This is a genomic window from Streptomyces sp. CB00316, assembly GCF_001905595.1.
Taxonomy (GTDB): Bacteria; Actinomycetota; Actinomycetes; order Streptomycetales; family Streptomycetaceae; genus Streptomyces.
Genome location: NZ_LIXI01000003.1, coordinates 283,347 through 398,689, shown reverse-complemented (window position 1 = coordinate 398,689; position 115,343 = coordinate 283,347). Strand labels below are relative to the sequence as shown.

54 protein-coding genes and 6 pseudogenes (1 of these 60 only partly in view) are annotated in these 115,343 nt (G+C 71.8%); 21 read left to right on the top strand and 39 right to left on the bottom strand.

From position 1 onward, the window contains the following. Window positions 1-476: 476 nt before the first annotated feature. The 3 genes and pseudogenes from panD to AMK21_RS35880 form a co-directional block, all read right to left on the bottom strand. A complete protein-coding gene (gene panD, locus AMK21_RS09750) occupies window positions 477-902 on the bottom strand; it encodes an aspartate 1-decarboxylase (RefSeq protein ID WP_073876255.1) in 426 nt (141 codons plus the stop codon). A 245-nt stretch (window positions 903-1,147) separates the two neighbouring features. Next, entirely contained in the window at window positions 1,148-2,125 is a 978-nt protein-coding gene (locus AMK21_RS09745; RefSeq protein ID WP_073876253.1) for a cellulose binding domain-containing protein, read from the bottom strand. Window positions 2,126-2,343: 218 nt separating this feature from the next. Beyond that, a pseudogene (locus AMK21_RS35880) lies at window positions 2,344-2,454 on the bottom strand (DUF6411 family protein); the annotation flags it as partial. Between the two features lie 100 nt (window positions 2,455-2,554). On the opposite strand from AMK21_RS35880, the gene AMK21_RS09740 reads away from it, so the two are divergent. After that, the gene (locus AMK21_RS09740) at window positions 2,555-3,109 is read left to right on the top strand and encodes an NUDIX hydrolase (protein WP_073876251.1); all 555 of its coding nucleotides are present in this window, start codon (window positions 2,555-2,557) and stop codon (window positions 3,107-3,109) included. A 473-nt stretch (window positions 3,110-3,582) separates the two neighbouring features. On the opposite strand, the gene AMK21_RS09735 is transcribed toward AMK21_RS09740, so the two are convergent. From AMK21_RS09735 to AMK21_RS09700, 8 genes and pseudogenes are all read right to left on the bottom strand, one after another. Beyond that, a complete protein-coding gene (locus AMK21_RS09735) occupies window positions 3,583-4,230 on the bottom strand; it encodes a helix-turn-helix transcriptional regulator (RefSeq protein WP_234421895.1) in 648 nt (215 codons plus the stop codon). 427 nt (window positions 4,231-4,657) lie between these two features. After that, a complete protein-coding gene (locus AMK21_RS09730) occupies window positions 4,658-7,417 on the bottom strand; it encodes a helix-turn-helix transcriptional regulator (protein WP_073876249.1) in 2,760 nt (919 codons plus the stop codon). Then, window positions 7,407-10,085, bottom strand: coding sequence for a LuxR C-terminal-related transcriptional regulator (locus AMK21_RS09725; protein ID WP_079181117.1), 2,679 nt, complete (start codon window positions 10,083-10,085; stop codon window positions 7,407-7,409). Before AMK21_RS09725 ends, AMK21_RS09730 begins: the two co-directional genes overlap by 11 nt. A gap of 124 nt (window positions 10,086-10,209) precedes the next feature. Next, window positions 10,210-13,104 carry an ATP-binding protein gene (locus tag AMK21_RS09720; RefSeq protein WP_073876247.1) on the bottom strand — a complete coding sequence of 965 codons (2,895 nt, stop codon included), beginning with the start codon at window positions 13,102-13,104 and terminating at the stop codon, window positions 10,210-10,212. 415 nt (window positions 13,105-13,519) lie between these two features. After that, a complete protein-coding gene (locus tag AMK21_RS09715) occupies window positions 13,520-14,275 on the bottom strand; it encodes a thioesterase II family protein (RefSeq protein WP_073876244.1) in 756 nt (251 codons plus the stop codon). 350 nt (window positions 14,276-14,625) lie between these two features. Next, a pseudogene (locus tag AMK21_RS09710) lies at window positions 14,626-25,467 on the bottom strand (type I polyketide synthase); the annotation flags it as partial. 70 nt (window positions 25,468-25,537) lie between these two features. Then, on the bottom strand, window positions 25,538-53,998 hold the full coding sequence (locus AMK21_RS09705) for a type I polyketide synthase (protein WP_073876239.1): 28,461 nt from the start codon (window positions 53,996-53,998) through the stop codon (window positions 25,538-25,540). Between the two features lie 186 nt (window positions 53,999-54,184). Continuing rightward, a complete protein-coding gene (locus AMK21_RS09700) occupies window positions 54,185-55,219 on the bottom strand; it encodes a GDP-mannose 4,6-dehydratase (protein WP_073876237.1) in 1,035 nt (344 codons plus the stop codon). A gap of 274 nt (window positions 55,220-55,493) precedes the next feature. Between AMK21_RS09700 and AMK21_RS09695 the strand changes: the two genes are divergently transcribed. The 6 genes from AMK21_RS09695 (at window position 55,494) to AMK21_RS09670 (ending at window position 62,189) form a co-directional block, all read left to right on the top strand. Further along, the gene (locus AMK21_RS09695; RefSeq protein ID WP_073876235.1) at window positions 55,494-57,251 is read left to right on the top strand and encodes an ABC transporter ATP-binding protein; all 1,758 of its coding nucleotides are present in this window, start codon (window positions 55,494-55,496) and stop codon (window positions 57,249-57,251) included. Next, window positions 57,229-59,073 (top strand): ABC transporter ATP-binding protein, encoded by a 1,845-nt coding sequence (locus AMK21_RS09690; RefSeq protein WP_073876233.1) that lies wholly within the window; start codon window positions 57,229-57,231, stop codon window positions 59,071-59,073. The genes AMK21_RS09695 and AMK21_RS09690 overlap by 23 nt, the downstream gene beginning before the upstream one ends. A 34-nt stretch (window positions 59,074-59,107) precedes the next feature. Next, on the top strand, window positions 59,108-59,956 hold the full coding sequence (locus AMK21_RS09685; protein ID WP_073876768.1) for a metallophosphoesterase family protein: 849 nt from the start codon (window positions 59,108-59,110) through the stop codon (window positions 59,954-59,956). After that, window positions 59,953-60,672 carry a 4'-phosphopantetheinyl transferase family protein gene (locus AMK21_RS09680; RefSeq protein WP_073876231.1) on the top strand — a complete coding sequence of 240 codons (720 nt, stop codon included), beginning with the start codon at window positions 59,953-59,955 and terminating at the stop codon, window positions 60,670-60,672. Before AMK21_RS09685 ends, AMK21_RS09680 begins: the two co-directional genes overlap by 4 nt. 152 nt (window positions 60,673-60,824) lie before the next feature. After that, entirely contained in the window at window positions 60,825-60,995 is a 171-nt protein-coding gene (rpmF, locus tag AMK21_RS09675; RefSeq protein ID WP_073876229.1) for a 50S ribosomal protein L32, read from the top strand. Window positions 60,996-61,001: 6 nt separating this feature from the next. Further along, window positions 61,002-62,189, top strand: coding sequence for a GTP-binding protein (locus tag AMK21_RS09670; RefSeq protein ID WP_073876227.1), 1,188 nt, complete (start codon window positions 61,002-61,004; stop codon window positions 62,187-62,189). A 681-nt stretch (window positions 62,190-62,870) separates the two neighbouring features. On the opposite strand, the gene AMK21_RS09660 is transcribed toward AMK21_RS09670, so the two are convergent. Together AMK21_RS09660 and AMK21_RS09655 are read right to left on the bottom strand one after the other, a co-directional pair. After that, window positions 62,871-63,182, bottom strand: a complete 312-nt coding sequence (locus AMK21_RS09660) for a hypothetical protein (RefSeq protein ID WP_199863163.1) — start codon at window positions 63,180-63,182, stop codon at window positions 62,871-62,873. Window positions 63,183-63,348: 166 nt separating this feature from the next. Next, window positions 63,349-63,786: pseudogene (locus tag AMK21_RS09655) on the bottom strand (chorismate-binding protein); the annotation flags it as partial. A 38-nt stretch (window positions 63,787-63,824) separates the two neighbouring features. Between AMK21_RS09655 and AMK21_RS36610 the strand changes: the two are divergent. Together AMK21_RS36610 and AMK21_RS09650 are read left to right on the top strand one after the other, a co-directional pair. Beyond that, window positions 63,825-63,959, top strand: coding sequence for a hypothetical protein (locus tag AMK21_RS36610; protein WP_267893905.1), 135 nt, complete (start codon window positions 63,825-63,827; stop codon window positions 63,957-63,959). A 114-nt stretch (window positions 63,960-64,073) separates the two neighbouring features. Then, window positions 64,074-64,604, top strand: a complete 531-nt coding sequence (locus tag AMK21_RS09650; protein WP_234421880.1) for a GNAT family N-acetyltransferase — start codon at window positions 64,074-64,076, stop codon at window positions 64,602-64,604. A gap of 60 nt (window positions 64,605-64,664) precedes the next feature. Here the strand turns inward: AMK21_RS09650 and AMK21_RS09645 are convergent, their stop codons facing one another. From AMK21_RS09645 to aztB, 8 genes are all read right to left on the bottom strand, one after another. Continuing rightward, window positions 64,665-65,465 (bottom strand): class I SAM-dependent methyltransferase, encoded by an 801-nt coding sequence (locus AMK21_RS09645; RefSeq protein WP_073876221.1) that lies wholly within the window; start codon window positions 65,463-65,465, stop codon window positions 64,665-64,667. 80 nt (window positions 65,466-65,545) lie between these two features. Next, window positions 65,546-66,769, bottom strand: a complete 1,224-nt coding sequence (locus tag AMK21_RS09640; RefSeq protein WP_073876219.1) for an aminotransferase class V-fold PLP-dependent enzyme — start codon at window positions 66,767-66,769, stop codon at window positions 65,546-65,548. Beyond that, a complete protein-coding gene (locus tag AMK21_RS09635) occupies window positions 66,766-68,103 on the bottom strand; it encodes a pyridoxal-phosphate dependent enzyme (RefSeq protein WP_073876217.1) in 1,338 nt (445 codons plus the stop codon). Before AMK21_RS09635 ends, AMK21_RS09640 begins: the two co-directional genes overlap by 4 nt. Then, on the bottom strand, window positions 68,093-69,595 hold the full coding sequence (locus AMK21_RS09630; RefSeq protein WP_073876215.1) for a Y4yA family PLP-dependent enzyme: 1,503 nt from the start codon (window positions 69,593-69,595) through the stop codon (window positions 68,093-68,095). The genes AMK21_RS09635 and AMK21_RS09630 overlap by 11 nt, the downstream gene beginning before the upstream one ends. 249 nt (window positions 69,596-69,844) lie before the next feature. Further along, entirely contained in the window at window positions 69,845-71,047 is a 1,203-nt protein-coding gene (aztD, locus tag AMK21_RS09625; RefSeq protein WP_073876213.1) for a zinc metallochaperone AztD, read from the bottom strand. Window positions 71,048-71,137: 90 nt separating this feature from the next. Continuing rightward, a complete protein-coding gene (gene aztC, locus AMK21_RS09620) occupies window positions 71,138-72,115 on the bottom strand; it encodes a zinc ABC transporter substrate-binding protein AztC (protein ID WP_073876211.1) in 978 nt (325 codons plus the stop codon). Then, complete coding sequence (locus tag AMK21_RS09615; protein WP_073876209.1) at window positions 72,112-73,347, bottom strand: hypothetical protein; 1,236 nt, start codon at window positions 73,345-73,347, stop codon at window positions 72,112-72,114. Before AMK21_RS09615 ends, aztC begins: the two co-directional genes overlap by 4 nt. Before the next feature lie 19 nt (window positions 73,348-73,366). Next, window positions 73,367-74,230: a zinc ABC transporter permease AztB gene (gene aztB, locus AMK21_RS09610; protein ID WP_073876207.1), complete on the bottom strand. Its 864-nt coding sequence runs from the start codon at window positions 74,228-74,230 to the stop codon at window positions 73,367-73,369. A gap of 15 nt (window positions 74,231-74,245) precedes the next feature. Between aztB and aztA the strand changes: the two genes are divergently transcribed. The 3 genes and pseudogenes from aztA to AMK21_RS09585 all read left to right on the top strand — a co-directional run. Beyond that, on the top strand, window positions 74,246-74,989 hold the full coding sequence (gene aztA, locus AMK21_RS09605; RefSeq protein ID WP_073876205.1) for a zinc ABC transporter ATP-binding protein AztA: 744 nt from the start codon (window positions 74,246-74,248) through the stop codon (window positions 74,987-74,989). Between the two features lie 269 nt (window positions 74,990-75,258). Next, window positions 75,259-75,727 (top strand): annotated as a pseudogene (locus tag AMK21_RS33640) (IS110 family transposase); the annotation flags it as partial. A 96-nt stretch (window positions 75,728-75,823) separates the two neighbouring features. After that, window positions 75,824-76,201, top strand: a pseudogene (locus tag AMK21_RS09585) (chloride channel protein); the annotation flags it as partial. A 219-nt stretch (window positions 76,202-76,420) separates the two neighbouring features. Here AMK21_RS09585 and AMK21_RS09580 read toward each other — a convergent pair. Further along, complete coding sequence (locus AMK21_RS09580) at window positions 76,421-77,752, bottom strand: hypothetical protein (RefSeq protein ID WP_107429902.1); 1,332 nt, start codon at window positions 77,750-77,752, stop codon at window positions 76,421-76,423. A 299-nt stretch (window positions 77,753-78,051) separates the two neighbouring features. Between AMK21_RS09580 and AMK21_RS09575 the strand changes: the two genes are divergently transcribed. Next, window positions 78,052-78,324: a DUF3253 domain-containing protein gene (locus AMK21_RS09575; RefSeq protein ID WP_073876201.1), complete on the top strand. Its 273-nt coding sequence runs from the start codon at window positions 78,052-78,054 to the stop codon at window positions 78,322-78,324. A gap of 22 nt (window positions 78,325-78,346) precedes the next feature. On the opposite strand, the gene AMK21_RS09570 is transcribed toward AMK21_RS09575, so the two are convergent. The 4 genes and pseudogenes from AMK21_RS09570 to AMK21_RS09555 all read right to left on the bottom strand — a co-directional run bounded on the left by AMK21_RS09570 (window position 78,347) and on the right by AMK21_RS09555 (window position 83,192). Next, entirely contained in the window at window positions 78,347-79,477 is a 1,131-nt protein-coding gene (locus AMK21_RS09570) for an XdhC family protein (protein ID WP_073876199.1), read from the bottom strand. Then, a complete protein-coding gene (locus AMK21_RS09565) occupies window positions 79,470-81,629 on the bottom strand; it encodes a xanthine dehydrogenase family protein molybdopterin-binding subunit (RefSeq protein ID WP_073876197.1) in 2,160 nt (719 codons plus the stop codon). The genes AMK21_RS09570 and AMK21_RS09565 overlap by 8 nt, the downstream gene beginning before the upstream one ends. Continuing rightward, a complete protein-coding gene (locus AMK21_RS09560; protein ID WP_073876195.1) occupies window positions 81,626-82,618 on the bottom strand; it encodes an FAD binding domain-containing protein in 993 nt (330 codons plus the stop codon). Before AMK21_RS09560 ends, AMK21_RS09565 begins: the two co-directional genes overlap by 4 nt. Beyond that, window positions 82,615-83,192, bottom strand: a pseudogene (locus AMK21_RS09555) (2Fe-2S iron-sulfur cluster-binding protein). The gene AMK21_RS09560 and the pseudogene AMK21_RS09555 overlap by 4 nt, the downstream one beginning before the upstream one ends. 198 nt (window positions 83,193-83,390) lie before the next feature. Between AMK21_RS09555 and AMK21_RS09550 the strand changes: the two are divergent. Further along, window positions 83,391-83,972: a TetR/AcrR family transcriptional regulator gene (locus AMK21_RS09550; protein ID WP_073876193.1), complete on the top strand. Its 582-nt coding sequence runs from the start codon at window positions 83,391-83,393 to the stop codon at window positions 83,970-83,972. A 19-nt stretch (window positions 83,973-83,991) separates the two neighbouring features. Here the strand turns inward: AMK21_RS09550 and AMK21_RS09545 are convergent, their stop codons facing one another. The 9 genes from AMK21_RS09545 to AMK21_RS09505 form a co-directional block, all read right to left on the bottom strand. Continuing rightward, window positions 83,992-84,780 carry a phosphatase PAP2 family protein gene (locus tag AMK21_RS09545; RefSeq protein ID WP_073876191.1) on the bottom strand — a complete coding sequence of 263 codons (789 nt, stop codon included), beginning with the start codon at window positions 84,778-84,780 and terminating at the stop codon, window positions 83,992-83,994. A gap of 1 nt (window position 84,781) precedes the next feature. After that, window positions 84,782-85,735, bottom strand: a complete 954-nt coding sequence (locus AMK21_RS09540) for a YihY/virulence factor BrkB family protein (protein ID WP_073876189.1) — start codon at window positions 85,733-85,735, stop codon at window positions 84,782-84,784. Window positions 85,736-85,810: 75 nt separating this feature from the next. Then, on the bottom strand, window positions 85,811-87,538 hold the full coding sequence (locus tag AMK21_RS09535) for a diacylglycerol kinase family protein (RefSeq protein WP_073876187.1): 1,728 nt from the start codon (window positions 87,536-87,538) through the stop codon (window positions 85,811-85,813). A gap of 370 nt (window positions 87,539-87,908) precedes the next feature. After that, the gene (locus tag AMK21_RS09530; RefSeq protein ID WP_073876759.1) at window positions 87,909-89,093 is read right to left on the bottom strand and encodes a cytochrome P450; all 1,185 of its coding nucleotides are present in this window, start codon (window positions 89,091-89,093) and stop codon (window positions 87,909-87,911) included. Between the two features lie 44 nt (window positions 89,094-89,137). Further along, window positions 89,138-90,193: an MDR family NADP-dependent oxidoreductase gene (locus tag AMK21_RS09525; protein ID WP_073876185.1), complete on the bottom strand. Its 1,056-nt coding sequence runs from the start codon at window positions 90,191-90,193 to the stop codon at window positions 89,138-89,140. Then, window positions 90,190-91,914 (bottom strand): phytoene desaturase family protein, encoded by a 1,725-nt coding sequence (locus AMK21_RS09520; protein ID WP_073876183.1) that lies wholly within the window; start codon window positions 91,912-91,914, stop codon window positions 90,190-90,192. Before AMK21_RS09520 ends, AMK21_RS09525 begins: the two co-directional genes overlap by 4 nt. Beyond that, window positions 91,911-93,611, bottom strand: coding sequence for a phytoene desaturase family protein (locus AMK21_RS09515; protein WP_073876181.1), 1,701 nt, complete (start codon window positions 93,609-93,611; stop codon window positions 91,911-91,913). Before AMK21_RS09515 ends, AMK21_RS09520 begins: the two co-directional genes overlap by 4 nt. Next, on the bottom strand, window positions 93,601-102,981 hold the full coding sequence (locus tag AMK21_RS09510) for a non-ribosomal peptide synthetase/type I polyketide synthase (RefSeq protein WP_073876178.1): 9,381 nt from the start codon (window positions 102,979-102,981) through the stop codon (window positions 93,601-93,603). Before AMK21_RS09510 ends, AMK21_RS09515 begins: the two co-directional genes overlap by 11 nt. 65 nt (window positions 102,982-103,046) lie before the next feature. Continuing rightward, window positions 103,047-104,009: a sterol desaturase family protein gene (locus AMK21_RS09505; protein ID WP_073876176.1), complete on the bottom strand. Its 963-nt coding sequence runs from the start codon at window positions 104,007-104,009 to the stop codon at window positions 103,047-103,049. Between the two features lie 611 nt (window positions 104,010-104,620). Between AMK21_RS09505 and AMK21_RS09500 the strand changes: the two genes are divergently transcribed. Beyond that, on the top strand, window positions 104,621-105,826 hold the full coding sequence (locus AMK21_RS09500) for a cysteine desulfurase-like protein (protein WP_073876756.1): 1,206 nt from the start codon (window positions 104,621-104,623) through the stop codon (window positions 105,824-105,826). A gap of 32 nt (window positions 105,827-105,858) precedes the next feature. Here AMK21_RS09500 and AMK21_RS09495 read toward each other — a convergent pair whose 3' ends face one another. Continuing rightward, window positions 105,859-106,842, bottom strand: coding sequence for a MerR family transcriptional regulator (locus AMK21_RS09495; RefSeq protein ID WP_073876173.1), 984 nt, complete (start codon window positions 106,840-106,842; stop codon window positions 105,859-105,861). Window positions 106,843-106,997: 155 nt separating this feature from the next. Between AMK21_RS09495 and AMK21_RS09490 the strand changes: the two genes are divergently transcribed. Both AMK21_RS09490 and AMK21_RS09485 read left to right on the top strand, forming a co-directional pair. Continuing rightward, complete coding sequence (locus AMK21_RS09490; RefSeq protein ID WP_073876171.1) at window positions 106,998-107,639, top strand: RNA polymerase sigma factor; 642 nt, start codon at window positions 106,998-107,000, stop codon at window positions 107,637-107,639. A gap of 71 nt (window positions 107,640-107,710) precedes the next feature. Then, window positions 107,711-108,259, top strand: coding sequence for a DUF4383 domain-containing protein (locus AMK21_RS09485; protein ID WP_073876169.1), 549 nt, complete (start codon window positions 107,711-107,713; stop codon window positions 108,257-108,259). On the opposite strand, the gene AMK21_RS09480 is transcribed toward AMK21_RS09485, so the two are convergent. Continuing rightward, complete coding sequence (locus tag AMK21_RS09480; RefSeq protein ID WP_199863149.1) at window positions 108,244-109,086, bottom strand: DUF1206 domain-containing protein; 843 nt, start codon at window positions 109,084-109,086, stop codon at window positions 108,244-108,246. The two genes, AMK21_RS09485 and AMK21_RS09480, sit on opposite strands and share 16 nt — an antisense overlap. 527 nt (window positions 109,087-109,613) lie before the next feature. On the opposite strand from AMK21_RS09480, the gene AMK21_RS09475 reads away from it, so the two are divergent. From AMK21_RS09475 to AMK21_RS09465, 3 genes are all read left to right on the top strand, one after another. Beyond that, complete coding sequence (locus tag AMK21_RS09475; RefSeq protein ID WP_073876165.1) at window positions 109,614-110,192, top strand: fasciclin domain-containing protein; 579 nt, start codon at window positions 109,614-109,616, stop codon at window positions 110,190-110,192. Between the two features lie 108 nt (window positions 110,193-110,300). Next, on the top strand, window positions 110,301-110,816 hold the full coding sequence (locus tag AMK21_RS09470) for a MarR family winged helix-turn-helix transcriptional regulator (protein WP_073876163.1): 516 nt from the start codon (window positions 110,301-110,303) through the stop codon (window positions 110,814-110,816). 231 nt (window positions 110,817-111,047) lie between these two features. Next, complete coding sequence (locus AMK21_RS09465) at window positions 111,048-113,171, top strand: MMPL family transporter (RefSeq protein WP_073876161.1); 2,124 nt, start codon at window positions 111,048-111,050, stop codon at window positions 113,169-113,171. Here the strand turns inward: AMK21_RS09465 and AMK21_RS09460 are convergent. Continuing rightward, window positions 113,135-113,587 (bottom strand): DUF7144 family membrane protein, encoded by a 453-nt coding sequence (locus tag AMK21_RS09460; protein ID WP_199863148.1) that lies wholly within the window; start codon window positions 113,585-113,587, stop codon window positions 113,135-113,137. The genes AMK21_RS09465 and AMK21_RS09460 overlap by 37 nt on opposite strands. Next, window positions 113,584-114,114 carry a DoxX family protein gene (locus AMK21_RS09455; RefSeq protein ID WP_073876158.1) on the bottom strand — a complete coding sequence of 177 codons (531 nt, stop codon included), beginning with the start codon at window positions 114,112-114,114 and terminating at the stop codon, window positions 113,584-113,586. The genes AMK21_RS09460 and AMK21_RS09455 overlap by 4 nt, the downstream gene beginning before the upstream one ends. 214 nt (window positions 114,115-114,328) lie before the next feature. On the opposite strand from AMK21_RS09455, the gene AMK21_RS09450 reads away from it, so the two are divergent. Then, window positions 114,329-115,343 carry the 5' portion of an NADPH-dependent 2,4-dienoyl-CoA reductase gene (locus AMK21_RS09450; RefSeq protein WP_073876156.1) on the top strand. 1,001 nt of this gene lie beyond the right edge of the window, so 1,015 of the gene's 2,016 nt are visible here — the first part of the coding sequence; the start codon lies at window positions 114,329-114,331; the stop codon falls past the right edge of the window.

The window sequence follows — 115,343 nt, the reverse complement described above, 5'->3', positions numbered from 1 at the left end:
GCGCACGGCCTGCACGGACGGCCGGCCCTCCGTTCACTCACCGGGACGCCCCCTGGCCGAAACACGCGAACCGCCTCGCGGCCGGCGCTACGGTCGGCACGTGACCGAGCAGCTGCTGCCCCGCACGACCGGGCCCCCAGCCGAGCCCATGTCCACGACTCCACCGCGATCGAGCCGGCGAACGCCTCAGCGCTGAACGACCCGGCGGATGTGGAGTTCGCCCACGCCGTCCATCTCGCCGACTCACCGCATGCGCAGCCATGCCTGCAGCTCGTCTTCCGGGCCCGCGCCTGGCGGGGCACCCCTGAGCTCCTGGAGCCGGACCGGTGCGCCCGCTGGGCCTGGTGACACCCGGACGACCTCCCAAAACCGATCGTTCCGTACGCCCGCGCGGCCATCGAGTGCATCCGCGAGGGAGTCCCGAACAGCGAGACGGGCTGGGAGTGAGGCGCCCGCCCACACCACGGGCGGCCGGTTCAGCCGCCCGCGACGACCGCCTGCGGGCTCCGCTCGGTAGAGGTCCCGGGCACCGGCGCCGAGGCGTCGGTGCCGAGCGCCACGATCCGGTTGTCCGCGTCGACGTGGACGACCCTCGGGGTGAGCGCGCGGGCCTCGGCGTCCTCGACCTGCGCGTAGCTGATCAGGATGACCAGGTCACCGGGGTGCACGAGGTGTGCGGCGGCGCCGTTGATCCCGATGACACCGGAGCCGCGCTCGCCCTCGATGACGTACGTCTCCAGGCGGGCGCCGTTGTCGATGTCAACGATATGGACCAGCTCGCCGGGCAGCAGGTCGGCGGCGTCCATCAGGTCGGCGTCGATCGTCACGGATCCGACGTAGTGCAGGTCGGCCTGGGTGACGGTGGCCCGGTGGATCTTGGACTTGAATATTGTACGTATCATCGAGGCACTCCTGGAGATAGGCTCCCTGCCTGCGTACTTGCAGGTCAAGGGCTGTTTCCTCATCCTACAACGCGTCGCATGTCCGAGCGACGTTCCCCAGGTTTTTTCAGGACTCACGCTGACCACTTGCTGACTTTTCTGACAGTTCGCCAGGGGACACAGGAGGCCCACTCACCCTCCCTGGATCCACCACGACTACTTCGCAAGCCTACGCAGCTCTCCCCCGTGGGTACCCGTGATCGCCGTCACCCTGACGAGCCAACAGCGGTTGCATGCCCCCAAGACCTCTGGAAGAACCTTGCGAGCGGACGAGGGGTCGATGCGGCGCGGCGACCTGGCAGCGAATCGCAGGGCAGCAGAGCCGCTGCTCCAGAGAATGGCCGACGAGCCGTGTATCCGGCGGGAGCGACGCTGACCGTCGAGCCGCTCTGCGTGGCGGTCCCGCCCCATACGTTGGAGAGCTTCTGGCCGTTGACGAAGACGAAGGCGAGGTTCCAGCCGTTGATGGCGGTGGTGCCGGTGTTACGGATGGTGATCTCACCTTGGAACCCGCCGGGCCATTCGCCGACCACCCGGTAGCCGACGGAGCAGCCCACGCCCGGCGTGGGCCCGCTCTTGTCCGTGGTGACGTTCACCGTGGCGGAACGGGCCGAGCGATTGCCGACCGCGTCACGGGCGTATACCGCGAATGTGTACACGGTGTCCGCGGCAAGCCCCGTCACAGTGGCACTGGTGGTGGCGGACGAGACGGCTGTGGTCTCGACTACGTCCCTGAGACTGATCCAGTAGTCGGCGGCGTGGTCGAGGGTGCCTGCCGCAGCGTCCTCGCCGTATCCGGTGGTGTCGTGCACCTCCAGGACGCAGATCAGCCGGTTGCTCTTGCAGTCGTCGACGATGCCCGCGACTTCGTCGGGGCCGTTCCTCGTCCAGCGGTGCCCGTCGGAGAGAACGACGCGTACGGCGTTGGCACCCAAGGCCTTGATGTCGGCCAGCGACTGCGTCTCGCCGGGGTACCAGGTGTGCGCGTGGTTGACGCCGCGCATGACAAAGTCGTTGCCGTTGGCCTCCAGCAGGCGGCCGTTGCTGACGTGCAGGCCAGTGACCGCGGCTTCCGCCGCGGCGGGCCGGGCCTGCGCAGCGGCGGGGCCAAGCGCGCCCAGCAGAACGACGCCGAGAGCAGCGGCCAGACTTCTCACCAGGACGTTCAAGGGGAGCAGGGGCACGTCAAGGCATTGCGCCTTCGGTGTACAGGCCGACGGACCGTCCGATCCCTATTGCTCCCCATCCCCGCCATGACGGCTATGCCGTTCAGCGCGGCCCCCGGGGCCCTCGCCGGAGGCGTTCCCTGGTAGCGCGGGGAGCGTTAGGGCAGGACGAAGGGGCCTCCCGACACTGGTACGGAACGCCACTTCCGCCGCGGTCGTGGGCCGGGGCGCCACGGTCAGAACGGCATATGGCCACGGGCGCGGCGGCCGGCCGAGCCGCTGCAGCCCACGGCCTTGGAGCTGCTGCGGAACGGCTTGCTGGAGATGCGGCCCAGAGCACGGGGAGCCGGAGGCTTCAGCTGTCGCTGTCGATGTACGCGGCCGACGGCGCTGCACCCCTGCACGTCAGAGGCCCCTCCTCCGCGACCCGTTGGATAGGGTCGGCGCATGACTGAACAGCACGATCCACTGGCGTGGCGCCTGAAGAGCGAACGCCCCGGCCCCGTCGGCTACCTGGACGTGCGCTGTCGCACCTATGTGCAGCCGGACGGCAAGGAGTCGGATTGGGACGTCCTGCAGGGCCCGCGTGCGGTGGCCCTGGTGGCGTTCACCGAGGACGGCCACGGCATTCTCGTACGGCAGTACCGCCCCGGTCCGGACAGAGTCCTGGCAGAGCTCCCCGGTGGCCTCATCGAGCCCGAGGAGGACGTGATGGCTGCTGCCGCCCGTGAGCTCCTGGAGGAGACCGGATACCAGACCGGCTCCACCGAGATCGTCATGCAGACCTATCTGGCGTCCTTCGCCACTCATGTGCGGTACGCGGTCCTGGCCCGCGACTGCCGCAAGGTCGGCGAACCCACACCGGACGCGGAGGAGTTCGTCGATCCCCTCCTCCTTCCGCGGGAGGAGTACGTGGCCCATCTCCTCGGCGGCCAGTACACCGACGCGGACCTGGGCCTGGCCGGACTCGTGGCGGCGGGTCTGCTCAAGCAGACGGGCTGATCTCCCGGGATCTCCCGGAGCGCCGGTCGAATCGGGCAGCAAAACCACAGCCGAGGCACCGGAAGTCACACGGCCTCATTCACATCGTTGTGTTCTCGTGCCGATTGCGCTGGTCCGCAATGAACAGAAAACCCTTACCGGACTAATCCTCAGGTCTTCAGGCAGGGGAAGAACGTGCACGACACGCTTGCGTGATACGAAATGCATCGGGGCTGGGGGTTTCCACGGCAAAGACTTTCGCTTCTGCGGCCGAAGTCGTCGTGGGCCTCTTCATCCTCCTCGAACACCACAGGAAACGGGCGCCATGGACGTGAAAACGGGCCCACGAGGGTGGCGACCCAAGACCCGACAGCAAAGAAGCCCTCATGCGGAAACCCGGTGGCCCCCACACATCTCGCGTGAGGGCCACCGGGTTTCCGCATGAGGATGACAGCCACGGAGCCGTCGGCGGCCGGTCCGTGAGTGCCGCGCCGTTACTTGATGAAGTCCCCGACCACCTTCGGCGGCCAGGTGCCGACGTTGAGGACTCCCATGGAGTAGGCGCGCGACACCAGGGCGGCCCTGTTCGGCACCCTGAGCTTCCTGAGCAGGCCCGTCACGTGGTACTCCACGCCCTGGCGGCTGAGGTGGAGCCGGGAAGCGAGCGGGATCGTGGACATGCCGGCGGCTATGCCCTCCAGGATGCGCGCGTCTATCTCGGTGAGGATCTTCTTCTGGTGGGTCACGACGCCCGCGTCCTCCTCGGAAGCGTCCGAGGAGCGCATGAGAACCAGGATCGCGGCCAGGTCGGACGTCCCCCCGCTCACGGCAGCGGCCGTGAGCGTCCCGGCGAACGCCTCCTCCGGCCCCACGGCCACGACGTGGGAGACGAAGCGCTGCCGCTTACCCTCCACCAGGCGCGAGAACTGGCGCATCAGCGGTTGCTGGACGCTGGGGTGGACCAGCTCCCGGAAGCTGCGCCCGTAGACCTCGGCGGAGGCGTCGCCGAACCTGCGGAAGAACTCCTCGTTCGCCTGCCGGACGGTCAGGGCCGGGTCGAGCGAGGCGACGCACAGTCCAGGCCGGTCGAAGCCCTGCGCGCCCCCGTATCCGTTCTGGTCGGTTTTGAGGCCACTCGCTATGTCCTGCCTCGAATCAGTGAGCGCAGCAATCGCCACGAGACCGCCATCCTTTCGTATCCCCCGATTCACTGGAATGCACACATTGTCCTGTCGATGGATTAACGCCGCCGTCCGACCTCACGCGCCGCCATTGACGGGTTCTCCATTTACAGACCGGAGACTAGGTAATCCACGACGCACCCGTCAACGAGCCCTCGGCACAGAAGGCTAATGCTGTGGTCCGAACCGCGGGAGGTTCGGTCCGCAATGCGGGTGCGCTCACAGGGGAAGAATCAGGCATGCCGGGCGGAGCCTTTGAGCCAGCGGGCACAATGGGGCCAGGACTTGAGGAGGATGTGTGGTTCGTGCACGCTCGCACGGTCGCCGTTGAAATACCCGCAGCACCATCACACGGCGCGCCATTAACGTGAAAGCCAGATGTCGCTGTCTACGCAGGCAGCGCTCCTGCCAGCTCGTGCCGGCCCGAGATGCCGAGCTTCCGGTAGGAATTCGTCAGATGTTTCTCGACTGCTCGCGAACTCACTCCGAGTTCATCCGCAATCTCCTGGTTGGTGAGGCCCCTGTTCACCTGAGCGATCACCTTTCGCTCGCTTCGGGTGAGATGTGCGGCTTTCGGGGCACGGGCGGTGCCGAGTCCGTGCTCGGCCTGTTCGACCAGCCATGGGGCGCCGTAGGCCGCCGCGATGGCACCCGCCTCGCGGAGTGCAGCCTCCGCCTCGGCCCCGCTGCCGAGCTGCCGGCCCAGGAGGACGAGCGTCCTGGCGAGTTCGAGCCGGAACTGCGAAGCGCGCAGCACGGTGGCCGCGTCGCGCAGGAGGGGGATTCCCCGGGCTCCCTGGAGCCGGCCCTTCAGCCGCAGGGCCCGGCCGAGCGCGGCGGGGGCTCCCCATTCGGTGGCCCAGGCGAGCTCCTCCTCGGCGAGCCGCAGGGCGGCGGCGTCGTCGCCGAGCCGCTGGTAGAGGCCGACGGCCTGCGAACGCCAGGGGAACAGCGCCGAGTTGCGCCAGCCGGAGTGGTCCAGTTGACGTCCGCAGGCGAGCAGCCGTTCCAGGGCTGTGGCCCGCAGGCCCCGTTGGGCGTCCACCGACGCCTGGAGGATCTGCAGTGACGCCGTGAGAGCCAGCCCGGTCGCCCCGCGCCGTCTGGCACGGGCCAGGATCCCCTCGCTCAGCGCCGTGTCACGCAATTCGAGGGCGACGGTGGTGAGGATCATCATCGACGCCTCGCGCCAGTCCGTGTCGGCCGCGGCCATGGCTCGTTCGACGTACTCGCGTGCCAGGGTAGGTCTGCCTTGCGAGACGAGCACGAACGCCCGCGCGGCGAAGAGGAGTACGCCGTCGGCGTCCGTGGCGTGCGGCACGCCGGGCCACTGTGCGGAGGACAGCCACGAGGCCACCTCCCGTACCGATTCGCTGGTGAACAGGGTGATGACGGCCAGCGGGAGCACGGTGTGCGCGCCCCCTGGTACCGCCGGTTCGCGTTCCAGGACGAGACCCGCCGTGCGAGCCGCGTCCGCGGCGGGCAACGCCCCGACCAGTGTCGCGGAGAAGACCAGCACGGTCAGCAGTTCGCGTTCGGCCGCGGAGCCGACCGGTGGTTGATCCCCCAGGCCGCGCAGGCGTTCCGTCGCGGCGGCGAGCTCGCCCGGGTTCTCGTGGCCGCAGTGCCTCATCCGGGCCTCCAGCCGCAACGCCGTCTCGCGGGCCTGCGCGTCCTCTCCCGCGAACGGGGCCGTCTCGTCCAGGGCGTCGCTCAACAGCTCGGGCACGGAGGAATGCGCGGCGCCGAGCAGGAGGGGCGGTATGCGCAGGACAGCGGCCGCCCGGTCCCTCGCCGTATTGAGCAGCGGCAGGGCCTGCACGACATGGCGCCGGCACGCCTCGGGGTCGAAGCCTCGCTCCGCGGTGGCCAGTTCGACGAGGAGTGCGGCCCGGCTCTCGTCCTGCGTACGGTGTGCGAGCAGCGCTCGGCGCAGATAGCAGGCGGCGTTCTCCGGTGCGCCCCCGCGCAGCGCGTCGTCGGCCGCCGCCCGCAGCGCCATCACCGACCAGGGGCGCCCGCAGGCCGTGACGTCCATCATGTGGTCGGCGACCTCGTCGGCGGGCCTGCCGCTGGAGAACAGCAGATCCGCGGCGGCGGCGTGCCAGTGCTCGCGTTCCACGACCGACAGGGCGGACTCGACGGCTTCCCGCACCGCGGGATGGGTGAAGCGTGGTTCGGGCGCGTCGGCCAGCAGCCCCGCCTCGCACAGCGCGCGCCGGGCGGCTCCGTAGCCGATCTCGTCCAGTCCGGCGAGTTCCGGGACGAGACCGGGACCGCCGTGGCCGCCGAGCGCGGCGACGGCCGAGGCCGTGTCGCGTACCGCCTGCGGACCGGTCCGCAGATAGCTCGCCAGCCGTTCACGGAGCCCGGCGGGCCGCACGGTGCGCACCTGGCGGGCTTGCTCGGCGGTCGGGGCCGGGCCGCTCACGGCCGTGCTCAGCAGGATCGACGTCAGGAACAGCGGATTGCCGCGGGCCGCCTCGTGACAGGCGCGTACGTACTCCTCATGGGCGCCGGGGCCGCAGTGCTCGGCGATCACGGCCCGGGTGGCGTCGAGCGAGAGGGGGGCGAGACGCAGCGTCTGCGCGGCCGAGCCGGAGAGCTGCCCGACGAGGGGGTGTCCTGTGCCCTGCTCGCCGTCGCGCAACGAGCAGACGAGCGCGGCGCACAGGTCTCCGGGCTCTTTCACCAGGCGGACGAGCCACCTGAGGGATGCGGGGTCCGACCACTGGAGGTCATCGAGGAGGATGAGCAGCCGAGCGTCGCCGCAGAAGTCCGCGAGCAGCGGGCGCAGGGCTTCGGGGCTCGGCTCGAAGGCCGCCGGATCGTCGATGCCGGACATCAACCGCTCGGCCGGCCCCGGCTGGTCCCGCCATCGTTCGCGGTCCTGACGGGAGGCGCCGGACAGCATGCTGTCGAGCAGTTGCCGCACCACCCCGTACGCGAAGTGCTGTTCGGCTGGGGCCGCGTTCGCCCGCAGAACGCGGACGTCCTCGCCGGGCAGGGCGGCGGGCAGTTCGCGCAGCAGAGCCGTGCGCCCGATCCCGAGCGGCCCGGACAGCACCGTCACCGTCGATGCGCCCGGGGTCGCGGCGCTCAGAGCGGCTGTCAGACGGGACAGTTCCGGTGCCCGTTCATGAAGCATCGCTCGACCGCTCTCCCATGTCGTGCGTCAACCGGCACAGTTCCTCTCGCCCGTTCAGGCGGAGCTTGCGGTAGGCGTTGCTCAGTCTCAGTTCCACGGTGCGTCTGCTCACCGAGAGCAGCGCGGCGATCTCCCGGTTGCCGTGCCCGCACCCGGCGAGGGTAGCGGTGCGCTGTTCGGCCTCGGAGAGTGACATCCATTCCGGGGGCAGGGCGGGGCCCGCGGGCCCCGGCGGGCGTTCTAGTCGCTCCGCGAGCGCGTTCACCGAGACAGCGAGGCGGCTCGACGGATAGGCCGCGCGGAGCCCCGAGAGCCGGGCCAGGGAGAGTCGGGCCGCGGCGGCGTCCCCGCTCTCCAACTGGCCGGCGGCCACCTGGACCAGTGCCCATGCGTACAGCAGCCGGGAGGGCGAGTCGCGCAGTATCCTCACCGCCTCGCGCGCGCCGCCCGCGGGCCCCGGGCCGGAGCCGGTCAACGGGGCGCTCCACAGGTGAGCCAGGCCGAGTGTGCTCGCTGATCCCCAGCGAAGGGAGAGCCGCGCGTTCTCCGCGCTCAGCCGTGCGGCCTCGTCGACGTCGCCCAGAGCGTACAAGGCCTCCGCGGCCTGGGCGCGCCAGCTGAGCAGCGCGGGATTGCTCCACTGGGCGCTGAGCAGACGGCGCCCGCACTCCTTGGAGAGCTCGGCCGTCTCGGCCCAGCGCTTCTCGTGGGCGAAGACCCGTGCCCTGGCGAAGAGTAAAGCGGCCCAGTCCATCCCCCGTTCCGCGCCGGGCGGCGCCGGGGCCGCGGCGAGGGCCCGCGCCGACGCCTCGCGCCCGGTTTCCAGCGCGACGTGGATGCGCAGGGCGGTGACGGCCGGGGCGATGAGCGGGTGCCGCTTCGCCGCGGGCAGGGCCTGGTCGGCGGCGTCCAGCTCCCGTTCGACGGCGTCGAACCGACCGGCGCGCATGGCCAGGTCGGCCCGCACGGTCAGCGCCTGCGCGGCGGCGGCCCTGCGATGGTCCCGCCGCAGGACCGTGAGCAGCCGGTCCAGCTCGCCGTCCGCCTCCTCGTGGTCGTCGGTGAGGACCAACGCCCGGCAGGCGGCGATCCTGGGCAGGGCCGGTGCCGTGTACGGGCTGTCGCCCGCGAGCGCGGCACGGGCAAGCTCTCGGGTGGCGGTCAGGTCCTGGCCCCGGACGGCGAGCTGCCAGGCGCGGACGCCCGCCTGGGCGGGGGCCGAGGGCCGGCCGGGCAGCGCGGGTACGGCGGGCAGCGCGCACCCGGGATCGCCCATGGCATCGTCCGCCAACCAGAACAGCGCGGTCAGACCGTCCTTCTCGTCCGGCCGGGAGCGGGACAGCGCTTCGGCGGCCGTCCGGCGCGCCCAGTCACCGTTCCCGCGGGCGAGACCGATGTCGACGGCGTGAGCGCGCAGACCGGCGGCGGCGCTGCCGGAACCGATCAGCTCGCCGAGCCTGCGGTCCCCCGCAAGGGGTGCCGAGATCGCCTCGGCAGCGGCGAGTTCCATGGTGAGCCGGGTACGTTGGCCCGGCTCCAGCGGCTCTCGCAGGGCCCGGACCAGGCAGGCGGTGGCCCGGCTGTGGTCGCCCGCGTCCATCGCCTTGGCGAAGCACCGGCGGAGCGTGGTGACCACCCAGGGTGCGCCGAGGGGCGGCGTGCGGAGCAGGACGCGGGCCGTGTCCTCGTCGTCCGCCCCGGCCCGGTGGGCCAGTACGGCGGCTCGGGAGTGGAGCCGGGTGCGCTCCTCGGCGCTCATGCCCTCCAGCACCCGGTTCCGTATCGCCGGGTGACGGACCTGTGTCCTCGTGCCGCCGGTGACGATGAGCCCGTCGGCTCCGAGCATGGTCCGCAGTTCCTGGGCGCTTTCGGGTTCCAGACCGGCCAGCGTACGGATGAGGGGGAAACCCAGCAGATCGCCGCCCACGGCCAAAGCCCGCATGAGGTCGGCCGACTTCGCGGGAAGGCAGCTGAGCGCACGGGTCGCGTGGTCTCCGACGGCGGCGTCGGCGAGGGTACGCAGTTCGGCGAGCCGCGCGGCGACCGGTGTGTGGCCCAGGCCGGTGAAGCGGTCGAGTACGTCGCGGAGTACGGCGGGGTTGCCATCGGTCGCCGTGGCGGCCGCCGCGACGAACCGTGGGTCGCCGGGCCTGTCACAGACCGTCTCCACCATGGCGGCGACGCCCTGACGGGTCAGCCCGCGCACCAGGAGTCGCTGAGTGGGGACCGAGGAGGCAACCACCGGGTCCAACCAGGACCGCGCGCCGGCCGAGGCTCCGCTGCCGCTGGTCAGCACGGCAACGGGGGTGTCGGGGGCGAGTCGCAGGACCAAGGCGCGCAGCCAGGACAGGGAGCCGGGGTCCAGCCACTGGGTGTCCTCCATGACGACCAGGGTGGGCGGGGCTGTTCCGATCCGGTCGAGCGTGGCGGGGAACGCCCCGGCCGACTCGGACCGGTCTGCCATCGTTGTCATGAACGCTGCCGACGCGCCGAGGGGCTGGTCCCGGTCGTCCGGTGCCGCCTGCGCTCGGAGCACGCGCAGCCCGTCCGACCGGGCGCGCCCGGTCGCCCAACGCAGCAGCCCGTTCTGCGCGTGGCCCGCTCTCCCGGCCAGCGTCACGACACCGGAACGCCCCCTGGCCAGTGCCAGGAGCAGGGACGTCAACACTCGTTGCGCCTGCTCCTGTTCGAGCAGATCCGTATCCCGGTGAGGGCCGTCCGGCCCGTCTCCGGACAGCTCTGGGTACGGCGTGGTCACGCCGCTGTCGCTCAGGCTCGTCACACGCACCGCCTCAGCCGCGCCGGCGTGTGTCGGTTCTCCGGCCGGGCGGTTGCCCGTCGGGGATGTTCGGTGTGCGCAGAGCGGAGCCGAGTTCGGTACGCCCGCTCACCCCCAGCTTCCGGTACACACTGGTCAGATGGGTCTCGATGGTCCGGACCGTGAGGAAGAGGCTCTCCGCTATCGAACGGTTGCTGGCCCCCGCCGCCGCGAGCCCTGCCACTCTGCGCTCCATCCCGGTCAGCATGTCGAGCGGTGACGCGCTCATCTTCCGCATTCTGCCGCCGGCGGTGACCAGCATCCTGCGCGCGTCCCCGGCGAGCGCGAGGGCGCCGCAGCGCTGGGCGAGGTCGGTGGCGGCACGCAGATGCTCACGGGCTCCCCGCTGGTCGCCGGTCCTGAGCAGGGCCCGGCCCAGGACGAATTCGGCCCTGGCGTGGTCCCCTCTGGCGGGCGAATCGGCCAGCGCGGACACGGCTTCGGTGAGCGTGTCGAGGCCGGAGCCTCCGGGTGCGATGGCGCCCCGGGCGAGGGCCGCGAGCCCCCGGGACCGGGAGGTGCCCCAGCTCCGGGCCAGCTCATCGCCGTGCGCGCTCAGGTCACGGGCCTCGTCACCCCGGTTCATCACCGCGAGCAGACAGGCGGCCTCGGCCCACCAGGTAACGAACACGGCGTTGGTTAAACGGGACTGCTCCAGGGAACGGCCGCACTCCAGGTACAGCCCGAGTGAGGCTTCCCGGTCGCCCCGTGCCCAGCGGGCGCGGGCACGGGTCATCAGGTACAGGTGGTACTGCAGCACGAACCGCTCCATCCCGCTCCTCCTGATGCCCGCCAGCACCGTCTCCGCCTGTTCGGACTCGCCGCGCTCGACGAGCACGGTCGCGAACGCGATCTGCGGCAGCGCGCTGCCGTCGCCCCACCGCTCCTCGCCTGCGATCTCGACCGCGGTCTGCGCGTCGGCGAGAGCGTCCGGGTAGGCGCCCGCACCGTGCAGCACCAGGGCGCGGGTGGCCAGCCCGAGCACGTACGTCCACATCGCCGCGTTCTCCTGGCTGAACTCGAGCAGTCGGTCGAGCGCCTCCAGCGACTCGTCGACCTCGTCGGCGAGGCTGAGAGCGAAGGCCGACGAGACCGACGACCACCCCTCCAGCGCGGTCCCCGGCGAGGTGAGCGCGCGACGGGCGTGGCCGACGGTCCGCTCCGCCGAACGGCCGTCCATCGCGGCCAGTACGGTCATCATCGCGAGCATCTGCCGCTGGGCCGGCGTGTCGCCGGGCGGCGGGTCCAGCCGTGAGGCCCGGTCGAGGGTCGCCGCGACGGTCGCCTTCTCGTCCGCCCCGATGATCAGCAGCACCGACTCCACGAAGGTGTGCAGTTCGCGGTCGGCCGGGTCCGGAGCGGGCCCGAGCTCGGCCTCCAGTTCGGTCAGCACCTCCGCGAGGACCCGTACGCCTTCGGGGGACCGCTGCAGTGCCAGGCAGAGCATCCCGAACCGCAGGGCGACCATCGCCTTCGTCCGTACGTCCGCGGCGAGCGGGAGCGCCTCCTCCATCAGCCGGGCCGCTTCCGCCGGGTCGATCTCGGCGAGCGCGGCCGCCATCTGGATGCGTACCGCAACGCTGTCCGGCTCCGCCTCCAGCACCCGCCTCAGATAGCGCGCGGCGGCCTCGGGGGCTCCTCGCCCCTGGGCCTGGACAGCCGCGTCGCAGAGCGCCGCCGGCATCCACGGCTGTGTCAGGGCGGGCAACAGCATGAGCCTGCCCGCGACTTCCTCGGCGGGCCTGCCCGCGTCGTTGAGCAACAGGGCCGCTTTGGTGCGCAGCGCGGCCAGCACTTCGGCGTCCATCGGGGCGAGTACGGCCGAGCGCACGACGTCGTGCACCAGGTCCGTACGGTCCGCCGCGATGATCTCGGCGCGCCGCAGGGTGGCGATCCCCTCCTTCACGAGGGCCGGCGGGACGTCGGCGAGCATGCCGATCAGTTCCGGGGTCTCGTCGCCGAGGACCGCGACGGCGGTGGCCACGCCGCGCACCCAGCGCGGCCGGCCGTCCAGCAGCGCGCCCACGGAGGACGCGACCACCTGGCCGCCCACCTCGCCCACCCGCCGCAGGCCCGTGGAGTCCGGCCGCACGCCTTCGGCGTTCAGCTCGCTCAGCAGCCTGCCGAGGGTCAGGGGGTTGCCGCCCGACACGGCGGCGGCGCGTTCGATGAAGACGTCTTCGGCAGGTGTCCGGAAGATCCGCCGGGCCATCTCGCCGACGGCCGTGCGCGCGAGCGGGGCGAGCCGGATCAGGGTGGGGTCGTGTTGTGCGGCGATGTCCGTCAGTACGGCCGGGGCGAGCTCGGCCTCGCTCCGGTGGGCCAGCAACACCAGGAGCGGCAGGTCGTCCGCGCGCCGCAGCAGGAAGTCCACCCAGCCGAGGGAGCGTTCGTCGCACCAGTGCACATCGTCGAGGACGAGGACGAGCGGTCGCTCCGCCATCAGTTCGGCTGCGAGCCAGTACAGCCCGTGCAGCACCGGATAGGCGGCGGCCGGTCCCTCCCGGCCGACCTGCTGGGCCGTCAGCGCGGGCAGGGCCCGGCGGGCGAACCCGCGGAGGAGAGGCAGGTCAGCCGCGTCACTGCCGCTCAGCCCCAGCGGGCCGAACAACGCGCGTACGCCGCTGTATCCGGTGCCTGCGGCGGTTTCGGCGCAGGCACCGTACAGCACCGTCATGTCGTGGCAGGCCTCGCTCCGCAGGAAGGTGCGAAGCAGACTGGTCTTCCCCATCCCTGCCGGTCCGGAGAGCATCACCAGTCCCGCTCGCCCGGCGCGCGTCGTCTCCGCCCGTCGGCCGAGCAGATTCAGCTCATCGGCGCGGCCGACCAGAGCACCGCGCGAACCCTCGCGTTCGGCCTGTACCGGCATGACGGTCTCCTCACCTCTCGGGGGGATTCGACAACTGTCGAGTGGCCTGCGTTCGACGGGCGCGCAGCCATAGTTTCCCGCGCCGCGCAAGGCTCGTTCCGGCACGTATCGCCTACCGCGAGCGAACCTGATCAAGCAGTCGGACCTCCCACCGGACCACTACCCCCTCGGAGCCTGGACACATCCGCAGGACGCGACACTCGCGCATCCTGACAGCACCTTCTCCTCCGGAGAACCGGACGGGTGGGGGGCCGAGGAAGAAGATATTCTGACAGAACGATCACCAGGTCCAGGCCACCGCGCAGCTCCCGCGCAGCTCGAAGGTGCATACGGTGGCTGAGAATGCCCCTCTGAGGAGAGCGGTCACGTGAAGCGTGAACGCCGCGCGACCGGCCGCTCCCACAGGGACGGCCCCCTATGCCGAAGCGGACAGATGTTTCCGCAGGAGCGTGAGGACCGCCGGCGCCTGGGCGCTCAGATAGAAGTGCCCACCGGGAAAGGTGTGGAGATCGAAGGCGCCCGTCGTGTGGCGACGCCAGTCCCCCGCCTCATCCAGGGAGGTCTTCGGGTCGTCGTCGCCGGTCAGCGCGGAGATGGGGGCCCGGATCGTCGTCGCCGGATCGCAACGGTAGGTCTCAATGGCTTGATAGTCACTACGGATGGCGGGGAGGATCATGCGCAGGATCTCCTCGTCGCCGAGCAGCGCCGAGTTCGTACCGGACAGGAGCTTGAGTTCGGCGACGATGCCGTCGTCGCTCCGGATGTGCACGTTCTCCTCACGATGACGTGAGGGTGCGCGTCGGCCCGAGGCGAACAGGTGGGAGAGTTCACCGCCATCGGCCTCGAAGCGCCGGGCGACCTCGAAGGCGATCGTCGCTCCCATGCTGTGCCCGAAGAAGGTGGTCGGCCGGGCTCGGAGCTGTTCTCGCAGCGCCTCGTACACCTGGTCGGCCATGATCCCGATATCGCTGGGGCCGGTTTCCTTCCGCCGGTCCTGGCGGCCGGGGTACTGCACCGAGTACACCTCGGCCACGGAAGACAGTTGGGCGGAGACGGGGAAGTAGAAAGACGCCGAGCCACCCGCGTGGGGGAAACAGAAGAGTTGTTCCGAGCTGGACGGTGCCGGATGGAAGCACCGCGCCCAGAGGCTCTCCTCGGTGGACATCGTCATCGCGTTGCATCCTCCTGGAGCTGGGGCGAGCAGCCGGGACCGGACAGCGGTCCAGGTCTGCCTGCCTGTGACAGCGGGGCAGAGGGGGCGGTGTCACACCACGGGCACCATGGTCCGGCCGATGTACCCGAAAGCAACATGCGCCTCTCCCGCCCAACGGAGCGAGCGACCACTCACGTCGTCGGCCTCGCCCGACCGCCGGGGTGCCGGTCCGATTACCGGCACCCCCCATTCCACTAGGGCGGACAGTGGGAATTTCCCTAGACTCTGCGCGGATATCGCCCGGGCCGGCTCCGCCACCTGTTGCGGGTCCGGGCAGCGGGGGGACATCGCTGCCCGGAACCTCACGGTCAGGACAGGCCGAGCTCGTCGTCGAGGAGTGCGAACACGTCGTCGTCCGACGCCGCGTCCAGGTCCAGCTCGCCCGAGTCACGGGGCGCGTCCTGCCCCAGCGCCGCCCACTTCGTCCGCAGCACCTCGATCCGTCCGGCGACGTGCTTGAACTCCTGGGCGTCGACGGTCATTTCGGTGATCGTCTTCTCCAGCCGGTCGAGCACGGCGAGCACCGCTCCGGCACCGTCCGCTTCTTCCGCCACCAGGCGGGAGTACAGATGGTCCACGACCGCGGCCGGGGTGGGGTAGTCGAACAGCAGGGTGGCGGGCAGACGCAGCCCGGTGGCCGCGTTGAGCCGGTTCCGGTATTCGACCGCGGTCAGGGAGTCGAATCCCAGCTCCTGGAACTGCCGTGCGGCCCCGACCGCCGTCCCGTCCGGGTGCCCGAGCACGAGGGCCGCCTGTTCCCTGACGAGGGACAGGAGCAGGCTCCGGCGCTCCTCCCCGGGCAGGGCCGCCAAGCGCTGCGCGAGCGGTTCGGCCGTCTGCTGAACGGCCGTCGCCGTCCGCCGGGCCGGTGTACGGATCAGACCGCGCAGCAGCGGCGGGGTGTCTCCGGCAGCCCGGAGGGTGCCGAGGTCCAGGTTCACCGGCACCACCAGCGCTTCCCCCGTGGCAAGCGCCGCGTCATAAAGCGCGACACCCTGCTCGACACTCAGCGCCGGCATCCCCGAACGCGCCAGACGCTCCATCCCCGCAGCACTCACACCACCGGTCATCCCACCGGACTGCTCCCACGGACCCCACGCCAACGACACACCCGAAAGACCCTCAGCCCTCCGACACGCCACCAACGCATCCAGGAACGCATTACCAGCAGCGTAACCACTCTGCCCCGCACCCCCGAACACCCCAGCCACCGACGAGAACACCACAAACGCGTCCAGACCCAGACCACGCGTCACCTCGTGCAGATTCCACGCCGCATCCACCTTCGGACGCAACACCCCCGCCAACCGCTCCGACGACAACGAACCCACCACTCCGTCATCCAGCACACCCGCCGCATGCACCACACCCACCAACGGATGCTCAACAGCCACACCCCCCACAACGCCCGCAAGCGCAGCCCGATCCGCCACATCACACGCGACGACCGACACCACCGCCCCAAGCCCCTCCAACTCCTCCACCAACGCCCCCACACCCGGCGCCCCCACACCACGCCGACCCACCAACAACAACCGCCCCACACCACGCTCAACCACCAAATGCCGGGCCAACACCCCACCCAGACCACCCGTACCACCCGTGATCAACCACGTACCGTCACTCCGTCGGCGGTCCGCCGTCCCGGCGTCCCCGTCGGCCGGGGACGCCGGCTCCGGAAGGGCGACGCGGTCCAGCCGGGCGGCCCTCACTCCGTCGCCCCGGAGGGCGAGCTGCGGCTCGTCGGACGCCAGCGCCCGGGCGAGCGATGCTCCGTCGCCTGCGTCGCCCTCGGGGTCGAGGTCCAGCAGTCCGAAGCGCCCCGGATGCTCCGTCTGCGCGGAGCGCACCAGCCCCCATACGGCGGAGGCGGCCAGGTCAGCGACGGTGGCGTCGTCCACCGAGACGGCTCCCCGGGTGACGAGAACCAGCCGAGAACCGTCGAAGCGGTCCTGCGCCAGCCACTCCTGGACGAGCGCGAGCACTTCGGCGGTGAGCGCGTGGACCGACTCGATGACGCCGGCCCCGGGCGGACCGGCGATGCCCACCAGCACGGTGCCCGGTACCGGGGTCTCCCCCGCCACCAGGGACGCCAGGTCGGCGCCCGCTTCGACCGCCCCGCCCGACCGTGCCACCGCAGGGACGAGATCCAGCACGTCCGGACCGACAACAGTGACCGGCTCGGGGGTGACCTGCTCGGCGGTGACCGGTATGTTCACCCAGTCCACCCCGAACAGCATGTCCCTGCCGGGACCGGCGGGCCCACTCAGTTGTTCGGCCGAGACAGCCCGCAGGAGCAGCGAATCGACGGAAGCGACCAGCTGCCCGGAGGTGTCGGCCGCAGACACGGAGACCGCGCCCTCACCTGCCGGAACAAGCCGTACGCGCAATGCGGCGGCACCTGTCGTGTACAGGGAGACGCCCTCCCACGAGAACGGCAGGCCGCCTCCGCCGCCTTCCGCCCCGCCCGCCAGGAGCGACGCGTGCAGAGCGGAGTCCAGCAGCGCCGGGTGCAGACCGAACGCGGCCGCGTCATCCCGTGCACCCTCGGGCAGACTCACCTCGGCGAAGATCTCCTCACCCCGCCGCCAGACGGCACGCAGCCCCCGGAACACCGGACCGTACGCGAATCCCAGCTCCGCGAACTGCTCGTAACAACCCTCCGCGTCCAGTGGCTCGGCCCCGGCCGGGGGCCATGCCGTCGCGTCGAAGCCGGTTCCCGTGGGCGCGGAGTGGCCGGTCAGCGTGCCGGTGGCGTGCTGGGACCACGGGCCGTCGACCGCATCCGCCGCTCCCTCCGGACGGGAGTAGATGTCCAGCGGGCGCCGTCCCGACTCGTCGGGGGTGCCGACCGCGACCTGCACCTGGACCGCGCCACGCTCGGGCAGCGTGAGCGGGGCGGCGAGGGTCAGCTCCTCGATCCGGCCGCAGTCGACTTCGTCACCGGCCCGGATCGCCAGCTCGACCAGTGCGGTCCCCGGCAGGAGGACCCGGTCCATGACCGCGTGATCGGCGAGCCACGGATGCGACTGGACCGACAGACGAGCGGTGAACAACCGCCCCTGTCCGGAGGCGAGTTCGACGGCCGCGCCCAGCATCGGGTGCTCGGCCGAGCCCAGCCCCGCAGCACGCACGTCGCCGGGCGTGCCGACGGCTCGTGAGCCGGCCGGCCAGAACCACTGGTGCTGGAAGGCGTACGTCGGCAGGGCGACCCGCCGTGCTCCGGTACCGATGAACAGTCCGTCCCAGTCGAGTGCCGTCCCGTGTACGTGCAGGCGGGCCAGTGCGGCGACCGCGGTCAGTTCCTCGTTTCGGTTCCTACGCAGGAGCGGTACGGCCACCGCTCCGTCGGGTGCCGATTCCAGGGCCATGGCCGACAGGACACTGTCGGGACCGAGTTCGAGGAATGTCGTCACCCCCTGTTCGGCCAGGGCCCGCACGCCGTCGGCGAAGCGGACGGCCTCACGGACGTGCCGCACCCAGTACTCCGCCGAACACAGCTCGTCCGCCGAAGCGACCCGACCCGTCAGATTCGAGACCACGGGAATCACCGGCTCCGCGTAGGCCAGCCCCTCGGCCACGCTGCGGAACTCCTCCAGCATCGGGTCCATCAACGGCGAGTGGAACGCGTGCGACACCCGCAGACGCGTCGTCTTCCGGCCCAGCTCCGCCAGCCCCGCAGCCACCTCCAGCACGGCGTCCTCATCACCGGACACCACCACCGAAGCCGGCCCGTTGACCGCGGCGATCGACACCGCGTCGGACAACAGCGGCACGACCTCGTCCTCGGTTGCCTGCACCGCGATCATCGCGCCACCCTCGGGCAGCGCCCGCATGAGCCGGGCCCGCGCCACCACCAGCGCGCAGGAGTCCTCCAGCGACAACACCCCCGCCACATGGGCGGCCGCGATCTCACCGATCGAGTGACCGGCCACGAAGTCGGGCCGCACACCCCACGACTCCACCAGCCGGAACAACGCCACCTCGACCGCGAACAACGCCGGCTGAGCGAAACCGGTGTCGTTCAACAGCCCGGCATCCTCACCCCACATCACCTCACGCAGGGGGCACGCCGCCGCACCGTCGACCATGTCCAGCACGCCCAGTACGTCGAGTACGTCGAGTACGGAGTCGAGGGCTTCGGCGAAGGCCGGGAAGCGTCCGTACAGTTCACGTCCCATGCCGAGGCGTTGGCTGCCCTGGCCCGAGAAGAGGGCCGCAGTCCTGCCGCCCTGCACCGCTCCCGACTCCACGGAGGCGTCGGGAGCGCCGGAGGCAAGCGCCGTCAGTGCGCGGACGGCCTCCGTGCGCTCGGTCGCCAGGACCACGGCACGGTGCTCGAACGCCGAGCGGGTCGTCGCCAGCGAGTACCCGACGTCCAGTGTGTCGGCAGCCGTCGTCCTGTCCATCGTCGACAGCAGGCGGGCGGCTTGGCCGCGCAACGCTTCGGGGGTCTTGCCGGAGAGCACCCACGGCACCACCGCCGGCTCCTTCTCGGGGGCGCCCGTGACCACCGTGCCCCGGATCACCGGAGACGGCTGCTCCAGGATCACGTGCGCGTTCGTCCCACTGATCCCGAACGACGACACACCCGCACGCCGCACCCGGTCCCTCTCCGGCCACACGGCGGACTCCGTCAGAAGCTCCACCGCCCCCTGCGACCAGTCCACATGCGAGGACGGAGCGTCGACGTGCAGGGTCTGCGGCAGCACTCCGTGCCGCATCGCCATGATCATCTTGATGACACCCGCGACACCGGCGGCAGCCTGGGTGTGCCCGATGTTGGACTTCACCGAGCCCAGGAGCAGGGGACGCTCCGGATCACGGTCGCGGCCGTAGGCGGCCAGCAACGCCTGTGCCTCGATGGGGTCGCCGAGGGTGGTGCCGGTGCCGTGCGCCTCGACGGCGTCCACATCATCCGGCGTGAGCCCACCACTGGCCAGCGCCTGACGGATCACCCGCTGCTGCGAAGGACCGTTCGGGGCGGTCAGACCGTTGGACGCACCGTCCTGGTTCACCGCCGAACCCCGCACCACCGCCAAGATCTCGTGACCGCTACGAACCGCGTCCGACTGCCGCTCCAGCACCAGCATCCCGACACCCTCCGACCAGCCGACACCATCGGCCGACTCCGAGAACGCCTTGCACCGGCCATCAGGGGCCAGACCCCGCTGACGCGAGAACTCCACGAAGGTTCCGGGGGTCGACATAACCGTCACGCCGCCGGCCAGCGCCAGCGAGCACTCACCGCTCCGCAGGGCCTGCGCGGCCAGATGCATCGCCACCAGCGACGACGAACACGCCGTGTCCACCGTCATGGCCGGGCCCTCCAGGCCCAGCGTGTACGACACCCGGCCCGAGGCCACGCTTCCCGCGCTGCCCTGCCCCTGGTGGCCTTCGAACTGCTTGCTGTTCAGAGTGGTGCCGTAGTCGTTGTACATCACACCGGCGAACACCCCGGTCGCCGAGCCCCTCAGCGACATCGGGTCGATCCCGGCCGTCTCGATCGCCTCCCACGAGGCTTCCAGCAGCAGCCGCTGCTGCGAGTCCGTCGCCATCGCCTCACGCGGCGACATCCCGAAGAAGGCGGGGTCGAACGCACCGGCATCGTGCAGGAACCCGCCGTGACGGGTGTACGACGTGCCCGCGTGGTCCGGGTCGGAGGCGTAGAGTCCGTCGAGGTCCCAGCCGCGGTTCGTCGGGAACCCGGACACGGCGTCGGCGCCCTCGGTGACCAGGCGCCAGAGCTCCTCCGGCGAGGCGACCCCGCCCGGATACCGGCAGCTCATCCCCACGACCACGATCGGATCATCGGCCACGGAGGGCAGCGACCTCACCGCGACCGCGCTCTCGGCGCCGGTCCCGATGCCGAACAGCTCGTCGTGGAGATGGCCGGCCAGCTCTGCGGCCGTCGGGTAGTCGAAGATGAGCGTGGCTGTCAGCCGGAGGCCCGTCACCGCGCTCAACTGGTTGCGCAGCTCGACCGCGGTGAGCGAGTCGAAGCCCAACTCGCGGAAGGACGAGGCGGGGTCGACGGCCGTCGCGCCGGCGTGGCCCAGTACGAGAGCGACCTGCCCGCGAACGAGGTCGAGGAGCTGCTCCTGCCGAGCGGCCTCGGTCAGCGCCGTCAGCCGGGCGAGCAGCCCGGTCGCGGTCACCGATCCGGCGACCGCGTTTCGCCGTGCACGGCTTCGTATCAACGCCCTGAGCAGGTGCGGTACTTCGGCCTGGTCTCGAAGGGCGCCGAGGTCCAGGTTCACCGGCACCACCAGCGCTTCCCCCGTGGCAAGCGCCGCGTCATAAAGCGCGACACCCTGCTCGACACTCAGCGCCGGCATCCCCGAACGCGCCAGACGCTCCATCCCCGCAGCACTCACACCACCGGTCATCCCACCGGACTGCTCCCACGGACCCCACGCCAACGACACACCCGAAAGACCCTCAGCCCTCCGACACGCCACCAACGCATCCAGGAACGCATTACCAGCAGCGTAACCACTCTGCCCCGCACCCCCGAACACCCCAGCCACCGACGAGAACACCACAAACGCGTCCAGACCCAGACCACGCGTCACCTCGTGCAGATTCCACGCCGCATCCACCTTCGGACGCAACACCCCCGCCAACCGCTCCGACGACAACGAACCCACCACTCCGTCATCCAGCACACCCGCCGCATGCACCACACCCACCAACGGATGCTCAACAGCCACACCCCCCACAACGCCCGCAAGCGCAGCCCGATCCGCCACATCACACGCGACGACCGACACCACCGCCCCAAGCCCCTCCAACTCCTCCACCAACGCCCCCACACCCGGCGCCCCCACACCACGCCGACCCACCAACAACAACCGCCCCACACCACGCTCAACCACCAAATGCCGGGCCAACACCCCACCCAGACCACCCGTACCACCCGTGATCAACCACGTACCGTCACGGGCCGGGACCGGGCTGTTACCGCCCCCGCTCGCGAGGGTGGGCATACGGGTGAGGCGTCCCGCACGGGGGACGTCGTCGCGCACGACCAGCTGCGGTTCACCGCAGTCGAGGGCGTGGCGCAGGACGGACGGCGACACGGCGTCGTCGCCGAGGTCCAGCAGTCCGAAGCGCCCCGGATGCTCCGTCTGCGCGGAGCGCACCAGCCCCCATACGGCGGAGGCGGCCAGGTCAGCGACGGTGGCGTCGTCCACCGAGACGGCTCCCCGGGTGACGAGAACCAGCCGAGAACCGTCGAAGCGGTCCTGCGCCAGCCACTCCTGGACGAGCGCGAGCACTTCGGCGGTGAGCGCGTGAACCGACTCGATGACGCCGGCCCCGGGCGGACCGGCGATGCCCACCAGCACGGTGCCCGGTACCGGGGTCTCCCCCGCCACCAGGGACGCCAGGTCGGCGGCCGCTTCGACGGCTGTGCCGCCTTCCTCCAGCAAACCGGTGATCCCGTGCCGGTCCGGGCCGAGCACGGCGACCGGCTCCGGGGCCTTCCGGTCGGCCGTGGCGGGCACGGTTGTCCACGCGACACCGAACAGCGAGTCACTGCCCGGACGGCCGGGCCCGGTCAACCGCTCCTCGGACAGCGCGCGTACGAGAAGGGAGTCGACGGAGGCCACGAGGCGTCCGGAGGCGTCGGCGACGGACACGGACATCGCGTCCTTGCCGACCGGGGCCAGCCGCACCCGGAGTACGGAGGCGCCCACCGCGTGCAACGATGCGCCCTCCCACGAGAACGGCAGGCCGCCTCCGCCGCCTTCCGCCCCGCCCGCCAGGAGCGACGCGTGCAGAGCGGAGTCCAGCAGCGCCGGGTGCAGACCGAACGCGGCCGCGTCATCCCGTGCACCCTCGGGCAGACTCACCTCGGCGAAGATCTCCTCACCCCGCCGCCAGACGGCACGCAGCCCCCGGAACACCGGACCGTACGCGAATCCCAGCTCCGCGAACTGCTCGTAGCAGCCGTCGACGTCCAGCGCGGCAGCATCGGCGGGCGGCCATTCCGCAGCGCCGAGACCGACAACGGGAAGTGCGTCGTCTCCGACGGCCAGGACTCCCGTGGCGTGCTGCGTCCACGGCTGCTCTCCGGGGCCGTCGGCCCGGTCAGGCCTGGAGTGGACGGTGATCGAGCGCCGCTCGGCATCGTCCGCGACACCGACACGCACCTGGACCTGGACCGTGTCACCCTCCGGCAGCACCAGAGGCGCCGCGAGGGTGAGTTCCTCGACCCGGTCGCAGCCGACCTCGTCACCGGCCCGGAACGCCAGCTCCAGCAACGCGGTCCCCGGCAACAAGACGCGGCCCATCACCGCGTGATCGGCGAGCCACGGATGCGACTGGACCGACAGACGGGCGGTGAACAGCGCGCCCTCGCCCTCGGCCAGGCCCACTGAGGCGCCCAGGAGAGGGTGCCCGGCCGATTCCAGCCCCGCCGCCCGGACGTCGCCGGATTCGGCCCGCGAGCCGATCGGCCAGTACCACTCGCGTTGGAAGGCATACGTCGGCAGTGCGACCCGCCGCGCTCCGGTGCCGGCGAACAGCGCCGTCCAGTCGACCACTGCGCCACGCACGTGAAGGTGGGCCAGTGCGGTGACGGCCGACAGTTCCTCGTTTCGGTTCCTGCGCAGGAGTGGTACGGCCACCGCTCCGTCGGGTGCCGATTCCAGGGCCATGGCCGACAGGACGCTGTCGGGGCCGAGTTCCAGGTAATTCGTCACGCCGTGCTCGGCCAGGGCCTGTACGCCGTCGGCGAAGCGGACGGCCTCACGGACGTGCCGCACCCAGTACTCCGCCGAACACAGCTCGCCCGCCGAAGCCACCCGACCCGTCAGATTCGAGACCACCGGAATCACCGGCTGCGCGTAAGCCAGCTGCTCGGCCACGCTGCGGAACTCCTCCAGCATCGGGTCCATCAACGGCGAGTGGAACGCGTGCGACACCCGCAGACGCGTCGTCTTCCGCCCCAGCTCCGCCAGCCCCGCAGCCACCTCCAGCACGGCATCCTCATCACCGGACACCACCACCGAAGCCGACCCGTTGACCGCGGCGATCGACACCGCGTCGGACAACAGCGGCACGACCTCGTCCTCGGTTGCCTGCACCGCGATCATCGCGCCACCCTCGGGCAGCGCCCGCATGAGCCGCGCCCGCGCCACCACCAGCGCGCAGGCGTCCTCCAGCGACAACACCCCCGCCACATGGGCGGCCGCGACCTCACCGATCGAGTGACCGGCCACGAAGTCGGGCCGCACACCCCACGACTCCACCAACCGGAACAACGCCACCTCGACCGCGAACAACGCCGGCTGAGCGAAACCGGTGTCGTTCAACAGCCCTGCATCCTCACCCCACATCACCTCACGCAGCGAACACCCCAACCCCGCGTCCAGCAACGCGACCACCGCGTCCAACGCCTCCGCGAACACCGGGAAAGCCCCGTACAACCCACGACCCATACCGAGCCGCTGCGAACCCTGACCCGAGAACAGCACCGCGCTCTTCGACCGTCCCGAGACGGTGCCCTCGACGACACCCGGCGCCGTGCCGTTCGCGAGCCAGGTCTCCAGCGCCGCGCGCCCCGCACCGCCGTCCTCGTCCGTGACGACGGCGAGGCGGTGTTCCATGCTCGCCCTGGACGTCGCCAGGGTCAGTGCCGTGTCCACCGCCCGCAGGGCCGGTTCGCTCTCCAGCCTGCTCAGCAGCACGGTCGCCTGGTCGCGCAGCGCATCGGCGGTGCGCCCGGAGACCACCCAGGGCAGGGCCCGGGCGCTGCGCACGGGAGCGGTCTCGTCGGCGGGGACCGGTACGGCTGCCGGGGCCTGCTCGACGATCACGTGCGCGTTGGTCCCGCTGACGCCGAACGAGGACACGCCGGTGCGGCGGGGACGGCCCGCGTCGGGCCACGCGCGGGCCTCGGTGAGCAGTTCGACCTTGCCCGCCGACCAGTCGACGTGCGAGGAGGGCTCCTCCGCGTGGAGTGTCCTGGGGACCGTGCCGTGCCGCATCGCCATGACCATCTTGATCACGCCGGCGACCCCGGAGGCGGCCTGAGTGTGCCCGATGTTGGACTTGACCGAACCGAGGAGCAGCGGGTGCTCCCGGTCCTGGCCGTACGCCGCCAAGAGGCTCTGGGCCTCGATGGGGTCTCCCAGCGGGGTGCCCGTGCCGTGTGCCTCGACGGCGTCGACGTCGGCGGGGGTGAGACCGGCGTTGGCGAGGGCCTGGCGGATGACCCGCTGCTGGGAGGGGCCGTTGGGGGCGGTGAAGCCGTTGGACGCGCCGTCCTGGTTGACCGCCGAGCCCCGGATCACGGCGAGGACCGGATGCCCGTTGCGTTCGGCGTCCGAGAGGCGCTCCAGCATCAGGACGCCCGCGCCCTCCGACCAGCCGGTGCCGTCGGCGTTCTCGGAGAAGGCCTTGCAGCGGCCGTCCCTTGCCAGACCGCCCTGCCGGCTGAACTCGATGAGCGAGCCGGGGGTGGACATGACGTTCACGCCGCCGGCGAGCGCCAGCGTGCACTCCTGGTTGCGCAGGGACTGCACGGCCAGGTGGAGGGCGACGAGGGACGACGAGCACGCGGTGTCGATGGTGACGGCGGGGCCTTCGAGACCGAGGGCGTACGAGAGCCGGCCGGAGACGGCGCTCGCCGCGATGCCGGTGCCGACGTCGCCGGTCGCGTCGTCGAGCGACCTGACCAGGAGGTAGGCGTAGTCCTGACCGTTGGTGCCGATGAAGGCGCCCGTACGGGTACCGCGCAGCCGGGTGGCGTCGATGCCGGCGCGCTCGATGGCCTCCCAGGTGGTCTCCAGCAGCAGCCGCTGCTGGGGGTCCATGGTGGCGGCCTCCCGGGGGGATATCCCGAAGAAGCCGGGGTCGAAGTCGGCGACGCGGTTGAGGAATCCGCCCTGCTGGCTGACCGAGGTGTCCCGTGCGTCGGTGGTGCTGGCGCGCAGCGCGTCCAGGTCCCATCCGCGGTCTGTGGGGAAGCCGGAGATGGCGTCGGTGCCGGTGGCGACGAGTTCCCAGAGTCCTTCGGGCGAGGTGACGTCACCGGGGAACCGGCAGCTCATTCCCACGATGGCGATGGGTTCCCGGGCCGCGGCGACGAACATCCTGTTCTGTCGCCGCAGCCGCTCCGACTCCTTCATCGCGGCGCGGAGCGCTTCCACGACACCGGCGGTGGGGGCGTTCTCGGTAGGGGCGTTCATCATCTGCTCCGTCACTCTCGCGCTACAGGTCGGACTGGCCGTTGAGCGCGGCCCGGACCAGGTCTGCCACTGCCATCGAGTCGATGGACTCGTCCGTCGTGTCGTTCTGTGCCGGGGTGCTCGCGCCCCGGCCCGCCAGCTGGAGCAGTGGCTCCAGTACGCCGATGTCCCGCAGTCGCTCCAGCGGCACCGAGGCCAGCAGGGCTCGGATCTCCGCCTCGTCGCCGTCCGTCCCGGCATCGCCCTCGGGGATGAGCTGTCCGAGTACGTGCTCGGCGAGGGAGGTCGGGGTGGGGTGGTCGAAGACGAGGGTGGCGGGGAGGCTGAGGCCGGTGGCGCTGTTCATCTGGTTGCGCAGTTCCACGGCTCCGAGCGAGTCGACCCCGAGGTCCCGGAAGGACCGTTCCGCGCCGACCGCTTCCCTGTCCGGGTAGCTGAGGACCCGGGCGGCCTGGGTGCGGACCAGGTCCACGACGGATTCGAGGCGCCGGTTCGCCGACATGGCCGCGAGCCGGTACCGCAGACCGCCCTCCGCCTCGGTGTCCGAGGGTGCCGCGGCGGCCGCCATGCGGTCGTAGCCGGGGAGTTCGCGGAGCAGGGGGCTCGGCCGCGCCGTGCCGAAGGCGGCGACGAAGCGGTCCAGGGAGACCTCCGCGACGACTGCGGTCGGATCGGGCTCCATGACCAGCCGGAGCATCGTCTCGCAGGCCAGTGCGGGGGCCATGGCGCCGACCCCGGTGCGTGCCGCGGCCTCTTCGGCCCCGGTTCCCTCTGCCATGCCGCCACCGTCCCAGGCTCCCCAGGCGACCGCGGTCGCCGGGAGGTCCTGGGCCCTGCGCCGTTCGGCGAGAGCGTCCAGGACCGAGTTGGCCGCCGCGTAGTTGCCCTGGCCGAGGTTGCCCACGGCCGCCGAGGCGGAGGAGAAGAGGACGAACGCCGTGAGGTCCGCTCCACGGGTCAGTTCGTCGAGCAGGAGGGCCGGGGCGACCTTCGATCGGAACACCGCCTCGAACCGCTCCGGAGTGAGCCGGTCGAGCACTCCGTCGTCCAGGACTCCGGCCGCGTGGACCACCCCGGTGAGCGGGTGCTCCGCCGGTATGCCGGCGAGGACGGCGGCCAGTTGGTCCCGGTCGGCGGCGTCGCAGGCGGCGACGGTGACCGAGGTGCCCAGGGCGTCCAGGTCGGCCCGCAGGCGTTGTGCCGCCGGCGCGGCGGGGCCGCTGCGGCTGAGCAGCACCAGGTGCTGGACTCCGTCCTTGGCGAGCCGGCGGGCGACGTGCCCGCCGAGGGCGCCGGTACCGCCGGTGATCAGCACGGTGCCGTTCGGGGCCCAGGTGCGGGCGGGCCGCTTTCCGGGGGCCCGCACGAGGCGCCGGGCGAGGACCGCCGAGGTGCGCACCGCGATCTGGTCCTCACCGTCGAGGCCGGCGAGTGCTCCGGCGAAGCCGGCGGCTGCCCGCTCGTCGAGCGTTGCGGGAAGGTCGATCAGACCGCCCCAGCGCTCCGGGTACTCCAGTGCGGCGACCCTGCCGAGCCCCCATACGGCGGCCTGCAGAGGGCTCCGGACGGTGTCCGCGCGGTTCGTGGCGACGGCTTCCCGGGTGACGCACCACAGGGGCGCGCCGATCCTCGCGTCGCCGAGCGCCTGGAGCAGTACGGCGGTGAGGGCGGTCCCCTCGGGCACGCTGCCCCGGGCGCTCTCCCTCAGCGCGAGGAGGGACAGGACCCCGGTCAATCGGGTGCCTTCCGCGGCGCGGGTGCTCAGTTCCGCGGCCAGTGCGGCCCGGTCGGCTCCCTGCACGGCCAGGCGTACGACGTCGGTGTCCAGGGCGTCGAGTACGGCGGACACCCAGGGGTCCTCGGCCAGTTCGGCCGGTACCACGGCCAGCCAGGTGCCGGTGAGGACCTTCCGGTTGGCGGTCGCTCCGCCGGCCAGGGCCTTCCAGACGACGCGGTGGCGCCACTCCTCCATGACCGACTCGTCGTGCTGCCGGCCGCGCCAGTCCATCAGGGCGGGCAGCACCTTCGACAGGGCGTCCGACTCGACGTCGAGGGTGGACTCCAGCGAGGCGAAGTCCTCCTGCGCCACCGCACTCCAGAACGCCTGGTCCGTCGTGGCGGTCTCCGGGGGCGCGTCGGCGGGGGTGACGCCCGGCATGACGTCCGGCCAGAACCTTCCGCGCTGGAAGGCGTAGGTCGGCAGGTCCAGCCACCGGGCTCCGGTGCCCGCGAAGAACCGCCGCCAGTCCACGGGCACGCCCTGGACGTGCAGTCGGGCGAGCGCGGCGACGAGGGTGGTCTCCTCGTCGCGGTCCTTGCGCAGGACCGGGACGGTGACGGTCCCCTCGGACGCGCTCTCCTGGGCCATCGCGGACAGCACGCCGTCCGGGCCGAGTTCCAGGAACGTGGTCACACCGCGGTCGGCGAGCGTGCGTACGCCGTCGGCGAAGCGGACGGCCTCGCGGACATGGCGTACCCAGTAGCCGGGCGTGCACAGTTCCTCGGCCTGTGCCGGTCCGCCCGTCAGGTTGGAGACGACCGTGATGCGCGGCGCCGCGTAGGTCAGGCTCTCGGCGACCGAGCGGAACGCTTCGAGCATCGGCTCCATGAGCGGTGAGTGGAAGGCGTGGGAGACGCGCAGCCGGCTCGTGCGGCGTCCCTGGTCGGCCAGGCGGGCCGCGACGTTGTGGACGGCCTGTTCGGTGCCGGAGACCACCACCGAGGAGGGGCCGTTGACGGCGGCGACGGACACGTCGTCGGAGAGCAGCGGCAGGACTTCGTCCTCCGTGGCCTCCACGGCTGCCATCGCACCGCCGGGCGGCAGCGCCTGCATCAGGGAGGCGCGCGCCGTCACCAGGCGGGCGGCGTCCTCCAGGGAGAACACTCCCGCCGCGTGGGCGGCGGCGATCTCACCGATCGAGTGGCCCGCCAGGAAGTCGGGCTTCACCCCCCACGATTCGACCAGTCGGAACAGCGCCACCTCGACGGCGAACAGGGCGGGCTGGGCGAAGCCCGTCTCGTTCAGCGTCTCGGCGTCGTCGCCCCACATCACGTCGCGCAGCGAACGGCCCGACCGCGCGTCCAGCAGGTCCAGCACCGAGTCCAGTGCCTGTGCGAACACCGGGAACCGGTCGTAGAGCTCACGGCCCATGCCCAGGCGCTGGGAGCCCTGCCCGGAGAAGAGGAACGCCCGCTTGCCCGCGCGTTCCACCTGGTGCTCGACCAGGCCGGCGGCGGTGCCGCCCGCGGCCAGTGCGGTGAGTGCGCCGGTCAGCCCGTCACGGTCGGTGGCCGTCACGGCGGCCCGGTGGTCGAAGACCGTGCGGGTGGTGGCGAGCGAGTAGGCGAGATCGGTCAGCGGGATGCCCCTGTCCTCGGTCACCCTGGTGAGCAGGCGGCGGGCCTGACCGCGCAGGGCGCCCGCGGACTTGCCGGACAGCAGGACCGGGAGGGCCCTGGGCTCGCGGAGCGGCTCGCCGGGGGCGGTGGCCGCCGGCTCCGGTTCGGCGGGCGGCGCCTGTTCCAGGATGACGTGGGCGTTCGTACCGCTGGCGCCGAAGGAGGAGACGCCCGCCCGGCGTGCGCGGTCCGATGCGGGCCAGGCGACGGGCTCGGTGAGCAACCGGACGTGTCCGGCCGTCCAGTCGACCTGGGAGGTCGGCGTCTCGGCGTACAGCGACCTCGGCAGGGTGCCGTGGCGCATGGCCATCACCATCTTGATCACCCCGGCGACGCCGGAGGCGGCCTGGGTGTGTCCGATGTTGGTCTTCAGCGAACCGAGCAGCACCGGGCGGTCGGAGTCCCGGTCCTGGCCGTAGGTGGCCAGCAGCGCCTGGGCCTCGATCGGGTCGCCGAGTCTGGTGCCCGTGCCGTGGGCCTCGACCGCGTCCACGTCGGTCGTCCGCAGGCCGGAGTTGGCGAGCGCCTGCCGGATCACCCGCTGCTGCGCGGGTCCGCTGGGCGCCGTCAGCCCGTTGGAGGCGCCGTCCTGGTTGATCGCGGAGCCCCGCAGGACCGCCAGGACGTGGTGGCCGTTACGCCGGGCGTCGGAGAGACGCTCGACGACGAGCATGCCCACGCCTTCGGACCAGCCGGTACCGTCCGCGCCCTCCGAGAACGCTTTGCAGCGGCCGTCGGTGGAGAGCGCGCCCTGAGCGCTGAACTCGACGAAGCCCGCCGGGGTGGCCATGACCGTCACGCCGCCGGCCAGGGCGATCGAGCACTCGCCGGAGCGCAGTGCCTGGGCCGCCAGGTGCAGCGCGACCAGGGACGAGGAGCACGCGGTGTCGACGGAGACGGTGGGCCCCTGAAGACCGAGGGAGTACGCGATCCGGCCGGAGAGGAGGCTCGCGGACTGGGCGGTCTCCCACTGCCCGGCCTCGGCCGGCGGACGGTAGTCACCGCTGCCGCCGCCGACATAGACGCCGGTGGTGCTTCCCTTCAGGGTCGCCGCGTCGATGCCCGCCCGCTCCAGTGCCTCCCAGGCCGCTTCCAGCACGATGCGCTGCTGCGGGTCCATCACGATGGCCTCGCGCGGCGAGATGCCGAACACGGCGGGGTCGAAGTCGGCGGCGTCGTAGAGGAATCCGCCGTTTCCGGTGGTGCTGCGGCCACGGCCGCCCTCCGGCGGCCCGCCGAGCAGGGTGTCGAGGTCCCAGCCCCGGTCGGTGGGGAACGCGCCCACGGCGTCGGTCTCGTCCATGACGAGCTGCCACAGCTCCTCGGGCGATCCGACACCGCCCGGGTAGCGGCAGGCCATGCCGACGATGACGACGGGGTCGTCGTCGACCGGTGCGGTGGCGATGACAGGGGTTGCGGCGTCGGGGAGTTCGCCGAGCAGCAGGGTCCGCAGGTGGTGGGCCAGCTCGGCCGGGGTCGGGTGGTCGAAGACCAGAGTGGCGGGCAGCGGGACGCCGGTGGCCGCGGTGAGCTGGTTGCGCAGGTCGACGGCGGTCAGGGAGTCGAAGCCGAGGTCGCGGAAGGGGAGGTCGGGTTCGACGAGGCCGGTGTCCGTGTGCCCCAGGACCACGGCCGACTTGGCGGTGACCAGGGCCAGCAGGGCTTCGCCCCGTTCGGCCTCGGGCAGGGCGAGCGTCTGCTGCCGGTAGGCGTCGGCGGCGGACCGCTCCTCGCCCCGGTCCCGTCCGGCCCTCTCCAGGGCCTCGCGGGCTTCCGGCAGTGCGTTCAGGAGGGCGGTGCGGCGGGCTTCGGCGAGGGCGGGGGCGAAGGTCTCCCACCGCACGTCGGCGATGGTGACGGCGGCCCCGCCGTCGGCGACGGCCCTGCCGAGCGCGGCGAGCGCCGTGTCCGTGTCGAGGACGGGCAGGCCGTTCATCCGCAGGTGCGCGGCCGTGGAGTCGTCGGCCAGGTCCGCCCACGCCCCCCAGGAGACGGCGAGGGCGGTGGCCCCCCGGTCGCGGCGCCGGCGGGCGAGGGCGTCGAGGTACGCGCCGAGTGCGGCGGGCTCCTGCTGGCCCCTCACGCCCCAGGTGGCGGCGATCGTGCCGCAGAGGACGAAGGCGTCGAGCGGCCGGTCCCCGAGCACGGCGTCGAGCTGGACGGCTCCGGCGAGCGCGGCGGTGAGCTGCGTGGTCGTCGCGCCGAGGACGTCCGGCTCCTCCGCGTGGACCACCGCGGTCAGCGGCGCGTCCTCGGGGAGCGCGCCGAGCAGCGCGGTCAGCGCGGCACCGTCGGACACGTCGCACAGGGCCAGGGTCGTTCCGGCACCGAGCCGGTGCAGTTCGGCTTCGAGCGTCACGGCCCCGTCGAGGTCCGAGGCGTGCCGGGCGGTCAGTACGAGGTGCCGGGCACCCTCCCGGGCCAGCCGGCGGGCGATCAGTCCGCCCATGGTCCCCGTGCCCCCGGTGACGAGCACCGTGCCGGTGGGCCGCCAGACGTCTCCGGCCGGGTTGGCGGCCGTGGCGGTCGGGCGGGCCAGCCGCCGTCCGTGGACGCCGGTGGCGCGGACCGCGATCTGGTCCTCGCCGTCGGGGCGTTCGCCGCCCGCCAGGGCTGCGGCGAAGGCCGTGCCCGTACGGTCGTCGACCGTGCCGGGGAGGTCGAGCAGCCCGCCCCAGCGGTCGGGGTGCTCCAGCGCCGCGACCCGGCCCTGGCCCCATACGGCAGCCTGCCCGGCGCTCAGCAGCGGTTCGCCGGCGGTGGAGACGGCGCCCCGGGTGACGCACCACAGCGGCGCGCCGACGCCCGCGTCGGCCAGAGCCGGGAGCAGCGTCCGGGGCCAGGCGTGGTCCGGGGGCAGGGCGGTGGCGTCCGCGGTGGCGGCGAGCAGCGACACGACTCCGGTGAAGGCGGCTTTGTCCCGGTCGGCGCACGCCGTGGCGAGCGGGCCGGCCAGGTCGCCGTCCACGGACACGCGTACGGCGTCGTCGCCCAGGGCCGCGGCGGCCGCGGTCACCCACGGGGGCGTGTCACCGGCCGGCAGGAGCACCAGCCACCTGCCCGCCTCCCCGGTCGCCGCCCGTGCGGGCAGCGGGGTCCAGGTCTCGTGGTAGCGCCAGGCGGCGCCCGCGGACTGCTCACCGCGGCGGCGGCGCCAGGCGGACAGGGCGGGCACCATCGCGGTGACGGTGTCGCCGTCCAGGCCGAGCGAGGAGGCCAGCGTCTCGACGTCCTCGTGCTCCACGGCGGACCAGAACGCGGTCTCCGCCGGGTCGGGGGCCCCGGCGGCGTCGAGCGCCGCGGGCTCGGGCCAGTAGCGCTCGCGCTGGAAGGCGTACGTGGGCAGTTCGACCCGGCGTGCGCCCAGGCCCGCGAAGAAGGCGGACCAGTCCGGTCCCGCGCCGTGGACGTGCAGGGCGGCGAGCGCGGCGACGAGGGCCGCTTCCTCGCCCTGGTCCTTGCGCAGGAGCGGCACGACCGCGGGCGCGGGTTCCACGCCGTCCAGGCTCTGCTGCGCCATCGCGCAGAGCACCCCGTCGGGGCCGAGCTCGACGAACGTACCGACTCCCGCGTCCCTCAGGGTGCGCACCCCGTCGGCGAACCGTACGGCTTCGCGTACGTGGCGCACCCAGTAGGCCGCAGAGCGCAGTTCGCCGCTCGTCGCGAGGGCGCCGGTGAGGTTGGAGACCACGGTGATGCGGGGCTCGTCGTAGGTGATGCTCTCGGCGACGCGGGCGAAATCCGCGAGCATCGGGTCCATCAGCGGCGAATGGAAGGCGTGCGAGACCCGCAGCCGTGTGGTGCGGCGGCCGTCGGCGTCGAACAGTTCGGTGAGTTCGTCGACCGCGTCCTGCGCTCCGGCGACGACCAGGGAGCGCGGGCCGTTGACCGCGGCGATGGACACGCCGGCGTCCAGCAGCGGGGCCACCTCGTCCTCGGTGGCCTGGAGCGCGACCATCGCGCCGCCCTGCGGGAGCGCCTGCATCAGCGTGGCGCGTGCCGCGACCAGCCTGCAGGCGTCCGCCAGGGAGAACACGCCCGCCACGTGGGCGGCGGCGATCTCACCGATCGAGTGCCCGGCCACGAAGTCCGGTGTCAGTCCCCACGACTCGGCGAGCCGGAAGAGGGCCACCTCTGTCGCGAAGAGTGCGGGCTGCGTCCATCCGGTCTCGTCCAGCAGCTCGGACTCGAAGGTGCCGGGGAGGGCGAACAGCACTTCCTTGAGCGGGTATTCGAGTTCGGTGTCCAGATGGGCGAGGACGGAGTCCAGCGCTTCGGCGTAGACGGGGAAGCGCTCGTACAGTTCGCGGCCCATGGCGCCGCGCTGGCTGCCCTGGCCGGAGAAGAGGAACGCGGTCCTGCCGGGGGTGCGGTTCGCGGTGCCGCGCGCGCTCTCCCGTACGCCGTCCGCGTCGGCCAGCAGCACCGCGCGGTGCGGGAAGACCGTGCGGTCCCCGGCGAGCGAGCGGCCTATGTCCAGCGGGGACAGGTCGGTGCGGCGGGCGGCGAAGGAGGTGAGCCGCTCGATCTGGTCCTGGAGCGCCTCTCGGCTCCTGCCCGACACGGTCCACGGCACGACGGCCGGGGTGGGGTGCTCGGTGGTCTCCTCCTCCGGCGCCTGCGCGACGGGCGGTGCCTGCTCGACGATGACGTGCGCGTTGGTGCCGCTCACACCGAACGCCGAGACTCCGGCGCGGCGCGGACGGCCGGTGTCCGGCCAGGCCGTCGGCTCGGTCAGCAGCTCCACCGCTCCGGCGCTCCAGTCCACGTGGGCGGACGGGGTGCCGATGTGCAGGGACGCGGGCAGTGCGCCGTGCCTCATCGCCATGAGCATCTTGATGACGCCCGCGACGCCCGCGGCGGCCTGGGTGTGCCCGATGTTCGACTTGACGGTGCCGAGCAGCAGGGGCCGCTCGCGGTCCTGGCCGTAGGTGGAGAGCAGGGCCGTGGCCTCGATGGGGTCGCCGAGGGTGGTGCCGGTGCCGTGGGCCTCGACGGCGTCGATGTCGGCGGCGGTCAGTCCGGCGTCTGCGAGCGCCTGGCGGATCACCCTCTGCTGGGAGGGGCCGTTGGGGGCGGTGAGTCCGTTGGACGCGCCGTCCTGGTTGACGGCGGTCGAACGGATGATGCCGCGGACCTCGTGTCCGTTGCGTACGGCGTCGGAGAGCCGTTCGAGCACGAGGATGCCGACGCCTTCGGACCATGCGGTGCCGTCGGCGCTGTCGGAGAACGCCTTGCAGCGGCCGTCGGGGGCCAGTCCGCCCTGGGTGGAGAACTCGACGAAGGAGTCGGGGCTCGACATCACGGAGACGCCGCCCGCGATCACCAGGCTGCACTCACCGGCGCTCAGCGCCTTGCCCGCCCAGTCCATCGCGACCAGGGAGGAGGAGCAGGCGGTGTCGACGGTGACGGCCGGTCCTTCCAGGCCGAGGGCGTAGGAGAGGCGGCCGGACATGACACTGGCGGTGTTGCCGGTGGCCACGTAGCCCTGGACGTCGGAGAGGGACCGGCGCAGGAGGGTGGGGTAGTCCTGTCCGTTGGTGCCGACGAAGACGCCGGTGGTGGAGCCGCGCAGTGCGGTGGGGTCGATCCCGGCGCGCTCCAGCGCCTCCCAGGCGGCCTCCAGCAGCAGGCGCTGCTGCGGGTCCATGGCCAGTGCCTCGCGCGGTGAGATGCCGAAGAAGTGGGCGTCGAAGTCGGCGACCCCGGTGAGGAATCCGCCTTCGAGGGTGTCCGAGGCGCCCGCTCCGAGGGCCTCGATGTCCCATCCCCGGTCGTCGGGGAAGCGGGTGATGCCGTCCCTGCCCTCTTCGAGCATCTGCCACAGCTCCTCGGGCGAGGACACCCCGCCGGGGAAGCGGCAGCTCATGCCGACGACGGCGATCGGGTCGTCGTCCAGGGGCCGGCCGGCGGCCACCGGCGCGGCGGCGGCCTGTTCGGGCAGCGAGCCGAGGAGTTCGTCGAGCAGGTGGTCCGCCATGTCGCGCGGGGTCGGGCGGTCGTAGACGAGGGAGACGGGCAGGCTGAGCCCGGTCGCGGCGACCAGTGCGTTGCGCAGTTCGAGCGTGGTGAGCGAGTCGAAGCCCAGGTCGCGGAAGGCCCGGTCCTCCTCGATCGCCGCGGCGTCGCTGTGCCCGAGCACGGCGGCCACCTGGGTGCGCAGCAGGTCGAGGACGAAGGCGGCGCGGTCGGCGTCGGGGAGTTCGGCGAGCCGCCGCCGCAGCTCCGGTTCGCCTCCGGTGGCCGTGGCGGGGCCCCCGGACCGCTGCTGCCGTACCTCCGGCAGGTCATCGATGAGCGGCAGCGGGCGGGCGGTGGCGAAGGCGGGGACGAAGCGGTCCCAGTCGATGTCGGCGAGCGCCAGCGCGGTGTCGTCCTGTTCGATCGCCCGCAGCAGGGCCCGTACGGCGGGTTCGGGCGCGAGCGGCTCGAAGCCGCCGCGTCGGACGCGGGTCTCGATCTCGGCCGCGTCGGCGACCATGCCGGATCCGGACCAGGGGCCCCAGGCGACGGAGAGCGCGGTCAGCCCGCTCGCCCGCCGGTATTCGGCGAGGGCGTCCAGGTAGGCGTTGGCCGCCGCGTAGTTGCCCTGGCCCGCGGCGCCGAAGACGCCGGCGGTGGAGGAGAAGAGGACGAACGCGGACAGCGGCAGGTGGGCCGTCAGTTCGTGCAGGTGCCGCGCGGAGGCGACCTTGGCGTCGAGGACGGACCGGAAGCTGTCCGCGGTGAGTGTGTCGACCACGCCGTCCTCGACGATTCCCGCGGTGTGGATGACGGCGTTGAGCGGGGCGTCCTCGGGGACGGAGTCGAGCAGCGCGGTGAGCGCGTCGCGATCGGCGACGTCGCAGGCGGCGACGGTGACACGGGCTCCGAGCCCGGTCAGTTCGGTCCGCAGCGCGTCCGCGCCGGGGGCGTTCGCCCCGCGCCGGCTGACGAGCAGCAGGTGCTCGGCTCCGGCCCGGGCGAGACCACGGGCGACGTGTCCGCCGAGGCCGCCGGTACCGCCGGTGATCAGGGTGGTGCCCGAAGGGTCGAAGGGCTTCGCGGTGGAACGGTCGACGGGGCTGTGGGCGAGTCGGCGCACGAACACGCCGGAGGCGCGTACGGCCGTCTCGGTCTCGCCCGTCGCGGCGGTGAGCACTCCGCGCAGCCTGCGCCCGGCGTGCGCGTCGAGCTGCTCGGGCAGGTCGACGCAGCCGCCCCAGCGGCCGGGCTGTTCGAGGGCGACGACACGTCCGAGGCCCCATACGGCGGCCTGGTCGAGGCCGACGACCGGCTCGGAGCGGCCCACGGAGACCGCGCCACGGGTGACGGCCCACAGGGGTGCGTCGATCCCGCAGTCGCCGAGCGCCTGTACGGCGACGGCGGTCAGGAGGAGGGAGTCCGGCACTCCGGTGCGGGCGGCGCTCTCGCAGCCTGCGAGGCCGAGCAGTGACAGCACCCCGGCGAACTCGCCGTGCTCGGCACGGAGTTGCCCGAGCCGTTCGGCGAGGGCGGCCCGGTCGGAGCCGGTGACCTCGCAGGTCACGGTCGTTGTGGCCAGGGCGGCGATCACGTCGGCGGACCCTTCGGCGTCCTCCCCCGAAGTCGGCGCCAGGACGAGCCAGAGGCCGCTCAGCGTGCTGGGTGCCGTAGAGGCGGCCTGCGGTTTCCAGACGACCCGGTAGCGCCAGGCGTCCACCGCCGACTCCTCGTCGCGGCGGCGGCGCCAGGCGGACAGCGCGGGCACCATCGCGGTGACGGTCGTGTCGTCCAGGCCCAGCGAGGCGGTCAGTTCGCCGACGTCGGCGCGCTCCACCGCCGACCAGAACTCGGAGTCGGCCGGGTTCGAGGCCGTGGTGGCGGCGAGCGCGGCGGGCTCGGGCCAGTACCGCTCGCGCTGGAAGGCGTAGGTGGGCAGGGCGATCCGGCGGGCGCCGGAGTCCGCGAAGTACGCGTCCCAGTCGACGTCCACGCCCTGGGCGTACGCGCCGGCGACCGCGGTGGCGACCGTCCGCTCCTCGGGCCGGCCCGCGCGCAGCAGCGGGAGCAGCGCGGTGCGGGGCGCGTCGGTCAGGCTCTCCCGGGCCATGCCGCTGAGCACGCCGTCCGGACCGAGTTCGATGAAGGTGCGGACCCCGCCCTGGGCCGACAGCCAGTTGATGCCGTCGGCGAAGCGGACGGCCCGGCGCACGTGCTGGACCCAGTACTCGGGGGTGCACACCTGGTCGTCGGCGGCGAGCGAACCGGTGAGGCCCGAGACGAGCGGGGTGACCGGGGGGTGGTAGGCGACGTTCCGCGCGACGCGGGCGAAGTCGTCGAGCATGCCGTCCATGAGCGGGGAGTGGAAGGCGTGGCTCACCTTGAGCCGCTTGGTCCTGCGGCCCTGGGCCCCGATCGTCGCGGCGATGTCCAGGACGGTGTCCTCGACACCCGCGACGACGACCGAGAGGGGCCCGTTGACGGCGGCGACGGACACCTCGTCCTCAAGTCCCTCCAGCAGCGGCAGGATCTCGTCCTCGGCGGCTTCCAGGGAGATCATCGCTCCGCCCTCGGGCAGCGCCTGCATCAGCCGGCCTCGCGCCGCCACCAGGGCACAGGCGTCCTCCAGGGAGAACACGCCTGCCACGTGGGCGGCGGCGAGCTCGCCGACGGAGTGTCCGGCCAGGTGGTCGGGGGTGATGCCCCAGGAGGCGAGGAGCCGGAACAGCGCCACCTCGACGGCGAACAGGGCGGGCTGCGCGTAGGCGGTGCGGTCGAGCAGGGCCGCCTCGGGCGACCCCTCGGCGGAGAACAGGAGCTCGCGCAGCGGCCGGTCCAGCTCGCCGTCCATCCGGGCGAGCACGGCGTCGAGCGCGTCGGCGAAGACGGGGAACCGCTCGTACAGTTCGCGGCCCGTGCCCGGCCGCTGGCTGCCCTGACCGGTGAACAGGAACGCGGTGCGGCCGCGGCCCGTGCCGCCCTGGACCGTGCCGGGGCCGGTCAGCCCGTCGCGCAGTGCCAGCAGTCCGCGCAGCAACTCGCCGCTCTCCCCCGCCGTGACGGCGGCGCGGTGCTCCAGACCGGCCCGGGAGGTGGCCAGGGAGAAGGCGAGGTCCGCGAGAGCGGTGTCCGGGCGTTCCTCGACGAGGGTGAGCAGCCGCCCCGCCTGGGCGCGCAGCGCGGCCTCGCTCCTGGCGGAGACCACCAGAGGGACGACCCCGTCGCGGGAGGCCGGCGCCTCGGCGGGCTCCTCGGCGGGAGCCTCTTCGAGGATGGTGTGCACGTTGGTGCCGCTGAGACCGAACGAGGAGACGGCGGCGCGGCGCGGCCGGCCGGTGTCGGGCCAGTCGGTCCGCTCGGTCAGCAGGTCGATGGCCCCGGAGGACCAGTCCACGTGCGAGGAGGGGGTGTCGACGTGCAGGGTCTTCGGTACGACCCCTTCGCGCAGGGCGTGCACCAGCTTGATCACGCTGGCGACGCCGGAGGCCATCTGGGTGTGGCCGATGTTGCTCTTCACCGATCCGAGGAGCAGGGGGCGTTCGGCGTCCCGGTCCTGCCCGTAGGCGGTGAGCAGGGCCTGTGCCTCGATGGGGTCGCCCAGGGCGGTGCCGGTGCCGTGGCCCTCGATGACGTCGACCTCGCGCGCCTCGACTCCGGCGTTGGCCAGGGCCTGGCGGATGACGCGCTGCTGGGAGGGGCCGTTGGGGGCGGTGAGGCCGTTGGACGCGCCGTCCTGGTTGACTGCGGAGCCGCGGACGACGGCGAGCACGGTGTGGCCGTTGCGGCGGGCGTCGGAGAGGCGCTCCAGCAGGACGAGCCCGACGCCCTCGGCGAGGGTCATCCCGTCGGCGCCGTCGGCGTACGCCTTGCAGCGGCCGTCGGCGGCCAGCGCGCGCTGCCGGCTGAAGCCTACGAAGGCGCTCGGGGTGGACATGATGCTGACGCCGCCGGCGAGGGCTAGGGAGCTCTCGCCCTCGCGCAGGGACTGACAGGCCAGGTGCAGGGCTACCAGCGACGACGAGCAGGCGGTGTCGAGGGTGACGGCCGGTCCCTCGAAGCCGAAGAGGTAGTTGACCCGCCCGGAGAGCACGCTGGAGAGCGTGCCGGTGATCATGTGGCCCTCGGAGCCCTCCGAGGAGTTGGCCACGACGCTGGAGGCGTAGTCCTGGTAGCTGGCTCCGATGAAGGTGCCGGTGAGGCTGGAGCGCTGGGAGACGATGTCGATCCCGGCGTGCTCGAAGGTTTCCCAGGCCGTCTCCAGCAGCAGGCGCTGCTGCGGGTCCATGGACAGGGCCTCGCGCGGGGAGATGCCGAAGAAGCCCGGGTCGAACTCGGCGACGTCCCGCAGGAATCCGCCCTGTACGGAGTAGGTCTTGCCGGACCGGTCCGGGTCGGGGTCGTAGAGCCCTTCGGCGTCCCAGCCCCGGTCCGCCGGGAAGGGGGAGACGGCGTCGACGCCGTCGAGGGCGAGCTTCCACAGCTCTTCCGGCGATGCGACCCCGCCGGGATAGCGGCAGCCCATGCCGACGATGACGATCGGGTCGTCGGCGGCGGCTGTGGCGGAGGCGGTGGCGGTGGCGGCCGTTCCGGCGGTCCGCGCCCCGGCGAGCTCGGTGCGGAGGAACGCGGCCAGGGCGGCCGGGCTCGGGTGGTCGAAGACCATCGTCGTCGGCAGCGTCAGTCCGGTGACCGACGCGAGGCGGTTGCGCAGGGCGACGGCGGTGAGCGAGTCGAAGCCGACGTCGCGGAAGGCACGCTGGTCCGCGAGCGCGTCGGCGTCCGTCAGGCCCAGGACGGCCATCGCCTCGGTACGGACGACCTCCAGCACCGTGCGTTCCTGCTCAGCGGCGGTCAGACCGTGCAGCCGGGCCGTGAACCCGCTCTCCGCCACGGTGCCCGCGGTCTGCTCGGCGGCCTCGGTGAGGGCGCGGACCTCGGCGATCTCGGCGAACAGGTTCGTGGGGCGGCTCGACGTGAAGACGGGGTGGTACGTCTCCCAGTCGACGTCGGCGACCGCGACGGCGGTCTCGTCGTCGTCGAGGGCCCGCTTCAGGCCCGTCAGGGCGAGCTGCGGGTCCATGAACTCCAGGCCGCTGCGGCGGATCGTCCCCGGGTCCACGCGCCCGGCCTTGATGTCGTCGGCCCAGATGCCCCAGGAGAGGGAGGTGGCGCGGAGCCCGCGGGCCCGGCGGTGGGCGGCGAGCGCGGCGAGGTAGGCGTTGCCCGCCACGTAGGCGGCGTGGGCCCCGCTGCCCCACATGCCGGCGGTGGAGGAGTAGAGGACCAGGTCGTCGAGCTCGTCGTCGTCGAGGAGCTCGTCCAGGACGCGGGCACCGGTGACCTTGGCGTCCAGGACGCGGGCGAAGGCGTCCATGGTGGTCTCGGCGAGCGGGTACAGCTCGATAAGCGCGGCGGTGTGCACGACGGTGCGTACCGTGCGCCCCTCGGCCTTGAGCTCCGCGAGGAGCGCGGCGACGGCGTCGCGGTCGGTGATGTCGCAGGCGGCGACCGTGGCCTCGGTGCCGGACTCGCTCAGTTCCGCGACGAGTTCGGCGGCGCCCGGGGCGTCCATGCCCCGGCGGCTGAGCAGCACGAGGTGCTCGGCGCCCCGGTCGGCCAGCCAGCGGGCCAGGTGGGGGGCGAGGGTTCCCGAGCCGCCGGTGATGAGGGTGGTGCCGCGCGGCGTCCAGTCGCGCGCCGGGTGCTGCTCGTCGGCCGACGCGCGGACGATGCGGCGGGTGAAGAGGCCGGAGTCGCGCAGGGCGAGCTGGTCCTCGTCGCCCAGCGCTCCCGACAGCGCGGCGGCGAGCCTGCCCGCCGCCCGCCGGTCGAGCACCGGCGGGAGGTCGACGACTCCGCCCCGGCGCTGCGGGTGTTCCAGCGCGGTGGTCCAGCCGACGCCCGTCACCAGGGCCTGGGCGGGGGACGTGACGTCGTCGGAGCGGCCGGTGGAGACCGCTCCCCGGGTGAGGAACCACAGCGGGGCGTCGGCCCCGGTGTCGCCGAGGGCCTGGACCAGGGAGACGGTGAGTGCGAGGCCGTGGGTCAGGACGGGGGTGTGCTCGTCGGGCTCTTCGGCGGCCGCGAGCACGGAGACGATGCCGGTGAACTCGCCTGCCTCGGCGAGCCGTTCGGCGAGGACCGCGCGGTCCGTGCAGGCCTCGTCCAGGACGAGGCGGGTGACCTCGGCGCCCTGGCCGCTCAGTGCGTCGGCCACCTCGTCGGGGTCGAGGGCTTCCTGGCCGTGACCGTCGGCGGAGACCAGCAGCCAGCTGCCGGTGAGGGGGCGTTGCGGGGTGGCCCCGACCGGATTCCAGGACACCCGGTAGCGCCAGGAGTCGACGGTGGAGCGGTCCTTGCGGTTCCTGCGCCAGGAGGAGAGGGCGGGCAGGACCGCGGCGACGGAGTTCTCGTCCGTGCCCAGGGCCGAGGTCAGGGCGGCGACGTCCTCCTGCTCCACGGCGGTCCAGAACGCGGTGTCGGCCGGGTCGGCAAAGGCCGCGGGGGCGACGGCGGGCGGCAGGGCCCACATCCGCTCGTGTTGGAAGGCGTAGGTGGGCAGGTCGACCCGGCGGGCACCGGTACCCGCGAAGACCCCCGCCCAGTCGACATCGACCCCACGCACGAAGACCTCAGCGGCCGAACGCAGGAAACGCGCCACACTGTCCTGCTCCCGCCGCAGAGTACCGGCCACCACACCCGGCTCCCCGACCCGGTCGATCATGTCCTGCACCGGCATCGTCAACACCGGATGCGAACTCACCTCGACAAACGCCCGATACCCCTCCGCCAGCAAACCCTCGACCGCATCCGCGAACAACACCCGCCCCCGCAGATTACGGAACCAGTAACCACCGTCCATCTCCCGGGTATCCAGCCACCCACCCGTCACCGTCGAGAAGAACGGAACCTCACCCACCCGCGGAACAACCGGCGCCAACACCTCAAGCAGCTCATCACGAAGACGTTCCACCTGCACCGAATGCGACGCGTAATCCACCGCGACCCGCCGGACCCGCACCCCCTCGGCCGTCAGCGCCGCCGACAGCTCATCCAGCGCCTCCGGCTCACCCGACACCACCACCGAACGCGGACCGTTGACCGCAGCCACCGACACCCGCCCCGACCACACCCCCAGACGACCCTCCACCTCCTCCAACGGAAGCGGAACCGACATCATGCCGCCACGACCCGCCAACACCCGGCCGATCGCCCGACTCCGCAACGCCACCACCCGCGCACCATCCTCAAGGGACAACGCACCCGACACCACCGCCGCCGCGATCTCCCCCTGCGAATGCCCCACCACCGCATCCGGCACCACACCACACGAACGCCACACAGCCGCCAACGACACCATCACCGCGAACGACGCCGGCTGCACCACATCCACCCGCTCCAACGACGGAGCACCCTCAACACCACGCAACACATCCACCAACGACCAACCGGTGAACTCACCCAACACCGCCGCACACTCCGCCACACGCTCCGCGAACACCGGCGACTCCTCCAACAGCCGCGCACCCATCCCCACCCACTGCGAACCCTGACCCGGAAACACGAACACCGTCCGCCCCTCCACATCAGCCACACCCCGGGCTGTCACGGATGACGCCGCGTCCGACGCGATCGCCCGGAGGGCGTCGACCGGGTCGGCGCCGTCGTCGGGCACCACGACGGCGCGGTGCTCGAACAGGGCACGCGACGTGACGAGCGAGTAGCCGACATCGAGACGGTTCGGAGCGGGGTCCGCCGGCTCCAGGTGCGTGATCAGCCGGTCCGCCTGCTCGCGCAGTGCCGCGCCGGTCCTGGCCGACAGCACCCACGGCACGACGCCGCCCGCGACGGGGACGGGCTCGACGGCGGGGGTGGGGTCGTCGAACCCGTCGGCGGGGGGAGCCTGCTCGAGCAGGGTGTGGGCGTTGGTGCCGCTGATCCCGAACGACGAGACGGCGGCACGGCGCGGGCGGCCGGTCTCCGGCCAGTCCGCGGGCTCGTGCAGCAGCCGTACGGCGCCGGAGGACCAGTCGATGTGCGGCGAGGGGTTGTCGGCGTGCAGGGTGCGGGGCAGCTTGCCGTGGCGCAGCGCCATCACCATCTTGATGACGCCGGCGACACCCGCGGCGGACTGGGTGTGCCCGATGTTGGACTTCACCGAGCCGAGCAGCAGCGAGCGCTCCGGGTCACGGTCCCGGCCGTACGTGGCGAGCAGGGCCTGCGCCTCGATGGGGTCGCCCAGGGGGGTGCCCGTTCCGTGCGCCTCCACCACGTCGATGTCCGAGGGGGCCAGGCGGGCGTTGGCCAACGCCTGGCGCATCACGCGCTGCTGGGAGGGGCCGTTGGGCGCGGTGAGACCGTTGGACGCGCCGTCCTGGTTGATGGCCGACCCGCGGATGACCGCGAGGACGGGATGGCCGTTGCGCCGGGCGTCGGAAAGCCGCTCGACCAGCAGGATGCCGACGCCCTCGGCGAGGGTCATGCCGTCCGCGTCCTCGGAGAACGCCTTGCAGCGCCCGTCCCGGGCGAGGGCCCGCTGCCGGCTGAACGCGATGAACGGGGCGGGGGTGGTCATGATCGTGGCGCCGCCCGCGACGGCGAGCGTGGACTCGCCGTTGCGCAGGGACTGGCAGGCCAGGTGCAGGGCCACGAGGGACGAGGAGCACGCCGTGTCGACGGTGACCGCGGGGCCTTCGAGTCCCATGACGTAGGAGATGCGGCCGGACAGGACGCTCGGGATGCTGCCGGTGACCATGTGGCCCTCGGCGCCGTCGCCCGCGCCGAGGCCGTAGTCCTGGTAGCTGGAGCCGATGAAGGTGCCGGTGAGACTGCCTCGGACGTCGGCGGGGTCGATCCCGGCACGCTCGAAGGTCTCCCAGGTGGTCTCCAGCAGCAGCCGCTGCTGGGGGTCCATCACCAGTGCCTCGCGCGGGGAGATCCCGAAGAAGGCCGGGTCGAACGCGTCGGCCTCGTGCAGGAAGCCACCCGAGGTGGAGTAGGTCTTTCCCGCACGGTCCGGGTCGGGGTCGAAGAGCGCCTGGGCGTCCCAGCCCCGGTTGACGGGGAAGTCCGTCACCGCGTCCGCGCCGCCGGTGACCAGGTCCCACAGCTGTTCCGGGGTGTCGGCTCCGCCGGGGAAGCGGCAGCCCATGGCGATGATGGCGATGGGTTCGTCGTCCGTGAGGCCGGTGGCGACGGGTCCGGCCACGTCGAGGACGGCGCCGAGGATCTCGGCCCGCAGGTACTGGGCGAGATCCGAGGGGGTCGGGTAGTCGAAGACCATCGTGCTGGGCAGGGTGAGGCCGGTGGTGCCGGAGAGCCGCTTGCGCAGTTCGACGGCGGTCAGGGAGTCGAAGCCGATGTCCCGGAAGGCGCGGCTCTCGGGCACGCTGTCGGGGGAGCTGTGGCCGAGTACCGCGGCGGCCTCGCTCCGTACGAGGTCGGAGAGGAACCGGGTCTGCTCGGACTCGTCGAGGGCGCGTATCCGGGTGACGAACTCGGAGGCGGCGCCGTCCTCTTCCGCAGGGGCGACGGCGTCGCGGACTTCCGGCAGACCGGTGAGCAGGGCGCTGGGCCTGGCCGAGGTGAAGACCGGTGCGTAGCGGTCCCAGTCGACGTCCGCCACGGTGACGGTGGTGTCGCCCCCGACCACGGCGCGGCGCAGCTCGGACATGGCGGGGCCGGGCTCCAGGAAGCCGAGCCCTTGGCGTTCCAGCGCTCCGGAGACCGCCACGTCGGCGGCGGCCATACCCGCCTGTGCCCAGGGGCCCCAGGCGACGCTGGTCGCGGTCAGTCCACGGGCGTGCCGGTGCGCGGCAAGGGCGTCGAGGTAGGCGTTGGCGGCGCCGTAGGCGCCCTGGCCGCCGCTGCCCCAGACGCCGGCGATGGAGCCGAAGAGGACGAAGAGGTCGAGTTCGCGGTCCTCGAGCAGGGCGTCGAGGTGCGCGGCGCCCGCGAGCTTCGCGGAGGTCAGCTCGGCGAACTCGGCCGGGGTGAGCTGGTCCAGGGGCCCGTAGTGGCCGACCCCCGCGGTGTGCACCACACCGGTCAGCGGCAGGTCGTCCGGGACACCGTCGATCACGGCGGCGAGGGCGTCCCGGTCGGCGGAGTCGCAGGCGACGATCTCGACGCGGGCCCCCAGCTCCTCCAGTTCCGCGCGGAGTGCGGCGGCGCCCGGGGCGTCCGCGCCGCGGCGGCTGAGGAGGACGAGGTTCTCGGCGCCGGAGCGGGCCAGCCAGCGGCCGACCTCCGCTCCCAGTCCGCCGGTGCCGCCGGTCACCAGGACGGTGCCCCGGGCGCTGAACTCCCCGGCGGTGGGCAGGGATTCGACGGCGCGGTGGACGAGGCGGCGGCCGAGGACGCCGGAGGCGCGCAGCGCCACCTGGTCCTCGCCGTCGGGGGTGCTCTTCGCGGCGAGGACGCTCGCGAGGCGTTGCCCTGCCCGCTCGTCGAGGCTGCCGGGCAGGTCGACGAGGCCACCCCAGAGGCGGGGGTGCTCCAGGGCCGCGGTACGCCCAAGACCCCAGGCCGCGGCCTGGCCGGGGCGGGTGACGGGGTCGCCCGGCCCGGTGGAGACGGCTCCGCTGGTGGCCGTCCACAGCCGGCCGTGCGAGCCGGTGTCGTGGAGCGCGTGGAGGAGCCCGAGGGTGATGGCGAGGCCCTCGCTGAGGGGCGCGTACGGGCCGGAGGGGCGTTCGTCCAGGGGGAGCAGCGAGAGCACGTTCGCCGAGGTGTCGAAGTCCTCGGTGGCTTCGAGCCGTGCGGCCAGGACCTGCCGGTCGGCGCACGCGGCGTCCAGGGTGACACGGCGGACCCGTGCGCCGTGCGCGCTCAGCGCGGCGGCGGCCTGCTCGGTGAGCGTCCCGGCCTCCTCGGTGGTCGCCTCCCCCGTGACGAGGAGCCAGGTGCCGTCGAGGACCGGCGCGGCCGGCTGGGTGAGCCGCGCCCATTCCACGTCGTAGCGCAACGTGTCGAGCAGGGTCTTCTCCCGGTTGTCCCGGCGCCAGGAGGTGAGCGCGGGGAGCAGGGAGCCGAGGGAGTCGTGCTCCCGCTCCCCCAGTCCGAGTACGGCGGCCAGTTCCTCGGCGTCGCCGCGTTCCACGGCGGCCCACAGCCGCTGGTCGGCCGGGTCGGCGCCCGCCGTCGCGGGGGCCTGGGGAGTCTGCGGCCAGAAGTACGTGTGCTGGAAGGCGTACGTGGGCAGGTCGGCCCGTCGGGCCCCGGTGCCGGCGAAGTAGGCGGACCAGTCCACGGTGACGCCGCGGACGTGGAGGCGGGCCAGGGCGCCGGTGACGGCGAGTTCCTCGCCCCGGTCGGCACGGCAGAGCGGGACGCACTCGGCGTCGTACGTGTCGCCGAGGGTGTCCTGGGCCATCGCGGAGAGCGGCCCGTCGGGGCCGATCTCCAGGAAGGTGGTGGCCCCGGCGTCGCGAAGGGCGTGTACGCAGTCGGCGAAGCGGACCGCGTCGCGGACATGGGCCACCCAGTAGTCCGCGGAGCACACCTGATCGGCGGTGGCCGGGGCGCCTGCGGTGTGGGAGACCAGCGGGATCTGCGGTCGGTGGTAGGTCAGTTGCTCGGCGACGTCGCGGAACGCGTCGAGCATGCCGGCCATGCGGGGCGAGTGGAAGGCATGGCTCACCCGCAGTCGCCGGGTCTTGCGCCCGCGTGCCTGGAAGGCGGCGGCGATGTCCAGGACCGCGTCCTCGTCGCCGGAGACGACCAGGGAGTCCGGACCGTTGACCGCGGCGATGGAGACGGCGTCCTCGCGGCCGGCGAGCAGCGGGGTGACCTCGTCCTCGGCGGCGCGGACGGCGACCATCGCACCGCCCGTGGGCAGCGCCTGCATCAGGCGGGCGCGGGCCGCGACCAGGGTGCACGCGTCGGTGAGCGACAGTATGCCGGCCGCGTGGGCTGCCGCGAGCTCACCGATCGAGTGGCCGGCGACGAAGTCCGGCTTGACGCCCCACGACCGTACGAGACGGAAGAGCGCGACCTCGACCGCGAAGAGGGCGGGCTGGGTCCAGCCGGTCTCGTCCAGCAGGGCCGCCTCGGCCGTGTCCTTCCCGGCGAACAGCACCTCGCGCAGCGGGCGGTCCAGCAGGGGGTCCAGTTCGGCGAACACCTCGTCCAGTGCCTGGGCGAACACCGGGAAACGCTTGTACAGTTCGCGTCCCATCGCGGGCCGCTGGCTGCCCTGGCCGGTGAAGAGCATCGCGGTGCGGCCCCGGTTCACCGCTTCTCCCTCGATCACTCCGGCGTCGGGACGGCCGTCGGCCAGCGCGGTGAGGGAGCGCAGCAGCGCGGTGCGGTCCCCCGCGAGGACTGCGGCGCGCCGGTCGAAGCGGGTGCGTGTGGTGGCGAGCGAGAACGCCGCGTCGGCCGGGTCGAGTCCGGGGTGTGCCTGGACGTGGGCGAGCAGCCGGGCCGCCTGGCCGCGCAGGGCGTCGCGGCTCCTGCCGGAGATCAGCCACGGCACGGTGCCGGCCTCGCGGGAGGGCTCGGCGGTCGTCGGGGCCGTGGTGTCGGGGGCCTGTTCGATGATGGTGTGGACGTTGGTCCCGCTGATCCCGAACGAGGAGACACCGGCCCGGCGGGGTCGGCCGGTCTCGGGCCAGGCGGTCTGCTCGGTCAGGAGCTCCACCGCCCCCTGCGACCAGTCCACATGCGACGACGGAGCGTCGACGTGCAGGGTCTGCGGCAGCACTCCGTGCCGCATCGCCATGATCATCTTGATGACACCCGCGACACCGGCGGCAGCCTGGGTGTGCCCGATGTTGGACTTCACCGAGCCCAGGAGCAGGGGACGCTCCGGATCACGGTCGCGGCCGTAGGCGGCCAGCAACGCCTGTGCCTCGATGGGGTCGCCGAGGGTGGTGCCGGTGCCGTGCGCCTCGACGGCGTCCACATCATCCGGCGTGAGCCCACCACTGGCCAGCGCCTGACGGATCACCCGCTGCTGCGAAGGACCGTTCGGGGCGGTCAGACCGTTGGACGCACCGTCCTGGTTCACCGCCGAACCCCGCACCACCGCCAAGATCTCGTGACCGTTACGAACCGCGTCCGACTGCCGCTCCAGCACCAGCATCCCGACACCCTCCGACCAGCCGACACCATCGGCCGACTCCGAGAACGCCTTGCACCGGCCATCGGCGGAGAGCCCGCGCTGCCGGGCGAAGTCGATGAACACCGACGGGGTGGACATCACGGTGACACCGCCGGCCAGCGCCAGCGAGCACTCACCGCTGCGCAGCGCCTGCATCGCCCAGTGCATCGCCACCAGCGACGACGAACACGCCGTGTCCACCGTCACCGCAGGACCCTCCAGCCCCAGCGTGTACGACACCCGGCCCGAGGCGAGACTCGCGGAACTGCCGCCGCCCCTGAAGCCCTCGAACTCCGGGGCGGCCATCACCGCGCCGTAGTCGCTGTACATCACACCGGTGAACACCCCGGTCGCGCTGCCCTTGAGCGACACCGGGTCCAGGCCGGCCCGCTCCACCGCCTCCCAGGAGGCTTCGAGCAGCAGTCGCTGCTGGGAGTCGGTCGCCAGGGCCTCGCGCGGCGACATTCCGAAGAACTCGGGGTCGAACTCGCCCGCCTCGTGGAGGAATCCGCCCGAGCGGGTGTACGCGGTCCCCGGGTGGTCCGGGTCCGGGTGGTAGAGCGACGCGACGTCCCAGCCGCGGTTCGTCGGGAAGCCGGACACGGCGTCGGCGCCCTCGGTGACCAGCCGCCACAGGTCCTCGGGCGAGGCGACCCCGCCCGGATACCGGCAGCTCATCCCCACGACCACGATCGGGTCGTCGGCCACTGCGGCGGTACGCGGGGCGGTGGGCCTGGCGGCGTCCGTGCCGAGCAGTTCGTCCAGGACGTATCCGGCCAGGCTCCGCACGGTCGGGTAGTCGAAGACCAGGGTCGCGGGCAGCCGCAGCCCGGTCACGGCGTTGAGCCGGTTGCGCAGCTCCACCGCCGTCAGCGAGTCGAAGCCCAGCTCGCGGAAGGCGCGTCCGGCGTCGACGTCCTCGCCGCCGGCGTGGCCCAGTACGAGGGCGACCTGCCCGCGCACGAGGTCGAGGAGCAGGTCGAGGCGTTCCTCCGCGTCCAGCCGGTTCAGTCGCTGGACCAGGTCACCGGCCGTGCCCGAGCCGGCGACGACCGCACGACGCGTGCGCGTGCGGATGAGGGAGCGCAGCAGCGGCGGGACGTCGCCCTGTGCGTGCAGGGCCGGAAGGTCCAGGCGTACGGGGAGGGCGAGCGCCTCCCCGGCGGCCGTGGCCGCGTCGAACAGGGCGACGCCCTGCTCGGCGGCGAGCGCCCGCACACCGGAGCGGGCGTGCCGGTGCGCCTCGGTCCCGGCCAGCGTGCCGGTCATGCCGACGGTGCTGTCCCACGGGCCCCAGGCGAGCGACACACCCGGCAGGCCCTCCGCCCGACGACGCTCCATGAGCGCGTCCAGGAAGGCGTTGCCCGCGGCGTAGTTGCCCTGCCCCGGGCTGCCGATCACTCCGGCCACGGAGGAGAAGGCGACGAAGGCGGTGAGATCCCGGTCGCGGGTCAGCTCGTGCAGGTGCCATGCGGCATCGGCCTTGGGTCGCAGGACCGCGTCCAGTCGCTCCGGGGTCAGCGACGTGACGACGCCGTCGTCCAGCACCCCCGCCGTGTGGATCACGGCCGACACCTCGTGCCGGGACAGCAGCCGCTCCAGGGCGACCCGGTCGGACACGTCGCACCGTCCGACGACGACCTCGGCACCCAGCTCCGTCAGCTCGTCGACCAGCGCTTCGGCACCCTCGGCGCGCAGACCGCTTCGGCTCACCAGCAACAGCCGCCGCACACCGTGCTCGACCACCAGATGCCGCGCCGTCACCGCGCCCAGACCACCCGTACCACCGGTGATCAGCACACTGCCCGCGCCGGCCCAGTCGGGGCCCGACGTGAGGTCGCCGAGGGCTCTGCGGACCAGCCGTGCGGCCCGGACGACGCCGTCGCGCACGATGGTCTGGGGCTCGTCCGTCCCGAGGGCCGCGAGCGGCGTGGGGACGGGCTCCGAGGGGTCCAGGTCCACCAGGGCGAAGGCGCCGGGGTTCTCCGACTGCGCCGAGCGGACGAGGCCCCAGGCGGCAGCCGCCGCGATGTCGTGGCCTCCGACCGCGCCGCGGGTCACGAACACCAGCCGGGAACCGGCGAACCGCTCGTCGGCCGACCAGTCCCGCACCGCGGCCAGGGCACCGGCCGTCAGGGTGTGGGCGGTCCGCGCCGCGTCCACGTCCGGCGCGGCGGGCGTGCCGTCGACCGCGATGAGGACGACGTCCGGCACCGGGTCCCCGCCCTCCGCCAGGGCCGCGAGGTCCGGGTACGTGACGAGGGCGCCCGCGGACTCCAGGCCGAACGGGTCCGGTCCCACCAGTGCGAGGGAGCCGGGAGCGGCCGCCCCCTGCCGTACGGGTACCCAGTCGAGGCCGAACAGGGCGTCGCGGGCGGCGGTGGCCGCGGCGTCGGTCCGCTGGTCGCCGGCCGCGCGCAGCACCAACGACTCCACGGAGGCCACCGGTTCGCCCGAGGTGTCGGCGACGCTGATCGACACGGCGTCCCCGGCGGTCGGCGACAGCCGCACCCGCAGGGCGCCGGCGCCGGTGGCGTGCAGGGTCACGCCTTCCCAGGAGAAGGGCAGTGCGCCGCGGCTCTCCGTGCCGAGTTCGACGAAGGACGTCGCGTGGAGCGCCGCGTCGAGCAGCGCGGGGTGCAGCCCGAAGGAGCCCGCGTCGGCTTCACCGCCCTCGGGCAGCACGACCTCCGCGTACACCTCGCCGTCGCGCTGCCAGGCGGCCCGCAGGCCCTGGAAGGAGGGGCCGTAGGCGAAGCCGTCGTCGGCCAGCCGGTCGTAGACGCCGTCCACGGCCAGCGGCACCGCTCCGGCGGGGGGCCACGCCGTCGCGGCGTCGAACGGGGCGCCCTCCTGCTCGCCCGGCCGCCGGACGGTGAGCACACCGGTGGCGTGCCGCGTCCAGGCGCTCTCGTCGCCGTCCTCCGGCCGTGCGTAGACGTCCACGGTCCGGCGGGCGGAGTCGTCGGGGTTGCCGATCCACATCTGCACCTGGACGCCGCCCTGCTCGGGCAGGACGAGGGGCGCGGCCAGGGTCAGTTCCTCGACGCGGTCGCAGCCGACCTCGTCGCCCGCGCGGATCGCGAGTTCCAGGAAGGCCGTGCCGGGGAGCAGCGTGGTGCCGCGGACGGTGTGGTCGGCCAGCCAGGGGTGGGACCGGAGCGAGAGGCGGCCGGTGAGAAGTGCGCCCTCGGAGTCGGCGAGCGAGACGGCGGCCACGAGCAGCGGGTGGTGCGCCGCGCCGAGCCCGGCGGCCCGCAGATCGGCCGGGCCGGCGTGGGCCCCTGTGCCCTTGGGCCAGTACCGGCGGCGCTGGAACGCGTAGGTCGGCAGGTCGTGGCGGCGCGCTCCGGTGCCGGTGAAGCAGTTCGCCCAGCGCACGGTGACACCGCGCACGTGCAGTCCGGCCAGTGCGGTGATGAGGGTCTGGACCTCGGAACGGTCCCCGCGCAGTGCGGGGAACACCGCGTGGGTGTCGGTGCCCGTCGTCTCCAGGCAGTCCTGGGCCATCGCGGACAGCGCGCTGTCGGGGCCGAGTTCGAGGAAGTCGGTCACACCGTGGGAGGCGAGCCAGTCGACGCCGTCGGCGAAGCGGACCGCCCGCCGGACATGGTCCACCCAGTAGTCCGGGGAGGTGACCTGGGCGACGGTGGCCGGCTCGCCGGTGAGGTTGGACACGAACGGCAGCAGCGGGGCCTGGAGGGCCAGTCCCTCCACCACCGTGCGGAACGCGGCGAGCATCGGCTCCATGAGCGGGGAGTGGAAGGCGTGCGAGACGCGGAGCCGCTTGGTCCTGCGGCCCTCGGCCTCCAGCCGGGCGGCGACGGCGTCGACCGCGTCCCGCTCGCCCGCGAGGACGAGCGCCGATGGCCCGTTCACGGCGGCGACGGACACGGAGTCCTCGTGGCCGGCCAATAGCGGGGCGACCTCGTCCTCGGTGGCTTCCACGGCGGTCATCGCGCCGCCGTCGGGCAGCGCCTGCATGAGCCGCCCGCGGGCGGCGACGAGGGTGGCCGCGTCGTCCAGCGAGAGCACTCCCGCGATGTGGGCGGCGGTGATCTCACCGATCGAGTGGCCGGTCAGGTGGTCCGGCTTGACGCCCCAGGATTCCACCAGGCGGTAGAGCGCGACCTCGACGGCGAACAGTGCGGGCTGGGCGTACTCGGTGCGGTTCAGCGCCTCCGCGTCCTCACCCCAGAGCACGTCGCGCAGCGGGCGGTCCAGCAGCGGGTCGAGGACGGCGCAGGCGGCGTCGAGCGCCTGGGCGAACACGGGGAAGCGCGCGTACAGTTCACGGCCGGCACCGAGGCGCTGGGAGCCCTGGCCGGTGAAGAGGATCGCCAGCTTCCCGTCGCCCTGGGCGACACCGCGCACCTGGCCGGCCGCCTCGCGGCCGTCGGCCAGCGCGGTCAGACCGGCGAGCGCCGCGTCGCGGTCGGCGGCGGTCAGCACCGCGCGGTGCTCGAAGCCGGCGCGCGTGGTGGCCAGGGAGTACGCGGTGTCGAGGACGGTCGCGAAAGGATCGGCCTCCAGGGCCGACACCAGTGCGGCGGCCTGGGCGCGCAGCGCCTCCGGGGTCCGTCCGGACACCAGGAGCGGCACGGGGCCCGTACGGTCGACGGTCGCCGCGCCCCCGTCCTCGTCCTGGCTTTCGCCCTCGGGGGCGGGCGGGGCCTGCTCGATGATGGTGTGGGCGTTGGTTCCGCTGATGCCGAAGGAGGAGACGCCGGCCCGCCTGGGCGCGCCCGTCTCGGGCCACGGGGAGCTCTCCGTGAGGATGCGCACGGCGCCCTGGGACCAGTCGACGTGCGAGGAGGGCTCGTCGGCGAGAAGAGTGCTCGGCAGCACTCCGTGCCGCATGGCCATGACCATCTTGATGACGCCGGCGACACCGGCGGCAGCCTGGGTGTGGCTGATGTTGGACTTGACCGAGCCCAGCAGCAGCGGCCGGTCGGCGTCCCTGCCCTGGCCGTAGGTGGCCAGGAGCGCCTGGGCTTCGACCGGGTCACCGAGGGTGGTGCCGGTGCCGTGCGCCTCGACGGCGTCGACCTCGGCGGCGGAGAGCCGGGAGTTGATCAGCGCCTGCTGGATGACCTCCTGCTGGGAGGGGCCGTTGGGCGCCGTGAGGCCGTTGGACGCGCCGTCCTGGTTGACGGCGGTGCCGCGTACCACCGCGAGGATCTCGTGGCCGTTGCGCCGGGCGTCCGACAGCCGCTCCAGGACGAGGATGCCCACGCCCTCCGCCCAACCGGTCCCGTCGGCGGTGTCCCCGAACGAGCGGCAGCGGCCGTCGGCGGAGAGGCCGCCCTGCCGGCCCATCTCGATGAAGGTGCCGGGGCTCGACATGACGGTGACGCCGCCGGCCAGGGCGAGGGTGCACTCCCCCGCGCGCAGTGCCTGTGTGGCCAGGTGGACGGCGACCAGGGAGGAGGAGCAGGCGGTGTCCACGGTGACGGCGGGGCCGACCGTGCCGAAGGTGTAGGAGATGCGTCCCGACAGGACGCTGCCGGTGTTGCCGGTGAGCTGGAAACCCTCGGCGCCGTCGGCGGGACCGACCCGGTAGTCCTGCGCCATCGCGCCCATGAACACGCCGGTCTGGCTGCCCTTGACCGAGGACGGGTCGATGCCCGCGCGCTCGAAGGCCTCCCAGGCGGATTCGAGGGCGACCCGCTGCTGCGGGTCCATCGCGACGGCCTCGCGGGGCGAGATGCCGAAGAAGTCCGCGTCGAACTCGGGCGCGTCGTGGAGGAAGCCGCCGGACGCGGTGCCGGCCGAGGAGAGCGCTTCGGCGTCCCAGCCCCGGTCGGTGGGGAACCCCGAGATGCCGTTTCCGCCGGCCTCGACCAGTCGCCACAGGTCCTCCGGGCTGCTCACCCCGCCGGGGTAGCGGCAGGTCATGCCGATGATGGCGATCGGCTCCTGCGCCGCCGTCTCCAGCTCGGCGACCCGCTGCCGGGTCCGTCGCAGATCGGCGGTAGCCAGCTTGAGGTAATCCCGGAGCTTCTGTTCGTTGTCCATCTCAACTCAACCCATCTCGACAGCCAGCGGCCGAACATGAATCACGCGGGGGCATCTCGCGCTCGCCGTGCAATGCGAAAGAAATAGAAAGCCACATGGCTTCGCAGCCGTCAGCCAGAAGCCATGTGGCGAGTCTCTTACGGACCGCTACGGGAATTCCCTAGTCCTTCGCGGTCCATCGGCTCCCTACCAGTTGGAAGCGAGCAGGAGATCTCCGTATTCGTGCTCCCTGGAAACCTGGCTCAGGTCGGAATCGACCATCATGGCCATCAGTTCGGGGAAGTCGACGGTGGGCTTCCAGCCGAGCGCGGCCTGGGCGTGCGCGCTGTCGGCGCAGAGGACCTCCACCTCGGCGGGGCGGACCAGCGCGGGGTCGATGACGACGTGGTCCTGCCAGTCCAGGCCCGCGTGCTCGAACGCGATGCGCACGGCGTCGCGTACGGAGTGCATGGTGCCGCTGCCGATCACGTAGTCGTCCGGCTCGTCGGGCTGGAGCATGAGGTGCATGGCGCGGACGTAGTCGCCGGCGAAGCCCCAGTCGCGTACCGCGTCGAGATTGCCGAGGTGCAGCTTCTCCTGGAGGCCCAGCTTGATCCGGGCGACGGCCAGCGAGATCTTCCGGGTCACGAACTCGGCGCCGCGGCGCGGGGACTCGTGGTTGAAGAGCATGCCGGAGACCGCGTACATCCCGAACGACTCGCGGTAGTTACGGGTGATGAAGTGCCCGTACGCCTTGGCCGCGCCGTACGGACTGCGCGGGTGGAACAGCGTCGTCTCACGTTGCGGGGTCTCGGCGGCCTTGCCGAACATCTCCGACGACGACGCCTGGTAGAAGCGGATCTGGCCGTGCTCCCCGGGGCTGCGCGAGCCGTTGAGGCCGCTCACCATCCGGATCGCCTCCAGGACGCGGAGCACGCCCAGGCCGTTGACCTCGGTGACGAGTTCGGCCTGCTGCCAGGACATCGGCACGAACGAGATCGCGCCCAGGTTGTACACCTCGTCGGGCTGCACGGTGTCGACGGCGGAGACCAGGCTGCCCTGGTCCATGAGATCGCCGTCCACGAACGACAGCTCCGACACAAGCCGGCTCACCCGGGACTTGCGCGGGTTCGCCTGCCCCCGGTTCAGCCCCCAGACCTCGTACCCCTCGGACAGGAGATGCTCGGCCAGATAAGAACCGTCCTGCCCGGTAATACCGGTGATCAGCGCACGCTTGGTCATGCGAACCCCTTCTGGACCATGGAGAGACCGCCCAAACGCACAGCTCGGTCGACGACCTGGCATCGAATACGCTTCTGTCCGGACGATAGACATCGGCACGCTCGCAAGCCGCCGACCGCAGTGTCAAGAAATCCCGGCCTTACTAGGGAATTCACGAGTCGCAGCTCCGCGGCAGCGCCGGAAGTGGCCGAACACTAGTGATTTTCGGGACGGCGATGCGGTGCACTGTGTGCGTCGGCGCCCGAGCCGGCTCCGTCGACCGGAGTGTCGTTCCGTGCTGCTCAGACTTCTGCGTACCCGCGTACGCCCCTACCGGCGTCTCACCGCCCTGCTGGTCGTCCTCCAGCTGGTGCAGATCCTCGGCACCCTGCTGCTGCCGACGCTGGGCGCCGCCGTCATCGACAACGGTGTGCTGACCGGGGACCGCGACTACGTCACACGGCTCGGTTCCGTCATGGTCGCGGTGGCCCTCGTCCAGGTCGTCGCGGCGCTCGGCGCGGTGTCCCTGGCCTCCCGGACCGCGATGGCGATGGGGCGCGACATCCGCTCCGCCGTCTTCCGCCGGGTACTGGACTTCTCCGCCCGTGAGGTGGGCCGGTTCGGCACCCCGTCTCTGCTGACCCGGACGGTCAACGACGTCCACCAGGTCCAGACCCTGGCGCAGTCCGGCTTCGGCATCGTGGTGGCCGCACCGCTGATGTGCCTGGGCAGCGTGGCACTGGCACTCCAGCAGGACGTGCCGTTGGCCCTGATCCTGGTGGTGCTGGTCGTGGTCGTCGCCGTCGCCTTCGGCCTGTTGCTGGCCCGCATGGGCGCCCTGTACGGGCGGATGCAGACCTCGCTGGACCGGCTCGGCCGGCTGCTGCGCGAACAGATCAGCGGGGTGCGCGCGGTGCGCTCCTTCGTCCGGGACGGCTACGAGCGTGAGCGGTTCACCCGGACGAGCCGGGAGTTGTACGAGGTCTCGCAGCGGGTCGCTCGCCTCATCGCCTCGATGCTGCCCGTGGTCCTGCTGCTCATGAACGTGTTCATGGTCTCCCTCCTGTGGGTGGGCGCACACCGCATCGACAGCGGTGCGATGCGGATCGGCGCGCTCAGCGCGTTCCTGATGTACCTGTCGTTGATCCTGATGTCGGTGGTGATGGTCGCCTTCGTGTTCCTGTCGGTGCCCCGGGCCAGGGTGTCGGCCGCCCGGATCCAGGAAGTCCTGGACACGGAGACGAGCGTGTCCGCGCCGGCCCGGCCGAGGGCCGCTTCACCGGACGCCGTGGGGCGGGTCGAACTGCGCGGCGCGGAATTCCGCTACCCCGGCGCGGAGAAGCCGGTCCTCCAGGACATCGACCTCATGGTCGGCGTGGGGGAGAACCTGGCCGTGCTCGGCTCGACGGGCAGCGGCAAGTCGACACTGCTGAACCTCGTGCTGCGACAGTTCGACGCCACCGGGGGCTCGGTGCGGGTCAGCGGTGTCGACGTACGGCAGCTGGAGCCCGAAGCCCTGTGCGACACGGTGGGGTTCGTGCCGCAGAGGCCCTTCCTGTTCTCCGGGACGGTCGCGAGCAATCTCCGCTTCGGCGCTCCGGCGGCCTCGGACGAGGAGCTGTGGCACGCCCTTCGGGTCGCCCAGGCCGACACGTTCGTCGCGGCCATGCCCGGAGGGCTGGACGCCGAGATCTCCCAGGGCGGCACGAATGTATCGGGCGGCCAACGCCAGCGGCTGGCCATCGCGCGCGCCCTGGTGCGCCGGCCCGCCGTCTATCTCTTCGACGACTGCTTCTCCGCGCTCGACCACGCCACTGACGCGGCGCTGCGTACCGCGCTCGCGCCGGAGACCGCACGGTCGACGGTGATCACCGTCGCACAGCGGGTGGCTTCGGTCCGCGACGCGGACCGCATCGTGATCCTCGACGGCGGGCGGGTCGTCGGCACGGGGACGCACGAGGAGCTGCTGCGCGACAGCCCGACGTACCGCGAGATCGCCCTGTCCCAGCTCACCGAGGAGGAGACCGCTCATGGTCTCGTCGGCCGGCCCTGACCCCACGCGATCCGGTGGCACCGGCCGGCGGCTGGTCGGCCTGCTCCGGCCGCACCGCGTCCGTATCGTCGTGGCCCTCGTCGTCGGCGTCGTCGGGATCACGCTCAACGCGTTCGGTCCGCTGCTGCTCGGCCGGGCAACCGATCTGATCGTCGACGGCCTCGTGGGGGACACCGTCCCCGGCAGCGTGAGCGGCGAAGCCGGCTCCGGCTCCGCCTTCGACGAGATCCGCGAAGTCCTGCTCCTCCTGCTCGTGCTGTACGTCGCGGCCTCCCTCTTCATGCTGGTGCAGGGGCGGCTCGTCGCGGCCGTCGTGCAACGGGTGGTCTTCGACCTGCGCGAGCGGGCCGCCGACAAGCTCGGGCGGCTGCCGCTGCGCTATTTCGACCGGAATCCGGCGGGCGAGGTGCTCAGCCGCACGACCAACGACGTCGACAACCTGCAGCAGACGCTTCAGCAGACGCTCGCCGAGCTGATCACCTCCGTCATCTCCATCATCACCATGCTGGTCCTGATGCTGGTGATCTCGCCCTCGCTCGCCCTGATCATGCTGGTGAGCGTCCCGGCCTCCGGACTGCTGGCCGCTTGGATGAGCAGGCGCGCCCAGCCCCGCTTCACGGAGCAGTGGGCTGCCAGCGGTTCGATGAACGCCCAGGTCGAGGAGGTCTGCACCGGCCACTCGCTGGTCAAGGGCTTCGGCAGGCGCGAGGAGGCGGAGCGGCGGTTCGACGCCCACAACGACGCGCTGTTCCGGGCGGGGACGAAGGCCCAGTTCGCGTCGGGCGCCATCGAGCCGGCCATGATGTTCGTCGCCAACCTCGGCTACGTCGCCGTGGCGGTGGTGGGCGCCTGGAAGGTCGTGGGCGGCGAGCTCTCCCTGGGCGATGTGCAGGCGTTCATCCTGTACGCGCGGCAGTTCAGCCAGCCGATCGTCCAGGTCGCTTCTGTGGCGGGCCGTCTCCAGTCCGGAATCGCTTCTGCCGCACGGGTGTTCACCCTGCTCGACGCGGAGGAGCAGCGCCCCGACCCTGGGCACCCGGCACGGCCGGGGCCGTCCGGCGGTCGGGTGGAGTTCGACCGTGTCGGCTTCCGCTACTCCGACGAGACCCCGCTGATCGAGGACCTCTACCTGACCGTGGAGCCCGGCAGCACGGTGGCGATCGTGGGTCCCACCGGGGCGGGCAAGACGACGCTGGGCAACCTCCTCATGCGGTTTTACGAGGTGGATCGTGGCCGGATCCTGCTGGACGGTACGGACATCGCCACGATGACCCGCGACGATCTGCGCTCACGGTTCGGCCTGGTGCTCCAGGACACCTGGCTGTTCGGCGGCACGATCGCCGAGAACATCGCCTACGGGCGTGCCGGGGCCACCCGCGAGGAGATCGTCGCCGCGGCGGAGGCCACCTGCGCGGACCGCTTCATCCGGACGCTGCCGGACGGCTACGACACCGTCCTGGACGCCGAGTCCGGTGGGTTGAGCGCGGGCGAGGCCCAACTGATCACCGTGGCACGTGCGTTCCTCGCGGAGCCCGCCGTGCTGGTGCTCGACGAGGCGACGAGTTCCGTGGACACCCGGACGGAAGTGCTCATCCAGCGGGCGATGAAGACACTGCGCACGGGCAGGACCAGTTTCGTGATCGCGCACCGGCTGTCCACCATCCGTGACGCGGACGTCATCGTCGTCATGGAGTCGGGTCGGATCGTCGAGCGCGGCACCCACGAGGAACTGATCCGCCTCCGGGGTGCGTACGCGCGCCTCCACGACGCCCGCGCCGGCGCGCCGCCCGCACCTGTCGCGGCGACGGCCGACGACCGATGACGCGTACTCCCCCACGACCGACAAGGAACACAGCATGCCCGACGGACATCTCCTCGCCATCAGTGATCTTCATGTCGTGTACGACGAGAACCGCGCACTGGTCGAGAAACTGCGCCCGTCCTCCTCGGACGACTGGCTGATCGTCGCGGGCGACGTCGCGGAGAAGTTCGCGGACGTCGAGTGGGCGCTGCGGCTGCTCAGTGACCGCTTCTCCCGGGTGATCTGGGCCCCGGGCAATCACGAACTGTGGACCCATCCGCAGGACCCCTGCGACCTGCGGGGCGAGAAGCGCTACCTCCGGCTGGTCGACCTGTGCCGGGAGCTGGGCGTCGACACCCCGGAAGACCCCTATCCCGTCTGGCGGGGCACCGGCGGCCCGGTGACGGTCGCGCCCCTGTTCGTGCTCTACGACTACTCGTTCCGGGCGCCCGGCGCCACCACGACCGAGGCGTCGCTGCGTCTGGCCCACGAGGCGGGCGTGGTCTGTTCCGACGAGTACTTCCTGCATCCGGACCCCTTCCCGAGCAGGGCCGCCTGGTGCCGCTCACGGGCCGAGGAGACCGAGCGCCGGCTGGCGGCGGTCGATCCGTCCATGCCCACGGTCCTGGTCAACCACTATCCGCTGGTCCGTGACCCCACCCGGGTCCTTCGCTACCCGGAACTCGCCCAGTGGTGCGGCACGGACCTGACCGCCGACTGGCATGTGCGATTCCGTGCCGCCGCCGTGGTCTACGGACATCTGCACATCCCCCGGGTCACGCGGCACGACGGGGTGCCCTTCGAGGAGGTCTCGGTCGGCTACCCGCGCGAGTGGCGCGGACGCCCCCCGCGGGAGCCCCTGCGCCGGATCCTTCCCGCACGGACCGCAGGGGCCGTCCGGTGATCCGCGGCGCACTGCCCCCCGGAGTCGTGGCAGCGGTGTCCCACGACGACGGGCACGAGCCGGGCGAGGAACTGTTCCCGCAGGAGGAGGCGCTGATCCGGCGGGCCGTGCCCAAGCGGCAACGGGAGTTCACCACCGTACGGTTCTTGGCCAGGCGCGCGCTGCGCGAGCTGGGCCGACCGCCGGTGGCACTGCTGCCCGACCCCCGGGGGGCTCCCCGGTGGCCGGAGGGAATCGTCGGCAGCATGACGCACTGCGACGGCTACCGGGCCGCCGCGGTGGCACGGGCCGAGGACACGCTCGGACTGGGCATCGACGCGGAACCGAACGCGCCGCTGCCCGATGGCGTGCTGGAGGCGATCGCCCTGCCTCGCGAACACGAGAGCATCGCCTCACTGGCCGCTCTCCGGCCCGAGGTGAACTGGGACAGGCTTCTCTTCAGCGCGAAGGAGAGCGTTTTCAAGGTGTGGTACCCGCTCACAGGACGCGAACTCGACTTCGCGGAAGCGGAGATCGTCTTCGCTCCGGCCGGACGGACCTTCCGGGCGCGTCTGCTGGTTCCGGGCCCCGTGGTGCAGGGCCGGAGCCTCGGCGGGTTCGACGGATGCTGGACCAGGGAGCGCGGCCTGCTGGCGACCGCCATCCATCTGCCCCGGCTCCCCGCCCCCGACCTCCGAGGCGCCCAGCACCGACCGAAGCCCCCGCCGGCACCGTAGCGGGCGCGCCGAACCGTACAGGGCAGGGTTCGGTGAACAAGCCTGACTTCTGGCCCCGTTGCTCGGAGACTCACGTACGCGAGCGCAGATCGCAATGACATTCATTTTCATGTATCGTCTGCCTCGCTCACCGATCGCACCCGGAGGTCACCATGGCCGTACCCAAACGCAAGATGTCGCGCAGCAACACCAGGCACCGCCGCGCGCAGTGGAAGGCCACAACACCCCAGTTGGTGACGGTCACCGTGGACGGTGTTCCCCACCTCGTACCCCAGCGACTCGCCAAGGCGTACGAGCGCGGCCTGCTCCGCCCCGAAGGCTGACGCCACATGCCTGACGCACCCCCGCCGCGCCTCCCCGTCACCGTCCTGTCGGGGTTCCTCGGCGCCGGAAAGACCACCCTGCTCAACCACGTCCTCGGAAACCGCGAGGGCATGCGCGTCGCCGTCATCGTCAACGACATGAGCGAGGTGAACATCGACGCCGCCCTCGTACGCGGCGGAGAGTCCGCCCTGTCGCGCACCGAGGAACGCCTGGTCGAGATGACCAACGGCTGCATCTGCTGCACCCTGCGCGACGATCTGCTGGAGGAAGTCGACCGGCTGGCGCGCGAGGGGCGTTTCGACTACCTCCTCATCGAGTCCTCCGGCATCTCCGAGCCCATGCCGGTGGCGGCCACCTTCGCCTTCGCCCGCGACGACGGCGCAACCCTCGGCGACCTGGCCCGCCTGGACACCATGGTCACGGTCGTGGACGCCGCCAACTTCCTGCCCGAACTGGCCGCCGGTGACGAGCTGGCCGAACGGGGCCTGGACCAGTACGAGAACGACGAACGTACCGTCAGCGACCTGCTGATGGACCAGATCGAGTTCGCCGACGTCATCGTTCTCAACAAGCTCGACCTCGTCGACACCGCTTCCGCCGGCCTGCTCCGAGCCACCCTCTCGCGACTCAACCCGGCCGCCCATATCGTGTCCGCCGAGCGGGGCCGCGTACCGGTCGGAGAGATCCTGGGCACCGCGAGGTTCGATCTGGAGCGGGCGCAGCAGGCGCCGGGCTGGGTGAGGGAACTCAACGGTGACCACGTTCCCGAGACCGAGGAGTACGGCATCTCCTCGACCGTCTTCCGCTCCGCGACGCCCTTCCACCCCGGGCGGCTGTGGTCGTTCGTGACGGAGGCACTGGACAGCGGCGGCTACGGACAGATCCTCAGGTCCAAGGGCTTCTTCACCCTCGCCAATCGCTCCCACGTGACGGGGCTGTGGTCCCAGGCGGGTTCAGTGGTGCGCTTCGAGCCGTACTCCGCTCGCGACACAGACAGCCCCCACGTCCAGGAACTCGTCTTCATCGGAACCCAGCTCAAGGAGTCGCAGTTGCGGGCAGCGCTGACCGACTGCCTCATGCGGGAAGACGAAGCCGTGCCCGCGGCCGACCCCTTCCCGACCTGGGACACCTACGGCTTCGACGAGAGCTGCGCGCACGAGCACGACCCTCTCACCACCGTGACGGGGCACTGAAACTCCGGGCCGGGCGGTGGTCGCAGCCACGGCACCGCCCGGCCCGGTGCACACCTACGCCAGAACGGCCGCTCATGGAAGGCAGAAGGAAGCCGCACCTGGGCGCGGTACAGGAGCCCCTCCTCATCCCGCTGTACGCCCGCGCCGTGGAGAACCGCAAGGAACATGCGCTCCTGAGGGGCGGCGAGCCGAAGAGATCGTCGCTTCGGTCGACTACGACTTCGCACGCTGCGACGACCTTCCGAGCCCCACCGGCTCACTGTGGCGCACCCTCGGATTCGCGCTGAGCGCCAGCCCGAAGTACCGCCCCTCGCAGGGGAGCCAGTAACGCTTGCGCTGGGTGTCAGGGTCGCAGCGGCGCGAGATGCGCCGATCGGAGTTGGAGGCGGCGTCTCCCAAGCCCGGCCGGGGACAGATCGGTTGACGGTAGGCGATATTTGGGGGCCGGCAAGTGAAGTACGCACTCGTCGGCGCGGAGAGCGAGGACGCCGACGGTCCAAGACGTTCCGTGCCGCACCCAAAAAGGGGGCACGCAGTGGCACTCGTTCCGCACTCGATCAGGTGAGACGCGACCACTCACCCCCTGCGCAGAATTCCTCCGCGGGAATACGGAAGAACACAGAATGCACCCCGGAGAACAGGGGGTGCATTCTGTGTTCTCGGATGATGCGAGCGAAACAGTCAGTGGTCGTCCCAGTGGCCCTCGTGAGCCGCGTGCCGGTGGCCGTCGTGCACGTAGTCCATGTGGTCACCATGCGGAACCGCCACATGCCCGCAGCTCTCGCCGTGGGCGTGGGCGTGTTCAGTGTGCTCCCGGTGCTCGCCGGCCTCGCATTCGTCCACGTGGCCGTCGTGCTCGCGGTGCAGATGCCCGTCGTGCACGTAGTCGACATGATCGCCGTGGGGAACTGCTACGTGCCCGCAGCCCGCAGCGTGCGCATGGTCATGACCGGGGTGCGGGTGATGTTGCAGGGATGTCGCCACTTCACTCATCTCCATGAATTCAGTCCACCACCCTTTTCACGGCGGCAGCTTTCAGCGTCCTCCTGTTTTCTACCCTCGCGGCCGAGGCTGCCACAGAGAACACGCGTAGGCAAGCAGACTAATCACCCAGCGTACTATCGATAACGATTATCGGTGCTATATCCGAGAATGCATTTCACCGGCTTCGGCGTGCCACTGCCGACTCCGGGATCTCCTGAATGGCGAACCTCAAGCGCGGGGCGACACTGCGGAGTTTCTCGCAGGTTGGCGCAGGACGAGTGCCGCATCGAGGGCGCCACCGGTGCCCCCCCCCCCCCGGAGGACCGCGCCGCCGTACAGGCCGCGTGGACCCTCCTCATGGTGGGCCAGGGCCTGGAGGGCGGAGCGCCTGGAGACTCCGGTGGCGGTGATCGCCGGGAAGATCGAGGCGAAGGCGTCCCACGGTCCGGCATCGAGCCGCAGTCGGAGGCGAGACGTACGGATACGGCGTGCTCGTGAACCTCTTTGGGGTCGGTGAGCAGTTCCGCGCGTAGGCGCTCGCTCTCGATGGGCCCGTCCCACGTGCGCGGGTGCCTGCGAAGGGATGGGTACTGACCCGGCCGTCCTCGCCGACCCCCCGGACCCTCAGGCGCGGCCGTCGACGCCGACCCCGTGGAGCGCTGGGCGGACGACGTGGCCGAGACCATGGGATTCACCGAGGTGGAACACACCGTGGAACACTCCGACGTCTGCGACCGCTGCCGCTTCGACGCAACCGCACGCAATCCGGCACAACAGCACGCCTGAGCGGGGATTCACGCCCCGTCGGCAGCGCGCTCCCGTTCAGCAGCTCATAGCGGAGATCCGCAAGATGCTGGCAAGCTGACGGGTGTGACAGCGTCCGAGACGGTACCCAGCACCGTGATCGCACAACTCTGCCGGCCCCATGACGCCACCGAGACCGTCCGGCGGAGCCTGATCGCATGCTGGACGGCGGTCGTCAACGCAGGAGGGGCCGTCGTCCCGATGGGCTGCCCGCTCCCGCCGGTGACCCAGGCCTCGCTCCGCCCGGCGGTCGGGAGGATCGCTCGTGAACTGTCCCCTGACCACAGCAGACTCCTCGTGGCGAGAGTGGACGGCACACTCGCGGGCTGGCTGCTGTTGCGACGCGAGGCACATCCCCTCGCGGCGCACTGCGGCGTGTTGAACCACGTCCAGACACACGTGCACTTCCGTGGCAGGGGCATCGGCGCCGCGATGATGCGACACGCCCAGGGCGTCGCGCGCGACGAGATGGGGCTGGAGCGGTTACAGCTCGCCGTACGGTCCGGCCTGGGGCTGGAGGAGTTCTACCGTAAGGCGGGCTGGGCGGAGGTCGGCAGGTGGCCGGGAGCACTGCGCGTGGCCCACGGGGACGACCGCGACGAGATCCTGATGAGTCTGGCCCTGTGAGAGCCGCGGCAACTCCCCTCCCCCGCAACGGTCTCCAGCGATCCGCTCCCGCCACTGCCCTCAGGTTCCGGCGGGAGCGGGAAGCCCGCCCGTGTCCCCCATGACCGCCACCATCACGGTGCTGTCTCCGAACTGCCAGACCGGTGCGACGTGGGCGAAGCCGGCCCGACGAAGCAGTGCGGCGTGTCGGCTCACTGTGACCTGCTCGTCGCCGCCGCTGCCGGCATGGAGGGCATGGCGCCGCCGGCGTTCATCGAGCAGGTCGGTCAGTTCGGGGTCCCTGGCTGCCGCGTCCCACCAGGACTGCCAGTCCTCGCGCCCGCGGCCACCCGTGCGCTCGGACCTTCGACGGCCCACATGGGCGGTGAGCTCCGAACAGGCCACCGCGTCCGGCGGGAAGTGGTCCCCGTTGACCAGGACGCCGCCGGGGCGCAGCAGGGACGCGAGGGCACGGTAGGTGCGCAGCAGCACCGGCTCGGTCAGGTAGTGCAGCGCGGTCGTCGAGACGGCGGCGTCCAAGGGGCGGTCCAGCTGAAGGGCGTCGGTCCAGCCGTCCGCTCCGATGACGGTGTCGACGTAGCGGGCGGCGTCGGCATGGTGGGTACGTCCCAGTTCCAGCAGCACCGGGTCCATGTCGGCGGCCACGATCTCGGCGTTCGGGAAGCGGGCGTCGAGCCTGGCGGCCAGGGAGCCGGGGCCGCACCCGAGGTCCAGCAGGAGGGGGACGGCGCGGCCTACGATGGCGTGTTCGACGACATCGGCGATCACGGTGAACCGCTCCTCGCGGTCCACCGCGTACCGCTCCTGCTGGCGTTCCCAGCGCTCGACCCAGGTCCTGGCCGTCGCCATGCTCACACCCATAGCTTGCGTCACCTCGTCTGTCTCTCGTCCGTGCGGGGGCACCGACGGTCCTACAGATGATAACGATTATCAATTGCCTTTCATGCCAACGACGCGAGGACGGCCAGCAGCCGGTCGATCTCCTCCACCGTGTTGTACACGTGCAGGCTCACGCGCACCGAAGCGTCCCGGCCGTCGGAGCCGGCCTGGCACAGGTTGTCGGCCCGCACCATGAAGCCGTGGCTGTAGAGAATGAACCCGAGATCGTCGGAGGGGATGTCGCGGTGCCGGAAGGTGACGATGCCGCGTCGGCGCTGCTCGGCGGGCAGGGCGGAGTCGGCGGACAGGCTCGCCTGACAGCCGACGACCTCGTACGGCCCCAGGTGCCCGAGCCGGTCCGTCAACCGGGTGGAGAGCATCGTCGTCCAGTGTGCGACGCGCTCCGGTCCGATCGTGTCGAGCCAGTCGAGAGCGGCCCGCAGCGAGACGATGCCCGCGGTGTTCGGCGTGCCCTGCCAGCCCTCCGGCCGGAACGCCGGCCCTCGCGTATTGCGCGCCCAGACCACCCCCGAGCCTGGCAGAGCCATCGCCTTGTGCCCCGAGAAGACGACGAAGTCCACGTCGAGGGACGGGGCGTCGAGATGGACGGGCAGGTGGCCGACGCTCTGCGCCGCGTCCAGGCAGATGGCCACGTCCGGGCCGACCGCTTCACGGATACGGTGCACGTTCATGTCGCCGCCGTAGACATGGTGGACGTGGGTGGCGGCCACGAAGCGGGTCCGCGGGCCCACGGCCCGGTGCAGGGCCAGATGGTCGTAGTCTCCGGAGCCCGCTTGGTACGGCAGCGCCCGCACGCGGACCTGGACGCCGCGCTCGGCCAGCAGTCGCCGGGCCTCTAGCCAGGGGTCCAGGTTGGCCCGGTGGTCGGCGTACGGCACGAGGATCTCGTCCCCGTCGGTGAGGTACGGCACGAGCCAGTCGCGGGCGACGGTCCGCAGGCCCTCGGTGGTGCCACTGGTGAAGTGGACGCCGGTGCGGCCCGGTTCGGGGTCATGGAGGAACTCCTTGACCCGTTCGCGGGTCGACTCCACCAGTTCCGTCGTCCGGTTGGCCCAGGGGTAGGTGCCGCGGCCGGCGTTGGCGTTCGACGTCGTGAGGTAGGTCTGAACGGCCTCCAGCACGGCAAGTGGCTTCTGGGACGTGGCAGCGCTGTCGAGGTATGCCAGCTCCGGGTGGGCGGTGACGATGGGGAACTGTTGCCTCGCTTCCCGCTGCCAGAGCGGGCTCTCGGGCTCTGGGGAAGGAAGGGGGCCGGCCGGGCTCATTCGCGCACCAGCGGTGCGCCCGCGTCCCGCCAGGCGACGATTCCGCCGGTCAGACTCCGGACGTCCGGGTGGCCCATCCGCGTCAGCGCGGCAGCGTAACGCAGTGATTTCTCGCCGACGGGGCAGGCGAGCAGTACGGGAGTGCGCTTGCTGAAGGGGAGCCCGCCACGGAGCAGGTCCTCGAACACCTCGTCGACGATGTTGAGCGAGCCCTCGATGTGCAGGGCGGCGTAGGCGTGCGGGCTGCGCAGGTCGACGACGAGTGGACGAGGATCGCCCTCGGCAGACCAGCGCCGGGCCTCGTCCACCCCGATGACGCGAGCCTCCGCACGGGCCTCGGCGTCGGTGACGGCCGCCGCGGACCGCCCGCGGGCCGTTCGGCCCAGGAGTTCCGGGCGCCGCTGACGCACATAGCTGAGATAGCTCTCGGCCCGGTCGCACACGATGAACACCGCCGTACGACGCTGCCCCGTCCCGTCCAGCTCGTCGTCGGCGTAGCGCAGTTGCCGAACCGCCCCTTGGTAGGCGGCGCCGCCGGTCGGTCCGCTCAGCAGTCCGCAGCGGCGGATCAGGGTGATCATTCCGTCGATGGCCTCGTCCGAGGTGACAGACTCGATGGTGTCGTAGGTGGCCGGGTCGAACAGGCCGACCTGGTGGACCTCGTCGATGGTGCGGATGCCCGGTATGAAGTCCGATTTGTGGGCGACCAGGCCGAGGACCCGCACGCGCGGGTCGTGCTCGCGCAGAACCCTGGCGACACCGGTCGACGAACCGGCCGTACCCACGCAGGCGATGAACCAGTCCGGCACCCGGCCGTCGAGATCCTTCACGATCTCGGGGCCGGTGCCCTCCGCGTGGGCCTCGACGTTGCGGGGGTTGAAGTACTGGTCGGTGTGCAGATATGTGCTCCCCGGGTCCGAGAGCGCCTGGTGGAAGTGCGTCAGCGGGTCGTCCGTGTCGGTCGGATCGAGGCACTCGCTGCGCCCGGGAAGTTCCTCGATCTCGGCACCGATGAGCAGCAGGAGTTCCTTGATCTCGGGTACGCGCATGCGGTTGGTGACGCTCTTGAACCTCACGCCGTGCATACCGGCCAACAGGGCCAGCGCCTTGGCGGTGTTGCCGCTGGAAAGCTCCACCACCGTCCCGTCACCGGCGGTGGCAGCCTCCAGGTGAGGCCGGGCCATGTGCCACGCGGGCCGGTCCTTGACGGAACCGAACGGGTTGAGCATCTCCAGTTTGGCGTAGAGATCGATGTTGCGCAGTCCGTGCACGGCGGGATCTATGCGCACCAGAGGCGTGTTGCCTATGGCCTCGGTGATGCTGTCATACCTCATCCGGCTGCTCCCCCACGGGTGTGATCGGCCAGTAGTCCTCGTCCGGGCACCAGTTCCAGGATTCGCCCCGCCGCTCCACCGCGACCGTCCGCGCGACCGGCTGCCGCTGCGCGCGGTGGGCGTGGAAGTCCATGGCGTACCCGGCGGTGTTGACGAAGGCCAGCAGGTCCCCGGCCCGCGGCAGTCGGGGAAGATGGACCGAACGGCGAGTGATGAGGTCACCTTCCAGGCAGAGGTTGCCCGTCAGGTAGACACCGGCCGGCTCCCCGTCACCGGCCGCGGCTTCACCCCGTGGCAGCAGGACGGGGTCCACCAGGACGCCGTGCTCCTCCAGGCTCATGTCGCCCGCGTTCATGGCGAGGTGCACCAGGTGGTGTCCGGAGTCCGTGTCCACGGGGCGTACGTCCAGCACGCGTGCGAGCGACAGTCCGCACTGGTCGACGAGAGAGCGCCCCGGTTCGATGTACAGGTCGTGGAGGTGCTCCAGCAGGAGGGTGGCGGGTGGGCGGCCCAGCACCGGCGCGGGCAGGGAGAGCAGCTCGTCGAGGTAGCCGGGGCCTGCGGTGGGGCGGTGCGCGGGGTACAGGGCGGCGGCACCGCGCACCGTGCCGCCCTCGTTGCGCAGCCCGTATCCGTGACCGCGCCAGGTCAACGGCGGGCGGACACCGAGCACCGCCTCGGTCAGCGCGGTGGTCCACCGCTCCCATTCCTCCGCCTCGGCGACGTAGCCGACGCCGAATCCGCCTCCGATGTCGAGAGCGCGCGGTGCGAGTCCCCGTGCCCGGCATTCGTCCATGAACAGCACGCACTGCTCCAGCGCCCGCGCCTTCTCCTCGACGCCGGTGGTATCCAGGTGGTAAGCGGCGCCGACGAACTCCACTGTGTCCGTGTTGCGTTCGAGCGCCGACAGCAGTGCCTCCGCGTCCCGTACCGGAGTGCCGAAACGACTGCGCCGGGAGAGCAGTCGGGTGCCTACTCCCTCGCGGCCGGAGGCGTACTCGAACCCCGACAGGCGCACCAGCACGGCGACCCGGGCGAGCCCGTGCGCGCGCACCAGGCCGGAGAGCCGTTCCAGTTCGCCGGGCGAGTCCAGGTTGACGGTCGCTCCGACGCGGGCCGCCAGCCAGAGGAACGCGGCGTCCTTGGGACCGGTGGCCATGATGCGGTCGCCCGTGAAGCCGCAACCCAGTGCGTGCCTCAGCTCCGCCACGGAGGCGACGTCGACACCGACGGTAGCCGGGTCCTCCGCCGCCAGCCGCCGCAGCAGGGCGCTGGAACGATTCGCCTTGTGCGCGAAGTACACGCGCCCGGAGAGATGGTGACGGCCGTAGACGGCACGAAAGCGGGCAACGTTGTCGGCCACGGCCTCGGGGAGCAGCACGTTGAGCGGCGAACCCAGCGCGTCGACGAGCGAGTGCAGGAAGTGCCGGTCCGTCAGCAGTCCGGCGAGCGGCGGCTCCACCCTGGGCCTCAGATATAGGGGCGCGTCCACGTAAGACCTCTCCCGGTGTCGGCCGACCACCGAAACGGCGATCGCTCGGGAGTAGTCGTTTCCAGGTACAACCGCTCCTAAGCGTCACCGGCCGGTTCCCGGAGCGAAGTCCCGCGCTCAGGAGAGAGTGCTGAGGCTGCGGTCGAGCCGGCTGCCGGGGCTGTTTGTCAGTTCCGGCAGGGTCGGCGTGTGCCCTCGCCGCCGCGGCGCCGATCCGTGGCGGCGAGGGCACAAGCGCGGTCGGTGGGGTCAGTGTCCGGCGACGACGCCCGACAGCTCGTTGGTGCTCTTCGGCAGGGTGACCGAGGTGATCTTCTTCTCCGTCTCCACGTCGATGGCGTGCAGGGCCTTCTTGCCGGGCTCGGAGACATACGCGACGTGCCCGCGCACGAACAAGGTGGGCCGGGCCTGCTGCCAGTCCAGCGGCTCCTGCCAGTCGCCCACGACGGGGATCTTCTTCTCGATCTTGCCGGTGTCCGGGTCGATGACGTGGATGGCGCCGTCGGTTCCGAGGACCAGGGCCTCTCCGTGCGGGCCGCGTGCCAGCGAGCGGAAGGAGTAGCTGGTGCCCAGGTCCACCAGGCGCAGCTTCTTCTTCTCGGTGTCGATGAGGGAGACGCGGGTGGGGCGTTCCAGCTCGGCGTCGGGGTCGGTCTTGTAGTCGCCCAGCAGAACGGGCGAGGCGTCGCTGCCGGCCTGGTTGCCGATGCGTCCGTAGTCGTCGGGAGAGTCAATCTTGGTGAACGTGCCGTCCTTGTAGATCAGGATGCCGTCCTCACAGCCGACGCCGACGGCTTCGTTCTTCGCGGCGGCCTCGCCGTGGACACCGGGGCAGTCCTCGCTGCGCGCGATCTCCTTGTTGTTCCGGTCCAGCACCAGCGCGCCGGTGCGCTTCTCCTCGGTACCCAGAGTGCTCACGAGTTTGCCGTCGGCCAGCTCGATGGCGACACCGTGGTGCGCCTCGGCGGAGGTGTAGGTGCGTCCTGCCGGCTTCTTGCCGCTGCTCAGTGCGGTGGGGTCGAAGACGTTGACCTCTCCGGTGCCGTCGGTGAAGAGCACGGTCTTCGCGGCGTGGCGGACCACGTGGCCCGGCTTGGCGCCCTTGTACTCGATATCGGTCATGGACTGGTCCGTGGCGTCCAGGACGCGGAATCCGCTGTCTGTGGAGACCATGACGTGGTCCTTGTCACCTGCGGGATTGACCCGGTTGAAGCCAGGCAGGTCAATGGTCTTGGCGAGCTTCAGGCTCTCGCCGTCGAGGATGTACAGGCCGCCGTCGAAGGTGGCGACCAGCGGCTCCTTGACCGCCACCGCGGGCGTGGCGTCGGCGGTTTTGTCGGACTTGGTGTCGATGGAGGAGGAGGTCTCTCCGCCGCAGGCGGTCAGGACCGTGGCGGTGGCCAGGGCCAGTGCGGTGCCTGTGAGGGCTCTGCCGCGTATCGACTTGTTCATGGGTTTGTTCCTTTCTGCACCGCGCGGTGGCGGCATGGGGGTACGACGAGCCGGCACCCGTTGGACGGGTGTGCCGGGAGGATCGGAAGGTCAGGCGCTGGTGAGGCCGGTGACCATGGCGGTGGTGTTGGCGCGCATCATCCGCAGGTAGGTGTCGGCGCCCGCGCCCTTGGCGGTGAGGGACTCCGAGTGGAGTTCGACGACACGGACCCCGCCGCCCATCTCCGTTCGCAGCACCTCAGCGAGCCGTTTGGGCTGCGAGGAGTCGGCGAAGACGGTGCGTACCCCTGCCCCCTCCATCGCCTCGGTGAGGGAGCGCAGGTCCGAGGAACTGGGTGAGGCCAGGGTGGTGCCGCTGGGGATGACCGCGCCGATCACCTCGAAGCCGAAGCGGTCGGCGAGGTAGCCGAAGACGTGGTGGTTGGTGACCAGGGCCCGCTGGTCCGCGGGGACTCGGCCGATGGACTTCTCCATCCAGGAGGTGAGGTCGGTGAGTTGCTTCGCGTAGCGGTCGGCGTTGGCCCTTATCGTGCCGGGGTCCACGCTGTCGACGTGCTCGATGACCTGGTCGGCTATCAGGCCGGTGACCTTGTGCATCCGGTCGGGGTCTGTCCAGAAATGCGGGTCGGGCTGTCCTTCCTCGCCCTCGGGGCCGCCGTCGTCGGCGGTGTGGAAGGTGAGCGGGTCGGCCGCCTCACCGGCCGCGAAGGTGGCGACACCGGACTCGCGGGCGGCGTCCACGTGCCGCAGGACGTTCTCCTCCAGGCCCAGGCCGTTGTAGACGACCAGATCGGCCTGTTCCAGCTCGGCGGCCTGTACCGCCGACAGCCCGAAGGAGTGCGGGTCGGCGTTGGGCTTCATCAGGACGGTGACGTCGGCCTCGTCGCCGACGATCTCGCGGGTGACGTCGCCGAGGATGTTGGTCGTGACGACGATGCTGGGCCGGTCGTCGCCGGTGGTGCAGGCGGTGGCGGTCACGGCTGTCAGGAGGGCGAGCAGGCCCGCCACCAGGTGACGCGGGCGAGCGGTGCCCACCCGCCCGCGGTGGTTCACCTCGGTTCGGCTCATCGTCCGGTCTCCACCATGAGGACCGGCTTGACGTCCAGGTCGAAGGCGCGCGCGATGCGCAGGCCGTCGTTGTAGTCGATCTCGAACACCTTCTTGCCCTCGGGGTCGTTGACGTAGGCGCGGCTGCGGTCGACCTCGATGACGGGGGTGCTGCCGTCGGAGTCGCCCCGTTTCCCCGCTGTCAGCAGCGGCTTGGTCCGTGCGGTCTGCTTTCCGGTCGCGATGTCATAGCCGTGTACCGAGCCGTCGGTCTCCAGAACGAGCAGCGGGGAGCCCTCGCCGGCCGTGTTGACCGCGACGACGGGTCCGGTCTCCACCCGCTTCCAGGTCCGCTCGGCGACGTCGAGGACCCAGACGGCGTCGTCTCCGGCCGGGGCGGTGAGGGTGTCGCTGCCGGGACGATGACGGAAGGAAGTGGCGCGCTCCCGCTCCGGGACGTGCTTCCCGTACGGGATCTCCTCGGCAGTGAAGGCACCGTCCTGCGCACGCACGAGCAGAGCGCCGTCGGCGCAGCCGAGAATCACGCCGCGCCGGGTGACCGCGTCTCCCCGGGGGGCTTCGCACGTCACGTCCGGGGAAGCCACACGTTCACCCTTGCGGCCGAGGACGACGAGTTCCGTGGTGCCGCCCTTGTTCGCGAAGGCGAGCAGGTGTTCCCCGTACGGCACGACGGCGCCGGTGTAAGTGCCGCGCAGCGTCCGAGAAATCGCGATCTGCCCCTTCTCCAACTTGCTGCGGTCGTAGAGGACGGTGCGGCCGTTCTCATCGGTCACCGCGGCCACGGCGACATCACCGCGTATCTGCGCTTGGCTGCCCGCTGGAAGCTCACCCACGTCCCGCGTCGGCGCACTGTAGTAGTGGACGTGGTCCCCGTGATCCACCATCCACGCGCCGCTGTCGAGCACATGGGTGCCGTCGGCCGCTTGGAGGTAGCCGAACCTGCCGTCCATACCCAGCCGCACGGTGCCCTTCACCTGAGCCGTCCTGTGCACCTTGCCGGTGACGAGGTCGAGAACTCTGGTGTTCCCGCTGTCGGGGTCGTTCAGGAGGAGCCGGGACTGCTGCTCGGCGGCCTCCTTCGCTCCCTCGACGTACCCGTGCGGAGTGGCGGACGGGGGATTCGCCCCGGATCGCCCGGCGTTGGGCTCCTCACCCGCGCAGCTCGTGGTGAGCAGCGCGGTGAGTACCAGTGCGGCCGATGCCCACGGAGTGACGTTTCTGCGGACGCTCATGTTGATCGCCTGGCTTCTTTCAGTTGGCTTCGAGCAGGGGTGCCGCCGGGGAGTGAACCTGGCGCTTACGGCGTTCACGCAGGCCGGACAGCACGTGGGAGAGGAAGAACAGACCCACCGCGAGGGCCGCGACAGTCGCGCCGGCTGCGGTGCTCAGATGCCAGGACAGCAGCAGGCCGCCGAACGTGGCCAGGGTGCCGAGCAGGGCGGCGAGCACCATGACCCCGCGCACGGAGCGAGCCCAGGGCAGAGCGGCCGCCGGCGGCGCGATGAGCAGTCCGAGGACGAGCAGTGTTCCCACGATGTGGAACGAGGCGACGATCGCCAGGCCGAGCAGGCCGAGGAGCACAGCGTGGGCCAGGCGCGGCCGCAGCCCCAGGGTGTGGGCCTTGCGCGAGTCGAACGCAAGGGCCAGGAAGGCACGGTGACCGAGGAACGACACTGCCAGCGCCGCGAGCAACGCCGCCGCGAGCACGAGGAGATCCTGTTGCCTGACCGCGAGGACGTCCCCGAAGAGGAATCCGGTCAGGTCGACCGCGAAGGACTGCGAGCGCGACACGATGATCACGCCGAGCGAGAGCATGCCGACGAACAGCAGCCCGATGCCGGTGTCCTGCGACAGCCTCGGCGTACGGCCCAGCGCGGTGACGCCTGCCGTCATGACGGCGGCGCTGACCACCGCGCCCACCATCAGATTGCCCCCGAGGAGCGCGGCGACCGCGACCCCCGGCAGCAGCCCGTGGGACATGGCGTCACCGAGGAAGGCCATCCCCCTCAGCACCACCCAGGTGCCCGCCAGCGCACAGATAGCGGATACCAGCATCCCGCCCCACAGGGCCCGCTGCACGAAGGTCACCTCGAACGGGACCGTCAACCATTCCATGCCTCGGACACTACAATGAAAATCATGTTCAACACACTGCACCCCTCACCCGCGCCACCCGTCAAACGGAACACCTCCCTCCGCTTCTCGGAGCTGTGTGCCGGCTATCCAGGGCGACCAGTACTTCATCAAGTCAGCGGAGAAATAGCAGAGTTGACAACGACGGCACTCGTCGGCCCGAACGGCAGCGGCAAGTCGACCCTGCTCGGCGTACTCGCCGGTGTGATCAAGCCGACATCCGGCGATCTCCTGCGCTCCGGTGACCGGCCGCCAGCCTTCGTACCGCAGCGCGGAGCGGTCGGCGACACTCTTCCGCTCACCGTTCGGCAGACCGTGGAGATGGGACGCTGGGGCGAGCGTGGTCCGTGGCGGCGGCTGACCGCACGGGACCACGCGGCCGTGGACGCGATGCTCGACCGGCTCGGCATCGGCGACCTCGCCTCACGCCAACTGGGCGAGCTCTCGGGCGGGCAGCGGCAACGCGCGCTCATCGCCCAGGGTCTGGCTCAGGAGTCGGACCTACTGCTCCTCGACGAGCCGACCACCGGACTGGACCCGGAGGCGAGGGGCCGGATCGGGGCACTGCTGACGGCGCTCGTCGCCGACGGGGTGACGATCGTCCAGGCCACCCACGACCTCGAGGTGGCCCGCGCGGCGGACGCCTGCCTCCTGCTCCGGGACGGCCGCCTCGCCGGACAGGGGCGCCCGGACCAGGTCCTCACCACGTCGTCACTGACGCGGATCTGGCAGACGCTCTGAGGAGCCCGGCACACGCAACCGCGACGGCCGTGCCGGCATGGCCGAGCGGTGCGTAGAGCCCTCCCCGCACCCTCGCGCTCGCCTTCCCTCAGCAGCTCAACCCCGAGATGGCGAGCGCCGATGGGCACCCCCGCTACATCGACTACCTCTACCTCGCGTTCACCGACGCCACCGCCTTCAGCCCCACCGACGTGATGCCCCTGGCCTCCTGGACCAAGGCAGCCATGGGCGTCCAGTCCCTCGTCTCCCCTTCTCATCCTCGGTCTGGGGTGTTCGACAAGCAGCTGCCGAACAGCGAAACGAAGCTGCGGGCTGTCTTCGACAAGCTCACGGCCACGTTCGGCACCTGGTGGGTGTGGACCAGCCCGCCTTCATCGGCGCCCTCCCGCTGACCGTGGCCCGGGACGCCGGCTGCCAGGTCGCCTACGTGCCCGGGACTGGCGATGCGCCGGATCGCCGACCCCTACCCCGGCGAGGCCAAGACCGACGCGAAGGACGCCGTGGTCGTTGCGGACGCCGCCCGCCGTCGGCGACGGCAGCAGCCTTCCCACCGCCGCCCACCTGGACTCCTACGCCCGCCCCGCCCCGGCAACCCGGCAGTCCGGCACGTCGATCCACGGCGAGCACGCACCCACAGGCGGCAACCGTCAACGGAAACGAGCGATGTTCCGCTCCGCGTTCGCAGCCCTCCACGACCCCGTCTCCCGCACCTGCTACGACCGCTGCCGAGCCCGCGGCTCCGTGCCGTCGAGGCCCTGAGCACCGCGGTTCCGCTGTTCCTGCTGCTGTTCTCGGCCACCTACTTCCTGTACGCGCGCGAAGAGGGAGACCCCCGTCGCCGCGGTCGCGAGCCTGCCGCTCGGCGCCGTCCTCGGCCCCGAGGCGCCCCTGATCGCACTGGGCGGCGGCCTGGCCCTGCTCTTCCGGCACTTCGTCCGCGCCCCGGCCACCCCGCAGAGCACCGCGCTGCTGGGCGCGGCCGGTGCGGCGGCAGTCATCGCCGCCATCTTCGGCAACCCACTCATTGCCGCCGTCCTCCTGATCGAAATGGCGGGCGTGGGCGGACCGCGGCTGTTCGTCGTCATGCTCCCCGCCCTGCTGTCCAGCGGCGTCGGAGCCGTGGTGTTCACCGGCTTCGGGCGCTGGACCGGCCTGGAAACCGGCAGCCTCTCCGTCAGCTTCCCCACCGCTCCCCCACGCCTGGACGCCGGGGGCTCGGCAACTCCGAGACGATTCCGGTGGTGGTCCTGGCGGCGGTGACCTCCTTCGCCACCGCCGAACTGCTCCCCGCCGGACCGCGCCTGAAAACCCGCCGCCCGCCCGGGAAGGCGCAGGCGGCGCAGAAGGGCCCGGAATAGGGGTGCGTGAGGGTGGAGGGGTCCGCGGCAAGGCCCGTCGAGGTCCCCACCTCGGCAGGTACGAACTCGGGAGTCAGTGGGTGACGGAACGGGTCCGGGAGCCGGCGGGCGGTGCGGGACCGTCGTCCAGGAATTCGCGGATCGCCAGGCCCACCAAGACGATCACCAGCGTCCACACCACGACCGCCGTCGTCGGGTAGCTCCAGGTGAACAGGACCACGGCGGCGATCAACAGGATGACCGCCCCGATCCAGCGCTTGAAACGATGCACGAATTGACCCACCGCTCCGAGGCGGAGTCCTGCCGATGTCGCCACGTCGCGCAAGGCGCCGATGCCCCTCCGGCAGGCGGTGCGCGTGAGGACGGCGATGCGGGACGAGCCGCAGAGGAAGGCACCGGCGGCAGTGAAGAGGGCGGTCGCCGCGAGCGCCCGCACACCGGCTCGCAGGAACTTCACCAGGGCGTCGTACACGGTTCCCGCCGCGGCCTGGGACGCCCCGGGAGGCAGGTGGTCCAGATAGACGTCGCGGGCGACGGTGAGACCGATTCCGAGAACGACCATGGCGGCGAAGACGGCCAGCCCGGCCCCGACGACCGCGTACCGCCGGTGGAACGCCGAGTACACTCCGGCCGCCGCAATCAGCAGCGTGATGACGGGCAGCCAGCCGCCGAGGATCTGCAGCACTCTCATGGACGTCCTGACCTTGCCGACGTCCTCCGACGCGAACACCACGAAGTCCGTGTGTACGGTCGGGATCTTCGCGGCGGGCGAGAAACCGGCCTCGACCAGCCGGTCTTTCACCTGGGCGACAACCGGGCCGAGGTCGATGACCACCTCATCGTCCTTCAGCTCGACCGCGGTGTCGGATCGCCCCGTCAGGGCCTTGTCCATCGCCCAATGGGCCCTGCGGTTGGCGTCCACCCAGACCGCTTCGAAGGCACCGCTGGTGACCGCCTGCTCCACCGCGTTCCTGACCAACCGTTCGAGACCGTCCGAGATCGGACCGTCCAGATCGCCGAGCAGTGCGGCCAACCGCGGTGGGACGCCCTGCTCCGCGGCGGCGTCCGTCAGTTGCTTGACGAGCGCGTCCACGTCGACATGCGCCAGTACGACGTCGGTGACGCGGTCGGTGACCGCCCCCTGCACATCGGGATCGCTCGCCAGCGGTCCGACGGTGGCGACGTAGCGGTCCGTGTCCTGCACGACGCTGTTCGCCCACACGGCGACGACGGACAGCATCGCCAGCAGTGCGGCGAAAAGGACGAGCAGGACCGAAGCGAACGAGCGGAGCAGACGACCTCTCGGGGGCCCCGACGGTCCCGCGCCCTCCAGGACGTTCACCCGCCGGCGCAGTTCGTCCAGCTCGCTGCGCCTCTCGGCCGGGAGCCGTCCGCCGTCGCCCATGGCCACCAGCAAACCGAGGCGGTGCACGGCCCGCGACCCGGGCGAACCAGGCGGGTGAACAGCGTGCCGGGCGGTCGTGAGGACCGTTCCCGTAACGGTGGTCGGATCCGCGGCAATCGGCCGAGCCCGGTGTCCGTCACCCCGGCGTTGCACCCGGCGCGTGGAAGAGGTCGGCGAGCATGCGCACGCACCGCCGCTCGGTCTCGGCGGAGATGGGGTACGGAGCGGTACCCGTGCCTTGCGGAGACTGCCCGGGCGCTCCGCGCGCGACGTTTCTCAGCGAATGGGACAATCACCGCATGACCGAAACCGGGCAGCAGAACGAACAGCGGCTCGAACACGCCATCCTGGAATTGCTGAACGGACGCGCGCCCACCGCGACGATTTGCCCGTCCGACGCCGCGCGAGCGGTCTACGACGGGGACGACGACGGCTGGCGCGCACTCATGGAGCCGGCCCGCCGGGCAGCGGGGCGGCTCGTGGCGGCCGGCGAGGTGGAGATCACCCAGGGTGGCCGGCCCATCGATCCGGACGAGGCGCACGGGCCGGTCCGCATTCGGCGCCTGCGCTGAGACCGACCGGCCCGGGTAGCCCTCAGGCCGCCGCCCGCGCCAGGTCCCGGTGGATGGGCTCCGCCCCGCCGGTCAGCGGCAGGCCCGTCCCGCCGCGCCGGGCCGCGACGATCTCCGCGGCGATGGACAGGGCCGTCTCCTCGGGCGTACGGGCCCCGAGGTCCAGGCCGACGGGTGACCGCAGGCGCGCCAGCTCGCCCTCGTCCAGCCCCGCCTCGCGCAGCCGCCGCAGCCGGTCCTCGTGGGTCCGGCGCGACCCCATCGCGCCGATGAACGCGACGGGCCTCCGCAGCGCCTCCGTGAGCAGCGGTACGTCGAACCGGGCTTCGTGGGTGAGGACGCACAGCACCGTGCGCCTGTCGGTCCGGGTCTCGCGCAGATAGCGGTGCGGCCAGTCGACGACGACCTCGTCCGCCTCGGGGAAGCGGGCCCGGGTGGCGAAGACCGGCCGGGCGTCGCACACCGTGACGTGGTGGCCCAGGAACTTGCCGACCCGCACCAGGGCCGCGGCGAAGTCGACTGCCCCGAACACGATCATGCGGGGCGGCTCCACGCTGCACTCGACGAGCAGGATGAGCCCGCCGGGGCAGTGCGAGCCGTCCTCGGAGAGGGTGACGGTGCCGGTCCGGCCGGCGTGCAGGAGCGCCCGGGCCTCGGCCGCTGCCGTACGGTCCAGGTCGTCGGGGCCGCCGAGCCCGCCCTCGTGGCTGCCGTCGGGGCGGACCAGCAGGGCCCGCCCGAGCAGCTGCGCCGGGCCGTGTACCACCCGGGCGAGGGCCGCCGCCTCTCCGTAGGTGGCGGCGGACAGTGCGGCCGCCAGTACCGCCCGTTCCCGAGCGTCCGCACGGACCGGTGTGACCAGGATGTCGACGACCCCGCCACAGGTCAGGCCTACCGCGAAGGCGTCCTCGTCGCTGTAGCCGAAGCGCTCGCGGACGGACCTGCCGTCCTGAAGGGCCTGTCGGCACAGTTCGTAGACCGCGCCCTCCACACATCCGCCGGAGACCGAGCCGATGGCCGTGCCCTCGCTGTCGACCGCCAGCGCGGCACCGGGACCGCGCGGGGCGCTGCCGTCGACGGAGACGACGGTGGCGACCGCGAACTCCCGGCCCTCGGCCGCCCAGCGGTGCAGCGCGTCGGCGATGTCAAGCATCCGCCGCTCCCCCGCCCGCGGACAACGGCGCCGATGCCGATGTGGTGAGGATGCGGCCCGGGCGGATCGGCAGGTGCCGGTGACGTACGCCGGTGGCGTGCCAGACCGCGTTGGCGACGGCCGCCGCCGCGCCCACGATGCCGATCTCCCCGACGCCCTTGATGCCGACCGGGTCGTCAGGGTCGTGGTCCTCCACCCAGTCCGCCTCGATGTCCGGGATGTCGGCGTGCGTGGCCACGTGGTAGCCGGCGAGGTCGGGAGCGTAGTGGCGGCCGGTGTTCCGGTCGCGGACCGCTTCCTCGTGAAGGGCCATGGAGATGCCCCAAGTCATCCCGCCGACCAGCTGGTTGCGGGCGGTCAGCGGGTTGACGATCCGGCCCGCGGCGAAGATGCCCAGCATGCGGCGGACCCGGACCTCGCCGGTGGCGGTGTCCACGGCGACCTCCGCGAACTGGGCGCCGAAGGCGTGCCGTTCCTTCTGTGTGAGGGCGCCGAGGGCCTCGGTGGTGTCGGAGCGTACGGTGATCCCCTCCGGCGGGAGGTCCGGGGCCGCCGCGAGCCGCTCCCTCAGTTCGGCGGCGGCCGCCGTGATCGCCCAGGCCCAGGAGCGGGTCCCCATGGATCCGCCGGCGATCATCGCGGGGCCGAAGTCGCTGTCGCCGATGCGGACCCGGACGCGTTCGGGCGTGGTCTCCAGGGCGTCGGCGGCGATCAGGGTGAGCGCGGTACGGGCGCCGGTGCCGATGTCGGCGGCGGCGATCCGTACGGTGTAGGAGCCGTCCACCTCCGCCGTGAGCAGGGCCGTGGAGGGCATGGCTCCGGCGCCGAAGGAGGCTGCCGCCATACCGGTGCCCAGCAGCCAGCGGCCGTCGCGGCGGACGCCGGGACGCGGGTCGCGGTCCGACCAGCCGAAGCGGCGGGCACCCTCGCGGAGGCAGTCGGCCAGGTTGTGGGTGCTGAAGGGGAGGCCGGAGACAGGGCCGGCCTCGGGCTCGTTGCGCAGGCGGAGATCGACCGGGTCGATACCGGCGCGTACGGCGAGTTCGTCGATGGCCGACTCGATCGCGAACGACCCCGGCGCCTCGCCGGGCGCCCGCATCCAGGTCGGGGACGGCACGTCGAGCCGTACGACGTGGTTGGCCGTACGGTGGGCGTCGGCGTCGTACATCACCCGGGCGACGCCCGCGCTCGGCTCCACGAACTCGTACACGGTCGAGGTCTGGTTGAGCGAGCGGTGCTCCAGGGCGCGGAGCCTGCCGTCGGGGTCCGCGCCGAGTCTGACCCGCTGGGTGGTGGGGCTGCGGTAACCGGCCAGCGAAAAGGTCTGGCGCCTCGTCATGACCACGCGTACAGGCCGCTGCAAGGCAGTGGCGGCCATGACGGCGGACACCTGGTGGGCGCGGAGGCCCTTGCTGCCGAAGCCGCCGCCGATGTGTTCGGATCGCACCCGCACCGCGGACGCGTCGAGAGAGAACATCGCGGCCAGCTCGGACTGGACCCAACCGGCGCCCTGGTTGGAGTCGACGACCTCCAGCCGGCCGCCGTCCCACATCGCGGTCGCCGCGTGCGGCTCCATCATGCTGTGCTGTTCCTCGGGAGTTGTGTACTCCTCGTCCAGCACGACGGCGGAGCACGCGAGTTCGGCCTCCAGGTCGCCCTTCTCCGTCTCCGCGGGCATGTGACCTGCGGCAGCGTAGGCGGCGGGGTCGTCGGCGATCAGCACGGTGGCGTGCGGCGCCTCGTCGTACGCCACCTCCAGCGCCTCGGCGGCCTCCCTGGCCTGTTCGGGAGTCTCGGCGACGACCAGCGCGACCGGCCAGCCGGCGAAGGGCACCTCGCCGTCCTGGAAGACGGCGGCGGTCGGGTCCGGCGGGGTGCCGAGCATGCCGACGTAATCGGTGTTCAGGCGTGGGGCGTTGGCGTGGTGGAGCACGGCGAGGACGCCCGGCATGGAGAGGACCGGGGCGGTGTCGATCGTACGGATGCGTCCGCGCGTGGTCGTGGAGAGCACCAGCCAGCCGTGGGCCAGGTCGGCGAAGGGAATCTCGCCCGCGTAGCGCGCGGCGCCGGTGACCTTGTCGCGGCCCTCGACGCGGGTGCGGGCGGTGCCGACGGCGCGCAGCGCCCTGGGGCCCGGCGTTGGCGTGGTCATCGGGCGTCCCCTTCGGCCAGTTCGGTCAGGAGCGAGACCACCAGGTTGCGCATGAGGGTCACCTTGTACTCGTTGTCGGGCAGCGGCCTGGCGGCGGCGAGTTCGGCGTCCGCGGCGGCGGCGAAGGTCTCGCCGGTGGCCGGTGCGCCGGTCAGGACGGCTTCGGCCGCGCGGGCGCGCCAAGGCCGGGAGGCGACGGCCCCGAGCGCGAGCCGGACTTCGCGTACACGTCCGTCCTCGACGTCGAGCGCGGCGGCGACGGAGCCGATGGCGAAGGCGTACGAGGCCCTTTCACGCACCTTGCGATAGCGGGAGCGGGCGGCGACGGGCGCCCCGGGGAGGGTGATGTGCGTGATCAACGCGCCGGGCGGCAGGGCGGTTTCCCGGTGCGGGGTGTCACCGACGGGGAGGTAGAGGCCGGTGAGCGGCATCTCGCCCGGCCCGTCGAGGGTCTCGTACGCGACCTGGGCGTCGAACGCCGTCAGGGCCACGCCCATGTCGGAGGGGTGCACGGCCACGCAGTGGCCGGAGGCGCCGAGGACCGCGTGGTCGTGGTGCTCACCGGTGACGGCCGGGCAACCGCTGCCCGGGACGCGCTTGTTGCAGGGCCCGCTCACGTCGGAGAAGTAGCCGCAGCGCGTGCGCTGGAGCAGGTTGCCGCCGACGGTGGCCATGTTGCGCAGCTGCCCGGAGGCGCCGGCCAGGATCGCCTGCGTCAACGCCGGGTACCGGCGGCGGACTTCGGGGTGGGCGGCGAGGTCGCTGTTGGTGACGGTCGCTCCGATACGCAGACCACCGTCCGCGGTGGACTCGACTTGTTCCAGGGGGAGTTCTGTCACGTCGATGAGCAGGCCGGGCCGTTCGACGCCGGTCTTCATCAGGTCGACGAGGTTGGTGCCGCCGGCGAGGAACCGTGCGTCCGGGTCGGCCGCGAGCAGAGCGACCGCGCCGGTGACGTCGTGGGCGCGCCGGTAGTCGAACTCCTTCACGCGGGGGCCTCCTCGGCTGCTGTCGTACGGGACTCCACGTGAGCCTGGGCACCACGGGAGACGGCCTGGACGATCGAGACGTACGCGCCGCAGCGGCACAGGTTGCCGCTCATCCGTTCGCGGATCTCGTCGGGCGTCAGCGGTGGTGGTGCCGCCTCGGGGCGTACGTCGTCGGTGGCGGCGCTCGGCCAGCCGGCCGCGTGCTCCTCGATGACCGCGATGGCCGAGCAGATCTGGCCGGGCGTGCAGTAGCCGCACTGGTAGCCGTCGAGGTCGAGGAATGCCTGCTGGACGGGGTGCAGCTCGTCGCCGTCGGCGACGCCTTCGATGGTGGTGATCTCACGCCCCTCGGCCGCGACGGCGAGGGTGAGGCAGGCGACTTGGCGGCGTCGGTCGAGCAGGACGGTGCAGGCCCCGCACTGCCCCTGTCGCAGCCCTTCTTGGTGCCGGTGAGGTCTAGGCGCTCGCGCAGGGCGTCGAGCAGTGTGGTGCGGTGGTCGACGGACAGGTGGCGCTTCTCGCCGTTGATGTTCAGGATGATGGCGCTCGAGGTCGACGGGGGTGCTGGGGCCATGATCAGCCTTCTTCGGTGTCCGGTGACAGGAGATCGGCGTGCGGCAGCGGTCCGGGAGCCGCCACCGGGTGCCTACAGGTGGCGGGCCGCGCTAAGGTGGCCCTAACCGGACCACTGTCCGCTTCATCATTCAACGTAACGGACAGCTGTCCGCTTAACAAGGACGGGATTCGGCCACGAACCCGTGGAGGAGGACGCGTGTCCCAGCCGAGGAAGGACGCGCCCGCGCGTTCGGACGCGGTGCGCAACCGCGAGCGCATCCTGCGCGTCGCCATGGCCGAACTGACGGTGCGCCCGGACGTCCCGCTGAGCACGATCGCCAAGAAGGCCGGCGTCGGGCAGGGCACCTTCTACCGCAACTTCCCGCACCGTGAAGCGCTCGTCCTGGAGATCTACCGCTACGAGATGCAGCAAGTGGCTGACGCAGCAGCTGAGTTGCTGAGCAACCGTGAACCCGAAGCCGCCCTGCGCGAGTGGATGGACCGGCTCGCCGGGTTCGCCATGACCAAGGCCGGCCTGGCGGACGCCATCCGGCTGGTCACCAGCGCCCCGGGCGGCCCGGCCAAGCCCGGCCCCGCCCCGGTGCTGGAGGCAGCCGGAACGCTGCTCCGCGCCAACGAGGAGGCCGGCACCATCCGCGCGGGGGTGACGGCGGACGACTTCTTCCTGGCCATCGCCGGCCTCTGGCAGCTCGACCCGCAGGAGGACTGGCAGCCACGGGCCGCCCGGCTGCTGGGCTTCGTGATGGACGGGCTGCGCGCGGGGGCGCCCGGCCGCTGAGCGGTACGGTTTCGGGGACTCACCCGTGGCGGGACGGTACCGGCGGCTCCGGGTCGTCGTCGGTGAGCTCGGGTTCCAGGCCCTCGGCCACGCCGGTCCGGCGGCCGGAATCCGCTCGCCAGGCCTCGAAGGCCCAGCCGGTCAGGACCACCACGGCGGCGCCCAGCAGCCAGCCGCCGATGACGTCGCTGAACCAGTGCACTCCGAGCGCGATCCGGGTGAAGCCCACGCCCAGGACCGACACCCCCGCCACACCCCAGCAGAGCGCACGCCAGGCGCGCGGGACCATCGGCAGCAGCACCAGGAGCAGGACGGCGAACGAGGTGGTCGCCGTCATCGCGTGCCCGGAGGGGAAGGAGTAGCCGGGTGCCCGCGCGACCGGATCCTCCAGCGACGGCCTCGCCCGCTCCACGACCACCTTGACGAGCACGCCTGTCAGCGCTCCGCCGGTCGCCGTCACCGCCGCCCAGGCCGCGAGGCGCCAGGCCCGCCGGTGCAGGAGCCAGAGCGTGAGCAGCGCGACGGCGATACGCAGGGTCGCCGGGTCCCACACCCAGTCGGACAGGATCCGCAGCGTGCCGGTCCACGCCGGGTGTTCGAGGGCGACCTCGTGCAGGCGGCGGGCCGCCCCCGCGTCGACGCGCCGCAGTGGGGGCCAGCTCGCCTCGACGAGGACGAGCAGCAGAGCGAAGGGGACCGCGGCGGCGGCCGTGGCGGCCGCGGCTCCCAACAGGCGGATGCCGAACCGGCGGTCGGCGCGGCGGGTGCGCTGCTCCTGGGTGTGCGGGGTGGTGGCGCGTGTCGGCATGTCAGGTTCCCGGGTCGGCGGTGATCGGGCCGGGTTTCCCCGCGCGTACGGCTTCCAGCTGGGCGGCGAAGGACAGTCCGAGGAAGAGGGACAGGGAGGTCAGGTAGGACCACAGGAGCAGGGCCATGAAGAGGCTCAGCGGTCCGTAGACCGTGTCGAAGGAGCCGCTGAGCTGGAGGTAGAGGCTGAGCAGCCAGGTCAGCAGGGTCCAGAGCACCAGGTACACGGCGGCGCCGAACGCGAGCCAGGTGTACCCGGGCTGTCGGCGGCGCGGCGAGCGCCGGAAGATCGCGCTGGCGGAGATCAGGGCGAGCAGCAGGCCGAGCGGGATGCGGAGCAGGTCCCAGGCCGTGCGTGCGCCGTCGCCGAGTCCGTAGACGGTGGTGGCGGCCGTCACGAGGTCGCCGCCGGCCACGATCATGATCGAGGCGATGCCGAGCGGTATCCCGGCGCTCAACGACATGACCAAGCCCCGCAGGTACTTGCGGTGGAAGACCCGGTCCCGCTCCACACCGTAGATCCGGTTGGCGCCGCGCTCGATCTGGCACATCGCCGTCGTGACGTTGACCAGGGAGAAGAGGAGTCCGAACCACAGGGCGATCTCGGCACCTTCACCGTCGCCTCGCCGGTTGCGGTCCAGCGCCTCGTCCACCACAGGAGCGCTCGGCCCTTCGCTCAGGCTGCGGATCGTCAGCTCGGCGAGTCTTCCGACGTTCTCGGTGTGCAGAGCGGTGGAGAGGCCGACGAAGGCGATCACCAGCGGGATGATCGCCAGGATCGTCTGGAGGGCCAGCGCGCGGGAGTGGCTGAAGCCGTCGGCGTAACGGAAGCGTACGAAGGCGTCGCGCAGCAGGGGCCAGCGGCCGTACCGGCGGAGCGCCACGAGGGCTTCGTCGGCGGAGAGTTCGTCGCCCGTCATGTCATGGGTGACCGGCACCCGGGTCGCGGTTCCCATCACTTCTCCCGTGCGGGCAGCAGAACAGTGGATCCCATCACTTCTCCCCTGCCGGCAGCAGAACGGTGGATCCCATCACTTCTCCCCTGCCGGCAGCAGGACGGTGAGGGCGCCGGGCCTGACCTCCACGGTGATCCTCCGGCCGGGGGCCACCAGGTCACCGTCCACTTCGCGGGGCTGGGGCCGGGTGAAGGCCAGTTCGGCGCGGCGGAAGGTGAGGAACTCGACCGGGCCCCGGCGGGCTCCGGGAGCGGGTCCGCTGCCGGAGGGCCGCGATCCGCGCAGCAGCACCCCCGCCGCACGCAGCCAGCCGCCCGCACCTCGGGGGTCGAAGACCGCCAGGTCCAGCAGCCCGTCGTCGGGCCGGGCGCCGGGGACGAGGGCCGTACCGCCCTGGACGGTGCCGATGTTGGCGATGAGGACCATGCGGGCGGTGCGGTGCAGCGCCGGTGCGCCGTCGAGTGTGACCGCCAGCCGCATCCGGGGACCCCGCAGTTCGCCGAGTCCGGCCAGGACGTAGGCGGGCCAGCCGAGCGCCGCCTTGGCGCGGTCGGAGGTGGACCGCATCACCGCCGCGTCGAGTCCGGCTCCCGCCATGGCCGTGAAGTGCGTGCGGGCGATCCCGTCGCCGCTGATGGTGCCGAGGTCCAGCGCCCGGGGTTCACCGGTGAGCCCGGCGGCCAGGGCGTCGGCGGGGTCGAGGGGCAGCCCGAGGTTCCGGGCCAGCAGGTTGCCCGTACCGCAGGGCACGACGGCCAACCTGACGCCGGTTCCGGCCAGGGCGTCGGCGACCGCTCGGACGGTGCCGTCGCCGCCGCACGCCACCACGAGGCCCGCTCCGCCACGGACCGCGTCGGCTGCCTGGCCGCCCCCGGTGTCGCGCTCGGTGGTCTCCACGAACGTCACGCCCGCATGCCCCCGTTGCGCGAGGACGAGCCGCAGCCGGTCGCAGGTGGCGGTGTCGGTGACGGTCGGATTGACGATCACCACGGCGGGCTCGCGCGACGGACCGGGCCGGCTCTCGGCGGCCGCCACGGCGATGTCCACCGCGTCGGCCGGGGGCCGTGCGGCCCAGGCGTCGTCGGCGAGCACGGCACGGCCGACGACGATGAGCGAGAGCGTGCCGTTGAGCAGCCCCGCCGCCACATCGCTGGGATGGTGCATGCCGCGGTAGAGCCGGGCCAACCCCACCAGGAGCGGGATCAGCAGCAGGAGGACGCCCACCGGCCTGCCCCAGCGGCCACGGACGCGGGACAGCACCAGGACGGCCAGCCCGGCGTAGAGCGCGGTGGCCGCCCCGGTGTGCCCGGAGGTGTAACTCGACGTCGGAGGCGAGGCGTCCAGACGCTCCACGTCCGGGCGCGTCCGGTCCACGGCCTCCGTGATGAGCAGGAAGACCAGGGACTGGAGCCAGACGGCCAGGGCCAGGAAGAGCGCCGCGCGCCACCGGGGAAGCGGGGGCACCACGAGGAGAGCCAGGCAGCACAGGACGGTGAGGCCGACGACGGTGGCGGTGTCCCCCGCCCCTGAGGCGATCGCCGATGCGGTGGTCAGGGCGTCCGTACGTACCCGTGCGAAGGCGTCGTTCAACGCGTCCTCGGCGGAGAGCGGCCACAGGTTCCGCGCCGGCCCGGTGATCAGCAGGCCGAGTCCCGCGATCATCGCCGCCTGGCAGACCGCGAACGCCGCGAGCCGCGCCGCCGCGCGGCCGGCGCCGCTGCTCAGGGCCGGCGAGTGGCCCAGGCGTGGCGGAGCCAGGGCTCCGGACGGGTCGGCGGCTCTCGCGGGCGTGGTGGTCGGCATCGGGTCCCCCCGGTCCTCCGCCGGACGGCGGGCCGGGGAAGCGTGTTCTTCCCCGGCGTTACGCCGTGTTCCCTGACAGGGGCCGGACAGGCCTGCCGGATGGCGGCAGGGACCGGCCGGTGGCGCCTCGCGCGTCACAGTCGCGCTACGCCCCCTTCTCGTCTGGGCCACCGTCAGGTGCCCGTGGGGCGGGCGGGGCGCTGCGAACTGCCCGTAGCGTGGACGGCCCGCAGAAGGACGTACTCGACAGCTCCTTTGACGGGCAGCTCAAGGTCCCGCCCAAGCCGGAGACGACGGGTACGAGACGCTGCGCGTCAAGGCCGGCGACTACGGCCCGAGCTTCGCACAGGTCCGCTGAGGCCGGTCCGTCCTACCAGCGCACCCCCAGCCTCCGCGGACTGCGGGACGTCGTTCCGGTGCGCCAGAGCACCGCGTCCGCGGGCTCCGTCAGGCGCAGGCCCGGGAAGCGGGCGGCCAGGCGGTGCAGGGCGATCTGGAGTTCCGTACGGGCCAGCCAGGCGCCCAGGCAGTAGTGGGCCCCGGCCCCGAAGGAGAGGGTGGGGGCCTCCAGGGGGGCGAACAGGTCGTCGCGGGTGCGGCGGGGGAAGACCGCCGGGTCGCGGTTGGCCGCGCCGCAGTCCGCCAGGACGACCGCACCCGCCGGGATCACCACCCCGCCGACCTCGGTGTCGACGGCCGCGTGGCGTGCCGTTCCCCGGTCGTCGCCCAACGGGACGAGGTGGATGAGCCGGTCCGCCGCCCTTCCGGCCGCCTCCTCGTCCGCGCCGATGCGGGGCCAGCTCTCCGGGCGCTCGCCGAGGAGGTAGAGCAAAGCGTTGCCCAGCATGGTCATCGTGCTGTCGTGGCCCCCGACGACGAGCCCGCACACCAGGCTCACCAACTGCGCCTCGGGGAGCCCGCCCTCCGCGTCGGCCGCCCGCACCAGGCTGCTGATGAGGTCGTCGCCGGGGGCGCGCCGCCGCTCCGTGAGGAGCTCCGCGCCGAACCCGCTGAACTCCTTCAGTACGGACTCCACCTCCTCCCCGGAGTGAGAGCCGTCGGAGAAGGCGTGCTCGCTCCAGTGGCGCATCCGGTCGCGCGCGGACTCGTCCAGGCCCATCAGCCGGCTGATCACTGCCACGGGGAGAGGGAGGGTGAACTCCTCGACCACGTCGACCGGGTGGGGGCGGCTCTCCAGCCGGCCCAGGAGCTGTTCCACGATGGCGGCGATCCACGGCCGCCAGCGGGCGACGGCCCTCGGGGTGAAGGCGCGGCGCAGGGTCCGGCGCAGCCGCAGGTGGTCGGGGCCGTCCTGGTTGAACATCAGGTCGGGGTTGTTCACGAGGTCCGGTACGTCGGAGAGGGCGGGTGCGTCCGCCGCGTACAGCCGGGACCGGCCGAAGCGCGGGTCGGAGAGCACCTGGCGGACGTCGGCGTACCGGCTGACCAGCCAGGCGGGGGCGCCGCCCGGCAGCTCCCCCAGCCGGGGTGGGCCCGGTTCCTCGAAGCGCAGGCGGTGCAGGGGGACCAGGGTCGACGGGTCGGTGGTGGCCATCGTGAACTCCTTCGACAGACGCAGCGGTTGAGCCTCGCCGGTCCTCACAGCGCGACCAGCACCTTGCCCCGGTGGTCCGCCCGGTCGCGGTAGAGGCTCCCGTAGGCGGCGGGGATGGCGTCGAAGCCGTGGTGGAGGGTGTGGTCGCAGACGACCTCCCCACGCCGGACCCGGCCGCCCAGCTCCGCGTGGAGGTCCTTCCAGTTCTGCTCGGTGAACCACTCCAGCGAGAAGATCCCCCGGACCGTCGCACGCGGGAACATCAGGTAGGGCAGCAGGCGCGGGCCGGTGTCCTCGTTGCCGACCTGGGTCGCCCACTGCCAGCACACCGCCACCTGGCTGCCGACCCTGAGCATGGAGAACACCACGTCGGTGACCGTGCCGCCGAGGTTGTCGAAGTAGCGGTCGACCCCGTCGGGGGCCGCCCGGGTCAGCGCCTCACGGACAATGCCGGCGCTGTCGGTGTGCCGGTAGACGACGACCGTGTCGAAGCCGAGGCCGAGGAGGTACTCCGCCTTCTGCGGGGACGAGGTGGTCCCGATGACGCGGGCGCCCGCGAGCGCGGCGAGCTGGCCGACGAGTGCGCCGACCGCGCCGGAGGCCCCGCTGATGACGAAGGTGTCCCCGGGGGCCACCGTCATGTACTTGGCCAGGGTCCCCCAGGCCGTCATCCCCGGGCCGCCCATCACGCTCAGCGCGGTCGGGAGCGGCAGCGCGTCGTCGTACCAGTGCGGGTCGAGCCTGCGGTAGGCCGGGAAGACCATGGGGAACGTGCCGGTCTGCCAGAGTTCGGCCTCCCCGGTGGAGACGACATGGGACCGCCAGCCGCCGAAGCCCTGCACGAGGTCGCCGACGCCGTGGGCGGCGCGCGGTCCGGCCTCGACGACCTCCATGATCGAGTCGGCGCCCATGTGGGCCCCGATCGGGGTGTCGAGCGCGATGCCCTGGAGGTAGGGGTCGACGGAGACGTACAGCGTGCGCAGGAGCATCTCGTCGGGGGCCAGGGTCACGTCGACGTTCTCGACGACCTTCTCGTAGACGCGGTCCACGTCGGGCACGCCGTCGACGTGCTCGCGGACCACCCATTTCGCGATCTTCATGTGCTCTTCCCTGTCGTCGGTACGGCGGTGGCCCCTCGGCCGGCCGGTACGGGGATGACGCGGTGGGTCGGCGGGGGCGCGGTGAGGTCGACCGACGCGGTGAAGGGCTTTCCGTCGTCGCGGCAGATGAACTGCGTGACGTGGCGTCCGGCTGCGGCCGCCCGGATCAGCCCGCCGGTGGTGGCCCATACGCCGGACTGGTAGAAGTTCGCCAGGCCCGGCAGCCCCGGGCCGTACTTCTTGACCAGCTCTTCGAGGGTCTCGCCGCTCTCGACGAACGGCTGCCAGCCGAGCACCGTACCGTCGTAGTTGCCGGTGTAGCGGACCTGGGTGAGCGGGCTGGAGACGTCGCGTACGACGATGGCGTCGCGCAGGCCCGGGAAGCGCTGCTCCAGGAAGTCCACGAGCGTCTCGCGTGCGCGCCGTTTGGCCGCATAGTAGCCGCGGCCGTGGCGCACGGGCAGGGTGTGCAGCTCCTGGCCGCCGCGGGAGCGGGTGACCTGTTCGGGGCCCTCGTCCAGGGCCCGCCAGGGGGCGATGTCGCAGAAGTAGGTGGCGTAGACGACGGTGGTGCCCTCCGGGGAGAGTTCGGGGTAATGGCGGTTGCGGAACTGGACGTTGACGCTGGCGTGGCGGATACCGGTGAGCTTCGCCGCCGTGGCCTCGTCGAGCAGGTAGGTCGTGCAGGGGTCCCCTTCCGGGAAGGGGCGGGAGAGACCGAGGAAGAGAGTGAAGTAGCCGGGAAAGACCATGCCCGGTTCGTGGATGGTCCGGGTGTAGAGCTTGCGGTACTCCTCTACCAGGTACCTCCCCTCCAGGAACCTCATGGTGGTGGTGTAGCCGTCGCAGGCCGACACCACGATGTCCGCGCGCAGTTCGCTGCCGTCGCTGAGCCGGACGCCCACCGCGCGGTCGTCCTCGACGATGACCGTCTCGACCTTCGTGTTGTACGAGATCTCCCCGCCGAGCCGGCGGTAGCGGGCCTCGATCGACCGGGCGAGGCCGAGGGAGCCGCCTTCGGGAACGCCCGCGGAAAGGTTGGCGTGGGAGGCGAGCTGGAAGTGGAAGGGCAGGACAGGGAAGTTGGGGTGCTTCTCGTACAGGATGAAGTTGAACGCCTCCCGCAGGAGCGGGTCCTTGAACTTCGCCGAGTAGTCGGCCATCAGGACGGTGATCGTGGTGCGGACGGCGTTGGCGTAGGGGAGGAACGACGCGAGCATCCGCCAGCGCTCCACGCGGCCCATCAGGCCGACGGGCTTGAGAAACGGGTAGACGGCAAGGGCCTTGCGAAAGCTGCGCAGTTGGGCGCAGAACCTGCGTACGGTACGGGCGTCGGCCGGGGAGATCCCGATGAGGTGGGCCTCCAGCCGGTCCGGGTCGGAGTAGAAATGGACGGCCCGCCCGTCCTGTCCGCGCACGATGTTGAACACGTCGAAGTGGCGGATCTCCTTGCCCTGCAACGCGCCCAGCTCCAGCCAGATCCGGTGCATCTCGTTGCCGGGGCCGCTGCCGAGGAGCCAGCTGACGCAGGCGTCCAGGGTGAAGCCGCCGCGCTCCCAGGCGGTGCAGCAGCCGCCGGGCAGTTCGTGCATCTCCAGGATATGGGTGCGGTAGCCGTTCATACGGGCGTAGCAGCCGGTGGAGAGGCCGCCGAGGCCGCCGCCGATGATGATCATCGACTCGCGGGGCCGCCGGGTCGTGTCGGTCGTGGACGTGGTCATGAACTGGTTTCCTCCCGTGCTGACCACCGGTCGAGCTGGGGCAGCCGGCCCAGCTTCCCGGGGTGCCAGGGCTCGGTGGCCTCGCTCTCCCACGCCCGGAATTCCAGGCCGATTTCGCGGCAGAGGTACTGGACGGCGAAGCGGCCGGTGGAGGCGGCGCGGATCAGGCCGCCCATGCCGACCCACTGCCCGGCCATGGAGAAGCCGGTGAGGCCGGGGAGCCGCATCCGGTCCCGGCCGACCAGGCGGGCGGAGACGTCATCGGCGTCGGAGAAGGCCTTCCAGGCGAGGATGGAGCCGTTGTGGTTGCCGGTGTACCGGTGGGTGGTGGCGGGCGAGGCGACGTCGACGAGGTCGATGCGGTCGGTGATGCCCGGGGAGCGGCGCTCCAGGAAGGTGCGGACGAAGTCGGCGACCTCGTGTTTGCGTTGCCGGTACTCCTTGCGGTTGCGGGTGCGCAGCTCCTTCCAGTAGGCGTAGTCGCTGAAGTAGGTGCAGTGCAGGACGGAGCGGCCGGGGGGCGCGAAGCCGTCGGAGTAGCGGGAGCGCGCCTGGACGACCAGGCTGTTCTGCAGGGCGCCGGGGAGCCGCCTGCCGTCCTCGTCGGTCAGGAGGTGGGTGGTGCTGTGGGCCTCGCCTGGGTCGAAGTCGCCGCGCAGGCCTACGAAGGCGGAGACGACCGCGGGAAAGAGGGTGCCGGGGCGTTGGAGGAGGTCGGTGTAGAGCTTGTCGATCCTGGGGCCGGTGTACCGGCCGCCGAGCAGCCCGTGGACGGTTGAGTGGCCGTCGGCCGCGGAGACGACGTGCTCAGCGAAGTAGCGTTTGCCGTTGCGGAGTTCTACGCCGATCGCCCGGTCGTTCTCGACCAGGATCCTCTCCGTACGGGCCCGGTAGGTGACGTGTCCGCCCAGGCCCAGGTAGCGCTCCTCGATCGAGCGCGAGAGGCCCAGTGAACCTCCTTGCGGGAAACCGGCGTTGAGGTGGTACGCCGCCGCCATGTTGAACAGGTACGGCAGGAGCGGGAAGCCCTCCGGGTCCTGGAAGAAGATGTTGCGGAAGGCCCGGCGCAGCAGCGGGTCCTGGAACTTGTCGGCGAAGACGTGCATCGGGGTGGCGGCCGTCCGCCAGAAGAGGCGGAAGGCCGGCAGCACCGTGCGCAGGGTCGCCGCCCGCTCCCGTACGGTCCGCAGGGCCGGTGCCGTCAGGAACGGGTACAGGTCGATGGCGATGAACCGCTTCAGGTCCCGGGTGAAGGCCCGGATCACGGGCGCGTCGACGGGTGAGACCGCCAGCAGGTGGGCCTCCAGGCGGTCCGGGTCGTTGTAGAAGGTCACCGAACGGCCGCTCTCGTCCTCGACCTTGTTGAACAGCTCGAAGTTGGTGACGGTCTTGCCGTCGAGGGCGCCCAGCTCCCGCCAGACCTGGTGGGCCTCGTTGCCGGGCGCGGTGCCGATCAGCCACTCGATGCAGTAGTCGAAGAGGTAGCCGTCCCGCGACCAGGCGGTGCAGCAGCCGCCGGGCAGCACGTGCTTCTCGAAGATCCGCGTACGGGCTCCGCTCATCTGGGCGTAGCAGCCGGTGGAGAGTCCGGCCACACCCGCGCCGATGACGATCACGCGGGGCGGGGTGCCGGGGGTGCGCTCGCGGCTGCTCCAGTCGTCAGCCGTGTCTCGGAGCGTGCTCGTGTCATCCGCCATGGGCCGTGTCTCCCGTCAGTACGGTGCGGACCAGGGCGGCGTTGCGGGCGAGGTGCTTGGGGTCGAGCATGTCGGCATGGACGCCGGAGCCGCGCAGTACGACGACGGTGCCGGTGGAGCTGCCGTGCCAGGTGCCGTGCTCGCCGGCCGCGTACAGGGCGGTCTTCTCCTCGTCGGTGATCACGCTGACCGGCGCGGTCACCGTTCCGGTGTTGGGGGTGCGGCCGCAGAAGGCGAGGTACTCCGCGGCGTGCGCGAGGGTTTCCTGGGCGACGGCGTCCGACCCGGTGTGTTTGCGCAGGTGGTCGGCGAGTTCGACCTCGAACACGCGGATCCCCTCGTCCCCGGGCTCGTAACGCTCCATGATGCGGCGGGAGTCGAGGATGACGACATGGCCCACCCGTCGGCCGCGCCGCTCCAGCTCCTTCGCCGTCTCGAAGGCGACGTTGCCGCCGAGGGAGTAGCCGAGGAGGAGGCAGGCGCCTTCGGGCCGGGCGGCTTCGACGAGGTCGGCGTAGTGGGCCACCTTGCCGTCGCCCGGCAGGTAGTTGAAGCCGATGACGGCGTACTCCGGGAGTTGTGCGGCCAGGCCCCGGTAGACGAGTCCGTGGCCACCGGCGGGCGGGAAGCAGAAGAGGTGCGGGGTCTGACCGGAGTTGAAGGTCAGATACGGCAGTTCCTCGGCACTGGTGCTGTGCAGGACCTCCTGGACGGTGGCGGCCATGCCGTGGAGGGTGGTGACCTGGTAGAGGCGGCTGACGGGGACGCTGACGCCGAACTCGGTGCGCAGGTGGTGGAGAAGCTCGATGAGCTTGATGGAGGAGCCGCCGACTTCGAAGAAGTCGTCCTCCAGGCCCACCTGTTCGAGCCCCAGCAACGCCTTCCAGTGCCGGGCCACGCCGGTCTCGTAGAGCGTCACCGGTTCCTCGTGGGGGCGCTCGCCGGTATCGGCCCGGGGTGCGGGCAGAGCGGCGCTGTCGATCTTGCCGTTGACGGTGAGCGGGAGGGCGGGCAGCTCGACGAAGTAGGAGGGGATCATGTACGAGGGCAGTGAGCCCGCCAGGTGGCGGCGCAGGGCCCGCCGGTCGAGTGCGGTGCCGGGGGTCGCCGATACGCAGTAGGCGCAGAGCGCGGCCTCTCCCCCGGAGTCCGCGGTGACGGTGACGACGGCCCGGGCGAGCGGGGGCCACTGGGCGAGGTGGGCCTCGATCTCGCCGATCTCGATGCGGTGGCCGCGCAGTTTGACCTGGCCGTCGGTGCGGCCCAGCAGATGGACGCGGCCGTGGGCGTCCCAGCGGGCGATGTCGCCGGTGCGGTAGAGCCGTTCGGGCAGGGCGCCCGGTCGTTTGCCGAGCGTACGGGTGACGAAGCGTTCCGCCGTCTGCCAGGGGTCCCCGGCATAGCCGAGCGCGACGCCGTCACCGCCGATCCAGAGCTCACCGGGGACGCCGGGCGGGACGGGTTCACCGTGGGCGTCCAGGATGTGGAGGGTGCTGTTGGGCAGGGGCCGGCCGATCGGGACCATCAGGCCCGGCTCCAGGTCGTCGACGGGCCCCTCGAAGAAGGCGCTGTCGATGGTCGCCTCGGTGAGGCCGTAGGAGTTGACGAGCCGCGTCGCCGGACCGCACAGCTCGCTCAGCCGCTGGTACTCCGCCACCTTCCAGGAGTCCGAGCCGACCACCAGCAGCCGCAGGAAGTCCAGCCGCAGCCGCTCCCGTACGCAGTGGTCCATCAGCCCCCGCACCACAGCAGGTACGAACTCCGCGCAATCGACGCGCTCCTGACGCATCGTCCGGTACAGCCGTGCGGTGTCGAAGAGCAGGTCGCGGTCGGCCAGGACGAGGTTGCCGCCCGAGCAGAGGGCGCGGACGAGGTCGCCGGTGAACACGTCGAACGACGGCTCGGCCATCTGGAGGTGCACCCGGACGTCGCTCTCCAGCCGGTACTCCTGGCGCCACGCCCCGTAAGCGGAGGCGAGGTTGCGGTGGCTGACCCGGACGGCCTTGGGGAGGCCGGTGGAACCAGAGGTGGTGATGACGTACGCCGTCGAGTCGGGGTCCGTGTTCTCCCGGGGGCCGTCCGGGCGCGGCTCGGTCGCGTGCAGTGCGTCGAGGGTCAGGGTGACGACCGGCAGCGCGGCGGTCCCCTCGCGTGCGGGCTCGCCGGAGACGATGACGATGTCTGCCCCCGTGGCCCGGACGAGGTGCGCCACGCGGTCCGCGGGCTGGTCGGGCCTCAGCGGCAGGTAGGCGCCCCCGGCCTTGAGCACGGCGAGCAGGGTGACGATCAGCTCCGGCGACTTGTCCAGGCACACGACGACCACCGACCCGGCGGTGACGCCCAGGGTGCGCAGCCGGGCGGCCGCGTCGGCGGCCCGGCGCTCCAGCTCCCCGTAGGTCAGCCGGCGTGCGCCGCCGCCCGGAAGCGGCATGGTGACGGCGACGGAAGAGGGGTGCTCGGCGGCGATCTCGCTGACCAGCTCATGGATCGGGGTGAACACCGAATCCGCGGCGGCCATGGGCAGGGCGGGGCGGCTCCACTCCCCCACCAGCTGTTCCCGTTCCTCTTCGTCCAGCATCTCCAGGCGCGAGGCGGGGTGCTCGCCGGGCGCCCGGGTCATGTGGTCGAGCAGGCGGGTGTAGTGGGCGGCCATGCGCCGCATGGTCTGCGGGAGGAAGAGGTCGGTGTTGTACTTGAGGACGCAGTGGAAGCGGCGCTCCGCCTCGTCCTCGTAGGCGGAGAGCGTGATGTCGAACTGGCCCTCCTCCTCGGGCAGTTCGATGTATTCCAGCCGGTATCCGTACTGCTCGGTGGCGACCTTGTGGGTGAGGAGGATGAACATCGCCTGGAAGACGGCCGAGCGGCTGGGGTCGTGCTGGAGGCCGAGCTCGTCGACGAGCAGGACGAACGGGTACTCCTGGTTGTCCAGACCGCCGAGGACGGTCCGGCGGACCTGTTCCAGGAGGTCCGCCACGCTCGGGTCACCGGTGAGGTCGGCGTGGAGCGGGAGCGGGTTGACGAAGTAGCCGTAGACGGAGGCGAAGTCCTGCCGCGTCCGGCCCGTCACCGGGGAGCCGACGACGATGTGTTCCTGGCCCGAGTAGCGGTGCAGCAGCAGGTAGTAGGCGCTCAGCAGCACCATGAACGGCGTGATGTTGTGCGCGCGGGCCAGGGCGTGCACCCGGGCGCTGAGTTCGGCGTCCAGCACGAAGAACTCGGAGGCCCCGTTGTGCGTTTGGACGGCCGGCCGCGGCTTGTCGACGGGGAGGTCGAGGAGGGGGACCTCGGCTGGGAGGTGGGAGCGCCAGTAGTCGAGCATCCCGGCGGCCTCGCGTCCGGCGAGGAAGGCGTTCTGCTGGTTGAGGAAGTCGAGGTAGCGGGCCCGCACGGGCGGGAGTGGGAGTTCGAGGCCCTGTCGCAGGGCCTCGTAGGCCTGAAAGAGCTCCTCGATGAAGGTGAACGTGGAGATGGCGTCCGAGACGATGTGGTGGACGGCCTTCATGATGATCCAGCGGTCGTGCCCGCGCTTGAAGAGGCGGAAGCGGACGAGCGGGTCGTGGGCGAGGTCGTACGGCTTGCGGTACTCGGCGACGATGGTGGCGTGGATGGTCTCCCAGTCCTCGCCCTGGACGTCGAAGAGGGCGAGGTCGGGTTCGGCGTCCTCGGAGACCCGCTGCACAACCTGCCCGTCCTTCAGCAGGAAGTTGGTGCGCAGCGCGGGGTGGCGGGCGATGAGCCGACGGACGGCCTCGAACATCAGGTCCGGTTCGAGGGCGACCTTCACCTCGACGGCTCCGCCGATGTTGTAGGCGTACCCGTCGGGATTGAGGTGCTTGAGGAACCAGAGCGCCTTCTGGTTCTGGGTCAGCGGGTAGCACGCGGGGTCGTCGTGGAGCTCGACGGCCCGGCCGGTGGTGTCGAGCCCGTCGGCCGAGGCGAGTTCCGCCAGGCCGTCGTGGAGCTGTGCGGCCAGCTCTCCGGCCGGGGTTCCGCTGAGCAGGGCGACGACGGGGAGGGCGACGCCGAGTTCGGCGTGGATGCGGGCGCGCAGCTCCATGGCCAGCAGGGAGTCGAGCCCCAGGTGGCCGAGGCCTTCGGCGGGGTCGATGCGGTCGGTGCCGGTGCGCAGGACGGTGGCGGAGAGGGCGGCGAAGCGATCGGCCGCCAGGGAGCGGCGGGTCTCCTCGTCGGCGGTACGGAAGATGTCGAGGAAGCCGTTGCCCTGGGTGGCGCCCGGGGGCGGGGCGGCCGCCGCGGCCAGGGCGGTGACGAGCGGGGGCGGGGAGGGGTACCAGGCCAGGAAGGTCGGCCAGTTGACGACGGTGGCGACGACCAGCTGGGCGTGGTCCTGGCCGATGACGCGTTCCAGGACGGCCATGCCGGCGTCGGGGGCCAGGGAGCTCATGCCGCGGCTGTGCAGGTAGTGGTCGACCAGGCCGAGTTCCTCGATCATGCCGGTGGCCCAGGGGCCCCAGTCGAGGCTGAGCGCGGGCAGTCCCTGGGCCCGGCGGTGGTGGGCCAGGGCGTCCAGGAAGGCGTTGCCCGCCGCGTAGTTGGTCTGTCCGGCGGTGGTGAGCAGGGAGGCGATGGAGGCGAAGAGGACGAAGTGGTCGAGGGGTTCGTCCCGCAGGTGGCGGTGGAGGAGGTAGGCGCCGACGGTCTTGGGGTCGTGGACGGCGTCGAAGGCGGGCCGGTCGAGGTCGGTGACCAGGGTGTCGCGGACCTGTCCGGCGAGATGGAACACCCCGCGCACGGGCGGGGAGCCGGTGCGCCGGTATGCGTCCAGCCAGCCGGTCAGGGCGTCCTCGTCGGTGATGTCGAGGGGGGCCAGGACGGCCTGGGCGCCGAGCGCCTCCAGCTCACGGAGCAGGCCCACCGCCCGGCCTTCGGCGGTGGCGGGGTCGGTGGAACCCCACTTCTCGCGGGCGGGCACCGGCGTACGCCCCATCAGGACGAGCCTGCGGGCCCCTCGCCGGACGAGGGTGTGGCACAGCAGCCGGCCGAGCGCGCCGAAGGCGCCGGTCACCAGGTAGCTGCCGTCGGCCCGCAGGCGTAGCGGCAGCGGCCGGGTCAGGCCCTCGGCCGGGCGGAGGCGGCTGGTTCGGCGTACGCCGTCGCGCAGGGCGATCTCCTCCTCGTCGTCGGTCAGCGCCTCGCGCAGGAGCGCCTCCGCCTCGGCGAGGGCTCCCTCCGGGCCCGGTCGCCGCTCGGGGTCGAGGTCGATCAACTTGCCTGGTTGTTCGGTGAGTTCCTGGTGGCGCAGGACCCGGCCGACGCCCCAGGCGGGGGCTCCGAGGGGCTCAACGGACTCATCGGGCAGGACGGGCTGGGCGCCCCGGGTGACGATGTGCAGCCGGCCTGTGAAGCCTCGGGCGAGGAGGGTCCGGGCCAGGGCGATGAGTGAGTACGAGCCCGGGTCGGCGTGGTCGCGGACGGCCTGCCGGTCACAGGCGGCGAGGGAGGGCCGGTCGAGGTTCCACAGGTGGATGACGGCCCCGCGGAAGGGCTCGCCGTCTCCGTCCAGCTCGGCGAAGAGGCGCTCCAGGTCGGCGGCGGATCCGGGGTTCACGGTGAAGGAGCCGTCCGGTCCCGCTCCGGCGTACGTCTGGCCCCGGCGCACCAGGTGGCAGCGCTCGCCCCGCGCGGTGGCGAGGGTGGAGAAGGCATCGGCGACGCCCTGGGTGTCGGCGAGGACCAGCCAGCCGTGGTCCCGGGCCGCTATGACGGCGGGCGCGGGCGGGTCCTCCTCCCCCGGCTCCGGGCACTCCGTCCAGACCGTCTCCGCGAGCCACGAGTCGATGGTGGTCCGGGCGACGGCGGTCGCCGCCTTCTCCACGTCGGCGGCCCGGAACCCCTCGATCCGGCCCAGCGGCGCGCCGTCGTCGGCGTACAGGGCGATGTCTCCGAGCGTCGTGTCCGCGTCGGCGGGGCGCACGGTGGCGTGCACCCAGAACGGCTGATCGCCGATGGGTTCGAGGGCGACCTCGTCCAGCGAGAGCGGCAGCCTGATGCCGGCCCCCGGTGACGGGTCCTGGAGGAACTGCGGGGTCAGCAGCGCCTGGAAGCAGGCGTCGAGGAGGACCGGGTGGAGGTGGTGGCCGACGGCGTCGACCGCCTCGGGCGGGCGGATCCGGGCGAGGACCTCCCCCGCGCCGATCCACGCCTCCTCGATGGCCCGGAAGGCAGGGCCGTAGTGGTAGCCGAGCCCGGCCAGCGCTGCGTAGCAGTCGGGGCCGTCGAGACGGCGGACCGTACGGGCCCGGATCGCGGCGGCGTCGAGAGGGGCGCCGGTCCTGCGGCGCTGCCCGGTGCGGACGATGCCGCTCGCGTGGACGTTCCGCTCCCCGTCGTCCCCGGTGGCGGGCGAGGCGATCGTGAAGGCCGCGTTTTCCAGGGAGAGCGACACCTCCACGGTCCGGTCCTCGCCGTCCGGGAGGAAGAGTGCCTTGCGCAGGTCGACGTCGGCGAGGACGGCGGTGGTGGAGCCGGTGAGCCGCAGGGCGGCCTGGGTCGCCATCTCGATGTAGCCGGCGGCGGGGAACACCACCGTGTCCTGAATGCGGTGGTCGGCCAGGTAGGGCAGGGACTCGGTGTCAAGGCAGGCCTGCCAGGCCGGTTCCGTGCGGTCGGTGCGGCGGCCGAGGAGCGGGTGGTCGATATGGCCCAGGCGGACCTGGGCGACGGCCGGGGGCTCGGTCCAGTGCCGGTCGCGCCGGAAGGGGTGAGGGGGCAGGGTGACCGGCCGGCCGGAGGGCTGGAGGACGTCCCAGTCGATGTCGGCGCCCAGGTTGTGGAGGGAGGCGAGGGAGAGCGCGAACCGCTCGCTCTCGTCCTCCTGGCGGCGGATCGAGGGCAGCGTCAGCCCGGCCGCCCCGGTGGCCTCCAGGCACTCGCGGATCGCGTGGCCGAGGACCGGGTGCGGGCCGATCTCCAGGAACACCTGGTGCCCGTCACCGGCGAGGCGGTCGACGGCGCCGCGGAACCGTACCCGGTCGCGTACGTTCTTCCACCAGTACCCGGCGTCCAGCTCGCTGCCCTGGGCGACACCCTCGGAGCCCGTGAGATAGAGAGGGAGTTGGGCTGGTCGCGGCTCCAAGGAGGCGAGTGCAGTGAGAAGTTCGTTCTTGATTCGTTCCATTCCCACGCTGTGGTAAGGAACTTGTACGGTGAGGAACTTGGCGAACTGCTTCTCGGCCCGCAACTCCTCGGCCAGCAGGGCCAGGGCCTCCCTCTCCCCGGCCAGCGTGATGGAGGTGGGGCTGTTGACGGCGGCGATGGAGACCCGGTCCCGGTATGGGCTTACCCGGCGTTCCGCCTCGTCCTCCGTCAGGCTCACCGCGAGCATGGTGCCCGTCCCGGCGAGGGTCTGCTGGAGGCGGCTGCGGTGCACCGCGATCCGGGCCGCGTCCTGGAGGGAGTAGACGCCCGCCTCGTAGAAGGCGGCGATCTCGCCGGTGCTGTGTCCGACGATGGCGTCCGGACGCACGCCGTACGACCTCCACAGGGCCGTGAGGCCGACCTGGAGGGCGAAGTTGGCGGGCTGCGCGAGCCAGGTCTCACCCATGCGTGAGGTGGATTCGTCGGCGGTCAGCTCCTCGATCAGCGACCAGTGGGCGAACTCCCGCAGGGCCCGGTCGCATCGGGTGATCGCCTCACGGAACACCGGTTCCGAGTCGATGAGTTGGCGACCCATCCCCCACCACTGGGGCCCCATGCCGGTGAAGACCCAGACCAGGCGCCGCGCTTCGGGCTCCCGCGCGCGGTCCGAGACGACCCGGGGGTGGGTCTCGCCGCGCTGGAGGGCGGCGAGCGCCTCGTCGAGGGAGGCGCGGGAGGAGTGGACGACGGAGAGCCGGTGCGGGAGGTGCTGGCGGCGGTGGGCCAGGGTGTGGCCGAGGTCGGGCAGGGCCACGGCCGGGCCGTTGTCGCCGGCCAGTTCACCGCGGATACCGGCCGCCAGCTCCGGCAGGGCGTCCGGGTGCCGAGCGCTCAGCGGCAGGATGCTCCAGGCCCGTGCGTCGGGGGCGGCCTCGTGTACGGGCGGCGGGGCCTCCTCCAGGACGACGTGGGCGTTGGTGCCGCCGAACCCGAACGAGTTCACGCCCGCCCGGGCGGGCCCTTCGTGCTCGGGCCAGGGCGTCGGCCGGGTGGGGATCTCGTACGGCAGCGTGGCCCGGTCGATGGCGGGGTTGAGGCGCTCCAGGTTGATGTGGGGCGGGATGTGCCGGTGCTTGAGGCTGAGGACGGTCTTGATCAGCCCGGCGATCCCGGCGGCGGCCTCGGTGTGCCCGATGTTGGTCTTCACGGAGCCGACGTACGCGCGGGCACCCGGCTTGCGTCCGACGGCCAGGGCGCGGGCCAGGGCTCCCGCCTCGATCGGGTCGCCGACGGGGGTGGAGGTGCCGTGCGCCTCCATGTACTGGAGGTCGCCGGGGGCGATGCCGGCCTCGGCGCAGACGCGGCGGATGAGGGAGATCTGGGCGTCGGGGTTGGGCACGGTGATGCCGTTGGTGTGGCCGTCCTGGTTGACTCCGCTGCCGAGGATCACCGCGTGGATCCGGTCCCCGTCCCGTACGGCGTCCTCCAGCCGCTTCAGCGCGACCAGGCCGACGCCCTCGGCCCGTACATAGCCGTCGGCCGCGGCGTCGAACGTACGGGAGCGGCCCTCGGGCGACAGGAAGCCGCCCTTCGTCTCGGCGATGGTGTACTGCGGGGCCAGGTTCAGCAGGGTGCCGCCGGCGAGCGCGAGATCGGTCTCCCCGCGGCTCAGGGCCTGGCAGGCGAGGTGGACGGCGACCAGGGAGGAGCTGCACGCGGTGTCGATGGAGAGGCTGGGGCCGCGGAAGTCGAAGCAGTACGAGATCCGGTTCGACACCATCGTCATCATGGTCCCGGTCGCGGTGTGCGCGGCCAGCGAGGTGAAGCCCAGGTCGGCGAACTGGAGGATCTTGTAGTCCAGGGTGAACGCGCCGACATAGACGGCGACGTTCTCCCCGGCCAGGTCGGCGGGGCGCTGGCCGCCGTCTTCCAGCGTCTCCCAGGCCACCTCCAGCAGTTTTCGCTGCTGCGGGTCCATGTGGTCGGCCTCGCGGGGGCTGATGCCGAAGAACGCGGGGTCGAACTCGTCGAATCCGTCGATGTATCCGCCGCGGCCGCCGACGAGGCGCCCGGGTTTGTCGCGGAACCGGCTGCCGAGTGTGGTCACGTCGTACCGGTCGGGCGGTGTGGGCGTGATGCAGTCCTTGCCCGCCATCAGGTTCCGCCAGAAGGTCCGGTGGTCCGAGGCGCCGCCGGGGAGGCGGCACCCCATGCCGATGATCGCCACCTTCTGACGTAACGCGTGAGTGTTCGCGTCGTTCGCGTCGGCCATGTCGAACTCCTCAAGTCATCGTGGTGCGGCGGGAGATGGCTGGGGCGAGGTGCGGCGAGGTGCGGTCAGTCCCTGCCTGACGCGGGTCCCGGCCGTCGCCGCCAGGGGTGCAGGAAGCCGGCGAGGATCTCTCCGGTGCCGGGGAAGGAGGCCGGGTCGTGGAGGCCGACGGCTGCGGGTGCGCGGCCGGGGCGCCAGGTGAAGCTGCCGAAGAGGTGGTCCCAGCACGAGAGGTCGGAGCCGTAGTGGCCGGCTTCGGACAGGTCGGCGCTGTGGTGCAGGCGGTGCTGTTCGGGGCTGGCCAGGAGGTGGTTGAACCGGCCGATGCGGACATCGATGTTGGCGTGGACGAAATAGCCCTGGGCGACGACGAAGAGCCCCGTCACCAGCACCGCCGAGCGGGAGAATCCGGCCAGGGCCAGGGTCAGCTGGACAAGGCTCTGCGCCAGCACGATGTCCAGCACGTGGTTGACACCGTTGTTGGCGACGTTGACCTTCTGCGGTACGTGGTGCACCCCGTGCAGGCGCCACAGGAGGGCGCTGGTGTGGCCCAGCCGGTGGACCAGATAGCTGACGAGCGATCCGGCGAGCAGGGCGCCCGGGATCTCGGCCCAGAGGTGGTGGCCCCGCTCTTCGGCCGAGATCCACCCCACGGCTGCCGTGACCAGAAGTTGTGCCAGTCCGCTTCCGGCCATGGTGAGCAGAAAATAGATGCCGTACCAGCGCCACTCGTCCTTTCCGGGATGCCAGGTCCGGTCATAGGGAATCAGCTGTTCGAGCATGGCCAGATACGTGAGGGTCCCGACAAGGAAGAGAGGGCTCACGATGGCCGGATCCCAGCGGAGAACCAACGCGGACGCGCCGACAAGGACGACGGCCAGCAAGAGGAACGGATAGGCGGTCGCACGGAGGATGGAAGCCGGGGACATTCCGAGTGGACTTTCCGCGCCACCCGAATATCCAACCGAATCGATTTCGCCATCGAAGGAATAAATCTCGCCATCGGCGGACCGTTCGCACTCGTCCATCCATGACCCTCCATAGGAGATGTGATCTAGGAGAGAACATCGCATCGGTGCAGCTCAAGGGCGCCTGAGGGGTTGATGGGCACCCCAGGGCGTGAGCAGCGGATCATGCACCGACCAATTCCGGACACTCGACTCCGCCGCAATGGACCGTGGCGTGAACCGATGCCCCCAAGCTCCATCGGCCCAGATCATTCATTTCCGATTCCCACGGCTTTAACCACCACCTCGCCACCGAATTGCCGACCCCTTCACGGGCGTTCGTCACGCGTCGCCCATGGAGGCCTTTTCCGGGACCGGGGAATGCGGGAAATATTTCGCTACGCCTGGGTGAGTCAAATTGTATGAGGAATTCCCTGATAGGATCATCCCTCCATCGCATGACGGGCGCATGAACGTGCGCCGCGACGTGCGTGCGTACGCGGCGGCGCACTCCCGGCCGTGGGCGGTGCGCCCGCGTACCGGTCGGCGCGAGGCGTCCTTTCACGGGTTGGGGACACCCTGCGATGATCGGCGCCGAACCGCGCACCCGCCCCGAGGCGGAGCCGCGCGACGGACTGTCGGCGCACCACGACCGTGATCCGGTCCGGGCGCCCCCGAGCGAGGGAGTCTCCATGAGTTACGACGTCAGGACATTGCGCGCGCAGTTCCCCGCCCTCCGGGCCGGTACGGCGCACTTCGACGGGCCCGGCGGTACGCAGACCCCGGCGCCCGTCATCGCGGCCTTCACCGAGGCGCTGAGCCGGCCGCTGTCGATCCGGGGCGCCACCCTGCCCGGGGAGATACACGCCGAGACGATCGTCGGCGACTTCAGACAGGCGCTGGCGGATCTGCTGGGCGCGGACCCGGCCGGGATCGTCCACGGGCGGAGCTCGACCCAGCTCACCTACGACATCTCCCTTATCCTGTCGCGGAGTTGGGCTCCGGGGGACGAGGTGGTCGTCAGCCGGCTGGACCATGACGCCAACATCCGCCCCTGGGTGCAGGCGGCCGAGCGGGCCGGTGCGATGGTGCGGTGGGCGGAGTTCGACCCGGCCACCGGGGAGCTGCCCACGGAGGCCGTCGGCTCGCTGCTGACCGAGCGGACCCGGCTGGTCGCGGTGACCGGGGCCTCCAACCTGATCGGCACCCGGCCCGATGTCGCCGCGATAGGGGAGCTGGTCCACCGCGCCGGTGCGCTGTTCCACGTCGACGGGGTGCACCTGACGGCGCACGACCTCGTGGATGTGGAGCGGCTCGGCGCCGACTTCTTCGTCTGCTCGCCGTACAAGTTCTTCGGCCCCCACCACGGCGTGCTCGCCGCCCGCCCCCAGCTGCTGGAGACCCTGCGGCCCGACAAGCTGGTGCCGTCCAGCGACGCCGTGCCCGAGCGTTTCGAGCTCGGCACCCTCCCCTACGAGGCACTGGCGGCCACCCGAGCCGCCGTCGACTTCATCGCGGACCTGGGTGATGACGGCCCCTCGGGCGGACGGCGGGACCGGCTGCGGTCCGCCTACGCGGCGATCGGCGCCCACGAGAACGCCCTGCTGGAGGTGGCCGAGAAGGCGCTGGGCGAGCTGGGCGGGGTGAGGGTGCACTCCCGGGCTGCCGAGCGGACGCCCACGCTGCTGCTCACCTTCGAGGACCGTAACGCCTCGGACGCGTACCGCTTCCTCGCCCGCACCGGCGTCCACGCCCCGGCGGGTTCCTTCTACGCCCTGGAGGCCTCTCGCCACCTGGGGCTCGGCGACGACGGTGGCCTGCGCGTGGGGCTGTCCCCGTACAACGACACGGACGACGTCGAGCGCCTGCTGACGGGGCTGGCGGACTTCCTGCGCTGAGGGGGGACCGAGGAGCGGGCGGCCGCCGGAGGTCAGCGGCGGCTGATCGCCGCGAGCGCGTCCAACGCCTCGGCCAGCCCTGACGGATGGCGGGCACCGGGCGGCAACTGCCCGGCCCAGCCCGGTCCGGCGACCAGCACGACCGGCCGCCGGCGGGCGCCCCGTACGCCCCACTCGACGGACTCCACCCGCGCCGCCAGCGCCCGGCTCGCGGTGGACCGGGACTGGGCCCAGAGCACGACGGCGGCGGGCCCGGTGCGCCGCACCGCCTCCTCCATCGCCTCCACCGGCAGGGCCGCGCCGAACATCTTGACGGGCAGGCCCTGTTGGGCCAGTCCGGCGGTGAGCGCCTCCAGGGCCAGCGTATGGCTCTCGCCCGGGGTGCAGGCCAGGAGGGAGACCCCGGAGCCGGCCACGGGCGCGCGCTGCGAAGCCGCCCGGCGCAGAGCGCTGGAGACGTGCCAGGAAAGCAGGTGCTCGACCTCGATGTACCGTTCCCCCGCGGTCTCCCACTTACGGCCGACGGCGTGCAGCGTCGGCATGATGACCGACTCCCAGGCAACGAGCAGCCCGTACCGCCCGATCGCCGCGGCCAGCAGTTCGTCCATGGCGTGGGCGTCGAGCCGGACGGCCGCCCTCGCCAGACCGCGGCACTCCCTGCGGGCCCGGCCGATCGGGAGCGCTCCGGGGGCGTGGGAGGCGGGCTGCTCGACGCGGCCCTGCTTCTCGTCCGGCCGGGCGGGAGCCTCCGGGGAGGCCGCCGCCAGGGCCGCGCGGGCCGCTTCGGCCGGGGGGATGCCCGCGTTCGTCAGGCCGCACATGCGCTCCAGCAGCCGAATGTCGGCCGCCGTCCACCGCCGATGCCGGCCGCCCTCACGGGAGGCCGGGCCGATCCCGTAACGGCGGTCCCACGAACGCAGGGTCGTCGGCGCCACCCCCAGCAGCCGGGCCACCGCCCCGGTGGTCAGGCCACCGACGGCGGGGGCTCGGGTGAGCGTGGAGACCGCATCGTCCATACAGCCCACCATACGACGCAGAAACGATGCGTGTTGCCTGGTGTGCCGCCGCCCGGTTGCCTGGTGATCGGCGGGGCGGCGGGGGTGCCCGTAGGCGGCCCGTCCCGCGCGGCACGAGCAGTGGACCCGCGGCGGAGCGGAGAGGACGGACAGACATGACGGCACTCCTGAGCCCGGTCGGCACAGTGGCCGCGATGCCTGCCCTGGTCGAGGACCGGGCCGAGTCGGAACGGCTGGCCGCCGGGTTCGTACGCGGCGACGAGGACAGCTTCGCCCTCGTCTACCGCCGGTGGGGCGCGCTCGTGTACTCACTGGCCGCCCGGTCCCTGGGGGACGCCCGGGAGGCCGAGGACGTGGCGCAGCAGACGTTCCTCGCCGCGTGGCGGGGCCGCCACGGCTACCACGCGGTACGAGGACCGCTTCCGGGCTGGCTGGTCGGCATCGCCCGCCGCAAGATCGCGGACGCCCACGCGGCCCGGTCCCGGCGTACGGAGCTGGCCGCCGCCCACGCGGCGCGCGAGGGGGCCGGCGTCACCGGAACGGCCGAGCGGACGGAGGCCGCGCTGGACCGCGTGCTGGTGACGCAGGAGCTGCTCAAACTGCCCCCGGTCCAGCGGCACATTCTCCGCCTGGCCTTCTTCGACGACCTCACCCACGTCCAGATCGCCGAGCGGACCGGCCTGCCGCTCGGCACAGTGAAGAGTCACGCCCGGCGCGCGATATCGCGCATCCGGCGCTCCGTCGCGGAAAGCTCCACCTCGGTGGAGCAGGGGGCCGGGAGACGCGACGGAAGGTGACGGCCGCAGGAAGGGGGCGGACGGATCAGGGCCCGCCCGGGCTCCCGCAGCAGGCACGACAGGAGACGGCAATGAAACTGAGCGACGAACTCCCCGTGGACCACCGGCTCGCGACCGTGTACCGGATCGGAGCGGGGCTGTGCGGAGTCATCCTTCTGGTCTTCGGCATCCTCGGCTTCACCGACCAGCTCGGCTTCTTCGACACGAGCGGCTCTCAGGTGGCCGGGCTCTCCACCAACGGCCTGCTGAGCCTGATCTCCGTCGTCGTCGGCCTGGTGCTGATCGCCGGGGCGGGGATCGGCGGGAACGTCGCGTCGATGGTGAACATGACGGTCGGCGCGCTCTTCCTGCTCAGCGGGTTCGTCCACATCTTCATCCTGGACAAGGGCGCGAACGTTCTGGACTTCGGCATGTCCAACGTGATCTTCAGCTTCGTGATGGGGCTGCTGATCCTGACGTTCGGGATGTACGGCCGGGTCACCGGCGGGCTGCCGCACGACAACCCGTACTGGCGCAGCCGACACCCCGAGCAGGCCGCCCGTGAGGACGCGGCCCGGCGGAGTGCGACGGCCGAGCCGCCCCGGCTGACCGGGGGCGGCGTCGGTCAGACCTCGCGGTAGCGGGCGTTGAACCAGGAGAAGACCCCGAAGGCGACCAGGCCGAGGGCGATGACCACCAGGAGCCACGGACCGACGGGGGTCTCGGTGAACGAGCGCAGGGTGTCGTCCATCCCCTTGGACTCGTCGGGGTTGTGCTTGACCGCCGCGGCGACGGCGAAGCCGCCCGCCGTGGCGAAGACGGCACCACGCGCCGAGCCGCCGAACACTCCGGTGAAGTCGACCGCGCGGCGCACCTTCTGCGACATCTCGGCCATCTTGAGGTGCTTGTGGTATTTCCGCATGATGGCCCGGACCGCGATCCAGATACCGGCACAGGCGATCGCCACACCTCCGATGCCGACGATCCACTGGCCGCCGGGCCAGCCCAGCACCATGGCGGTGACGTCCTGGGACTGCTGGTCGGAGGAGCCGCCGCCACTGCCCGAGTCGCCCGCGGCGAAGGACAGGACGGAGTAGGCGACGAAACTGTAGAAGATGAACCGTCCCGCGGCCATGGCCCGCTTGGAGACCTTGCCGCCGTCGGGGCCGGCCGAGCCGAAGAGGGCCTCGGACAGCCGCCAGAGCGCCATGCCCACGAGCGCTATGCCCAGCAGCCACAATACGATCTTGCCGAACGGCTTCTCGGCTATCTCCGCGACAGCGCCGCCCCGGTCCGCCTGCTTGCCGCCGTCTCCGGAGAGCGCGATCTGCAGGGCGAGGGCGCCCACGAGGACGTAGATGACTCCGCGGGCCCCGAATCCCGCACGGGCTCCGGCCTCCATCGCGGTGCTGTTGGCGGCGCGCCTTGCCTGGCCGCGCCCCTGAGCTGCTACTGAACGGGTAGTCATGTCATGCCGATTGCCCCGGTCCGGCGGATCAACTCCTGCCGGGACGGGGCGGGGCCATGCGCCAGGGCCGTGGACTCCGCGTCGAGGGTCCCTTCACAGCATGCGTCCTGGGCAGATAATTCCGTCCGCACAGCCTCTGATAAATGCGCGAATAAGTACCTCATGGTCGACTTCCGGTCGATCGATCAGCAACTTCCGGTAGCGGGCGGTAAACTACCTCTCCTCGCGGCAGGCACCATTTACGAAATTATTGTGCGGCACGCCACTCCGCCGGTCCTGCCGCGTCGTTTCTGCATCGAAACTGGCCGTAACTGCACGTAGAAAAGGTGGTGGGCGCCAGGGCGGCCGCAGCGAACCTTCCCCTTGAGCATTTCTCGCAGCGCTTTTCCTGCCTCGCAAAATCACTCACCTAATTCCCTCTCCGGGGCTCCGCATTTGACCCGGAACTGCTTCTGTGGGCTACTGGTTCCACGGCTTCCTATGGCCGTACGGCGTGAATATCTCACCCCCACCCGCCGGAGGACATCATGACCATCACTCGTCTGCAGCGCACCGCCGCGGCCGCCGCCGCTCTCGCCCTCCCCGCCTCCCTGGCGTTCTTCGCGCCGCAGGCGCAGGCACAGGCCCCGGCGGAACCGTTCGGTCCGGCCTGCGCCTCCGTCCCGAAGGAAGGCGCGGGCAGCCTTGAGGGCATGGCGAAGGATCCGGTCGCCACCGCGGCGTCCAACAACCCCGAACTCTCCACCTTGGCCAGCGCCATAGAGAAGGCCGGCCTGGTGGACACACTCAACAACGCCGAGAACATCACGGTGTTCGCGCCGACGAACGCCGCCTTCGAGAAGATCCCGCAGGCCGACCTCAACGCACTGCTCAACGACAAGGAGGAGCTCACCAAGGTGCTGACGTACCACGTGGTGGGCGAGAAGCTGACGACGAAGCAGTTGGAGGACGGCACCTACAAGACCCTGCAGGGCACCGATCTCACGGTGAAGGGATCCGGCACCGACTTCACGGTGAACGACTCCTCGAAGATCGTCTGCGGCAATGTGCCGACGGCCAACGCCACGGTCAACCTGGTCGACACGGTGCTCATGCCGACGTCGTGACCGCGGCCGGGCCGCCGTCGTGACGGCGCCCGCGAAACCGTGGCCGGTGTCCGGACCGAGTGACGGTCCGGACACCGGTCACGGCCGCCCGTTCTATACGCTGAGTACGTGACCAGCGCCGACAGCCGACAGACCCGGAGCAGCGCCTCGGACTCCGCCGCGGCCCCGGAACCCGGACCCGCCGCCGGTCTCCAGGCGTTCGCGGTCGAGCTCCGCCGGATGAACGGCGAGATCAACCGGATGACCCACGGCTTCGCCGCGCACCAGCAGCTGCACCCCACGGACGTCACCGCCCTGGCGGCCATCCTCGACGCCCCCGCCCCCCTCACACCGGGCGCGCTGCGCGAGCACCTGGGGCTCACCTCGGGCGCGGTGACCGCCTGTCTCGACCGCCTGGAGCGGGCCGGTCACATCCGGCGGGCCCGTGAGAGCGCCGATCGCCGGGTGGTGCACGTCCACTACGAAGCGAGCGCCCGGATGGCCGCCCGTGAGTACTTCATGCCGCTCGCCGAGGCCACCGCGCGGGCGCGGGCGCGCTTCAGCGAGGCGGAGCTCACGACTGTCCTGCGCTTCCTCGCGGCGATGAACGAGGAGCTGTCCGAGGCTCCTGCCCCGCGTCGCTGAGCCCTTTCAGCGCACCGCCCGGGCTCCCTCCGGCGCGTCGCCGGGATTTTCCGCCGCCGGGTGCATCCATGAGGGGATGGCCCACCGAAGCTCTCCCGTACGCTCCCCGACCTCCTGTCCCTCTCGCCCCTCGAAGGAACCCGGACGACTCGCCCCGCGAACGCTGCGCTAATGTATTTCAACGATTGAGATTGTTCATCGTTGAGACACTCGTCGCACCCCGGGAGAGGCATGTACACCCCTGCACGGTCGGCCCGCCGGCTGATCCCTGTCGTCCTGCTGATCGCCTGGCTCGGCATCGGCGGCGGGCTCGGTCCGTACGCCGGCAAGCTCGGCGAGGTCGCGACCAACGACCAGGCGTCCTTCCTGCCCCAGAACGCCGAATCCACGCAAGTCGTCGACGCGCAGAAGGCGTTCCAGCAGAACGAGACCCTCCCGGCCATCCTCGTGTGGACGTCGAAGTACGAGGGCACCCCGGTGAGCGATGCCCAGCGCCAAGCCGCCACCGGCGCTCTCGCCTCGCTCGCGGGCACCGAGGGCGTCGTCGGAAAGGCCTCCCCCGCTCTGCCCTCCGAGGACGGCCTCGCACTCCAGGGCATCGTGCAGCTCAGCCCCGACCTCGGGGACGAACTGCCGACGGTGCTGGAGGAAGTCGAAAGAGCCGGGGCCGACGTACCGGACGCGACGGTGCAGCTGGCGGGTCCGGCCGCGAGCCAGGCCGACCTGTCCGACGCCTTCGCGGGCATCGACGGGCTGCTCCTCGGGGTGGCGCTGATCACCGTGCTGGTCATCCTGCTGCTCGTGTACCGCAGCGTGCTGCTCCCCTTCCTCATCATCCTGGGTGCGGTGTTCGCCCTCGGGCTGGCCTGCGCGATCGTCTATGTGCTCGCCGACCACGACATCGTGCGGGTGGACGGCCAGGTGCAGGGCATCCTGTCGATCCTGGTGATCGGCGCCGCGACGGACTACGCGCTGCTGCTCACCGCCCGGTTCCGGGAGGAGATCGCCGTCCAGGGCGACCGGTTCGCCGCGATGAGAATCGCGCTGCGTGAGTCCTTCGGCCCGATCACGGCCAGCGCCGCGACGGTGGCCGTGGGCCTGCTCGCCCTGCTGCTCAGCGACCTCACCAACAACCGGGCGCTCGGTCCGGTGGGCGCGATCGGCATCGTCTGCTCGGTCCTGAGCGCCCTCACCTTCCTGCCCGCCGCCCTGGTGCTGCTGGGCCGCAGGGCGTACTGGCCCGCGAAGCCCAAGCCTGCCGAGGACGGGACCGGCGGCCACGGCATCTGGAGCAAGGTCGCCGCGCTGGTCGACCGGGCTCCCCGCAAGGTCTGGGCGATCACCCTCGCCGTCCTGATCGTCTGTGCCGCCTTCGCGCCGACGCTCACGTCCAAGGGCGTGCCGCTGGACGAGATCTTCGTCAACGACGCCCCGTCGGTGGCCGCGCAGGAGACGCTGGGCGAGCACTTCCCCGGCGGCTCCGGCAATCCGGCGGTGATCATCGCGGCGGCCGGCAAGCTGAACGAGGTGAGCGAGGCCGCGACCCGTACCGACGGGGTGGCCTCGGTCGCGCCGGTGAGCGAGGGCGGCCGGCCCGGCGGCGAACCGCTGATCGTCGACGGCAAGGTCCGGATCGACGCGACCCTCAAGGACGCGGCCGACAGCGACGACGCCAAGGAGACGGTCGCCGACCTGCGTAAGGCAGTGCACGCCGTGCCGGGCTCGGACGCCCTGGTCGGCGGCTACACGGCCCAGCAGTACGACACCCAGCGCACGGCCGAGGACGACCGCATGGTGATCGTGCCGGTGGTGCTGGCGATCATCCTGGTGATCCTGGTCTTCCTGCTGCGGTCGCTGCTGATGCCGGTGCTGCTGGTGACGACGGTCGCGCTGAACTTCCTGGCCACGCTGGGGATCTCGTCGCTCGTCTTCACCCATGTGTTCGGCTTCAGCGGTACGGATTCCTCGGTGCCGCTGTACGGGTTCGTGTTCCTGGTCGCCCTCGGCGTCGACTACAACATCTTCCTGATGTCCCGGGTCCGCGAGGAGTCCCTGCGGCACGGCACCCGGGAGGGCATCCTGCGCGGGCTGACCACGACCGGAGGGGTCATCACGTCGGCCGGTGTCGTGCTCGCGGCCACCTTCGCCGCCCTGGGCGTCATCCCGCTGGCGTTCCTCGTCCAGATCGCCTTCATCGTCGCCTTCGGCGTCCTGCTCGACACCCTGGTCGTCCGCTCGCTCCTCGTTCCGGCACTGGTCAGGGACATCGGGCCGAAAGCCTGGTGGCCGGGTGCGCTGAGCCGCGAGGACGCGGACGGTCAGCGCGGGACGACTTCGGCGGCCGGGGGCCGATAGGCGCTCAGCGCCCAGATCACGAAGATGTCCACCCCGATCATGAGCACCGACCAGACCGGCGCGTACGGCAGGAAGAGGAACTGCGCGAACAGGGCGAGGGCGGCGAACACGATGCCGGCCACCCGGGCCCACCCGGCGCCCTTGAGGAGCCCGCCACCGGTGATCGTCGCACAGACGCCGACCACCAGGTGGATCCAGCCCCAGCTGGTGAGGCTGAACCGGTAGAGGTAGTCGCCGACGGTGCCGTAGACGTCGCTGTCGCCGAGGGCCGCGATGCCCTGCAGGGCCGCGACGACGCCCTGGCAGAGCATCAGCACCCCGGCGAACAGCACGCCTCCGGTGACCCAGGCGCTGTCCGGGTCGGGGGCGGGAGGAGGGCCGGCGGAGCCGTCGTACAGGCGGGGGTCCACACTCATCGGTCCGTCTCCTGCCGCTCGTCGGGCCGGCCCTTGGCCCGTTTGCCGACCACCGCGGCGGCGGCCACCGCGCTGCCCGCGAAGGCGAGGGCGACCATCCAGGGCCGGTCGAAGATGTGGCACGTGACGTGGTCCACGGAGTAGCGGCCGGGGCCGGCCAGACCGATGGCGGCGGCGGTGAAGCCGAGGAACGCCGGGTACTCGTAGCCGCCGCCCTGGGCGAAGAAGCCCGCCGGGGCGTGCACGGCCACCGCGCCGGCCATCGCTCCGGCGGCCGCGGCCCCGGCGGCAGGGGTGGCGAGCCCGAGGGCCAGCAGCACACCGCCGCCCGCCTCACCGAGTCCGGCGGCCACGGCGCTGTGCTTGGGCGGATGGAAGCCCATGGCCTCCATCGCGGCCGTGGTGCCCTGGATGCCTCCGCCGCCGAACCAGCCGGCCAGCTTCTGGCTGCCGTGGGCGGCGAGGACCGCGCCGGTGCCGACGCGCAGGGCGAGCATGCCGAGATCACGCCGGTTGACGCAGACCATGGGAACTCCCGGGGTGAGGGGTTTCGCTGTGGACCCCACTCTCGTCGGCCGACGCCGGAGGGGCCCGGCCGAGTACGCCGTACGGGGCAGGGGGCGGGCGCCACAAGGCCGGGCGGAGGCCGGGATGCGACGCAGATCATTGTGCAACTTGTTGCATAAGCGGCTCACGGTGGTCTACAACTGACGCGACGACCCCCGTGCGGAGGAGACCCGGATGAGCCTGTACCCGACCTTGCTGAGCCCGCTGGACCTCGGGTTCACCACCCTCCCCAACCGGGTGCTCATGGGCTCGATGCACATCGGCCTGGAGGAGGCCGAGCGCGGCTTCGAGCGGATGGCGGCCTTCTACGCGGAGCGCGCCCGGGGCGGCGTCGGCCTCATCGTCACCGGCGGCATCGCCCCCAGCGAACGGGCCTGCTCCTTCCCCGGCGGCGCGAAGATGACGACCGAGGCGGAGGCGGAGCAGCACCGCGAGATCACCTCGGCGGTGCACGCGGCGGGCGGCCGGATCGCGATGCAGATCCTGCACTTCGGCCGGTACGCGCACCACCCGGACCTGGTGGCACCGAGCGCGCTCAAGGCCCCCATCAGCGGCTTCACCCCCAACGCCCTGACCGACGCCGAGGTCGAGGAGACCATCGAGGAGTTCGTCCGGGCGGCGGAGCTGGCGCGGCACGCCGGGTACGACGGTGTCGAGATCATGGGCTCCGAGGGCTACCTCATCAACGAGTTCATCGTCTCCGCCACCAACCACCGCACCGATCGCTGGGGCGGCTCGTACGGGAACCGCATCCGGTTCCCCGTCGAGATCGTGCGCCGGGTCCGCGAGCGGGTCGGCAGCGACTTCATCCTGATCTACCGGCTCTCCATGCTGGACCTGGTGCCGGGCGGCTCCACGCTGGAGGAGGTCGTGACGCTGGCCGAGGAGATCGAGGCGGCGGGCGCGACGATCATCAACACCGGCATCGGCTGGCACGAGGCGCGCATCCCCACCATCGCCACCTCCGTGCCGCGCGCCGCCTTCACCTGGGTGACCGAGCGGGTGCGCGGAGCCGTCTCCGTGCCGCTGGTGACGAGCAACCGCATCAACACCCCCGAGGTCGCCGAAGAGATCCTCGCCTCGGGCCGGGCGGACATGGTCTCGATGGCCAGGCCCTTCCTCGCCGACCCGGAGTTCGTCGCCAAGGCGGCGGCGGGCCGGGCGGACGCCATCAACACCTGCATCGGCT

What these genes read in the sequence shown, in the direction of transcription:
- panD (WP_073876255.1), bottom strand. Translation starts at nt 902, where the DNA reads ATGATACGTACAATATTCAAGTCCAAGATCCACCGGGCCACCGTCACC.
- AMK21_RS09740 (WP_073876251.1), top strand. Translation starts at nt 2,555, where the DNA reads ATGACTGAACAGCACGATCCACTGGCGTGGCGCCTGAAGAGCGAACGC.
- AMK21_RS09730 (WP_073876249.1), bottom strand. Translation starts at nt 7,417, where the DNA reads ATGCTTCATGAACGGGCACCGGAACTGTCCCGTCTGACAGCCGCTCTG.
- AMK21_RS09720 (WP_073876247.1), bottom strand. Translation starts at nt 13,104, where the DNA reads ATGCCGGTACAGGCCGAACGCGAGGGTTCGCGCGGTGCTCTGGTCGGC.
- AMK21_RS09715 (WP_073876244.1), bottom strand. Translation starts at nt 14,275, where the DNA reads ATGACGATGTCCACCGAGGAGAGCCTCTGGGCGCGGTGCTTCCATCCG.
- AMK21_RS09705 (WP_073876239.1), bottom strand. Translation starts at nt 53,998, where the DNA reads ATGGACAACGAACAGAAGCTCCGGGATTACCTCAAGCTGGCTACCGCC.
- AMK21_RS09700 (WP_073876237.1), bottom strand. Translation starts at nt 55,219, where the DNA reads ATGACCAAGCGTGCGCTGATCACCGGTATTACCGGGCAGGACGGTTCT.
- AMK21_RS09690 (WP_073876233.1), top strand. Translation starts at nt 57,229, where the DNA reads ATGGTCTCGTCGGCCGGCCCTGACCCCACGCGATCCGGTGGCACCGGC.
- AMK21_RS09685 (WP_073876768.1), top strand. Translation starts at nt 59,108, where the DNA reads ATGCCCGACGGACATCTCCTCGCCATCAGTGATCTTCATGTCGTGTAC.
- rpmF (WP_073876229.1), top strand. Translation starts at nt 60,825, where the DNA reads ATGGCCGTACCCAAACGCAAGATGTCGCGCAGCAACACCAGGCACCGC.
- AMK21_RS09670 (WP_073876227.1), top strand. Translation starts at nt 61,002, where the DNA reads ATGCCTGACGCACCCCCGCCGCGCCTCCCCGTCACCGTCCTGTCGGGG.
- AMK21_RS09660 (WP_199863163.1), bottom strand. Translation starts at nt 63,182, where the DNA reads ATGAGTGAAGTGGCGACATCCCTGCAACATCACCCGCACCCCGGTCAT.
- AMK21_RS09645 (WP_073876221.1), bottom strand. Translation starts at nt 65,465, where the DNA reads ATGGGTGTGAGCATGGCGACGGCCAGGACCTGGGTCGAGCGCTGGGAA.
- AMK21_RS09640 (WP_073876219.1), bottom strand. Translation starts at nt 66,769, where the DNA reads ATGAGCCCGGCCGGCCCCCTTCCTTCCCCAGAGCCCGAGAGCCCGCTC.
- AMK21_RS09635 (WP_073876217.1), bottom strand. Translation starts at nt 68,103, where the DNA reads ATGAGGTATGACAGCATCACCGAGGCCATAGGCAACACGCCTCTGGTG.
- aztD (WP_073876213.1), bottom strand. Translation starts at nt 71,047, where the DNA reads ATGAACAAGTCGATACGCGGCAGAGCCCTCACAGGCACCGCACTGGCC.
- aztC (WP_073876211.1), bottom strand. Translation starts at nt 72,115, where the DNA reads ATGAGCCGAACCGAGGTGAACCACCGCGGGCGGGTGGGCACCGCTCGC.
- AMK21_RS09615 (WP_073876209.1), bottom strand. Translation starts at nt 73,347, where the DNA reads ATGAGCGTCCGCAGAAACGTCACTCCGTGGGCATCGGCCGCACTGGTA.
- aztB (WP_073876207.1), bottom strand. Translation starts at nt 74,230, where the DNA reads ATGGAATGGTTGACGGTCCCGTTCGAGGTGACCTTCGTGCAGCGGGCC.
- aztA (WP_073876205.1), top strand. Translation starts at nt 74,246, where the DNA reads ATGAAAATCATGTTCAACACACTGCACCCCTCACCCGCGCCACCCGTC.
- AMK21_RS09580 (WP_107429902.1), bottom strand. Translation starts at nt 77,752, where the DNA reads ATGGGCGACGGCGGACGGCTCCCGGCCGAGAGGCGCAGCGAGCTGGAC.
- AMK21_RS09575 (WP_073876201.1), top strand. Translation starts at nt 78,052, where the DNA reads ATGACCGAAACCGGGCAGCAGAACGAACAGCGGCTCGAACACGCCATC.
- AMK21_RS09570 (WP_073876199.1), bottom strand. Translation starts at nt 79,477, where the DNA reads ATGCTTGACATCGCCGACGCGCTGCACCGCTGGGCGGCCGAGGGCCGG.
- AMK21_RS09565 (WP_073876197.1), bottom strand. Translation starts at nt 81,629, where the DNA reads ATGACCACGCCAACGCCGGGCCCCAGGGCGCTGCGCGCCGTCGGCACC.
- AMK21_RS09545 (WP_073876191.1), bottom strand. Translation starts at nt 84,780, where the DNA reads ATGCCGACACGCGCCACCACCCCGCACACCCAGGAGCAGCGCACCCGC.
- AMK21_RS09540 (WP_073876189.1), bottom strand. Translation starts at nt 85,735, where the DNA reads ATGGGAACCGCGACCCGGGTGCCGGTCACCCATGACATGACGGGCGAC.
- AMK21_RS09535 (WP_073876187.1), bottom strand. Translation starts at nt 87,538, where the DNA reads ATGCCGACCACCACGCCCGCGAGAGCCGCCGACCCGTCCGGAGCCCTG.
- AMK21_RS09530 (WP_073876759.1), bottom strand. Translation starts at nt 89,093, where the DNA reads ATGGCCACCACCGACCCGTCGACCCTGGTCCCCCTGCACCGCCTGCGC.
- AMK21_RS09525 (WP_073876185.1), bottom strand. Translation starts at nt 90,193, where the DNA reads ATGAAGATCGCGAAATGGGTGGTCCGCGAGCACGTCGACGGCGTGCCC.
- AMK21_RS09520 (WP_073876183.1), bottom strand. Translation starts at nt 91,914, where the DNA reads ATGACCACGTCCACGACCGACACGACCCGGCGGCCCCGCGAGTCGATG.
- AMK21_RS09515 (WP_073876181.1), bottom strand. Translation starts at nt 93,611, where the DNA reads ATGGCGGATGACACGAGCACGCTCCGAGACACGGCTGACGACTGGAGC.
- AMK21_RS09510 (WP_073876178.1), bottom strand. Translation starts at nt 102,981, where the DNA reads ATGGCCGACGCGAACGACGCGAACACTCACGCGTTACGTCAGAAGGTG.
- AMK21_RS09505 (WP_073876176.1), bottom strand. Translation starts at nt 104,009, where the DNA reads ATGGACGAGTGCGAACGGTCCGCCGATGGCGAGATTTATTCCTTCGAT.
- AMK21_RS09500 (WP_073876756.1), top strand. Translation starts at nt 104,621, where the DNA reads ATGAGTTACGACGTCAGGACATTGCGCGCGCAGTTCCCCGCCCTCCGG.
- AMK21_RS09495 (WP_073876173.1), bottom strand. Translation starts at nt 106,842, where the DNA reads ATGGACGATGCGGTCTCCACGCTCACCCGAGCCCCCGCCGTCGGTGGC.
- AMK21_RS09490 (WP_073876171.1), top strand. Translation starts at nt 106,998, where the DNA reads ATGACGGCACTCCTGAGCCCGGTCGGCACAGTGGCCGCGATGCCTGCC.
- AMK21_RS09485 (WP_073876169.1), top strand. Translation starts at nt 107,711, where the DNA reads ATGAAACTGAGCGACGAACTCCCCGTGGACCACCGGCTCGCGACCGTG.
- AMK21_RS09480 (WP_199863149.1), bottom strand. Translation starts at nt 109,086, where the DNA reads ATGACTACCCGTTCAGTAGCAGCTCAGGGGCGCGGCCAGGCAAGGCGC.
- AMK21_RS09475 (WP_073876165.1), top strand. Translation starts at nt 109,614, where the DNA reads ATGACCATCACTCGTCTGCAGCGCACCGCCGCGGCCGCCGCCGCTCTC.
- AMK21_RS09465 (WP_073876161.1), top strand. Translation starts at nt 111,048, where the DNA reads ATGTACACCCCTGCACGGTCGGCCCGCCGGCTGATCCCTGTCGTCCTG.
- AMK21_RS09460 (WP_199863148.1), bottom strand. Translation starts at nt 113,587, where the DNA reads ATGAGTGTGGACCCCCGCCTGTACGACGGCTCCGCCGGCCCTCCTCCC.
- AMK21_RS09455 (WP_073876158.1), bottom strand. Translation starts at nt 114,114, where the DNA reads ATGGTCTGCGTCAACCGGCGTGATCTCGGCATGCTCGCCCTGCGCGTC.